General features: G+C 39.8%; 99 protein-coding genes, 1 tRNA gene and 1 riboswitch (2 of these 101 running past the window's edge). Of the genes, 51 read left to right on the top strand and 49 right to left on the bottom strand.

What is annotated here, in order from left to right:
• The 5 genes in view from ABJF57_RS12260 to ABJF57_RS12240 are tightly spaced (at most 17 nt apart) and all read right to left on the bottom strand, a layout consistent with a single transcriptional unit that may run on beyond the window.
• On the bottom strand, window positions 1-357 hold the 5' portion of the coding sequence (locus ABJF57_RS12260) for a TIGR04282 family arsenosugar biosynthesis glycosyltransferase (RefSeq protein WP_462229441.1). 285 nt of this gene lie to the left of the window's left edge; 357 of the gene's 642 nt are visible here — the first part of the coding sequence; the start codon lies at window positions 355-357; its stop codon lies off the left edge, out of view.
• A 17-nt stretch (window positions 358-374) separates the two neighbouring features.
• The gene (locus tag ABJF57_RS12255) at window positions 375-866 is read right to left on the bottom strand and encodes a rhodanese-like domain-containing protein (RefSeq protein ID WP_462229439.1); all 492 of its coding nucleotides are present in this window, start codon (window positions 864-866) and stop codon (window positions 375-377) included.
• Window positions 863-2,158 (bottom strand): glycosyltransferase 87 family protein, encoded by a 1,296-nt coding sequence (locus ABJF57_RS12250; RefSeq protein WP_462229437.1) that lies wholly within the window; start codon window positions 2,156-2,158, stop codon window positions 863-865. Before ABJF57_RS12250 ends, ABJF57_RS12255 begins: the two co-directional genes overlap by 4 nt.
• Before the next feature lie 11 nt (window positions 2,159-2,169).
• Window positions 2,170-3,630 (bottom strand): cellulose synthase family protein, encoded by a 1,461-nt coding sequence (locus ABJF57_RS12245; RefSeq protein WP_462229435.1) that lies wholly within the window; start codon window positions 3,628-3,630, stop codon window positions 2,170-2,172.
• A gap of 1 nt (window position 3,631) precedes the next feature.
• Entirely contained in the window at window positions 3,632-4,324 is a 693-nt protein-coding gene (locus ABJF57_RS12240; RefSeq protein ID WP_462229433.1) for a glycosyltransferase family 2 protein, read from the bottom strand.
• A 99-nt stretch (window positions 4,325-4,423) separates the two neighbouring features.
• Here ABJF57_RS12240 and ABJF57_RS12235 point away from each other — a divergent pair, with 99 nt between their 5' ends.
• A complete protein-coding gene (locus ABJF57_RS12235; protein ID WP_462229431.1) occupies window positions 4,424-5,206 on the top strand; it encodes a J domain-containing protein in 783 nt (260 codons plus the stop codon).
• Here ABJF57_RS12235 and ABJF57_RS12230 read toward each other — a convergent pair whose 3' ends face one another.
• Complete coding sequence (locus ABJF57_RS12230) at window positions 5,207-5,650, bottom strand: DUF6265 family protein (protein ID WP_462229429.1); 444 nt, start codon at window positions 5,648-5,650, stop codon at window positions 5,207-5,209.
• Window positions 5,651-5,707: 57 nt separating this feature from the next.
• Window positions 5,708-6,505 (bottom strand): DUF6597 domain-containing transcriptional factor, encoded by a 798-nt coding sequence (locus ABJF57_RS12225; RefSeq protein ID WP_462229427.1) that lies wholly within the window; start codon window positions 6,503-6,505, stop codon window positions 5,708-5,710.
• A 124-nt stretch (window positions 6,506-6,629) separates the two neighbouring features.
• Here ABJF57_RS12225 and ABJF57_RS12220 point away from each other — a divergent pair, with 124 nt between their 5' ends.
• The 3 genes from ABJF57_RS12220 to ABJF57_RS12210 are packed head-to-tail and all read left to right on the top strand — an operon-like array spanning window position 6,630 to window position 8,030.
• The gene (locus tag ABJF57_RS12220; RefSeq protein ID WP_462229425.1) at window positions 6,630-7,049 is read left to right on the top strand and encodes a nuclear transport factor 2 family protein; all 420 of its coding nucleotides are present in this window, start codon (window positions 6,630-6,632) and stop codon (window positions 7,047-7,049) included.
• Window positions 7,050-7,076: 27 nt separating this feature from the next.
• Window positions 7,077-7,514 carry a MarR family winged helix-turn-helix transcriptional regulator gene (locus tag ABJF57_RS12215; protein ID WP_462229423.1) on the top strand — a complete coding sequence of 146 codons (438 nt, stop codon included), beginning with the start codon at window positions 7,077-7,079 and terminating at the stop codon, window positions 7,512-7,514.
• A 36-nt stretch (window positions 7,515-7,550) separates the two neighbouring features.
• A complete protein-coding gene (locus ABJF57_RS12210; RefSeq protein ID WP_462229422.1) occupies window positions 7,551-8,030 on the top strand; it encodes a DOMON domain-containing protein in 480 nt (159 codons plus the stop codon).
• On the opposite strand, the gene ABJF57_RS12205 is transcribed toward ABJF57_RS12210, so the two are convergent.
• The 7 genes from ABJF57_RS12205 to ABJF57_RS12175 all read right to left on the bottom strand — a co-directional run bounded on the left by ABJF57_RS12205 (window position 8,027) and on the right by ABJF57_RS12175 (window position 15,554).
• The gene (locus ABJF57_RS12205; RefSeq protein WP_462229420.1) at window positions 8,027-8,347 is read right to left on the bottom strand and encodes a TfoX/Sxy family protein; all 321 of its coding nucleotides are present in this window, start codon (window positions 8,345-8,347) and stop codon (window positions 8,027-8,029) included. The genes ABJF57_RS12210 and ABJF57_RS12205 overlap by 4 nt on opposite strands.
• Before the next feature lie 37 nt (window positions 8,348-8,384).
• Window positions 8,385-9,215: a hypothetical protein gene (locus tag ABJF57_RS12200; RefSeq protein ID WP_462229418.1), complete on the bottom strand. Its 831-nt coding sequence runs from the start codon at window positions 9,213-9,215 to the stop codon at window positions 8,385-8,387.
• Window positions 9,216-9,220: 5 nt separating this feature from the next.
• Window positions 9,221-10,972, bottom strand: a complete 1,752-nt coding sequence (locus ABJF57_RS12195) for a 4Fe-4S binding protein (RefSeq protein ID WP_462229416.1) — start codon at window positions 10,970-10,972, stop codon at window positions 9,221-9,223.
• A gap of 1 nt (window position 10,973) precedes the next feature.
• Complete coding sequence (locus ABJF57_RS12190) at window positions 10,974-12,305, bottom strand: NAD(P)/FAD-dependent oxidoreductase (protein ID WP_462229414.1); 1,332 nt, start codon at window positions 12,303-12,305, stop codon at window positions 10,974-10,976.
• Window positions 12,306-12,693: 388 nt separating this feature from the next.
• The gene (locus tag ABJF57_RS12185; RefSeq protein WP_462229412.1) at window positions 12,694-13,431 is read right to left on the bottom strand and encodes an ABC transporter ATP-binding protein; all 738 of its coding nucleotides are present in this window, start codon (window positions 13,429-13,431) and stop codon (window positions 12,694-12,696) included.
• Complete coding sequence (locus tag ABJF57_RS12180; RefSeq protein ID WP_462229410.1) at window positions 13,432-14,487, bottom strand: iron chelate uptake ABC transporter family permease subunit; 1,056 nt, start codon at window positions 14,485-14,487, stop codon at window positions 13,432-13,434.
• Window positions 14,484-15,554, bottom strand: coding sequence for an ABC transporter substrate-binding protein (locus ABJF57_RS12175; RefSeq protein ID WP_462229408.1), 1,071 nt, complete (start codon window positions 15,552-15,554; stop codon window positions 14,484-14,486). The genes ABJF57_RS12180 and ABJF57_RS12175 overlap by 4 nt, the downstream gene beginning before the upstream one ends.
• A 35-nt stretch (window positions 15,555-15,589) precedes the next feature.
• A riboswitch (cobalamin riboswitch) is annotated at window positions 15,590-15,808 on the top strand.
• Window positions 15,809-15,880: 72 nt separating this feature from the next.
• Between ABJF57_RS12175 and ABJF57_RS12170 the strand changes: the two genes are divergently transcribed.
• A complete protein-coding gene (locus ABJF57_RS12170) occupies window positions 15,881-17,665 on the top strand; it encodes a TonB-dependent receptor plug domain-containing protein (RefSeq protein WP_462229406.1) in 1,785 nt (594 codons plus the stop codon).
• Window positions 17,666-17,668: 3 nt separating this feature from the next.
• The gene (locus tag ABJF57_RS12165) at window positions 17,669-18,724 is read left to right on the top strand and encodes a YncE family protein (RefSeq protein ID WP_462229404.1); all 1,056 of its coding nucleotides are present in this window, start codon (window positions 17,669-17,671) and stop codon (window positions 18,722-18,724) included.
• Here the strand turns inward: ABJF57_RS12165 and meaB are convergent.
• Window positions 18,717-19,706 carry a methylmalonyl Co-A mutase-associated GTPase MeaB gene (gene meaB / locus ABJF57_RS12160; RefSeq protein WP_462229402.1) on the bottom strand — a complete coding sequence of 330 codons (990 nt, stop codon included), beginning with the start codon at window positions 19,704-19,706 and terminating at the stop codon, window positions 18,717-18,719. The genes ABJF57_RS12165 and meaB overlap by 8 nt on opposite strands.
• A 137-nt stretch (window positions 19,707-19,843) precedes the next feature.
• Here meaB and ABJF57_RS12155 point away from each other — a divergent pair, with 137 nt between their 5' ends.
• Complete coding sequence (locus ABJF57_RS12155) at window positions 19,844-21,091, top strand: CHASE2 domain-containing protein (protein WP_462229400.1); 1,248 nt, start codon at window positions 19,844-19,846, stop codon at window positions 21,089-21,091.
• 33 nt (window positions 21,092-21,124) lie between these two features.
• On the top strand, window positions 21,125-22,063 hold the full coding sequence (locus ABJF57_RS12150; protein ID WP_462229398.1) for a hypothetical protein: 939 nt from the start codon (window positions 21,125-21,127) through the stop codon (window positions 22,061-22,063).
• Between the two features lie 53 nt (window positions 22,064-22,116).
• Here ABJF57_RS12150 and ABJF57_RS12145 read toward each other — a convergent pair whose 3' ends face one another.
• The 4 genes from ABJF57_RS12145 to ABJF57_RS12130 form a co-directional block, all read right to left on the bottom strand.
• Complete coding sequence (locus tag ABJF57_RS12145) at window positions 22,117-22,869, bottom strand: ferritin-like domain-containing protein (RefSeq protein WP_462229396.1); 753 nt, start codon at window positions 22,867-22,869, stop codon at window positions 22,117-22,119.
• A gap of 119 nt (window positions 22,870-22,988) precedes the next feature.
• Complete coding sequence (locus ABJF57_RS12140; RefSeq protein WP_462229394.1) at window positions 22,989-27,188, bottom strand: CHAT domain-containing protein; 4,200 nt, start codon at window positions 27,186-27,188, stop codon at window positions 22,989-22,991.
• A 49-nt stretch (window positions 27,189-27,237) separates the two neighbouring features.
• The gene (scpA, locus tag ABJF57_RS12135) at window positions 27,238-29,238 is read right to left on the bottom strand and encodes a methylmalonyl-CoA mutase (protein ID WP_462229391.1); all 2,001 of its coding nucleotides are present in this window, start codon (window positions 29,236-29,238) and stop codon (window positions 27,238-27,240) included.
• Window positions 29,239-29,240: 2 nt separating this feature from the next.
• Complete coding sequence (locus tag ABJF57_RS12130) at window positions 29,241-30,119, bottom strand: methylmalonyl-CoA mutase family protein (protein ID WP_462229389.1); 879 nt, start codon at window positions 30,117-30,119, stop codon at window positions 29,241-29,243.
• Window positions 30,120-30,362: 243 nt separating this feature from the next.
• Between ABJF57_RS12130 and dnaA the strand changes: the two genes are divergently transcribed.
• The gene (gene dnaA / locus ABJF57_RS12125) at window positions 30,363-31,751 is read left to right on the top strand and encodes a chromosomal replication initiator protein DnaA (RefSeq protein ID WP_462229387.1); all 1,389 of its coding nucleotides are present in this window, start codon (window positions 30,363-30,365) and stop codon (window positions 31,749-31,751) included.
• Here dnaA and ABJF57_RS12120 read toward each other — a convergent pair.
• Window positions 31,748-33,172 (bottom strand): trypsin-like peptidase domain-containing protein, encoded by a 1,425-nt coding sequence (locus tag ABJF57_RS12120; RefSeq protein WP_462229386.1) that lies wholly within the window; start codon window positions 33,170-33,172, stop codon window positions 31,748-31,750. The genes dnaA and ABJF57_RS12120 overlap by 4 nt on opposite strands.
• Window positions 33,173-33,299: 127 nt before the next feature.
• Here ABJF57_RS12120 and ABJF57_RS12115 point away from each other — a divergent pair, with 127 nt between their 5' ends.
• Both ABJF57_RS12115 and rseP read left to right on the top strand, forming a co-directional pair.
• Window positions 33,300-34,454 (top strand): 1-deoxy-D-xylulose-5-phosphate reductoisomerase, encoded by a 1,155-nt coding sequence (locus tag ABJF57_RS12115; RefSeq protein WP_462229384.1) that lies wholly within the window; start codon window positions 33,300-33,302, stop codon window positions 34,452-34,454.
• Complete coding sequence (rseP, locus tag ABJF57_RS12110) at window positions 34,455-35,768, top strand: RIP metalloprotease RseP (protein ID WP_462229382.1); 1,314 nt, start codon at window positions 34,455-34,457, stop codon at window positions 35,766-35,768.
• On the opposite strand, the gene ABJF57_RS12105 is transcribed toward rseP, so the two are convergent.
• Window positions 35,765-37,681: an OmpA family protein gene (locus ABJF57_RS12105; protein ID WP_462229380.1), complete on the bottom strand. Its 1,917-nt coding sequence runs from the start codon at window positions 37,679-37,681 to the stop codon at window positions 35,765-35,767. The two genes, rseP and ABJF57_RS12105, sit on opposite strands and share 4 nt — an antisense overlap.
• 230 nt (window positions 37,682-37,911) lie before the next feature.
• On the opposite strand from ABJF57_RS12105, the gene lon reads away from it, so the two are divergent.
• Genes lon through hslU form a run of 3 tightly spaced genes read left to right on the top strand, consistent with a single transcriptional unit; the run spans window position 37,912 to window position 42,751 of the window.
• Window positions 37,912-40,380: an endopeptidase La gene (gene lon, locus ABJF57_RS12100; RefSeq protein WP_462229378.1), complete on the top strand. Its 2,469-nt coding sequence runs from the start codon at window positions 37,912-37,914 to the stop codon at window positions 40,378-40,380.
• On the top strand, window positions 40,377-41,369 hold the full coding sequence (gene porQ, locus ABJF57_RS12095) for a type IX secretion system protein PorQ (RefSeq protein ID WP_462229376.1): 993 nt from the start codon (window positions 40,377-40,379) through the stop codon (window positions 41,367-41,369). The genes lon and porQ overlap by 4 nt, the downstream gene beginning before the upstream one ends.
• On the top strand, window positions 41,366-42,751 hold the full coding sequence (gene hslU / locus ABJF57_RS12090) for an ATP-dependent protease ATPase subunit HslU (protein WP_462229374.1): 1,386 nt from the start codon (window positions 41,366-41,368) through the stop codon (window positions 42,749-42,751). The genes porQ and hslU overlap by 4 nt, the downstream gene beginning before the upstream one ends.
• On the opposite strand, the gene ABJF57_RS12085 is transcribed toward hslU, so the two are convergent.
• The 3 genes from ABJF57_RS12085 to ABJF57_RS12075 form a co-directional block, all read right to left on the bottom strand.
• Window positions 42,748-43,116, bottom strand: coding sequence for a VOC family protein (locus ABJF57_RS12085; RefSeq protein WP_462229372.1), 369 nt, complete (start codon window positions 43,114-43,116; stop codon window positions 42,748-42,750). The two genes, hslU and ABJF57_RS12085, sit on opposite strands and share 4 nt — an antisense overlap.
• A gap of 70 nt (window positions 43,117-43,186) precedes the next feature.
• A complete protein-coding gene (locus ABJF57_RS12080; RefSeq protein WP_462229370.1) occupies window positions 43,187-43,672 on the bottom strand; it encodes a SixA phosphatase family protein in 486 nt (161 codons plus the stop codon).
• Window positions 43,673-44,674, bottom strand: coding sequence for a glycosyltransferase family 9 protein (locus ABJF57_RS12075; protein WP_462229368.1), 1,002 nt, complete (start codon window positions 44,672-44,674; stop codon window positions 43,673-43,675). It abuts the gene before it with no gap.
• 88 nt (window positions 44,675-44,762) lie between these two features.
• Here ABJF57_RS12075 and ABJF57_RS12070 point away from each other — a divergent pair, with 88 nt between their 5' ends.
• From ABJF57_RS12070 to ABJF57_RS12055, 4 genes are read left to right on the top strand one after another with little or no spacing between them, the layout of a single operon-like run.
• The gene (locus tag ABJF57_RS12070) at window positions 44,763-45,170 is read left to right on the top strand and encodes an EVE domain-containing protein (RefSeq protein WP_462229366.1); all 408 of its coding nucleotides are present in this window, start codon (window positions 44,763-44,765) and stop codon (window positions 45,168-45,170) included.
• 30 nt (window positions 45,171-45,200) lie between these two features.
• Complete coding sequence (locus tag ABJF57_RS12065; RefSeq protein WP_462229364.1) at window positions 45,201-46,769, top strand: hypothetical protein; 1,569 nt, start codon at window positions 45,201-45,203, stop codon at window positions 46,767-46,769.
• A 34-nt stretch (window positions 46,770-46,803) separates the two neighbouring features.
• A complete protein-coding gene (gene pyrR / locus ABJF57_RS12060; RefSeq protein WP_462229362.1) occupies window positions 46,804-47,346 on the top strand; it encodes a bifunctional pyr operon transcriptional regulator/uracil phosphoribosyltransferase PyrR in 543 nt (180 codons plus the stop codon).
• Complete coding sequence (locus ABJF57_RS12055) at window positions 47,343-48,266, top strand: aspartate carbamoyltransferase catalytic subunit (RefSeq protein ID WP_462229360.1); 924 nt, start codon at window positions 47,343-47,345, stop codon at window positions 48,264-48,266. The genes pyrR and ABJF57_RS12055 overlap by 4 nt, the downstream gene beginning before the upstream one ends.
• 1 nt (window position 48,267) lies before the next feature.
• Here the strand turns inward: ABJF57_RS12055 and purB are convergent, their stop codons facing one another.
• A complete protein-coding gene (gene purB / locus ABJF57_RS12050; protein ID WP_462229358.1) occupies window positions 48,268-49,611 on the bottom strand; it encodes an adenylosuccinate lyase in 1,344 nt (447 codons plus the stop codon).
• Between the two features lie 189 nt (window positions 49,612-49,800).
• Here purB and ABJF57_RS12045 point away from each other — a divergent pair, with 189 nt between their 5' ends.
• On the top strand, window positions 49,801-50,874 hold the full coding sequence (locus ABJF57_RS12045) for a 2Fe-2S iron-sulfur cluster-binding protein (RefSeq protein ID WP_462229356.1): 1,074 nt from the start codon (window positions 49,801-49,803) through the stop codon (window positions 50,872-50,874).
• A gap of 1 nt (window position 50,875) precedes the next feature.
• Here ABJF57_RS12045 and ABJF57_RS12040 read toward each other — a convergent pair whose 3' ends face one another.
• Window positions 50,876-53,104, bottom strand: coding sequence for a tetratricopeptide repeat-containing sensor histidine kinase (locus ABJF57_RS12040; protein ID WP_462229354.1), 2,229 nt, complete (start codon window positions 53,102-53,104; stop codon window positions 50,876-50,878).
• Window positions 53,105-53,229: 125 nt separating this feature from the next.
• Here ABJF57_RS12040 and ABJF57_RS12035 point away from each other — a divergent pair, with 125 nt between their 5' ends.
• On the top strand, window positions 53,230-55,731 hold the full coding sequence (locus ABJF57_RS12035) for a M14 family metallopeptidase (RefSeq protein WP_462229352.1): 2,502 nt from the start codon (window positions 53,230-53,232) through the stop codon (window positions 55,729-55,731).
• Between the two features lie 27 nt (window positions 55,732-55,758).
• On the opposite strand, the gene ABJF57_RS12030 is transcribed toward ABJF57_RS12035, so the two are convergent.
• Genes ABJF57_RS12030 through ABJF57_RS12010 form a run of 5 tightly spaced genes read right to left on the bottom strand, consistent with a single transcriptional unit; the run spans window position 55,759 to window position 58,380 of the window.
• Complete coding sequence (locus ABJF57_RS12030) at window positions 55,759-55,914, bottom strand: type II toxin-antitoxin system antitoxin (RefSeq protein ID WP_348282693.1); 156 nt, start codon at window positions 55,912-55,914, stop codon at window positions 55,759-55,761.
• Window positions 55,907-56,413 (bottom strand): hypothetical protein, encoded by a 507-nt coding sequence (locus ABJF57_RS12025; protein WP_462229350.1) that lies wholly within the window; start codon window positions 56,411-56,413, stop codon window positions 55,907-55,909. The genes ABJF57_RS12030 and ABJF57_RS12025 overlap by 8 nt, the downstream gene beginning before the upstream one ends.
• A 9-nt stretch (window positions 56,414-56,422) precedes the next feature.
• A complete protein-coding gene (locus tag ABJF57_RS12020) occupies window positions 56,423-56,575 on the bottom strand; it encodes a hypothetical protein (RefSeq protein WP_462229348.1) in 153 nt (50 codons plus the stop codon).
• Window positions 56,576-56,581: 6 nt separating this feature from the next.
• The gene (locus tag ABJF57_RS12015; protein ID WP_462229346.1) at window positions 56,582-57,439 is read right to left on the bottom strand and encodes an SPFH domain-containing protein; all 858 of its coding nucleotides are present in this window, start codon (window positions 57,437-57,439) and stop codon (window positions 56,582-56,584) included.
• A gap of 11 nt (window positions 57,440-57,450) precedes the next feature.
• Window positions 57,451-58,380, bottom strand: coding sequence for an alpha/beta hydrolase (locus tag ABJF57_RS12010; RefSeq protein ID WP_462229344.1), 930 nt, complete (start codon window positions 58,378-58,380; stop codon window positions 57,451-57,453).
• Between the two features lie 95 nt (window positions 58,381-58,475).
• On the opposite strand from ABJF57_RS12010, the gene ABJF57_RS12005 reads away from it, so the two are divergent.
• Window positions 58,476-58,964 (top strand): hypothetical protein, encoded by a 489-nt coding sequence (locus ABJF57_RS12005; protein ID WP_462229342.1) that lies wholly within the window; start codon window positions 58,476-58,478, stop codon window positions 58,962-58,964.
• A gap of 52 nt (window positions 58,965-59,016) precedes the next feature.
• Here the strand turns inward: ABJF57_RS12005 and ABJF57_RS12000 are convergent, their stop codons facing one another.
• From ABJF57_RS12000 to ABJF57_RS11985, 4 genes are all read right to left on the bottom strand, one after another.
• Window positions 59,017-60,156, bottom strand: coding sequence for a porin family protein (locus ABJF57_RS12000; protein WP_462229340.1), 1,140 nt, complete (start codon window positions 60,154-60,156; stop codon window positions 59,017-59,019).
• 12 nt (window positions 60,157-60,168) lie between these two features.
• Window positions 60,169-60,885 (bottom strand): hypothetical protein, encoded by a 717-nt coding sequence (locus ABJF57_RS11995; protein ID WP_462229338.1) that lies wholly within the window; start codon window positions 60,883-60,885, stop codon window positions 60,169-60,171.
• Entirely contained in the window at window positions 60,872-61,453 is a 582-nt protein-coding gene (locus tag ABJF57_RS11990) for an RNA polymerase sigma factor (RefSeq protein ID WP_462229336.1), read from the bottom strand. Before ABJF57_RS11990 ends, ABJF57_RS11995 begins: the two co-directional genes overlap by 14 nt.
• Window positions 61,454-61,570: 117 nt before the next feature.
• Window positions 61,571-61,714 (bottom strand): hypothetical protein, encoded by a 144-nt coding sequence (locus ABJF57_RS11985; RefSeq protein ID WP_462229334.1) that lies wholly within the window; start codon window positions 61,712-61,714, stop codon window positions 61,571-61,573.
• A 352-nt stretch (window positions 61,715-62,066) separates the two neighbouring features.
• Between ABJF57_RS11985 and ABJF57_RS11980 the strand changes: the two genes are divergently transcribed.
• Both ABJF57_RS11980 and ABJF57_RS11975 read left to right on the top strand, forming a co-directional pair.
• On the top strand, window positions 62,067-62,516 hold the full coding sequence (locus ABJF57_RS11980; protein WP_462229332.1) for a helix-turn-helix domain-containing protein: 450 nt from the start codon (window positions 62,067-62,069) through the stop codon (window positions 62,514-62,516).
• 145 nt (window positions 62,517-62,661) lie between these two features.
• Window positions 62,662-63,438: a helix-turn-helix domain-containing protein gene (locus ABJF57_RS11975; protein WP_462229330.1), complete on the top strand. Its 777-nt coding sequence runs from the start codon at window positions 62,662-62,664 to the stop codon at window positions 63,436-63,438.
• 479 nt (window positions 63,439-63,917) lie between these two features.
• On the opposite strand, the gene ABJF57_RS11970 is transcribed toward ABJF57_RS11975, so the two are convergent.
• The 7 genes from ABJF57_RS11970 to ABJF57_RS11940 form a co-directional block, all read right to left on the bottom strand.
• Window positions 63,918-65,510, bottom strand: coding sequence for a RagB/SusD family nutrient uptake outer membrane protein (locus tag ABJF57_RS11970; protein WP_462229328.1), 1,593 nt, complete (start codon window positions 65,508-65,510; stop codon window positions 63,918-63,920).
• Between the two features lie 64 nt (window positions 65,511-65,574).
• A complete protein-coding gene (locus ABJF57_RS11965) occupies window positions 65,575-68,712 on the bottom strand; it encodes a SusC/RagA family TonB-linked outer membrane protein (RefSeq protein ID WP_462229326.1) in 3,138 nt (1,045 codons plus the stop codon).
• Between the two features lie 283 nt (window positions 68,713-68,995).
• On the bottom strand, window positions 68,996-70,555 hold the full coding sequence (locus ABJF57_RS11960; RefSeq protein ID WP_462229324.1) for an aryl-sulfate sulfotransferase: 1,560 nt from the start codon (window positions 70,553-70,555) through the stop codon (window positions 68,996-68,998).
• Between the two features lie 74 nt (window positions 70,556-70,629).
• On the bottom strand, window positions 70,630-71,454 hold the full coding sequence (locus ABJF57_RS11955; protein WP_462229322.1) for a Calx-beta domain-containing protein: 825 nt from the start codon (window positions 71,452-71,454) through the stop codon (window positions 70,630-70,632).
• A gap of 10 nt (window positions 71,455-71,464) precedes the next feature.
• A complete protein-coding gene (locus ABJF57_RS11950; protein ID WP_462229320.1) occupies window positions 71,465-72,919 on the bottom strand; it encodes a RagB/SusD family nutrient uptake outer membrane protein in 1,455 nt (484 codons plus the stop codon).
• A gap of 12 nt (window positions 72,920-72,931) precedes the next feature.
• On the bottom strand, window positions 72,932-75,877 hold the full coding sequence (locus tag ABJF57_RS11945; RefSeq protein WP_462229318.1) for a SusC/RagA family TonB-linked outer membrane protein: 2,946 nt from the start codon (window positions 75,875-75,877) through the stop codon (window positions 72,932-72,934).
• Between the two features lie 161 nt (window positions 75,878-76,038).
• Window positions 76,039-78,774, bottom strand: a complete 2,736-nt coding sequence (locus tag ABJF57_RS11940) for a putative LPS assembly protein LptD (protein WP_462229316.1) — start codon at window positions 78,772-78,774, stop codon at window positions 76,039-76,041.
• 166 nt (window positions 78,775-78,940) lie between these two features.
• On the opposite strand from ABJF57_RS11940, the gene ABJF57_RS11935 reads away from it, so the two are divergent.
• The 8 genes from ABJF57_RS11935 to ABJF57_RS11900 all read left to right on the top strand — a co-directional run bounded on the left by ABJF57_RS11935 (window position 78,941) and on the right by ABJF57_RS11900 (window position 89,638).
• Window positions 78,941-79,741: an N-acetylmuramoyl-L-alanine amidase family protein gene (locus tag ABJF57_RS11935; RefSeq protein ID WP_462229314.1), complete on the top strand. Its 801-nt coding sequence runs from the start codon at window positions 78,941-78,943 to the stop codon at window positions 79,739-79,741.
• Between the two features lie 11 nt (window positions 79,742-79,752).
• Entirely contained in the window at window positions 79,753-80,670 is a 918-nt protein-coding gene (locus ABJF57_RS11930) for an MlaD family protein (RefSeq protein WP_462229312.1), read from the top strand.
• Between the two features lie 9 nt (window positions 80,671-80,679).
• Window positions 80,680-82,308 carry an acyl-CoA carboxylase subunit beta gene (locus ABJF57_RS11925; RefSeq protein WP_462229310.1) on the top strand — a complete coding sequence of 543 codons (1,629 nt, stop codon included), beginning with the start codon at window positions 80,680-80,682 and terminating at the stop codon, window positions 82,306-82,308.
• Window positions 82,309-82,433: 125 nt separating this feature from the next.
• On the top strand, window positions 82,434-83,291 hold the full coding sequence (locus tag ABJF57_RS11920; protein ID WP_462235932.1) for a transglutaminase-like domain-containing protein: 858 nt from the start codon (window positions 82,434-82,436) through the stop codon (window positions 83,289-83,291).
• On the top strand, window positions 83,288-83,980 hold the full coding sequence (locus ABJF57_RS11915; protein WP_462229306.1) for a DNA alkylation repair protein: 693 nt from the start codon (window positions 83,288-83,290) through the stop codon (window positions 83,978-83,980). Before ABJF57_RS11920 ends, ABJF57_RS11915 begins: the two co-directional genes overlap by 4 nt.
• 102 nt (window positions 83,981-84,082) lie before the next feature.
• Window positions 84,083-84,421 (top strand): PadR family transcriptional regulator, encoded by a 339-nt coding sequence (locus ABJF57_RS11910; RefSeq protein WP_462229304.1) that lies wholly within the window; start codon window positions 84,083-84,085, stop codon window positions 84,419-84,421.
• A complete protein-coding gene (locus ABJF57_RS11905; protein WP_462229302.1) occupies window positions 84,418-87,042 on the top strand; it encodes an FtsX-like permease family protein in 2,625 nt (874 codons plus the stop codon). Before ABJF57_RS11910 ends, ABJF57_RS11905 begins: the two co-directional genes overlap by 4 nt.
• The gene (locus tag ABJF57_RS11900) at window positions 87,035-89,638 is read left to right on the top strand and encodes an ABC transporter permease (protein ID WP_462229300.1); all 2,604 of its coding nucleotides are present in this window, start codon (window positions 87,035-87,037) and stop codon (window positions 89,636-89,638) included. The genes ABJF57_RS11905 and ABJF57_RS11900 overlap by 8 nt, the downstream gene beginning before the upstream one ends.
• A 13-nt stretch (window positions 89,639-89,651) precedes the next feature.
• Here ABJF57_RS11900 and ABJF57_RS11895 read toward each other — a convergent pair whose 3' ends face one another.
• Window positions 89,652-90,752: a helix-turn-helix domain-containing protein gene (locus tag ABJF57_RS11895; RefSeq protein ID WP_462229299.1), complete on the bottom strand. Its 1,101-nt coding sequence runs from the start codon at window positions 90,750-90,752 to the stop codon at window positions 89,652-89,654.
• 113 nt (window positions 90,753-90,865) lie between these two features.
• Here ABJF57_RS11895 and ABJF57_RS11890 point away from each other — a divergent pair, with 113 nt between their 5' ends.
• Window positions 90,866-91,222 (top strand): DoxX family protein, encoded by a 357-nt coding sequence (locus ABJF57_RS11890; protein ID WP_462229297.1) that lies wholly within the window; start codon window positions 90,866-90,868, stop codon window positions 91,220-91,222.
• A 72-nt stretch (window positions 91,223-91,294) separates the two neighbouring features.
• Here the strand turns inward: ABJF57_RS11890 and ABJF57_RS11885 are convergent, their stop codons facing one another.
• Complete coding sequence (locus ABJF57_RS11885) at window positions 91,295-91,900, bottom strand: 4'-phosphopantetheinyl transferase family protein (RefSeq protein WP_462229295.1); 606 nt, start codon at window positions 91,898-91,900, stop codon at window positions 91,295-91,297.
• A gap of 29 nt (window positions 91,901-91,929) precedes the next feature.
• Here ABJF57_RS11885 and ABJF57_RS11880 point away from each other — a divergent pair, with 29 nt between their 5' ends.
• From ABJF57_RS11880 to folB, 3 genes are read left to right on the top strand one after another with little or no spacing between them, the layout of a single operon-like run.
• Window positions 91,930-92,835: a WD40 repeat domain-containing protein gene (locus ABJF57_RS11880; RefSeq protein WP_462229293.1), complete on the top strand. Its 906-nt coding sequence runs from the start codon at window positions 91,930-91,932 to the stop codon at window positions 92,833-92,835.
• Complete coding sequence (locus tag ABJF57_RS11875) at window positions 92,832-93,815, top strand: DivIVA domain-containing protein (RefSeq protein WP_462229291.1); 984 nt, start codon at window positions 92,832-92,834, stop codon at window positions 93,813-93,815. The genes ABJF57_RS11880 and ABJF57_RS11875 overlap by 4 nt, the downstream gene beginning before the upstream one ends.
• A 4-nt stretch (window positions 93,816-93,819) precedes the next feature.
• Window positions 93,820-94,170, top strand: coding sequence for a dihydroneopterin aldolase (folB, locus tag ABJF57_RS11870; RefSeq protein WP_462229289.1), 351 nt, complete (start codon window positions 93,820-93,822; stop codon window positions 94,168-94,170).
• Here folB and ABJF57_RS11865 read toward each other — a convergent pair.
• Window positions 94,167-94,466 (bottom strand): HesB/IscA family protein, encoded by a 300-nt coding sequence (locus tag ABJF57_RS11865; RefSeq protein WP_462229287.1) that lies wholly within the window; start codon window positions 94,464-94,466, stop codon window positions 94,167-94,169. The genes folB and ABJF57_RS11865 overlap by 4 nt on opposite strands.
• 233 nt (window positions 94,467-94,699) lie before the next feature.
• On the opposite strand from ABJF57_RS11865, the gene ABJF57_RS11860 reads away from it, so the two are divergent.
• The 12 genes from ABJF57_RS11860 to ABJF57_RS11805 all read left to right on the top strand — a co-directional run bounded on the left by ABJF57_RS11860 (window position 94,700) and on the right by ABJF57_RS11805 (window position 108,176).
• Complete coding sequence (locus ABJF57_RS11860; protein ID WP_462229285.1) at window positions 94,700-95,221, top strand: DUF7935 family protein; 522 nt, start codon at window positions 94,700-94,702, stop codon at window positions 95,219-95,221.
• A 3-nt stretch (window positions 95,222-95,224) separates the two neighbouring features.
• Window positions 95,225-95,620 (top strand): YkvA family protein, encoded by a 396-nt coding sequence (locus ABJF57_RS11855; RefSeq protein ID WP_462229283.1) that lies wholly within the window; start codon window positions 95,225-95,227, stop codon window positions 95,618-95,620.
• Between the two features lie 21 nt (window positions 95,621-95,641).
• Window positions 95,642-96,316: an NAD(P)H-binding protein gene (locus ABJF57_RS11850; protein ID WP_462229281.1), complete on the top strand. Its 675-nt coding sequence runs from the start codon at window positions 95,642-95,644 to the stop codon at window positions 96,314-96,316.
• Window positions 96,313-96,765, top strand: a complete 453-nt coding sequence (dtd, locus tag ABJF57_RS11845; protein WP_462229279.1) for a D-aminoacyl-tRNA deacylase — start codon at window positions 96,313-96,315, stop codon at window positions 96,763-96,765. The genes ABJF57_RS11850 and dtd overlap by 4 nt, the downstream gene beginning before the upstream one ends.
• A 119-nt stretch (window positions 96,766-96,884) precedes the next feature.
• Window positions 96,885-98,672 carry a translation elongation factor 4 gene (gene lepA, locus ABJF57_RS11840; protein ID WP_462229277.1) on the top strand — a complete coding sequence of 596 codons (1,788 nt, stop codon included), beginning with the start codon at window positions 96,885-96,887 and terminating at the stop codon, window positions 98,670-98,672.
• A gap of 11 nt (window positions 98,673-98,683) precedes the next feature.
• The gene (locus ABJF57_RS11835; protein ID WP_462229275.1) at window positions 98,684-99,553 is read left to right on the top strand and encodes a bifunctional 5,10-methylenetetrahydrofolate dehydrogenase/5,10-methenyltetrahydrofolate cyclohydrolase; all 870 of its coding nucleotides are present in this window, start codon (window positions 98,684-98,686) and stop codon (window positions 99,551-99,553) included.
• Window positions 99,537-100,154, top strand: coding sequence for a 7-carboxy-7-deazaguanine synthase QueE (locus ABJF57_RS11830; RefSeq protein ID WP_462229273.1), 618 nt, complete (start codon window positions 99,537-99,539; stop codon window positions 100,152-100,154). Before ABJF57_RS11835 ends, ABJF57_RS11830 begins: the two co-directional genes overlap by 17 nt.
• On the top strand, window positions 100,109-102,058 hold the full coding sequence (locus tag ABJF57_RS11825; RefSeq protein ID WP_462229271.1) for an OmpA family protein: 1,950 nt from the start codon (window positions 100,109-100,111) through the stop codon (window positions 102,056-102,058). Before ABJF57_RS11830 ends, ABJF57_RS11825 begins: the two co-directional genes overlap by 46 nt.
• 325 nt (window positions 102,059-102,383) lie before the next feature.
• Window positions 102,384-105,215, top strand: coding sequence for a TonB-dependent receptor domain-containing protein (locus tag ABJF57_RS11820; RefSeq protein ID WP_462229269.1), 2,832 nt, complete (start codon window positions 102,384-102,386; stop codon window positions 105,213-105,215).
• 12 nt (window positions 105,216-105,227) lie between these two features.
• A complete protein-coding gene (locus ABJF57_RS11815) occupies window positions 105,228-106,661 on the top strand; it encodes a hypothetical protein (protein ID WP_462229267.1) in 1,434 nt (477 codons plus the stop codon).
• Between the two features lie 103 nt (window positions 106,662-106,764).
• Window positions 106,765-107,187, top strand: coding sequence for a 6-pyruvoyl trahydropterin synthase family protein (locus tag ABJF57_RS11810; RefSeq protein WP_462229265.1), 423 nt, complete (start codon window positions 106,765-106,767; stop codon window positions 107,185-107,187).
• Window positions 107,184-108,176 carry a hypothetical protein gene (locus ABJF57_RS11805; RefSeq protein ID WP_462229263.1) on the top strand — a complete coding sequence of 331 codons (993 nt, stop codon included), beginning with the start codon at window positions 107,184-107,186 and terminating at the stop codon, window positions 108,174-108,176. Before ABJF57_RS11810 ends, ABJF57_RS11805 begins: the two co-directional genes overlap by 4 nt.
• Here ABJF57_RS11805 and clpX read toward each other — a convergent pair.
• The 4 genes from clpX to ABJF57_RS11785 all read right to left on the bottom strand — a co-directional run bounded on the left by clpX (window position 108,173) and on the right by ABJF57_RS11785 (window position 111,648).
• On the bottom strand, window positions 108,173-109,402 hold the full coding sequence (clpX, locus tag ABJF57_RS11800) for an ATP-dependent Clp protease ATP-binding subunit ClpX (protein ID WP_462229261.1): 1,230 nt from the start codon (window positions 109,400-109,402) through the stop codon (window positions 108,173-108,175). The genes ABJF57_RS11805 and clpX overlap by 4 nt on opposite strands.
• A 5-nt stretch (window positions 109,403-109,407) precedes the next feature.
• Entirely contained in the window at window positions 109,408-110,076 is a 669-nt protein-coding gene (locus ABJF57_RS11795; protein WP_462229259.1) for a ClpP family protease, read from the bottom strand.
• A gap of 90 nt (window positions 110,077-110,166) precedes the next feature.
• Window positions 110,167-111,483: a trigger factor gene (locus ABJF57_RS11790; protein WP_462229257.1), complete on the bottom strand. Its 1,317-nt coding sequence runs from the start codon at window positions 111,481-111,483 to the stop codon at window positions 110,167-110,169.
• A gap of 83 nt (window positions 111,484-111,566) precedes the next feature.
• Window positions 111,567-111,648: transfer RNA gene (locus ABJF57_RS11785), tRNA-Leu, on the bottom strand.
• Window positions 111,649-111,745: 97 nt separating this feature from the next.
• Between ABJF57_RS11785 and ABJF57_RS11780 the strand changes: the two genes are divergently transcribed.
• The 4 genes in view from ABJF57_RS11780 to ABJF57_RS11765 are tightly spaced (at most 45 nt apart) and all read left to right on the top strand, a layout consistent with a single transcriptional unit that may run on beyond the window.
• Window positions 111,746-113,950, top strand: coding sequence for a RelA/SpoT family protein (locus ABJF57_RS11780; RefSeq protein ID WP_462229255.1), 2,205 nt, complete (start codon window positions 111,746-111,748; stop codon window positions 113,948-113,950).
• A gap of 45 nt (window positions 113,951-113,995) precedes the next feature.
• The gene (locus tag ABJF57_RS11775; RefSeq protein ID WP_462229253.1) at window positions 113,996-114,442 is read left to right on the top strand and encodes a Fur family transcriptional regulator; all 447 of its coding nucleotides are present in this window, start codon (window positions 113,996-113,998) and stop codon (window positions 114,440-114,442) included.
• Window positions 114,443-114,451: 9 nt separating this feature from the next.
• Window positions 114,452-114,793 carry an STAS domain-containing protein gene (locus ABJF57_RS11770; RefSeq protein ID WP_462229251.1) on the top strand — a complete coding sequence of 114 codons (342 nt, stop codon included), beginning with the start codon at window positions 114,452-114,454 and terminating at the stop codon, window positions 114,791-114,793.
• Window positions 114,794-114,796: 3 nt separating this feature from the next.
• On the top strand, window positions 114,797-115,343 hold the 5' portion of the coding sequence (locus ABJF57_RS11765) for an adenylosuccinate synthase (RefSeq protein ID WP_462229249.1). Its footprint extends 716 nt past the window's final position; only the first 547 of its 1,263 coding nucleotides appear in the window; the start codon lies at window positions 114,797-114,799; its stop codon lies beyond the right edge, outside the window.

Raw genomic sequence — 115,343 nt, 5'->3', positions numbered from 1 at the left:
AAATGCAGATTTGATGATTTTGGAATTCAAATCGTAGCAATCGCTTCCTATGATAATGACTTTGTTGTAGGCATCAAATGCTTCATCAAATGCATTCGTCATCTTCTCACCAAGTGTGAACCCTTTTTGAGAAGTAAGTTTATAATCGCCGGTGTCCCATATATCTTCAATTTCCACATATTCGGAGTAATACACGGCTTTATCCACTTCAATTTTCTTAGTGATTGTGTGTGTGTGATGTACCAATTCCTGATATACATCCAAGGCTTTGTCGATACCAATATCTTTAGCTAGGCGAGTCTTTACCATGCCTGGAATTAGGTTTTTCACAAAAATCATTAACAAGCTGTCACTCATTTTATTATGTTCTTTTTTTAGTAAACTTTTGTTCCTTTTAGTAGCCATTTTCCCCATGACTTATTGTAAGTATGTACACTATCCGTCGGTGTATTCTTTGAGCCCATCACCTCATAGCCTTCATTCTTCCAGCTGAAAATGCCTCCGTATAGATTTTTTACGTTCGTATATCCTGCTTTTTGTAATTTTTCCCCCACTCGCTCACTGCGATATCCGACCGAGCAATAGACAATCAATTCCTGATCAAGCGGAATGTCTTTGACCTGTGTTACTTCAAATGCATCATAGTCTACAAAACGTGCGCCCTGAATGTGACTTACTTGGAATTCCTCTTCAGCCCGCGTATCCAGAATGACTACTTCAGAAAGGCGGGGTTTAAGGGAGTCTGCTTTAATGAGAGGGACGGTCTTCCTGTACAAACTCTCTAGCTTTTCATCATACGTTTTTTGGCCGCAAGATGTGAGAGTGGAGGCCAATAGTAAAATAAAGGGAGGTATGAGTTTATTCATTTTTTCTTCAGTCGTATCTCGGCTAGCAAAACTAATCCAGTCAAGACATACTCGATAACAATTATGTAAGTTGGAAGTTCAAAACCACCTTTTGTATATCCTAAATACGTAAGAAATATCAAAAAAGACCAAATGATGGGATACCAGTAGCCTGATAAGACACCCAGTGCCACGAGCGGAAGAATGTACCATGGATGTACGGTAGTGGCAAATAAGAGGTAGAAAGTTAGGATAAAAAGCAATGCCTTAGGTATCGACCATTGTTTCCAAAAGGCAACTACCGAAATAGTGAGAATTGAGACAATTGAGAATACAGAGAGAAGTGGACCTATCAGTGCAATATTATTATAGCCATAAATCCAGAAGCCAATGGCTCGGGCTATGAAATAGATGCTGGCATTAAACTCAAAAGACCTGAAATACAGATCAAGGCTTTCGCTCATAGCGCGAATAAATGTTTGATCAAATAGCGGCAGCAGGGTAATAATGCTTGTAATTCCAGCCAGGATTGATATGATCCATTTCTTCTCCTTTAGCCCTTTCAGAAAGAGGAATGGTAGATAAATTAGCGGCAATAGCTTAGTCCCAATCGCGAGTCCAAAGCCTGCTGCAGACAGCCATTTTCTATGATGCTCATAAAAGAAGATACCCGCCAGTACAAAAAGAATCACAAGTCCTTCGAAGTGTAGATTACCAGTGAATTCTAGGACAACCAGCGGATTCAGCCAGTACCAATGGGCCATACTTTCTGATTTGCCATAGTGAGTTAGCAATTTTTGAAGTAAAAAGAATGACCCCAGATCACCAGCAAGCAAAATCAATCGTATCGTATTGGCAGAGACGAGCCAGTCTCCATTGCCGACCGCTACGCTCAGCCAGAAAATGAACTGGTTTAGCGGAGGATAGATGGTGAAATAATTCGGAGAATTGAGTTGGTTATACAGCTCTGCATTGATTCCCTCAATGCCTTGATTTAAATAAGTGCTTGGCAGTGCCTCAAAAGGATGAATGTTGTTTTTCAGTAAGGTGCCATCCCAAATGAAGCGATATAAATCGTCTGATAGCTGCGGTAGGCTTAGGAAAAGTAGCACACGAGCTAGAAGACCTGTGATGAAAAGAATGCGAGCATTTTCCTGTTTCTGGAGCAGAAATATATATCCAAAAAAAGCACTTGAGAAGGCAAGTAGAAGGGTGAAGGAGGCGTAACGTTCTATCCAGTTGCCAAGAGCAAAAATGGCAAGAACGTAGACAGCTAGAAAGGTGTAGTAGCCAGTTTTGTGCTGCTTAAGCATAATGGTCGATTTCAGCTTGGATATTTCATCGGTTTCACCGACAAGATAAAAACGTATGCGAATCCAATAGCTAGCATTCCATGAAAAAGCAGCAATCCATAATCCTCTAGCTTGAATCCAGAGAAGATTCCATAGATAAAGTAAATAGAAAGCAATCCTTCCATGAAAGTTACGGGTGTCAGTACTTTGCTGAGGTATTGATTGCCCTTCCATGAGTCTCCTTTGGATCGCACGTTAAACTTGGGAGTTCTTACGAATGGAGTCTTAATTCCCAAATACCCTTCCACAACCGCAATGGAATTATGTAGAGCCATCCCCATGGAAAAGGCCAAAAACAGAGGAAAATTTTTAATGAAGTACCTGAATGTGTATTCGGGGTGAGTGGCTTTTGCTGCTACCCAATAGAAGAAACCCATCGCGAGAAACCCAACAATGAAAATACTACCCAGATCGAATACCAGCGCCAGGTCAGGGTTGTATTCCTTGATGTAGAGCATTGGGATGCTTAGTACCGCAGCTATTAGCAACAGAAGAAAAACGGAGCTGTTGAGCAGATGGAACACGGCCCTGATTTTGTGCTTCCAACCAATATTTGAGGTGAGCACTTTTCCTAAGGTTTTCCTGGCAGTTTCAGCGGCGCCTTTGTTCCAGCGATATTGCTGTGATTTTACTGCAGGTATCAAAACAGGAAGTTCTGCTGGAGATTCAATTTCTTCACGATATACAAACTTCCAACCTTTTAGCTGTGCTCTATAACTAAGGTCTAAATCTTCAGTAATGGTATCATATTGCCATCCGCCAGCATCTTTGATGCATGCTTTACGCCAAACACCAGCTGTCCCATTAAAATTGATAAAACTACCCGCGTGTTCTCTTCCCTTTTGTTCTACGGTAAAATGAGCATCCAGCCAAAAGGCCTGGATTTTGGTGAGCGAACCATAATCGGTATTGAGGTGACTCCATTTGGTTTGTACCATTCCCACTTTTTCGTTTTTTAGTTTAGGAAGGGTGCGGAGAAGAAATTCAGGATTCGGCACAAAATCCGCATCGAAAATAGCGATGAACTCCCCTTTGGCTCGCTCCATTCCGTATGCCAGGGCGCCTGCTTTATATCCGATGCGATCTGGTCGTCGGAGGTGTGAAATGTCCCAGCCGTTAGCAGTATAAGCATGTACTTTTTTTTCAATGATCTCCACAGTTTCATCATCAGAATCATCCAAAACCTGAATTTCCAGCTTATTCTTGGGATATTGAATCTTGGCAACAGCATCGATCAAGCGTTCGACCACATACCTTTCATTATAGACCGGGAGCTGAATGGTAACGATTGGATATTCCGATAGCTCTTCTGTAGCTTCCTCAATCTGCTTCTTTGCTTTCAGATAGTGCCAGGTTAGGTTGAATTGACCTAAACTAAAAAGGCAAATGATCAACAGTGTGACCCCATATAGTACAATGACTAACCACTCCACCTTATAGATATTTAAAGATTGTATAAATGATTTTATAACCTGCTCCCAGCGTACCCTTTACAGTTCCACTTACTTTAGAAACACCAATTCTCTGTCGGTAATTCACCGGAATATCTTTTGTCCGCAAATTTAGCTTAGCTGCCTTTAATTGCATCTCTACTGTCCATCCATAGGTGCGATCTTTCATGGCAATTGTCTTGAGGCTTTCATACCGAATGGCTCTAAATGGACCTAAGTCTGTGTACTTCTTGTGGTAAAACAGCCTTATGAGTGCTGTCGCAAGCCAGTTGCCAAATATCTGTTGAGGTGTCATGCTTCCTCTTTCCGTGTTTCCAAGCGAGCGCGATCCGATAACCAAATCCACCTCATCATCGATGATTGGTTTTACCAACTCAACCAATTGCTCTGGATAATCCGAATGGTCTCCATCTAGGAAAACAACAATGTCTGGCTGGGTTTTAGACTCAGCAATATGACTTAAGCCTCTTAGGCAAGCGTTTCCGTAACCTCTGATAGGCTCTTTGAGTGTTGTTGCACCTCGTGATTGCGCTTGAGTGAATGTGTCATCCGTAGATCCATTATCTACTACGATGATATCTGATACCCATTCTTTTGGTATTTCATCAATGACAAGGCCAACTGCATTTTGTTCGTTGAATGCAGGAATGATTACGCGAATATCAGGTTTTCTCAAGGGGATTCTTCAATGAGGCGCAAAGGTAGGTTTATCCAGCCATTAAAAATGACTCAGCAATGACACACACTAAAACTTCTCTTCTTAGCTTTATCCACCATGAATCACTATGAAGTATTGGAAGTACGGGCCACTTCCTCTCAATCTGAAATTAAGGGGGCATACAGAAAGCTCGTTAAGCGATTTCATCCGGACATTAACCCCAGCCCGGCAGCTGCAGGTCGGATGATTCTAATCAATGAAGCCTATGAGGTGCTTTCAAATCATACTACTAGAAGCTTATACGATCAGTACCTGAAAGGAGTGCCAGTCAAGACGGATATTCAGGAGAATCCAAGAGCGCAGAGGTATAGAGAAGAATATTTGACAAGAAAAGCTCGAAAAGAAAGAGAGCACATCATTTTCCTGGTCAAATTAAAAACTCGCTTTTATCGATATGAGCGGCTGGCCAACATGCTATTCTTTGCCATGGCGATCTTGATGACCATCGACTATTATTTTCAGCCCAATCAGCAAGTGGAGATTGTAAGCGAGATTTCTAATAGCAGATTTCAGACAAAAATTTTGACAGAAAAAAATGCTCGAATTTTAACTTCAGAAAGATTTTTTCATGAGTATTCTGATCGAGGGAGAAATCAAATTTTAGTTAAATACTCATTGTTTTTTAATATTCCTGCGAAAATCCAAGTCATCGATAGTGATGAAGATTTTATTGTTAATGGATCGATTTATACATATCGAAATGTGTTTTCAATCATTATTCTTTTCTTTTCAGCTATTGTGGTCAAGAATAAAGAGTATACGGATTTTCGCCTTTCATGCGGTTTGGTTCCTTGTTTCTTTATTCTTTTTATCATCCTTTTTATTATAACTGAGATTTGATCATTCTTGCCGGACAAAAACAAACCCCATCTTTTTATCTCCAGCTGAAATAACAGCGGTTAACTGATCACCTTCAAGCTCGTATGTTATTTTCTTTGGAAAATCATGCTCAGGATTTTCACTCACAAAACCAGTTTTAGAGGTAGAAGTGATTTTAAAATAAGTAGGAGACGCGTTGCTACTCACATTGGCAACATAGTAGAAATCAGCATCTTTTTTCACAATACTTAAGGACTCTACAAATGTGGTGTCTGCGCCCTTCATGGATACTCCTGATCCTGAGAAGCCTTCTTTTGTTTTTTCCCAGACTTCAAATGCGGATGTGCCTGGCTTTACGTTTTGTCGCTCCCATTTACCTTGAATCCACTTGAAATCTTTCATAGACTGTGAGAGCGCGAATTGAGATAGAAATAGTCCTGTGGCTAATAGTATTGCTTTTTTCATCGTTTTTTAGACAATGATAGCGTCGTAAATACTTTAGGTATTGTAAAAAACCGACACTTATTTTTTTAAAAAGAAATTGGCCAAATTGACTTCATCAAATCCATAGTTGGAAGGCTCCTCTCCAGTAAACTCTTTGAAATTTTTTATAAAATGAGACTGGTCAAAATAGCCAGACTGGAGTGCGGTTCTGATCCAGGAGTCATTGTGATCTTTCATCACCTCGAAAATGTAATTGAAGCGAATTATCCGACAGTAAAACTTAGGTGTAAGTCCAACCACTTTTTTAAAAAGTCGCTCCAACTGGCGCGTGCTTAAGCACACATTACTGGCCATTTGATCAATGTCAATCATGCCATGTGTGGCAAAAATATCAGCAATGCAGTGCCTCACAACACCTTGAGGGTGAAGATTTTGAAGCTGACTCTCCAGCCATTTTTCAGCCATTCCAACGCGAGATTCGATTGAATCGCCAGCCTTAATTGCTTCTAGTTGCACAAGTTCGGATGCGATGATCTCATCAAGTGCAATTACACGGTCTGTTAAACTTGATACATCTTTTTGGAATAATTCAAAGAAGGCTGCTGGGTGAAGTTTAATGCCAATCATTCCAGATTTCCCCGTATTCTCAAGAAAGAAGAACCTTCTGATTTGACTTGAAAATAGCAACAAGGATTGTTCTTCCCATCTTCCGGCAAGATTGATTCGGTAGGGACTCCTGTAGTGGATGATGATTTCACTGTATCCGTCTGGAATAATTTTCTGCTGCGTAATTGTGGAATCTTCACTCTCAAACACCCAGTATTCTTTCACCAAGTCCTTTAGTAAATCGGATGGGCCAAAGCTTTCGTAATGCATGATGCAAACTAGGAATTTTTGAATAGGTGCGGGAGACCAACTGATTAAAAAATTCGCAGCTTATTAAACTTTTCATCATTTTTATTCGTATTGTTGATATGTCAATAATTAATAAGTTAATAAAATGATTAAATCAATTTTTTTCCTTTTAGGAATGAGTCTGTTTGCGGTAGCTGCAGCACAGACACAAAATGAAATTAAGAAAGCGGTTACCAGCTATGCAAGAGCCGGAGATCAACAGGATGTGTCTGCATTGAAATCTTTGCTTCATGATCAGCATAGATTGATATGGCACGATGGGACAAAAGCACCATTTATCTTAGATAAAATGGGTTACATCTCTAAAATAGAAGCAAAAGAATGGGGAGGAGATGCACGGAAAATAACCATTGAAGCAGTTGAAAACTTTGATGGTGTAAATGCGACAGTAAAAGCCATACTAGATGGGAAGAAGTCGCAGATGAGGTCTATTTTTTCTTTGATCAAAATTGACGGAGAATGGAAAATAATAGAAGAGCTGGTGAATGCAACTTTTAAGGGTTGATACTTAACTTGTAGAAAAATTGACGCAATGAGTGAAATTGATAAGCCAATAAATGAAGTCTATTTCTTTTGGATGGATAGGACCATGAAAGCATGGAAAAAAGCCTCCAACCAATTGTTTAGAGATCTTGGAATCAACATCACTTCAGATCAATGGATCATCCTAAAAAGGTTGAGCGAAGAGCAGGCATTGACGCAAAGGGAACTAGCTAAATCTATTTCAAAAGATCCGGCATCAGTGACAAGAATTCTTGACCTGTTGGAAAAGGAAAAGCTTATTGCACGTGTAATGGCTGATCGAAGATCATTCACTATCAACTTAACTCAAGAAGGCGAGAAACTTGTGAAAAAGGTGCTTCCGGAGGCAGTCAAATACCGTGAAAAAGGAATAGAAGGGGTGTCGGGGGAAGAGATGAGAACTTTCCGCAAAGTATTGGATAGGATAAGAGATAATTTCAGTTCATAATTTTTTATCCATTAAATGATATATCAATAATTGATAATGAAACATTTAATTTTATTTTCATTGCTATTTATGATTTCTTCAACAAAAAAATTGGAGACTGAAGGTTTTGTATTGGAATGGACTCACTATAAACATCATATCCAAGTCAGCATCTCGGCCCCATCCACAGGATGGGTTGCCGTGGGCTTTACTACTGAATCCAGCATTGTTAATACTAACCTGATTCAGGGATATGTTTCAGATGGCGAGGTATTCGTACAGGATCAGTTTGTGACAGATTTGGGTGAGCATCCCCCAGTCGAAGCACTAGCAGTAGCTCCTCGAATCTTTGATATTAGTGGCGGGGAGAACAAAGGGTCAACCACTTTAAACTTTAGTATTTACACAAAAAAAGTGGACAACCTTCATTACGAACTGGCTGAGGGGAATAAGATCAACGTTTGGCTAGCTTATAGCGAGTCGGATGATTTTGACCATCATTCCAGAAAGCGGATACTTCGACAGATTACGCTTTAGCTATTTACAGCGATTGATTTTTTCACCCAGTCTATCAATTCGTCTGATCGAAAAATACTATCCGGGATTGCATAATGGGGCATTTTACCATGCTTTGAGCTCCCCATTTTTATATACTCCTGTTCGAGATCATTGTCTACCTTGAGAGCTATACCGCCTTTTGAGTCCACCATTCCAAACATTTGACCCTCGTGGAAAAAGCCATGACCGCCAAACATTTTCTTAGATGTTACCCCCTTTATTACAACGAGTTTTTCAAGAAACAGCTCAGCCGTAAGCTGTGCATCATTGGTGTGTTTATCTCCTTTCAGCCCCATAGTTTTCCTTAAGACGATCAAAGCAAACAGAATTAGACTATTTCATATCGAGAAATACACCAAGAGAATACGATGGAGCAGCGAAAATGTTGGAAGCGCTTAGAACGGTAGCTGTTGATGCAGATACTCCTATTTTATCTGTGATGTATCCGGCGATTTCGGTAGTATATGCGACATATTCTGTGTTATTGGCAAAGATTGTAGCTCCATCACTTAGTGCAGTTGATTCTGCCCCATTGCCAAGTGATTCTACAACATCAAGTCGGAGAATTGCCCAAATCTTGTTATTAAGGAATCCTCCACCAACTTCTGCGCCAATCCTCATCTCATCGGAGAAGTTTTCACTGCGATTGTTATAGGCAGTGTACACATTGGCGTAGGCATTTACTGATCCTAACTGAAAGGACTTGCTCAGATCGAGTCGCATCATTTGATTGAATTCGCCATCTCCTGTTTGAAGGCTTCCATCACTACCACCAGCTTCTTCTCCAAGCGGTAGTCCTAACAGGAGAGTACCGGCAAGCACGAATTTGCTTCCTGCCTTGCTGATACGATATTTAAGCGCTACATCAGTATCGCCAATTCCCGTCACGGATTCATTTGCATTTGCTGACTTGCTGTAGGGAAGATTTACAATAGCAGTAAATCGGTCAGTCACTCCATATTCTGCAAATATCGAAGTATTAAAAATCCCTTCTTTTACGGAAGCAGCGGTGTTGCCATTGAAGGTGTATTGCTTGGCAGCATTGACCCACCAGTGCGAAACTTTATAGTAGCCTGTCCCTTTTTGTTTGGTCCAGCCTCCTCCTGCTAGCGCAAGCGAGGATATAAAAAGTGTGATCGTAAGTGATAGAAAAAGTCGTTTCATAGTTTTTATTTAGATACTGAAATACTATCGTTTCCGAGCAAAATAGGTTGGTTAAAACGTCCATCTTCTTCTCTGTTTTCAAGGTTAAGGACGCCTCGCGGACAAACCGACGAACAAACTCCACATCCAACACAAGAAGAGCGAACAATGTTTTGGCCTTTCTGCGCATACGCTCTTACATCAATCCCCATTTCACAGTAAGTAGAGCAATTGCCGCATGAGATACATTGACCACCATTGGTGGTAATTCGAAACTTCGATTTAAACCGCTGAACCAACCCAAGATATGCTGCAAGAGGGCAACCAAATCGACACCAAACGCGATTTCCCATCAAAGGATAAAATCCTGTACCCACTACTCCTGAGAATATAGAGCCAATCATAAATCCATATACTGTACGGATGTTTCCGCTGGAGAAACTGAAGTTATTGCCATCTACAGGCATATACTTAGCAAATACAGAAACTTCACTGAATATCACCGCTAAAGCGAAGAAGCCAGTGATGCTGATTGCTGTGTTTCTTACTTTTTTTCCGGTCATGGCCGGGAATTTCTTTCGGTGATAGAGATAAAGCCCTGCACCCAAAAGTATAACAATACCCATGACGGTCCATTTGCTAAATGAGACGTAGAAATCTCCCCCAAAAAAGTTGTAAATCACCATGCCTGTCATGATGATGCCAAATACAAGGACGCCATGAATAATGAACCGTTCTATTTGCCAGGCTTCCGTGGATTTGTCAGACAATTGCCTGAATGGATCACCTGCGGTTTCGGCCAGTCCGCCACATCCACATACCCATGAACAGTACCACCTTTTCCCAAAAAGATAAACAAATACGGGGACGCCTACTGCGAACAATGAAATACCCCAAACGAACATGAAAATTCCAAGACCACCTGATTGTGTTAACGTATTGATATGCCATGCATCAAAGAAGTCATAATCCAGTGGCCACATATTTTTAAAATCAAAGTATGGCTGGTTAAGTCGTACCAATATTTCGGGAATTAGGAAAGCGAAGGCCAGCTGAAAGAACATAACAGAGCAAGTTCTGAAAATCTGGTACTTGCTATGTCTATACTTGATAATCATCCGCACACCCATCACTAAAACAGCAAAAGTGTATAGGAATCCATACAGAAACCACTGACTGGAGGAGGCTGATGGGTTGATTAATTTTTGTAATGGGTCTACTGCAATGATCCAGTTGGTGATATATGCAGGAAAGAAGTAAAGCAGAATGTAAAAACCTACGAGAAGAGCTCCAGTAAGCATCCCCATCCATCCACGATTGTTTAGTGCATGATGGAAAATATGGTTGTTTTTTATTCCGGCAGGGCCTTGAAGCTTTGCCTGAGGTAATATAAACATCAAAGCACCCAAAGCGCCAACGATGTAGACAAGGAAGAAGACCAGCAATTTGTTCTCAGGAACAAACCCAGATGCAGAGGTTCTTGCTAAGGAGCCTGCATAGTCATCATAGATCACCTGATCCCACTTTTGCTCGGCTCTTGCCTGTGCATTAACTTCTTTTACCACGGCATTTATGTCGTTGACAAAAGGAATACTTAAAGCGTAATCCTTGCCGTACATCTCAGTGATAGCAGGCTTGAGTACTTCTTTATGTTCCGGCTTTACTACCAAAGAAAATGTCTCTTCAGTGAGAATAAAGCTCGACATAAAAAAACTACCCAGAAATAGTCCCAGGGAGAATAGGAATAGAATAAGTCCTGTAAATCTGATTGTTTTCATGTTATGCGAATAGTTTTTCTAAGAACCCTTTTTTTCTGACGCTAACTTGGTTGTCTGGAAATTCACCATTGAATAGCATTTGAATTTCACTTTCCCAGTGAGTAAAAAACTCAGGGTCAAAGTTTGCTTCCGGTAGATTTGCGATGACATAGTCCAGCGGTCTTTTCTCTACAAGCCACTTGTTCCAGATCTCATGCCTGTTTCTAATTCCGAAAAGATTAACACCTCTTACTTCAAGCGTTTCCTCATTGTAAATGATCTTAATACATTTTTCTTTATCTGCACATTCCCAGTAAAAGGAGCTATGACCTTCGGGGTTAACTGGTAGTACGGTTCCGTAATTTTGATATTCAATGTCGAAAAACTTGGCTGAGTTAAACCATACGCCGGGTTGATATTTAGTCTCATTGCCAGTTACCGTATGAGCAACTGTTTCTCCCATCATTCTCCCTACATACCAAACAGCTTCGATAGGTCGTCTATGCGAGGGTGGATTTCGAAGTTGCACACAGTCACCAATGGCATACACATCAGGAACACTCGTCTGGAGGTTTTCATCTACAAGTATTCCTCTGTCTGTATCTACCTTCGAATCTTTCACAAGATCAATGTTTGGGTGAACACCTACGGTGAGACCTACAAACTGACAGTCAATAACTTCCCCTGACTTGGTTTTTATTCCCTTCACCCGACCATTTCCGTCATCCAAAATTTCTTCTAACTCTGTTTCCTGTCTTAGGTCAATGCCATTTTTGGCTAAGTGTCCATCAATAAGAGTGGCTTCCTCTTCTGGGAGCATATTGCCCCAGAAATGCTCTTCTCGAATGAGATAAGTAACCGGAATATGTCTGGAATGTAACATCTCCGCCATTTCTACCCCAATCAGACCTCCACCAAGAATTACGGCTTGTTTCACATCCTTCGTATTCTCTTCCATCAGCTCCAAATCCTGATAAGCGTAAAGACCCTGCACGCCATTCAAATCTTGCCCGGGCCAGCCAAATTTGTTGGATTGACTTCCTGTCGCAAGTATGAGTTTATCATATGCCATGGATTCAGCTCCTTCCAGCTCAATTTCTTTTTTGGTGAAATCAACTGATTTGACCCAGCCTCGTTTGAGGTCTATTCTGTTTTTCGTCCAAAACCAATCTTCGTATGGTTTCGTGTTTTCGTATTTCATATGCCCCATGTAGATATACATCAGAGCAGTGCGTGAAAAAAAATGATCCGTCTCTCCTGAGATAACTGTGATTTGATCATCAGAGAGTTTTCGAATATGTCGTGCTGCTGTAATACCAGCGACACCATTTCCAATTATGACAATTCTTTGCATTTGGTAGTTTAAAAAGTCAATAATACGTTGATGCGAGATCGGTAGCTCTTAAGTTACAAAGAACCAATATCGATTGTCAAGTCATTGACATACTTTGATAAAAGAAAAGCAATTGGAAAAGAATAGCGGTAGGCTGTTAGATGCGAGTTTATCCACACGCTTTGGCAATGAGATTGAGGCATTTTGTGCATTAAGCTCTTATTGTCAATTGGTTGACAAAAAATCTTCAAACCATCACAATCTTATTTCAATTAATTACGTACAATTTAATTGGTGATTAGGTGAAATGGATGGGTTAGCGTGCAAAGGCACGTTTCTATTCGGTTAGGTTAGGTTACGATTATCCCATCCATATATTTTAGGGACCCTCCAGGGTCCCTTCTTTTTTTTATAAAAGAATCTCTTTCGGAATGTGAAGATATTCCTGCAATGACCCATTTTGTATGATTGAATGTGGTTCTCCCACAAGCATTTCCTTCCCAAAATCCATGCACCAAAATAAATCGCACGCCTTAGCTGATAATTGAATCTCATGCGTTGAAATCAAAACTCCTCTTCCCGAACTGGTGATTTTTTTAAGAAGCTCTAAAACCTCAATTTTGTTTTTGAGGTCTAAATGAGAAGTGGGCTCATCTAGAATAATTAGGTCAGTATCCTGAGCCAAAGCTCTTGCGATCATCACTTTTTGCAGCTGACCGTCACTTAACTCATACAATCTTTTTTGTACTAAGTAGTTGATTTCCATTTGAGTGATCGATTCCTCAATTTTTTCCTTATCCTCCTTTTTAAGGTTACCTAGCCAGCCAGAGTAGGGGTGTCTTCCGAGTGCAATCAGATCAAGAACCGATAGGTTCAAAGATTCTGGACGTCCAGTGAGTACTACACTTATTTTCGTGGCTAGTGATTTAGGGCTTTCAGCACTAATTTCTCTGCCAGAAAGTATGATTTGCCCTTTTAGCCTTGGCTGCAAACCGCAGATGGTGCGGATAAATGTGGACTTACCAACACCATTTTGACCTACCAAACCTACCAATTGACCAGGCATAACACATAGGTTTATATTCTTAGCAAGAACCTTATCTCTGCCATATCCTATCTCTAAATCCCTTATGTCAAGTAGCTTCATTTAGAATGAATAGTTAAGGTTTGCCTTTCTCAAAATGAGCCAGATGACAAAAGGAGCTCCAAAAAGTGAGGTTACCGCGTTTATTGGCAATGTCTCCTGCATGCCAGGAAGCTGTGCTAAAACATCAAAGATCACGAGCAAAATGCTTCCTAGAAGGATTACCAGAGGGGTAAGCAAAAGGTGATTTCCTGTATTGAACAGCATCCGTGCAATGTGAGGAACAGCCAATCCAATAAAGGCAATGGGACCGCAAAATGCAGTAACTGTTCCAGCAAGAAGGCTCGTATTTATAATGATAAGCATTCGAGCTCTCTTAAGGTTGACACCCAATGATTCTGCATAATTCTCCCCAAGCAGCAACGCATTCAAAGGTTTTGACAATAGAAAAGAGAAAACGAGTGAGATAAGAATGACGGGCATCATCACATAGATCTCTCCCCACGAGAGACTTCCTAGACTTCCGAAGGTCCAGATGACGTAAGCTTGAATGTTATCCGCCTGACTGAAATATTGAAGAATACTGACTAGCGCACTCACAGCAGATCCAAACATCAGGCCTATAATAAGCAATGAAACACCTGACCTTATTCTAAATGAGGCAATCAATACAACGGACAAAACAATGAAAGAACCAAGTCCGGCCGCACCCACTAGCAACCAGTTTCTGCCAAGTCCGGTCATTTCTATGAAGCCCCCTAGCCAAAAACCTAGAAAGATGACCAGTGCAACTCCTAATCCGGCACCTGAACTAATTCCTAGAATAAAAGGGCCGGCGAGCGGATTGCGGAAGAGCGTTTGCATTTGGAGGCCACTAATAGCCAGCGCACTACCGGCTAGCATTGTGGTAATTGTTTTTGGGATTCGAAAGTTTTGAATGATGTTAGACCACACCTCATCACCAGACAACCCCAAAAAATGATTGACAATAAACCCAAATGGAATTTGAACAGATCCCAATGAAATACTTAAAATGAAGCACCCAACTAGGATTAAGGATAGAACAAGAAAGACTATCCTCCATTTCTTTTTGGATTCATCAAGCTGAGTTTCGATCATTTTATGTTTTGAAAATATACCGTTTCATATGCTGGAAGCAATTCTGGGTGCAAGATTTTGATCAAGTCTGACAGAACCAAATCGGGTCTTGAATAGCCAGATTCAAAGAAATCATATCCTCCATTGGGTCCAATTTTCTTATTGTAATTATATACTTCTTTGTTTGTGAAAGCACTGAAAGAGGCATATCGCTGATCTTGACCCTTCATTTCATTCATGGTGTTGAGGGTGGAGGTTCCAATCCAAAAGTCAGCATCATTCCCCTTCTCATAGACGGCTTCAAAGCTGAGCTCGAGCCAACCTGAAGTGGTATCAGAATCCCATAGATATTCTCCTCCAGCGTTGTTGAAAAATGTTGCTGCCCAATTATCCCCACCAGGGAGAAACCAAGTGTCACCGTAAACCACCCCACTGAGGATAGTAGGTCTTTCCTTCGCATCTAATGCAAGTTCTTTTAATCGGTTGTATTCATCAGCTATTTCATTAAAAATTGAATCAGCCTTTGCTTCCTTGTTTAGCAAAGCCCCAAAAAATTTGATCCACTCTGCTCTACCCAATGGAGACTGTTCTAAAAAGTCAGAGTTGTAATAAACTGGAATACCTGCCTCCTGAATTTTGGCGAGTGTCTTGGATTCGCCCCCCATATCAAAAGCAATAACCGCGTCTGGATTGATCCCGAGCAGCAACTCCATGTTCATGTTGCCATCAGGCCCAAGATCTGTAAGCAGACCAGCATTGGCTCTATCAATAAAAACTTGTGAGCTTATGTAATTCAAGTTAGGAAATCCAACGACTGACTCCTCAGAGTCAAGCATGTCAAAAAAAGGAAGGTGAGAAGTAGAAGTACATACGATCCTTTTGGGAGTGCCATCCAATAAATATCGAATGGGTGTTGTTGCGTTGGGCCAAGGCTTGTCGACAACCAAATACCTTTTGTCTCCATCATTTTCAAAATGAAACCCCTTTGCAAATTGCACTTCCTCATAGGATGAAACAGAAGATTTTTCTTTTTGAGGTGCCGAACAAGCCCCTGCTAGTACGATTATTCCCAAAATAAGTCTATTCATGATTCAAAAGTAGCGCATCAACTCGGTAAGTTGTTTAGTTTTGTTCTCGACTTGGTTTCAATCCCACTTCTGTGGGTGAGAATTAAAACGGGAATTTCGTGAGGAGCCTTATAGGTTCCAATTCGAGAGCTGTCCCCGCAACTGTAAGTCTGAAGAACGTTTTGGCCATATCAAAATCCACTGTCCTTTTTTGAGGACGGGAAGGAAGCCAAAATCAGATAAGCCAGGAGACCTGCCTAGTCATTTTATTCTGCATTCCGGGAGGAGAGTGTCGAGATGTTAAACACTTGGTATTAACTAAGATGTATTGGTTTATTTCAAGGTGCATGCAAGTATTTGCTTGTTGTGTTTCCTTCATTTGTGTTGCTCAGGATTCAACTCGGGTATTGGATCAGGTGGATATTATCGGTATTGATTTATCTCGATTTTCATCTGGGACAAGCCTTAAGTCAATCAAAAAGAGTAATAGCGGTTCTCTTACGGCCATAGAGAATCAATCAACGATATACTTCAAAAACTATGGTTCGCAGCAACTTTCTACCATAAGTTTAAGAGGAACCTCAGCTTCACATACGAATGTGATTTGGAATGGGATTCCAGTTAATTCACCGACACTGGGTCAAACTGATTTTTCGGTATGGCCGCTATTTCTTACCAATCAATTGTTGATTCAGAAAGGTGGTGGAAGCTCGCTTTTTGGGAGTGGAGCAATAGGAGGAACGGTGATATTGGATAATTCAGCCATTCAAAGGGACTCCTTGCTAAACCTTTACATAGGATATGGATCTTTCGGACAAAAAGATGCAGGCTTACGACTTCATATGCAGCACAATCAATTCACTCATGAGGTTGCATTATTTGGAAGTCTTTTAGAAAATGACTTCCAACTGGCAGATGGGACAAGACAAGAGCACGCTTCGGTCAATCGCTTGGGTTTCTCAAACAGGTTGGGCTTTGAATATCAGAATGGTCAATTCTTTTCAGAAATAGCCTTTGCTAAGAATGATAGAGATATTCAGCCGACGAGAACAAGCGCATCAAGAAGTACCTTGGAAAGTCAGAACATTCGTGCGGTTTTGAATAATGAATTGCACGGCAATCTTACTCAACATTCAACACTGGGTTTTATTTCTGACCAAACTGTATTCAATGATAATTCCATAACTAAGTCTTATCGCATTGCTGCTACTCATTCGATTGAACGACCTATCCAATCGTTTCTGTTTGTCCGGCTTGGAGGTACAGGGATTCATGAATGGGCCAAGTCAGACAATTTTGAGGGAATAGAAAAGCAAACGCAAGGCCACTTGTTTGCTTCAGGGACAGTTTTCAATGCTATTGGAAGTGTTACTGTCAATTTACGCCAGGCATTTTATAGAAAGGATGTCGTCTTCATTCCTTCACTCGGATTGGAAACCGCGGCACTAGGGATCGGTAGTTTTCAATTCAATTTCAAAGGTCAGGTGAGCAGGGATTATAGAGCTCCTACTTTCAATGATTTATTCTGGAGACCAGGTGGGAATCCAAACCTACAGCCGGAGCGAAGCATGAATTATGAGCTTGGCTTGGAGGTAGGAAGTGCTAGCCAAAAGCTAGAGATTACAGGCTTTACTTCAGAGATAAGCAACTGGATTCAATGGACACCAACAGACGGAATTTGGTCTCCGCAAAATATAAGAGAAGTACGGACGAAGGGAATTGAGATCACCTTAAATTCTAACCATTCGATTCGAGATCTCAAGCTTTCAATAAATTCAGAATACAGCTACATACGATCTACAGATAAGGGTCTAGCCGAGGGAAACCAGCTTCCATATGTACCCAAACATTCAGCTATGGCCTCAGCGACCCTTATCTATTTTCAATCAAGCATCGAGTTCATTACAAACTACACCGGAAGAAGATTTACTACGCTTTCTAATTCTCGTGCAAATAGAATCGACGATTTCTTTTTGATGGAAATGCGATTGACCCGAACAATTTCATGGGGATCAGCACTGATCAAAGCAGCGATCAACGTGCAAAATATTGCTGACGTGAATTATGAAAACTTAAAAAATACTGCAATGCCTGGAAGGGCATTTTTAATTGAATTAACAACTAAACTTTAAACAATGAATCAATCTTTAATCAAAAAACTAGTCTTTGCATTAATTGTTGGACTGTTTTATTCCTGTAATGACGATGATGGTTCTCCAATTCCGTTGGGCGAATATGACTTTGGAGCATTCATTATTAATGAAGGTAATTTTACGGAAGGAGATGCATCAATTTCCTATTACGGCTATACCACAGCAGAGACGCAACTCAATGTTTTTAAGGGGATAAATAACCTTGCGCTAGGTGACGTAGCTCAATCTGGATATGCATATGATACGTTGCTTTTTGTTGTTGTAAACAATAGCAACAAAGTGGAAGTTATGCACAGATATACAATGGAAAGCCTCTATACAATCGAAGCGGCATTGCCTCGCTATATGACAGTTGCGGGTACTAAAGGATACCTGACCGAGTGGGTAAGCTTTTCAGATGCCGGAAGATTATCGATTGTTGACTTAACGACGGGAAAAATAGACGCTTCAATTACAGTTGGCTTTGGTGCTGAAGACGTTGAGGTCATCAGTAATAGAGCATACGTGTCAAATAGTTTTGAAAGCACCATATCTGTGGTGGATCTGACAAACAATGAAGTAGTTGGGACTATATCAATGCCATCACCATCCCCGGCTCAGATGGATATTGATATAAATGGAGACCTCTGGGTTGCTTGCAAAGGGGGATTTGATGCAAATTTTTCTCCAACGAACGACGGAGCGATTTTTAAAGTAGATCTTGGAACCAATGAGGTAACAGGTTCAATAGAATTTAATGCCAATGTCTCTGGTAAGCTCGCATTCAACCTTCTGAAAGATGAAGTTTATTTCTATGTTGAAAATAATGTCTTTACAAGAAATGTAAATAGCACTTCGACATCCACAGAGCCACTTATTGCGGGAGAGGATTTCACCTCTCTCTATGGAATTGGAGTAAACCCTGACACGGGTGAAATCTATTTGGCGGATTCAAAAAATTTCGTTGAGGATGGAGAAGTCTTTCGGTACAGCTCAAACGGAACTTTCCTATCTTCCTTTACAGTAGGAAGAGGGCCTAATGGGTTTGTTTTTAACTAAATAGTTCTTCCACCGCTTTGCGAACAGAAATTTTCTGGGAGGAGATTAGCTCCTCCCTTTCCTTAATTTTTTCCTTGATGTCTTTTTTAGCATAAAAACTGTCTTCCAGTCGAGCATGTATACGCTCATGAAACCATTTGAGAACCTGGCGCTTTCGATTTTCAATAAACCATCCATTAGATCTGGAATGTTGCTCATAACGCTCAATTTCTTTCCAAACTTGATCTATTCCGGTCTTTTCCAGAGCGGAGCATAAACTAACTGGGACGACCCAATCAGCTTCGTTAGCAGGGAAAAGATGAACTGCATTTTTATAATCTTCCTTTGCTCTTCTTGCGGCTTTCACATTGTCCTCGTCAGCTTTATTGATCAGAATGTGATCAGCCATCTCCATGATGCCACGCTTAATACCCTGAAGTTCGTCACCACCACCAGCAAGCATGAGTAATAAGAAGTAATCAACCATGTCTTTTACAACTGTCTCACTTTGTCCGACACCTACAGTCTCAATAATTATTACATCAAAACCAGCTGCTTCACATAAAAGGATGGTCTCCCTCGTACTAGAAGCGACTCCTCCAAGATTAGATCCAGAAGCTGATGGTCTGATGTAGGCATTAGCGTCTTTGGATAGCTCATCCATTCTTGTTTTATCACCAAGAATGCTTCCCTTGGTGCGATTGCTGCTGGGATCAACTGAAAGAACCGCAACTTTCTTACCCAGCGCCGTTAGCATTTTTCCGAAAGCTTCAATGAATGTACTTTTCCCTACACCTGGAACCCCAGTAATTCCAATTCTAAGTGTTTTTTGCGATTCAGTTAGGATTTTGTCTATTAGTTCAGCACTAAGCCTCCTATCATCAGCTCTTTTACTTTCTACAAGTGTAATAGCCCTGCTAAGAAAACCCCTGTTTCCTTGCAATAGACCCTTTATTAAGTCTTGTAGATGAATATCAGGTGTTCGCCGAAAAGTTGAATCCATAAGACGAGTATTAAAGTTTTTATTGAGTAATTTTAAGAAAAAATTGAATTCTTCTAATACAACAATTGTGATCGTTAATGATAAATGCTTTAATTGCATATATAATCTTAACTAACTAACTCACCAACGAATAGACAATGTTTAGAAGATTCTGGCGGGATGTAATCCTGGGCACATTTTTTATCATAGGCTTAATGGTCTTTATAGGATCAGTATCAGCCTTCAAGGTCTTTGACATGTTTGATCCAATTGGAGACGCCTTTGCGGATATGGAGTTTACGGACATCTATTTTTCGCAATTGCTCGATGATCCTATAGCTGATGAGAACGTAGTTCTTGTAAACATGGGATTGGAGTCAAGAGCAGGCATTGCCATGATGATCGACTCAATTAGTAAGCGAAATCCGGCTGTTATAGGCGTGGACTCATTCTTTGATTATCCAAAGGAAGACACTCTAGCCGATATGATGTTGATGGATGCTTTAAGCAGAGTCGAAAATTTAGTCATGGTGTCCAAAGTATTGTACAATCCGGAGACTGATGAATTGGATTCAGTTCATTATTCCTGGCCTTGGTTTACGTTCAATTCGGAACCAGCCTTCGCAAATCTTTTAACAGATGCGGGAGTACAGGAAGATTTGAAGATGTGTAGAGAGTTTAATCCTACATTGACCACATCTGATTCGGTAGTGCATCATTCTTTGGCAGTTAAGCTTGCTTCTTATGTAGTACCGGAAAAGACAAAGAAATTTGTGGATAGAGGAAACGAAGTTGAGGTAATCAACTACAGAGGAAATGTACTGGACTATGGAGCAACAAAATTTGGAAATAAATACTATGCACTGGATGTGGGGGATGTTTTTGGTAGTAACTACACAGATGACATTATTGAAGGTAAAGTTGTTATTTTCTGTTTTTTAGGTGAATATCTGGGCGATAGAGAAAATTTTGAAGATAAGTTTTTCACACCATTGAACGAAGTATACATCGGAAGGGCTTTCCCAGACATGTATGGAGGTGTTATTCACGCCAACATTGTATCAATGATCATGAATGAAGATTACATTTTTTATCTGAAGGATTGGCAGAAGTATTTGGTTGCTTTTATAGGACTTTTTCTAAATATCATGATTTTTTCATGGATTTATAAAAAACTTCCAAAATGGTACGATGGTATCACAAAGGTTATTCAGGTAATTGAGTTTGTAGGGTTAATTTATCTCATGGTTTATTTCATGGATTTTTATAGCCTGAAATTGGATCTTACATTTTTACTGTTTGCAGTGGCTCTTTCAGGAGATGGACTGGAAGTATTTTATGGAGTGGTTAAGAATTCACTCTCTAGAGAAGGAAGAAAAGAATTATTTAAAGTATCACGATTATAAATTTTTAGAACGTCAATTATTATTGGAATTATTATGAGAAAGTTTGTTTCTATCGCTATGACTATAATGTTTGTTTTTGCTGTTGGTGTTGCCAATGGACAAGGGTACACATTTAGAGTGTTGGCCAATAAGGGCCAAAATAAAGTTAAAAAGGAAGGGGCTGCTGCAGCTGTAGCGCTCAAAACCGGAGCTACCCTTAGTGACGGTGATCAGTTGATTGCCTCTCAAGGAGCGTACATCGGGTTAATGCACAAGTCTGGAAAGACTTTGGAAGTAAGAACACCGGGAACGAAAAAAGTCGCAGATTTAGCTAAACTGGTAAATACCAAGTCGGCTAGCGTATCTAGTAGGTATGCGAAATTTCTAGCGAATAAAATGAATGAGAAAGAACAGCCTAATTATAGAGCTAGATTAAATGCAACTGGAGCTGTTTCCAGAGCACTTGCAGGTGATGAGCAGATTCAAGTGTTGATTCCTGCTGAGGATGCTAGCGTTTTAGGTGACAAGGCCATCCTTAATTGGGATACACCGGAAGGAATGGAAGAGAATACATTCATTGTGACAGTGAAAAATATCTTTGATGAGGAAATCATGAAAGAAGAAGTAACTGGGAATAGAGTAGTGCTTGATTTCACAGCTGGGCAAATGCAAAATGAGGAAGGCCTTTGGATTATCAACGTGAAAGCAAAAGAAAATCAGGATGTTTCTTCAGGAGACATTGCTATCAAGCGGCCAGAAAATCCAGATCAATACGCTGAAGGGCTTAGTAGCCTAAAAGCTGAGGTTGATGAGGATAGTCCGCTCAACAAGGTGATATATGCATCTTTCTACGAGGAGAATGGATTAATTGTGGATGCTTTAACGGCTATAGATGAAGCAATCCAGATGAATCCAGATGTGGAAGATTTTAAAATAATTAAGAAAGATATCATCGAAAGAAATGGTATCAAAGTTTACAAGGAGACTGAATAAGTCTTAGATAGAAACCAATTTTCGAACCCTGATCTGGTCAAGATCAGGGTTTTTTATTGTGCTTGAGCCAATTGTCCTTTCGCTATTGAAAAGTGTGAATGGCAGTACTTTAAACTGCTGAAGAACTTGTAATACATTTGCCTCATGAATTCTTTCTTGGGGATTCCACCGGCCTTAAGCGCTTTGCCATGACCAAACCAAATGGCATGAATAGTACCAAAAAAAAGAATCCCGTACCAGCCAATACTAAGTGCCTTACTGTAAAAACTCTTGGTTTGAAAGATTTGGTAAAGTCGTTCATTCTGGAATTTGATATGATGTGCTTCATCTATTAAGATATCCTGACAGATTTCTTTTAGCAACGTACAATTAGTTGCATCTTTCAAAGCCTGGTAAAATATTTGAGCTGCACTCTCCACAATAATTACAGCTATCGTCCACAGCTCCATACTTGTGTTGAAGTACCTGATTTTTCTAAATAGTGTATCTCCCCAGTCTTTCTGACTTCTCTTTTCTCCAATCAGATCAATATACCTTCCAAGGTTGTTCCCATGTTTTTGTTCTTCCTTGATAAACAGCTCTACTGCATGGGTATAATCTGGGTCATTGATTTTGCTCGCGTATTTTCTAGCTGCAGCTAAAAGATGGGCTCCATCGCTTGTTTCACCCAGCTGCCATGCTTTAAGTGAGTATAGAATTTTCTTTTTTTCATCTTCAGAGATAGAAGGTTGACTTTTCCAGCCAACTCGCTTTACCAGGAGGTTTTTTTCAAAATGATTTTTCCAGAAAAATGAACTATGAATCATAGGCTTTTTTCTTTGATACGATAGGATAGAGCTTAGGATTAGCTATTTAACACTAATTAAGAAATAAAAAAGGATGTCCATTTGGACGTCCTTTTTAAAATTCTTTCAATAAATCGTCCTTAATCTAAACCGATCATCACGAATGGGCCCCAGTAGATAGGATCACGGTATTCGTTTCGGATTTCCTTCTTTGCATCGATAAATGCTTGTCTCTTGTTTCCCGTTTCAATCCATTTACGGTAAAACTTCACCATCAACTGCTGGGTAGCCTCATCGCTTACTTTGAAAAGTGACATGACGATTGTTCTGGCACCAGCCACTAAGAAGGCTCTTTGAAGACCATAAACACCCTCACCAGCTTGCACCTCTCCAAGTCCCGTCTCACATGCTGAAAGAACCACTAAGTCTGTTTTATCAAGGTTTAGATTCATTGCTTCATAGGCGGTTAAGATCCCATTATTTACATTGTAATTGAATTGGGTTTGATTCAGGATGTCACCAGCGCCGGCAAGAAGTAATCCTGTTTTTAGTAGCGGATTATCGTAAGCCGCACTTTCATTATACTCTTGGTCAAGATTACTTGCCTTAGGGGATTCTTTGAAGAAACCATGAGTCGCAACATGAAATACTTTAGGATTCGTTACCTGTTTGATTAATTCTTCACTCGCTTGATTTTCTGTGTACTTATCTGTTGTCCAACCCTTCCGATCGAGTAGATCATACAATTCTTCAATCTCCTGTTTGGTGCCAGGAAGTGGACTTATTACTTCAGCAGTGGATCTTGTTAGTCCAGAGCTTGCCAAGGGTTGACCAGGCTGCGTGTCCATGTAAAACTGCGGATTCCCAAACATCATAGCATGTTCCTCCTCTGCAACTACTTTGGTCTTGATCTTATTGATGAATAGATCTTTTGTATTGCTGATTAACAGAATGTTGGAATTGTCAAGTACATATTTACCGTCAGGTGTTGGTATGGCCTCAAGATTAATTTGGTTGTACACTCCATCTGGAGATATGTAAAGCGTTGATACTGCCCCAACTTCATCTTGTATAGGTTTCCAGAATTGTTCATAGGAATACTTATCGCCAATCTTGTACTTGATACTATTTCGATAAGTTTTTAAGTATCTACTCTCCAATTCTTTGCCGTTATCAAGCAGTATCATTTTAGGCTCAGATCTAGGGCCTCCCTTAATGTATAGAAGCGCATACATTACTGAATCTGTAAAAGCGTGATCGAATACTCTAAAACGGACCATTTCAATAGCGACTTCATTTTCTCCTAATGCACTCCTTACGTTTTCCCACAGAATTTCTCTGCTGTCAGCGCTTTGAGAGAATAATTCAGATTTTAAGCTTATGCTTTTCTCTAGCAACTCAACACTACTGGATAGGGTAACCGGGTCAATGCCACTTTCTGAAAGATCCTGAGTACTCATAGATAAAGCTGCCGTTAGAAGCTCTTTATCTTCAACCCATTTTGTATACATCCCGATGAGCTCTTGATCGTTACTGCTCATTATCCGCTGACGAACTTTAATGGATGAGTTTAGCAGAAGAGCTTTTGTCAAAAGCGCATTATTGTAGAGCTCACCAATGTATTTCACACTTCTGTTTCGGCTGATAATTAAAGTGTTGTAGAATTCATAATCTCCTTTGATGGTATTCCAGAATTTTGCCTTTTCGCGCTCGCTCAGTGCTGGAAAATATTGCTTAATGAAGTCTTTATAGTTAGCTAGCACAGACTCCATCTCATCTTGAGAATCTTTGTATCTCGCCTGCATAAAATAGGTTTTGCTGAGCTTGGATTGAACTTTTACGTATTCTGGATGAGTGTTACTGAATACTTTTTGATACTGTCTTTGAGCATTTTCATAGTATACCTCAGCCTCAGGATAGTTCTTTTGCTTATAGTAAATGTCACCTTTGAGCACCTGAACTGTTGCAGCGTTTATGTTATTGCGCTTACCAATTTTATTCTTCCAAATACTTTCTGATTGATTGAGATACGTAAAGGCCAAAGAATAATTACCAGAGGCAATATTGGCAATGGCCATGTTCTTCAAGATTTCAGCATACGTAGGGTTGTTAGACCCAAGTTTTTTCCCGATTATTTTTTCAGCTTCCTGAAAAAGTGATTGTATTTGTGTGAGTGGCTTATCTTGATAGAAATACACTAAAGCGAGCTTGGAAGTAGATTTTCCAACATCTACATGATCAGGCCCAAATTTCTCTTTTTGAATGCGAATGGCATTTTTCAGAAGTGTTTCGGCTTTGTCATAGTCACCTATGGTGGTATATACGTCTGCGAGCTGTAGCATAGAGGCTACTACTTTAGATGAATTCTCACCAAACGTACTGATGGCAATGCCATTTGCCCTCCTTGCCTGCTGCTCTGCCTGCGTATAGTCTCCTTTGATTAGATTTAGCTTAGCATTTAAAACAAGTGTTTTATTGAGGTGTCGGCTACTGCTACCAAATTGAGCAGTTTTCTCTGTGAGCGATCCGAGCAGAAGTTTTGTTGCGTCAGAATACCTTCCAATACTTGTAAATAAACCTCCAAGGTCATCCTGATAACTTAGACCTGTTACATCAATGGTTAAGGCTCCTTGCTCTCTTAGATCCTCAGAATCGTAGATGTGATCTTCTGCTGAATCGTATTCGCCTTTGATTGATAGTAACTTGGCTTTTGTGATGTATGCTGATGCGAGATAGCTTTTAGCTTCTTCCGTCTTCGCATCCTTCATTATCTTTTCTGCTTCTTCTAAGTTCTTTGTGGCTTTCTCATATTCTCCAATATTAATTTGAAGGCTAGCAATTTTCTCAAGCTCTTTTCCATATTCTATGTCTTGATTGTCATACTTTACTCTTGCTGCAAGTAATGCATCGTCAAGGATTCCAGATGCTTTTGAGTAATTGTCAGTTTCTTCATAAAACTTAGCAAGGTGATTCATTATATCCAGATAATCGACGTGACCCTTAGTGATTTCAGGCTCTACTATGGTGTGAAAACTTTCATCATAAATTGTCTTCGCTTCAGTAAACTTATCGGTGAAGTCTACAAAGTAATTGGCTAGCTTAACTTTCGTTAGATGATATTCGGGTGCCTCAGGACCTAGTAGAAATTCCTTGATTTTTAGAATTTCTGCATCATATGTTTCTGTATTCTCATATCTGCCTGCATAAAGTGCTACTTTCTTGGCGAGCTCTAAAAGTTCAATTCTCTCACTATGGAATTCGGGAATGGTAGGGCTTTCCAAGATCGCATTGATTTTGTCCTCCATTTTTTTGATGTCTTGATCGGCCAAATCAAAAGTCAAGCCCATTTTTTCCTCCGCCAGGTTGAAAATGCTAGTCTTTTTAAATTCACGCAGTGACTTTTTGAAATCTTCTTCAATGATGTTCAGTCGTGCACTTTGACCGTTCCGGTAGTAAGCCCTCATTAAATTGGCTTGTACGGTCATTACTGTGTTGTGAGAAAGGTCGTACTTTCTGACGGCCTGCACATAGGCGTCTTCATACAGTTTGGCCTGAGCCTCCACAGCGAGCCCGTTTTCCTCAAGCAGTTGGGCGTTCAAAAAAACATTTTCTGCCCACAATAGGTGCGATTTTTTAAGATTGTCTCCCACCCACTGCAGATTTGCGATAAATGCGGCATCAGCAGATTGATAGTCACCCATCTTACGCAGAGAATTTGCCTTCACTATCATCATCTTAGCAAATTCTTCTTTTCGGTCTTCTTGATTCTTTTTGTCTCCTTCAGCAGAAAGAGCTCTGTTTAGATAATAATCTGTTTGCTGATCTACTAATTTTATCGCCTGGCTGAAAAAACCTTTGCCAGCCAGTACTTGAGCCCTTTGTACGTCTAGCGAGGATTTGATATCCTCAATCAATGACCCTGAGGAATCAAAAGCTTCGGTAGCCTTTTCAATGAATTGCCCGGCCAGAAGGAAATTACCATAGGAAATTAAAACTTCTGAAGCTTCCATGAGTATGAATCCATGTTCCGCACTTTTTGCCCCATTTACTTCTTCGCTCATTGTGATTGCTTCCTCTAGGGGATCCATTACGCTTACCAGCTCACCAAGCCCAACATTGATTTTCGCTTCTTTCACGAGAGCTATGGCATTGTAGGGATTGTTGTAGCCCAGGCTTTTTGTCACCTTTTTCTTCATTGTTTCTATCTGATTCCTAGCAGATGAATAGTCTCCAGACTCGTATTTTTCATCTGCTTTCTCAATAGACTTTTGGTATTGGGCACCAGCAACGTTATTGCATAGTATAAGCGCCATTAGTATAGCAGATTGGAAGTATTTCATTTTCAATTGGATTTTCTGATGATTAAAGTTATCGAAAATGCGAGAACTATCAGGTCATCAGTTTGTTAAGAATTTTTATGGCGGCTTGGGAAATGATGGTTCCGGGACCAAATATGTCCGTAACTCCACGAGAAATTAGTTCCTCATGATCATTTTCTGGTATGATTCCACCTGCCACAACCAGAATATCTCCTCGTCCCTGTTCTTTTAACTCTTCAATCAATTCTGGAATGAGTGTTTTATGTCCGCCTGCTAGAGAAGATGCTCCTACAATGTGAACGTCATTTTCTATGGCTTGCTTAGCAACTTCTTGTGGTGTTTGAAAAAGCGGGCCTATGTCTACATCAAATCCTAAATCAGCAAAGGATGTTGCAATCACTTTTGCCCCACGGTCATGTCCATCTTGCCCCATTTTGGCAATCATTATTCTTGGACGTCTTCCATCAAATTCTTCAAACTTATCTGAAAGTTCCAGGGCTTTTTTGAAATCCTTGTTGTTTTTAATAGCTGAAGAATACACGCCAGATATGGTTCTATTGGTTGCCTGAAATCTACCAAAAATTTTCTCCATTGCAATTGAGATTTCTCCAAGTGTAGCTCGTTCTCTAGCTGCCTCAATGGCCAATTCTAAAAGATTGCCATTGGATTTGGAACCTTCTTCGAGATTTTTCAAGGCTTGCTGTACTTTTTTCTCGTTTCTGCTGGACTTGATAGTATTGATTCGGTCAATCTGTTTTTTACGGACTTGGTTATTATCTACTTCGAGAAGTTCAATCTCGGTTTTTTCATCCGTAATAAACTTGTTTACTCCGATGATGGATTCCTCACCAGAATCTATGCGGGCTTGCTTTTGAGCTGCTGCCTCTTCTATTTTCATTTTCGGATATCCTTCTTCGATGGCTTTAGACATCCCACCCATTTCTTCAACATCCTGAATTATCTTCCAGCTACGCTCTATGAGATCATTCGTTAGTTTTTCAAGATGTCTAGAGCCACCCATTGGGTCGACGACTTTGGTGATGTTGGTTTCCTTTTGAAGATAAATCTGTGTGTTTCGAGCAATTTTAGCTGAGAAGTCTGTTGGTAGGGCAATGGCCTCATCTAGTGCGTTGGTGTGCAAAGACTGGGTATGGCCAAGAACTGCCGCCAAAGCTTCAATCGTTGTGCGTGCTACATTGTTGTAGGGGTCTTGAGCAGTCAGGCTATATCCCGAGGTTTGACTATGCGTACGCAAAGCCATGGATTTTGCATTTTTAGGATCAAAGTCCTTAATGATTCTGGCCCAGAGAACACGAGCTGCTCTCATTTTGGCTATTTCCGTGAAAAAATTCATTCCAATTCCCCAGAAAAATGAAAGCCGCGGAGCGAATGAATCGATATCAATTCCTGCTTCTATGCCCGTCCTCACATATTCCAATCCATCTGCCAATGTAAATGCCATTTCTAATTCGGCCGTGGCACCTGCTTCATGCATATGATACCCACTGATGCTAATGGAATTGAACTTCGGCATTTTCTCAGAGGTGAATTTGAAAATATCCGCGATGATTCTCATGGACTGACCGGGTGGATAGATGTAGGTATTTCTCACCATGAATTCCTTAAGAATATCATTCTGAATAGTCCCTGTTAGTGTTTCAGGTGAAACTCCCTGCTCCTCAGCAGCCACTATGTAGAACGCCATAATTGGTATTACCGCGCCATTCATTGTCATAGAAACAGACATCTTATCCAAAGGGATCTGATCGAAGAGGATTTTCATGTCCTCAACAGAATCGATGGCAACTCCGGCTTTTCCAACATCCCCCTTCACTCTTGGGTTGTCGCTATCGTACCCTCGATGGGTAGCAAGATCAAAAGCCACAGACAGACCTTTTTGACCAGCTGCTAAATTCCTTCTATAAAAAGCATTGGATTCTTCGGCTGTGCTAAATCCGGCATACTGTCGAATGGTCCAAGGTCTAGACGTATACATGGTAGCGTAAGGTCCCCTCAGGAATGGAGCGACGCCTGCTGAAAAACCTTCCTGCAAATAATTTCCTTCACTCATGATTACGCCCTTTCTGATACTTTTTGGATGATTTTATGGGTGAGAACTTCAATGTAATATGATCCGCCACATTGATCATTGTACTCCTCAATACCGCTTTCTTCTCTGATAAGATTGCCCACATTTCTACTTATTCGTGCATCGCCCGTAGCTGTTGTGAAATCAACGGAATGACTACCTCCAAGAATACTCGCCAGACCGCCGGTAGTGTTTAAGAACCATTGCTGTTCATAGGAAGTATGCAATGGTATTTGTGTATGAATATGAATTTCTCTGATGCCTTTTAGGTCCAGAAGATACCTAAGCGAGCGTACAGTAGCTATTTCTAAAAAGAAGTCCGTGTGAGCGAATCTGTAGATAAAGGTCTCATTAGTTATTTTGTCCAATGCCTCGGCAAGTTGGACTACAGGATTTTTTTCTTCTAGTAATTGAAGGCAATTGCCTGCAGGACTCAATTCAAAACCGGTAAGCTTATTTATTCCGCTTAGGCTGTGAGCAGAAATTACATTTACATCACAAATTTCATGGTTTATTCCTTCTAATATGATGTTGAGATCATCTGACATTGGATTGTCTAGAATAACTCCATCACAACCACCCATCAGCGCGTTCAAAGCATTTGAATTAGCGACCTTGGGGTCATCTGTCAAGACACGCTCGTAAAGCTTCCACTTGTGAGCAGGAAGGTTCCCAAAGAAGTTTTCCAAATACTTGAGGTCTGAAACATCTGAGTAATCGTAATATCCTTCTAGTTTCAATTTTCCGTCATTTTCCCATCTTAATTCATCATTTGGATTAGCTCCTTTGAGCTGTTTTTCCGCGTATTTAATCCATTCATCTTTGTTGATATGGGGGAATGTGCTGAGGTCTAAATTTTTCAAATTTTTATTTTGATGCAATGATTGTTTTACGAAATTAGACTAGAAATGCCATGTTAAGAAAAATTGTATTTTTCGAAGTTTTTTTCAGCGAAAAGTGGCTTAGATCAACCTATGAATCTTTTTGAAAAAATCAAGGGTAAAATCCATTTTTTTAAGAAAAAAAAATCAAACATATTTGATGCCCTTTCGAAAAAACGAGAGGTCACCTAAGCCGATATAAACCACTACTAACACTAAACTGAAATGCATGAACTAATTTGGAAAAACTGCCTTGACTTCATTAAAGAGCGCATTCCTCATCAAAGTTTCAGTACATGGTTTGATCCTATAACTCCCTTAAAGACAGAGGGTAACGTACTCACCATTCAAGTTCCTAGTCAGTTTTTCTATGAATGGTTAGAGGAACATTATGTTCACATTCTGAAAGAAGCAATTGCTAAGGAAATGGGCGAAGATGCTAGATTGGAATATTCTGTTGTGGTAAAAAATGAAGAAACGAAGAAATCTGGAGCCACTCCCTTGAAAATCAACAACCTAAGTGATAGAAATGGAAGTAATGGTAAGGGGTTAAATACTGCATTTATCGACGATTTGAAGAGTGAGAATAACCTGAATCCAACGTACACCTTTGAGAATTTTATTGAAGGAGATTGCAATAGGTTAGGACGCTCTGCAGGATATGCTGTTGCTAAAAAACCTGGCATCACGTCATTCAATCCATTAATGATTTATGGTGGTGTTGGACTTGGAAAGACGCATTTAGTTCAGGGGATAGGAAATCACATAAAAAACGAAGATCCATCTAAGAAGATTATTTATGTGGCTTCTGAAAAATTTACGAATCAGTTTATCGACTCTTTAAAAAACAATAATGTTCAAAGTTTCATTTCTTATTACAGAGGAGTAGATATTTTGATATTAGACGATGTTCAATTTCTGAGAGATAAGGAGAAGACGCAAGAGATTTTCTTTCACATTTTTAATCACTTACATCAGGCGGGTAAGCAGATAGTGATGACAAGTGACTGTGCCCCAAAAGATCTAAAAGGCCTTCAGGAACGATTGGTTTCTAGATTTAAGTGGGGACTTACTGCGGATTTGCAACAACCTGCTTTTGAAACTCGAATGGCAATCATTCAACGTAAAATTCAGGAAGATGGAATTTACATTCCTGAAGAAGTGATTGAATATATAGCCTACACGGTTGATACCAACATTCGAGAGTTGGAAGGTGTCATTGTATCGCTGATTGCTCATGCTTCATTAATGCGTGTGGAGGTAAATTTAGAGCTGGCAAAAAAAGTCCTTAAAAATATCGTTAAGGAAATAGATTCTGAAGTAGGCATCGACTACATACAAAAAACCGTTTCCGACTACTTCCATGTTGGTCAGGACGATTTAAAAGCGAAGACTCGGAAGAAAGAAATCGTTATTGCACGCCAGGTAGCCATGTATTTCTCAAAAGATTATACCAATCACTCATTAAAATCTATTGGATATCACTTCGGTGGTCGTGATCATAGCACCGTGATACATGCGCTTCAATCAGTGAATGATATGATTGATACGGATGCAAAATTCCGTTATTCGGTTGATGAGCTGAAGAAAAAATTGAAAATGCGAACCGCCTAACGCCTGAACGGATAATATACTTTTCTTCCCTTTTCATCGATTCCGATAACATCAAACCGTCCACGAATGTCCTCAAGAATTTTCTCTAGTTCTGCTGGTTTGTTTATTGCCTTGTTATTTATTTGAGTGATGATGAAGCCTTTAGGAATGCCCAGATTGGCAAAGAACCCGTTTGCCTTATAGTCAACCACTTTCACTCCGCTTTTGATTCCTAATAGATCGCGCTCTACTTTAGAAACACTTTCAAAGCTTGCATTTAAATCTTCTGCATAATAGATGTCTCGGGTAATGATATTTGTAGTGCCTTCGCGATTGGTCAATATTAACTCCCGATCCAGCATTTCATTATCCCGCTGAACTAAAATACTAAGTTTGTCACCAGGGTAACTCTTGGCGATAAGCTCCTCTAAAGTCGCTTTACTGCTTATTTGCTTGTCATTTACTTTTCGAAGTACATCACGTTTTTTTAGGCCAGCTTTGTCTGCAGCACTTCCTTCTTTGACCTCAGCTACAATAACGCCATCCAAATCCTCTACTCCAATTCTTTCTGCAAGCTCGCTGTCTATATCAATGAATTCAGCTCCGGTAAATCCTTTTTGCAATTCTCCATACTTCACCAAATCATTAAATACTTTCTTGACAATGTTTACTGGGATTGCAAAGCCGTAACCAGCATACGACCCTGTCCTAGATAGAATTGCCGTATTTATCCCAATGAGTTTGCCATCAGCATTGACGAGAGCACCGCCACTATTTCCTGGATTAATTGCAGCATCGGTTTGAATGAAGCTTTCGATTGGAAATTTGTCCCTTAGAATGTTAATATTTCTACCTTTTGCGCTTACAATACCAGCAGTGACCGTTGAGGTTAGATTGAAAGGATTACCAACGGCTAAAACCCACTCTCCAACCTTTACTTGCTCCGAGTCTCCTTTTTCTATAGCTGCAAGATCAGTCGAATTGATTTTAATGACAGCCAAATCTGAACTTGGATCCCTTCCAACAAGGTCGGCCTGATAGCTTCTCTTTCCTGCAATGACCGTTATTTCGTCCGCGTCTTTGATTACGTGATTGTTTGTGACTATGTAGCCATCGTCGGAAAAAACAACCCCAGATCCACTCCCTACTCTTTGAGAAGAACGTGGTTCAAAAAACCAGTCCATCCAGCCACCCGTACGATACTCCACTTCACTCAAAGTTTGAATAAAAACAACACTGCCCGTGCTCTTCCTCGAGGCTTCAACGAAGTTTTCATTGGGTATGATAGTTGAATAGGACACTTGACTGACCTGATTCTTTTGCTGGCTTGGAGCTACAAAGTTTTCTTCTTTGTCCGTATCATTTTGCTGAAATTCTCCTACTATCAGTGCACCAAAGATTCCAGATACCAAAGCCAATATTATTGTTTGAAGTTTGCCCATGTGCGTTGATTTTATTTATTAGAAAATAAACTGAATTTGCTCAAAAAGTATTCCATCCGATTGTTAAAAATTGCAAACTCTTACCTTTGCCGACTGTTCTTTTTAAAAAGAAGGTAGAACAACCTAAATGAAGAAACGAAATATAGCCATTCTTGGCTCCACAGGTTCCATTGGAACACAAGCACTAGATGTTATAAAGAGGCATCCAGATAGTTTTGAAGTAGAAGTCTTGACAGCACAAAACAGTGCTGAATTGTTGATTGCTCAGGCATTAGAATTTAAACCCAATAGTGTAGTCATTGCAAATGATTCACTTTATCAGCAGGTATTTGATGCATTGGATACGCATGATATAAAAGTATATGCCGGAGAGAGTGCGCTTGCTTCCATTGTTGAAATGGAATCGATTGACATGGTACTTACTGCTTTGGTTGGATACGCTGGGTTATTGCCAACGATAAGAGCGATAAATGCGGGTAAGACCATTGCGCTTGCAAATAAAGAGACACTTGTAGTAGCTGGAGAGCTGATAACGAAATTGGCGCAAGAAAAGGGAGTAAATATCCTGCCGGTTGATTCAGAGCACTCTGCCATATTCCAATGCATCGTTGGAGAATTCCACAATCCAATTGAAAAACTCATCCTCACGGCATCTGGGGGACCATTTAGGGGTAAAAATCAAAGTTTTTTAGAGTCAGTTACTAAAGAACAAGCGTTGAAACATCCCAATTGGGATATGGGAGCGAAAATCACCATTGATTCTGCAACTATGATGAATAAAGGACTTGAAGTTATTGAAGCTAAATGGCTCTTTGGTGTTTCATTGGATCAGATAGAAGTAGTGGTGCACCCACAATCAATTGTTCATTCATTGGTTCAATTTGAGGATGGATCAATGAAGGCGCAAATGGGCTTGCCGAATATGCGTGTGCCGATACAGTTTGCAATGACATATCCTGAACGTCTAAAAGCAGATTATCCAAGGTTTAACTTTCTGGATTATCCGTTGCTGACATTTGAGAAACCAGATGTAGAGACTTTCAGGAACCTTGGATTAGCTTTTAGAGTTGCAAAAGAGGGAGGCAATCAACCATGTATTCTCAACGCTGCGAACGAAATTGCAGTTCAAGCGTTTTTAGAAGATAAGGTGGGATTCCTTGAGATTTCAGATGTGATTGAAAATTGCCTGGAAAAGGTGAGCTATATTCGCAATCCTGAAATAGAAGATTTTATACAAACAGATAAAGAAACAAGAGCTAAAGCGCTCGAATTGATTAAATAGATGGAGACTTTAATAATGGTAGGGCAGTTGCTTTTAGGACTGTCAATTTTAGTAGGAGTACATGAATGGGGGCATCTGATTGCTGCCAAATCGTTTGGAATGCGAGTTGAAAAATTCTCTATTGGTTTCCCTCCTAAGATATGGGGGAAGAAGTTTGGCGAGACCGAATATTCCATCGGAGCGATTCCTTTGGGTGGCTTTGTTAAAATTTCAGGAATGATTGATGAATCGTTAGACACGAAATCACTAAGTGATGAGCCCGAGCCATGGGAGTTCAGAGCAAAACCAGCATGGCAAAGACTCATCGTAATGATGGGAGGTATTATTGTCAATGTGGTGACCGGTATCATTATTTTCATTGGCTTGGCTTTGGTAAACGGGGAGGCATATCTTCCAAAAGATGTACTCAATGAAAATGGGATTGTGGCTTACGATTTAGGTGAGCAGCTTGGATTCAAAACAGGAGATAAAATACTTGCAATCAATGGTCAGAATTATGAACGATTTTCAGATCTATTGAGCCCCAATCTTTTGTTAGGATCGGATAACTACTATACAGTTCTTAGAGATGGCGAAGAAGTAAGAGTGGAAATGCCGAATGATTTCATTGACAAACTTGCAGATAAAAACAAAAGGGTGAGCGTTATTGACCCTAGAATTCCATTTTCAGTACAGTCTGTTGTCCCCGGTTCGCTGGCGGCAGATGCGGGACTTCAATCCGGAGATGAAATTGTGTCTATCAATGGAGACGAAATAAAGTATTTTGATCAATTGAGTTCTACGCTGAGCAATCTGAAAGGAAAGGAAATTACACTTCAAGCAAAACGCGGTGAAGAAATAATAGACATGGCAACTTCTGTTGACACAGACGGTACCCTTGGTTTTGTCGCTCAATATCGATTGAATTATGTGAGTAGAGATTTTACTTTTGGTGAAGCTCTGGGAGAAGGTACTTATAATGCTTTTGCAGTGGTTTGGCTAAATATCAAGGGTTTTAAGAAAATGTTTGCAGGTGATGTAGATGTAAGAAAATCATTGTCGGGACCCATCAAAATTGCCACTTTCTTTGGCGGAACTTGGGATTGGAATAATTTCTGGCGCATAGTTGGACTTTTGTCTATGGTACTTGCTTTTATGAACTTTTTACCTATCCCTGCGCTGGATGGAGGTCATGTTGTATTCCTAACATGGGAAATTGTTACAGGAAGAAAGCCTTCGGATAAATTCCTTGAAAACTCTCAGAAAGTAGGAATGGTGATCCTTTTATCATTGATGGCTTTTGTTATTATCAATGATACAATTAGCCTTTTCTAAAAATCATTACCCGCTTCCTCCGATTCAATAGTCGGAGGAGCTTCTCGATAGATTTCAAACTCTACGCGGCGATTTAATTTTTTATCGGCATCAGTGACTTCATTTACAATGATGGGCTTGGTGTCCCCGTATCCTTTAGCTTCTACGCGTTCTTTGATGATACCCGCAAAAATCACAATGTAATCTCTGATGTTTTCAGCTCGTTCCTGGGATAGCTGCAGATTTTTAGCAGGGTCACCAACCGAATCGGTGTGACCAGAGATTCGGAGTTTGAAATCAATGTTATCATAAAGAAAATTGACCACCTTATTGAGATCAGCGTACATTTCAGTTTTCAATTCTGATTTACCTATGTCAAACTCAATAGACTCGAACTTCATTCTGGAAGCAATTGGTTGCGTTACTGTGTTTATTTCTAAAGGCCCATCTAAATAAAAGACTTCCTCAATTCGGAAGAAATCATCACCCTGAAGTATGAGTAGGTAGTTCCTTTCAGATATTAAATCAAACTCGAAAGAACCATCCTCTTTGAGGAATTTTGGAGCGACTTCATGACCTTTATCTAAATCGATTATTGACACAATTCCCTGAAAAGGGACACCGGTCAGGGAATCGGTGAGAGTGCCCGTAACAGATGTAGTTGCATCTGGTTGAGCTTCCATTGGCAGGGGAAATGAATAGATATCCTGCTTGTTTAAATCTCTTGTAGAAGATCTGGCATAAAAAAGCAACTCAGAATCGGAGTCTATTGTGAAGTAAAACTCGCTTCCTCTGCCATTTACAAGCGGACCTATATTTTGAGGTTCTGTCCAATAACCATCTTTATGATAGGCTTTGTAGATATCAAATTCGCCAAAATTGTATAACTGACCTTGTGAGCTAAAATACAAAACGTCAAAAACGGGATGATAGAATGGACTTACATCATTTTGTCGAGTATTGATTACTGGACCCAAGTTTTGAGCGGCAGACCATCGACCTCTATCGTCTCTTGTGGTATAGTAAATGTCGGATAGACCAAATCCACCGAGTCGATCAGATGCAAAATACAAAGTATCGCCCGCGTGTGATAGTGCAGGGTGCGAGTCCCAAGCCAGGCTATTGATGCTTACTCCAAGGTTTTCCGGTCTGGACCATGTACTGTCCGCTTGCAATTTGGCAATGAATAAGTCGCAATCTCCATACGAATCTGGTGAATCACATCTCGAAAAAACTAGCGTTTTCCCATCTCCACTTAAGCAAGGTGAACCTTCGTTGTAATGTGAATTAAGGTTTTTGATCGGTTTCGCTTTAGACCATGTTCCATACGGATCCTTATGGCTAAAGAATAGATCTTCGTCTTCCCTAAACCTTATGGTCTCATCTACCTTTTTTCGCTTGGAAGTAAATATGAGAATATTGTTATGAATATTCAGTGATGGACCATAGTCTGCGCTTGAGCTATTCACTAGCATCCCCATATTCAATAGTACCCCACGAGGAGGTTGCAGTGTGTCAATCAGTTTTCGGTGCTCTACCAGTTCATAATAGTAGTCTATCGGTACAAATTGTTCTGCTGCTTGTCTGTTGAGGGAGTCATAGTACAATTCAATTTCTTTGATGTCGATCCCCTGATAATGATGTCTTAAGACCATGCGGTACAATATCTTGGCTTCTTCCTGATCTCCAAAGAGCTCAGTCATTTTAGCTAGCTTCCAAATGAGTCTAGTGTCCTTATAAAAGTTTCGAATACCAAAACGTCCGACATAATCCTTCAGGGCATTATATAGTTCGTCCCATTTTTCTGATTGATCCAGTTTAATGATTTGCTCAAGCTTTTGCTTGCTAAAGTATTCTGGATACTTATTGATTCCTTTGAATTCGTATGCATTGAATACAACATCTTTCGGAATAGAATCGGGGACTATTTGCACTTCTTTTCTACCCTTTTGTGCAGATGCACAAAATGTGATAAGAACTAAGAAAAATCCAATATGACAATGGAAATTACGGCACATGCTGTCGATTCGTCAGTAAAAATTAAAATTAATTTAAAGTTAGCACTATTTGTTATGTACTTCCACTTTGGCACAACGATTGACTATTATGTACCTTTCCCAATTTCAAGGGGATGCGTACAATTAATCTGACACATTGGCATTTTATGAGTGAAGCTAATTTGAAATCATATTTTATACCAGAATTTATAGACGAGGACTCTGAAGAGTTAATCCAAATCATCTCTCCAGAGGACAATCAAATGGCAGAATCGGATCTTCCTGAAGATCTTCCCATTCTTCCAATAAGAAATACAGTGCTCTTTCCAGGAGTTGTCTTGCCGATCACTGTAGGTAGAACCAAGTCTATTCGGCTGGTTAAGAAAGCCTATAGAGGAGATCGAATTATAGGTGTAGTAGCTCAGAAAAATGTGAAAACTGAGGAGCCTCAGTTCGAGGACATGTTCAAGATTGGAACCATTGCGAAGATTTTGAAAATGATCGTATTGCCTGACGGTAATACGACGATAATCATTCAGGGGCAAAACAGGTTCCAGATTTCCGAGCATGTGCAGGAAGAACCACACCATATTGTCAAGTATAAAACGGTTCCTGACTTAAAAAACACCCTTCCCAAGAAAGAACAAAAAGCAATTATTCAATCCTTAAAGGATACAGCAACCAAAATCATGGGACTCAGCCCTGAAATCCCCAAGGAAGCAAGAGTTGCTGTTGATAATATTGATAATTTCAATTTTCTCACTCACTTCTTATCCTCTAATGTAAACGCTGAAGTCAATGACAAGCAGTCTTTGCTTGAGATGGATGATCCTAAAATCCGATCAGAGAAGTTACTTCAATTTATGCTCAAAGACTTGCAGATGTTAGAGCTAAAGCAGGAGATACAGGACAAAGTTCATACAGATATTGATCAGCAGCAACGGGATTATTTTCTACGTCAGCAGATTAGAATATTGCAAGATGAACTTGGACAAGATGGTCCAGATCAAGAAGTGGAGGCTTTGCGTAAGCGTGGGGATAAAAAAGAATGGCCATTAGAAGTGATGGAACATTTCAATAAAGAGCTTGACAAAATCTTAAGGATGAATCCTGCAGCTGCAGAATTTCCTGTGGCAATGAGCTATGCAGAGCTTTTAATTGATTTGCCGTGGAATGAAGTCAGTGAAGATAATTTTGATTTAAATAATGCGCGAAAAGTCTTAGATCGTGATCATTTTGGATTGGAAAAGGTAAAAGAGAGAATCATTGAGTATCTGGCCGTAAGGAAGCTTAAGAAAGACCTCAAAGGCCCTATTCTGTGCCTGTATGGTCCTCCTGGAGTAGGAAAAACTTCACTCGGAAAGTCGATTGCTGATTCGCTCAATAGAAAGTATGTAAGAATGTCTCTAGGCGGAGTCCATGATGAAGCAGAAATCAGGGGGCATCGTAAGACATACATCGGTGCAATGCCAGGCAAGATTATCCAGAATCTAAATCGAGCCAAATCGTCGAACCCTGTTTTTATTCTGGACGAGATAGATAAGGTCAGCTCAGATTTTAGAGGAGACCCTTCGTCTGCTTTGCTTGAAGTATTAGACCCGGAGCAGAATTCCACTTTTAAGGACAATTACCTGGAAGTTGATTATGACCTTTCCAAGGTGTTGTTCATTGCTACCGCGAACTCATTGGACACCATACAACCAGCACTTAGAGATCGTATGGAGATTATTGATGTAAGCGGCTACACCCTTGAGGAGAAGGTTGAAATAGCCAAAAAGCATTTGATCCCCAAGCAGAGAAAAGAACATGGGCTGAAGACTTCTGATATTGTTTTTGACAAATCTGCAATAGTGAAACTTGTCAATGACTACACAAGGGAGTCTGGCGTAAGAAGTTTGGAACGAAAAGTCGCTGCGGTTATTCGATCCATTGCTAAGTCTGTAGCAATGGAGGAAGCCTATGAAGCAAAGGTTACTGATCAGCGCGTTAGAGAGATTCTTGGCCCTGAAATTTTTGACAAGGACAACTACGAGGACAACTCAGTTCCTGGAGTTGTAACCGGACTTGCCTGGACACCTTCTGGCGGAGATATTTTGTTTATAGAGTCTTCATTGAGTAGAGGTAAGGGGAAACTGACGCTTTCTGGCCAGTTGGGCGATGTGATGAAAGAATCGGCTGTTGCAGCTCTGTCCTATCTTCGCTCTCATTCTGAGTTGCTGGAGATAGATCATAGAGTGTTTGATAGCTACGACCTTCACGTCCACGTTCCCGCTGGAGCGATTCCTAAAGATGGACCGTCTGCAGGAATAACTATGCTCACTTCACTGGCCTCTGTTTTTACCCAACGTAAGGTGAAGAAACAGTTGGCGATGACTGGTGAGATAACACTCCGAGGAAAAGTGCTGCCAGTAGGCGGAATTAAGGAGAAAATTCTTGCGGCACGAAGAGCAGGAATCAAAGAAATAATGATGTGCAAAAGGAATGAAAAGGACCTTGAGGAGATTAATCCGAAGTATTTAAAGGGTTTAAAAATTCATTTTGTAGAATATGTACCTGAGGTATTGGAAATAGCGTTAACAAAGCAAAAAGCTAGTAATCCGATAGAATTTATCCTTCCAGAAGAAAAGAAAGATTGAGAATTCCATTCTTTATAGCATGTTTTATTCCCCTGTTTGGGTGGGCACAGATTGGTGGGCAGTTGAGCTTTCAATCCCTCAACCTTACCAGCAATCCGAGAGCTGCAGCTTTAGGAGGTACAAGTATTTCTTTAGCTGATGGAGATATTTCTCAATTTTTTGAGAATCCAGCCATACTTGATTCTGTTGGAGAGAAGAATATTTTTGTTCAAATCAATCCTTACTTTGCTGATGTGTTTGTCTATTCCGGGGCATATGCTTTCAATATTGGTTCAATAGGCACATTCGCTGCAGGACTGAACTATGTAAACTATGGAGCGTTTGAAATGACAGATGAGACCGGTAATCATTTGGGTACATTTCCAGCACAGGACTATACCTTCCAATTGGGGAAAGCACATAGCGTTGGCCCGTTCACGCTGGGCGCAAATGTTAAACTTTCACATTCCTCCATTGAGAGCTATGGAGCTACAGCATTGTTGCTGGATATAGGAGGGATATTTCGCGTGAATAAAAATTGGACCGTGGCGATGGTTTTTGAAAATATGGGGACTCAGATATCTGGATATACTAATTTTTCTTCCTCTCAAGTGCCATTTGATGTGAAAATAGGCACTACTTTCAAGCCAGAGTATATGCCAATTAGATTTACAATTACAACCACGAATCTGGTAAATGAAAATGCCATATCGCTGGACGATTCTGGTGGACGATCTAGCAGAGATTTAGATAAAGTATGGAAGCGTGTAAATCTTGGCGCGGAAGTATTATTAAGTGACCATTTTCAGCTATTGGTTGGATATAGTCATAAAAGAAAGCAAGAATTAAGATTGAATGAAATTGGAGGTGGGGCCGGATTTTCATTTGGCATGATGGTGAAAGTAAAAAGAATCGAGTTGCGATTTTCAAGAGCCACCTATCATGCTGCAGGCGGAAGTAGTTTTATAAGCCTGCGCACGGATATAAATGATTTTAAGAAAATTTTATGAGAGAAATAAAGAATGATTTAACGCCAAGACAAATAGTCACGGAGTTAGACAAGTACATAATTGGGCAAAAAGACGCGAAGAGGAACGTAGCTATTGCATTGAGAAATCGATGGCGCAGAATGAATGTAAAGGAGGAAATTCAAGGAGAGATTGTGCCAAACAATATCCTACTCATTGGATCTACGGGAGTGGGTAAGACAGAGATTGCTAGAAGGTTAGCGAAAATTGCCGATGCGCCATTTACCAAAGTAGAAGCCTCAAAATTTACCGAGGTAGGCTATGTGGGAAGAGATGTAGAAAGCATGGTTAGAGACTTGGTAGAACAAGCCGTAAACATGGTGAAAATTGCCAAAAAAGAGGAGGTGAAAGAAAAAGCCGCTGAGGTGGTAGAAGGAATAATTCTGGATGCGTTGATTCCCCCGCTTAAAGGCACGCCAAATGCTTATGCCACCAAAATAGGTAGTGATGAACCTGAAAATGAAGTCGAGCTAAATGAGCAAACTCGAGCAAGATTTCGCGAGAAGATAAGAAATGGCGAACTGGATGATCGGAAGATTGAAATTGATGTAACATCTAATCCCTCAGGAAATGTTGGCATGGTCGGGGGAGGCATGGATGAAGCATCCATGATTAATATCCAGGAGATGATTGGCAATATGATGCCAAAGAAGAAAAAGAAGCGAAAAGTGACAATTTCTGAAGCACGTAAAATTCTCTTAGAAGAGGAAGCTGCTAAGATGATAGACATGGATGAGGTGAAAGATGAGGCTATTTTCAAGGCTGAAAATACCGGAATCATTTTCATTGATGAAGTAGATAAGATAGCCAAAGGAGGAGATAATGGAAAAGGTCCAGATGTAAGCAGAGAAGGGGTTCAGCGCGATTTATTACCCATTGTTGAGGGTAGTGCTGTAAACACCAAGTATGGGATTATCAATACTGATCATATCTTATTTGTGGCAGCAGGTGCTTTCCATTTTAGCAAGCCTTCTGATTTGATACCAGAGCTACAGGGACGTTTTCCGATCCGAGTAGAGCTGGAAAATTTAACAAAAGAAGATTTCTTAAGAATACTTACAGAACCAAAGAATGCGCTCACAAAGCAATATGAAGCTTTAGTGGCTGCCGAAGAGGTGAAGCTATCCTTCCAGGATGAAGCTCTCGAATCACTTGCAGAAATGGCCTTTCAAATAAATGAGGAGGTTGAAAACATTGGAGCAAGAAGACTTCATACGGTTATGAGCAAGCTCCTAAACGAAATCTTATTTGATATTCCGGATACGATAGGGCCAAACGCACAAATCTTAATTGACAAAGAGATGGTTCAGGAGAAACTGGCTGGATTGGTGAAGGATAAAGACCTAAGCAGATACATACTTTAGTCAGTAATTTTTTGCTTCAAAACAATTGAATTGTTATCAGGATCCTTTACGCCAATTTGTTTAAAGGATCCTTCTAATTGAGGTTCTCCCATGACCTCACCTCCATTTATTGGTACATCAGCTAGCGCAATTCCCAAGTCTTCTACCTCAAAATTTAGCTGATGCCTGTTTTGTTTTGCGGTATTTTGAGCAATGGACGCTGGACAGAACAGCACTTCCAGATGATCGATATGAGTTTTGTAAAGCTTGCTGCCGTACATCTCCATTTCTTCAAAATTCAGTTTAAAAACCTGCTGATAGAAGTTGACCATTTTCGGCATATCCGATATGGCGATAGTCATTCCTGTAATTTTGATTGTGCTCATTTTTAATAGTTTGAAAATCAGAAAAACCTAAAGGTCATAAAACTCAAGATAGAGCCATTAAATAAAGGTACTAAATCTCCTTTGGGAAATAGAAAAAGGCGAGCATCCCCGTATTAAATGCTACATCTTTCCAGTATTTAACATCAAAATTTATTCCTACCATCCCACAGGTTGGGATGTTGTCGAATTGAAGATTTGCAAGAGCATTTGCGGCACTTGTAAAGCCGGGATTGTGACCGAAGAGAGCCATTCTGTCGCAATTTGGTGCATGCTTAATAACACTTAAAATTTCAGCTGCTCCGGCATGATACAGGTTTTTATCTAATCTGATTTGTCCTTCATCAATTCCCATGAGATCACAGACATGTAGGGCGGTATAGAAAGCTCGGCTGGCTGTGCTTGAGATCAGAACTTCGGGCTTTGGCTGATGTTCTGAAAGATACTTCCCCATTTTCACTACATCTTTTCTGCCTCGCTTACCTAAAGGTCTATCATGATCATTTAAGTCAAATGCCCAAGAGGATTTAGCGTGACGTATGAGGTACAGTGTTTTCATTTAATCAGGTAAATAGAAGTCAAAATTCAGATCGTTCATACACTGGAAATGTCCTTTTGGACAATTTTCATATCCATCTATGGAACAAGGACGACAGCTCAATTTATTGTTTTCAAAAACAGTAAACTGCGTACGATAGGGATATGTTCCGAAAAGTGGAGAGGAACTTCCCCAAATGGTGTAAATGCGCTTTTTAAAAGCTGCTGCTACATGCATCATCTGATTATCATAGGTAAATACCCAATTTGCTTGCTTTATTATCGAGGCGGATTGATTAAAATTGAACTTACCACACGCACTGAAAATGACCGTTTTTTTGTTCAACTTTTCTATTTCCTGTTCTTCCTCCTTTGATCCGGGCTGAAAAAATAACTCAACTTCGTCAGCAACAGCAACATCCTGTGAGTCTCCAATCAATATAATAGGCTTATTAATCCGATCGCAAAGCTCGATGAGGCGATTGACTGGTAATTTTTTTGTGTAATAAGAACCCTCAATTGCAATTGCAACATACCCATTTTGATGCGAATCGGGAAGCCAGTCATTTTCCACAAAATCCTTCTCTGGCAAAAAAAAGTCTATTCCTAAGTTATCACCTTTGATGCCAAGAGGTTTCAATAGATCTACGTACTGATCCACTTTATGCTTTGTTGGAAGGAGATTCAACTTTGTTTTTGAATAGAGCCAGCGTTTAAAGCGTCTATTATTAAAAACAAGTGTCTTTTTAGAAACACCCAACCTCAAAATGACTGAATATGAACTATTCCGAAGATCAACCGTGTAATCAAAGTGCTCTTTTTTTAAATCTTTTCTTAGCTGAAATGGAGATTGTGTGGATAGGTAGACTTTATCTAAATAGGGATTTAGTTGGAAGGGATTCCTGTTTTTTTCATGAATCACTAAATGGGTTTCCGCACCAAGTTCAGTTTTTAAAACTCTAAGCAAGGGGCTAACCAATAATGATTCTTGACTTGATACTGAGTTAATAATTAGTATCTTCATATAGGTAAAAAGGACTCCAGCGTAATTTGTTTGAAACTAATACGATTCAATTAAAAATTGACGCTGGGTACTTTAATTTAATTTAGCGATGAACTACTGGTTAATAAAAAGCGAGCCGAATACGTATTCATGGGATGACCTAGTGAAATTAGGTAGAGATCATTGGGATGGTGTAAGAAATTTCAAGGCACGAAACAATATCAAGCAAATGAAGGTTGGTGATTTATGTCTTTTCTACCACAGTGTAAACGAGAAATCTGTGGTGGGGATTGCTGAAGTGGTGAAGGAGTATTACAAAGACCCGACAACCGAGGATCACAGATGGTATGTAATGGACGTAGTTCCGGTCAGGAAGCTCAAAAGACCTGTAACATTGGCTGAAGTAAAATCAGACGATCGTTTAAGTGAAATGCAACTTGTTAAATACGCAAGATTATCTGTTCAAGGCGTGAAGAAGGAAGAATTTGATATTATTTTAGAATTAAGTGAGCGATAGGGATATCGTAGCTTTAATTGTTTTTTAGTTATGAGAAAAATTTTGATTGTTCTGATTTTGTTACCACTTTTTACTTTTTCGCAGCGTAAGAAGAACAGAGACACAAGCGCGGTAATCTTACAGCCAAATCGCATAGAGTTCGAAAAAAGAAGTGATGACTCAGAATATTTTGTAGTTCCAGGTGAAACGGATGGAATTCTGGTTGTTGAAGAGACAGGAGAAAGTGCAGGTGGGAAGGGTCTTATCTGGAAGCTGCATCTGGTAGATACCGCACTGCAAGTAGTTTGGGCTCAAAATCTGGTTCTTCCACCAGGTGGCTCCATTCTGGGGTATGAATATTTTGATGGAAGGTTTTATCTCTTATTTAGTAAGAGTAGGTTTAGAACCGAGGATTTGATTGTCTATCAATTTGTAGCCAGCACTTTAGAATACACAGCTTACGAGATAACAACAGTCTTTCCAATTGCGATTTCGCATTTCGAATCAGTAGGAGAAACATTGCTTATTGCAGGTTATGCGAATTTTAGGCCTGTGGTGATCACCTATAATATTAATGATCGTATCCCTCGGGTAGTTCCGGGATTTTATGATAACAAAAATGACATCCTCGATTTGGTAGTCGATGAAGAAGCCAAACTCTTCACCGTAATACTTGCCGAAAAAATGAGGAATAAGAAATTTACCGTTCGGGTAAGGACATTTACAGACAAGGCAGAAATAATACAAGATAACCTCATCAATCCAGGGGAGAGGAAAAGTCTGCTAGATGCTGCAAGTACAACTTTTGCCGGAGGTCTCCAATACCTGGCCGGAACCCACTCAAAAAAGTCTGATCAGTATAGTCAAGGATTCTATTTGAGCAAGTTTATCAACGGTCAACAGCAGTTTAATAAATATTACCCCTTTGCAGATTTGAATAATTTTTTCGGACATCTTAGGCCAAAGAGAGAAGAGAGGATAATGAATAAAATCGAAAAAAAGAGATCCAAAGGCAAGATCAAAAAATTTAACTACCGACTGCTGGTTCATAAAATCCTTGAGCGAGACGGAGAGTACATTATGATCGCTGAGGCATATTATCCTCGATACAACTACTCGGCATCAAGCAATAACTTCAACTCTCCATACACTGGATATGGGTATACTCCACGTGCTGGCAGGAATCCGTATTTTTTGGGTTATAAGTACACACATGCAGTAGTTTTAGGATTCGATCAAAATTGTAACATCCTGTGGGATCAAACTTTTAAGATTGAGGATATTCAAAGCTACTCCTTGGATGAAAATGTTGTTGTAAGCGCGTCAGGCGACCGAGTAATATTGATGTATCTAGAAGAAAATGAGATTAGATCTAAAGTGGTCAAAGGCAATGAAATAATAGAAGGTAGAACTTTTAATCCGGTACGTCTATCATTTGAGACGGATAAACTCAAAAACAAAGACCCTAATGTTGAAGGGTTAAAAAGATGGTATGATGAGACACTCTATGCGTATGGAGAACAATCGATAAAGCGTACGACCGAATCGGGAATTCGAGCGAGTAGAAAAGTTTTTTACATCAATAAAATTCAATACGATCTGGATAGGCGGGCAAATTAATTGTTAAACATTACTTTTGTGGGAATAACTACTCATGCAAAAGCGACTGCTTTTCGATAGCCCACTACTCAAGGTCACAATCAGCAGGTTGTGTCAGCAACTCATTGAAGTTCATGAAGATTTTTCTCAATCGGTAATCATTGGATTGCAACCAAGAGGTATACATCTGGCTGAGCGCGTACGAGATGAGCTCCAGAGCCTTATTGAAGATGAAATACATCTGGGGTACCTCGATACAACTTTTCATAGAGATGATTTTAGAAGAAGAGATGAGCCCATCACTCCAAGCCAAACTAAAATTCCGTTTTTAATTGAAAATAAGAATGTCATTCTAATAGATGATGTCTTGTTTACAGGGCGAACCGTTAGATCCGCCCTAGACGCCATGAGCACTTTTGGAAGACCTGCGAAAGTAGAGTTACTGGTACTCATCGATAGATTGTACAGTAGAGACATTCCGGTCGAGGCAAACTATGTAGGGAGAAAGGTGAATACAATTCAATCACAAAAAGTTTTAGTTGAACTAGATGAAAAACAAAAAGAAGATCATATTTGGTTAATCACGAAAGAAGAATGAGTCAACTCAAAACCAAACATCTTTTAGGGATAAAAAACCTCGATCGAGAGGATATTGAACTTATTTTTCAAACAGCAGCCAACTTCAAAGAAGTAATCAATAGACCCATTAAGAAAGTACCATCACTTAGAGATGTGACGGTTGCCAATATATTCTTTGAGAATTCTACACGTACAAAGTTATCTTTTGAACTAGCGGAGAAAAGATTATCCGCTGACGTAATCAATTTTTCCGCTTCTGGCAGTTCTGTAAAAAAAGGGGAAACCCTGCTTGATACGGTAAACAACATCTTAGCTATGAAGGTAGATATGGTGGTCATGCGGCATTCTAGCCCCGGAGCGCCTCACTTTCTGGCAAAACATATTGATGCAAACATTGTGAATGCAGGAGATGGTACACATGAGCATCCCACTCAAGCCCTCCTGGATACCTTTTCCATTCAGCAAAAGTGTGGACAAGTGGAAGGAAAGAAAGTAGTAATTATCGGTGATATCCTCCATTCAAGAGTCGCACTCTCAAACATTTTCGCTTTGCAAACCTTAGGAGCTGAGGTAATGGTATGTGGGCCTGCTACCTTACTTCCTAAACATATCGGAGAGCTCGGTGTAAAAGTGGAAACTGATATCCGAAAAGCACTTGAATGGTGTGATGTAGCTAACATTCTTCGAATTCAATTGGAGAGGCAGCAAATGAAATACTTTCCTTCATTAAGGGAATATTCAAAGTATTTTGGTGTCAATAAGCAACTACTTGATTCGCTTAAAAAGGAAATTACCATAATGCATCCAGGGCCAATCAATCGAGGCGTGGAAATCACAAGTGACGTTGCAGATTCTGATCATTCCATTATCCTTCAACAAGTTGAGAATGGAGTAGCCGTTAGAATGGCCGTGCTATATCTTTTAGCAGGTGTAGCGTAAACTATCTGCCAGTATAGTTAAACGGAGTAATAGACTTCAACTCGTTTTTAATTTCTTCTGATACATTTAACCCATCAATGAATGCCTGGATAGAAGCTTCTGTGATGGCCTCATTGGTCCTTGTAAGCGCCTTTAATGCTTCATAAGGCTTTGGGTACCCCTCACGTCTCAAAATGGTCTGAATAGCTTCAGCAACCACAGCCCAATTGTCATCAAGGTCGGCATGAATCACAGCTTCATTGGCGTTGATCTTTGACAGCCCTTTTTCAAGTGAAAGAAGTGAAATGAAGGTATGAGCGATTGGTACGCCAATGTTTCGTAAAACTGTAGAGTCAGTAAGATCTCTTTGAAGCCGAGAGATTGGAAGTTTAGCACTCAAGTGCTCAAAAAGGGCATTTGCTATGCCCAGATTTCCTTCTGCGTTTTCAAAATCAATCGGATTTACCTTATGAGGCATGGCTGATGAACCCACTTCATTTTTAGAGATTGTCTGCGTGAAGTAATTCATTGATATGTATTGCCATACGTCTCGGCTAAAGTCAATCAGAATTGTGTTGATCCTTTTCATTGAATCAAAAAGAGCCGCTATATGATCATAGTGTTCTATCTGGGTGGTGGGATGACTTCTCACAAGTCCAAGTTTTTCAGAAACAAAACTATTTCCAAATGCATGCCAATCCAGACTTGGGTAAGCAACATTGTGAGCATTGAAGTTTCCGGTTGCACCACCAAACTTGGCGGCAAAAGGAATTTGCTTGAGCAGCAGGAGTTGTTCTTTTAGTCTTTGCACAAAAACCATTATTTCCTTGCCGAGTCGAGTAGGAGAGGCGGGCTGTCCGTGAGTTTTCGCAAGCATTGGGATATCCTTCCATGTATGAGACTTTGTTTCCAATACATCAATCATCTCTTCTAATTTTGGAAGAAATGATTCTACCAAGGCGTCTTTGAGCGATAAAGGAATGGAAGTATTGTTGATGTCTTGAGATGTCAACCCGAAATGGATAAACTCTTTAAACTCCTGAAGTCCAAGAGTATCAAACTTTTCTTTGAGGAAGTATTCAACAGCTTTTACGTCATGATTAGTTGTTTTTTCTATTTCTTTAATCGCCTCCGCATCTTCCAGAGAAAAAGACTCATAAATATTCTTTAGGCTTTCATTGTGGGCATAATCATATGCTTGGAGCTGCGGGATGCCACTCTCGTGAAGGGCGATGAAGTAGAGCACCTCAACCTTTACTCGATACTGGATGAGTGCTTTTTCTGAAAAATAATCAGCAAGTTGAGATACCTTGGATCTGTATCTTCCGTCAATTGGCGAGATGCCTTCAAGTGGATTTAAATTCATGTATATAGTGTTTGTTTTCATCGGCACACATGGAATTCACATTATCAACATTTACCAAAATTGGTGCTTTGAGAATTATGCTCATTTCATGAAATTATATTCGATAAAAAGGAACACAAAAGTACCTCATCATGTTTACTTGCTTGACCTCATCAGTAGAATTATCTTTGCGCCCTTAAAATTGAAACTATGGCATTCTCATTATTCAAAAAGAACAAAAACAAGAAAGACGATCGGTATCAAATTCTGACTATCAAAGAAGTTGTAGATGTGGCCAAAGACGCGGTTAACCTCGTTTTTGAAAAACCTGAATCTTTCGATTATCAGCCAGGTCAATTTATTACGATCATCAAGGAAGTAAACGGAAAGAAAATACGCAGAGCCTATTCTTTATGTACCACTCCTTTTGAAGATGAAAATCCGGCAGTAACCATTAAAAGAGTAGAAGGAGGAGCAATGTCCAACGAGCTCAATGACCATGCAAAAGCAGGGGATCGGTTGGAAATTATGGAGCCGATGGGGATGTTTACAACAGAGTATGTGTCTTCAAACAAGCGCAATACAGTGTTTTTTGGTGGTGGAAGTGGAATCACTCCTTTGATGTCTATCATCAGGTCAATTCTTTTGAAAGAGCCAGATAGTATGGCAACCCTGGTGTATGGAAACAGAACAGAAGAGTTTGTCATCTTCAAAGAGCTAATATCCACTTTAGAAGATAAATACAGCGGCAGGTTTAAGGCTATTCATATCTTGGAAGAAGGGGATGCAGATTACAGTGGAAGGCCTACTCCTCAAATGATAGGAGAGATATGCAAAGCCATTTCTGCGGATTCAAATTCGGAATTTTATATATGCGGCCCTCAGCCTATGATGGATGTGGTTGCCAAAGGCCTTGAGGAATTCGGTATCGATGAGGAGGCAGTAAGAATGGAAAGCTTCGAAGCAGGAAAGACCTCACCGTCTGAAATAATTGATAAAGAGACTAGCTCAGAAAGTGAGGTTACAATTTTGCTGGATGGAGAAGAATATGCCATTACCGTAAAGAAAAATGAGTCTATTCTAGACACCGCACTTAATAATGACCTGGATATGCCATACTCATGCCAGAGTGGACTTTGTACTGCTTGTCGCGGCAAATGTGTCGAAGGAAAGATCAGTATTGATGAAGCTGAAGGTCTATCCCAGGATGAATTGGATGAAGGTTATGTGCTCACATGTATTGGAAAACCATTAACAGATCGCGTGAGAGTTGAAATGGGATAGTCTATGCTCTCAGGAAGATTAAATTAAACGAGGTGCCGCTACCTGGTGTGCTATTGCAGGTAATCTTCCCGCCCATAGCCTCAACAAATTTGTAGGCTATTGATAAACCAAGGCCAGTAGATTTTTCTTGCTCTGTAGGCTTCGAACTTAAGGTGGTGTAAGCTTGAAATAAATTTTTTTGTTCCTCTTGACTTATGCCCGGACCTTGGTCTTTTACAACTATTTCATGATGATTATTAGCGGATAAAAGCGAAACTTCGATGTTTTTTCCCCTTTCAGAAAATTTGATTGCATTAGAAAGTAGGTTGTCGATGACTTGAACTAGGTAATCTGGATCAACTTCTGAGAAGCACTCTTTTGACTTATCTATCTTATCAATAATTTGAATTTCTTTCTGCGATGCAATGATGTCAAAGTTGTGGATAGATTCATATGTCAAAGAAGACAGATTGGTTTTTTCCAACTTTAGATTAACCTTCATATTCTCAATTGCACTAATGTCTAGCACCCGGTCAATCATACTTCGCATCCTTTCGGAGGATGCTTCAAGCAGCTCTACATATTTTTTAAGATTTGCGTCAGAAAGCTTTTTAGTGACATCTTGAAATAAGGGCATCAATCCAATAATCATATTGAGTGGATTGCGGAGATCATGAGCAACGATGCCCATGAGTTTATTTTTCTCATCATTCAACCATTTCAGCTTCTTGTTTTGCTTCTGAATAAAGAAATAGGATCTGGCAAGTGTTATTGCTAAAAGGATAAAGAGAAAGAGCGCCAGCAGGACTAGGCGATTTTCAAAAGATTTCGCCTCAATTTCATTTGTTAATTTTTTCTCAGCCTCAAGTCGTTCCTGCTCCATTTTAGCTATTTGTTTTCGGAATTCATATTCAGCGGCCAATTGAGTAGCTTTTTCTACCTGACTTTCCTGATGAATGGAGTCGGTTAATGTTTGATATTCTTCTAAGTACCTCATGGCCATATTCGTATTGCCATAATCTTTGTGAAAATGATAATAAGCATTTAGCGCTTCTTTAGTTTCTATTCTAAAGCTTGAGGCTCTACTTATTTTTAGGGCTTTTTCAAATGCTATGTTGGCCATTTTCGGTTTGCCTTGCTTAGCGTATAGCTTTCCAAGATCTGTTTGCACGGAAGCTATAACAGCTGCATCTTCACAAGTTGTGGAAACTTTCAGCGCTTTTTTCAAATAGATTTCGGCTGAATCGAGTTTATTTAAACCAATGTAGATGGCGCCCATTCCTTCCAATGGATAGCTCTCGAAACATGGATAATCGTATGAAAGATCGATGGCAAGGGACTTTTTAAGGAGATTTATTGATTTGAGGGTATCCCCATTCTTTAAATGGATGTAGGATAGGTTATTGAGAAGCGTAGCCTCGTTGGTCTGCATATCATGTATTCGAGCTTTTTCAAGGGCATCACTGTAATACTCCAAGGCCATCTCAGAATTATTCATGTTATCATAAATGACTCCTAAGTTGTTGTTTATTAAAATTTCTCCATCAATATCTTCAGATAGAATGGCAAGTTCACGTGCCTGGAGATAGCTGTCCAAAGCCTCTGAAAAAAGACCTTTTTGATCATATATAATGCCCATTTGATTTAGTGCCTGGCTTACCTCTTTTTTCAGGCCTCCTTCTTCATATGCTGCTTTCGCCTTCATCGCCCAACGTAATGCGTCCACATTCTTACCCCTGATGTTGAAAATATTGGCTAAAGCATAGGCTGCATCTCCATATTCAGGGTGAACTTTGTGCTCGGAACCAATCTCGAAGGTTTTTTTGTAGACGGAAATGGCGGAATCAAGCTGATTTTCAATTTCGTAAGTAACGCCAATGATGTAATAAGCATTAACGGCATGACTCATCAATTCATTTTGGAGGTATAACTCAGCGCCTGATTCCATTAAGTGGATACTGGAATCCATATCAATATTTGAGTAGAATAAACCTAAAACTACTCTAGATCGACCCTTGTGTTTGATTGATTTTGTTTGCCTACCTAATGTGTAAGCCTCACCCGCATATTTCAATTGGTTTTGTTCATCCGCTGATTCATAGGCCAGATCAATCAGAATGCTGATTTTTAAAGTGTCAGATTCTGCCTCAAGAAGTGCATTTTTTAAGCTATCTACTCTTGTAGTTTGAGATGTTGCTGAAGAAATGGCGAAGAAGAGCAATAACGGAAATAAGAGTGGTTTATTTAGCATAATGCGGTGAAGCAAGTATTTCAAATATAATCTTTTGATTACCTCTAAGGAAATAACCGTCCAACACTTTTTGGTTTTGTTGGATGTATTTAATCGATTTAATTTGGCGGTATAACTAATAATCAATGAGAACCTTCATAACAATTACCTTCCTATTGCCAATTATTCTTTTCGCGCAACTCAAAAGCCCCGCAGAATTTTTGGGTTATGAGCTAGGAGATAAATTTTCAAGACATCATCAAGTTGTAGATTACTACAGACATATATCCGAGAAATCAGAAAAGGTAACCCTTCAGCAGTACGGGAAGACGTATGAGGGTCGTCCTTTGCTCTTAGCTTTTGTGTCCTCCAAAGAAAATTTAGCAAACCTTGAAAGCATTCGAACGGATAACCTCAAGCGAGCAGGAATTATTGAAGGAGAAGCAGAAAGCAATGTTCCAATTGTTTGGCTTAGTTACAACGTGCATGGGAACGAGTCGTCTTCTACAGAGGCTTCCATGGCCACAATTTATGAATTGATAAAGGAAGATACAGATAAAGGAGGCTGGCTAGAGAAGGCTATTGTGGTGATTGATCCATGTATCAATCCTGACGGAAGAGATAGGTATGTGAATTTTTTCTGGCAAAATGCCAGTCAGCCCTATAATCCTGATCCAAACGCATTGGAGCATAATGAACCCTGGCCGGGTGGTCGAGCCAATCACTATTTATTTGATCTGAATAGAGATTGGGCGTGGCAGACGCAGGTTGAGAGCCAAAGTAGAATAAAAGTCTATAACCAATGGCTGCCACAGATTCATGTAGATTTTCATGAGCAAGGCATAAATTCCCCCTATTATTTTGCACCAGCAGCTCAGCCTTATCACGAGCTGCTAACCACATTTCAGCGAGATTTTCAAACAGAAATAGGCCGTAATCATGCAAAGTATTTTGATGCAAACGACTGGTTCTATTTCACTAAACAATTTTTCGATTTGTTATATCCCAGTTATGGTGACACGTATCCCAGCTATAATGGCTCCATTGGCATGACCTATGAGCAAGCAGGCCATGGAAGAGCTGGTTTGGGAATAATCAAGCAGGAGGGAGATAGTCTTACACTCAAAGATCGCATTGCTCATCACTACACTACCGGTCTGTCCACCATAGAAATAACTGTAAACAATGCGGATAGGCTGCTGAGTCAGTTCGGTAAGTTCTTTGGAGATAATTCTTCATTGAAATACAAAACATTTGTATTGAAGTATGATGGAAATACTGACAAATTCAACAGTCTAAAGAAGTGGTTGGACAATCAAGGAATCAGGTATGGAAGTGCCTCAGGACGTGGAGTAAAAGGGTATGATTATAAGTCAGGACGAGATGCGAGTTTTTCAATAAATGCCAATGATCTGGTAATAAATATGAATCAACCAAAAGCCACATTGGCTCACATTTTATTGGAACCTCAGACCAAACTGGTAGATTCAGTGACTTATGATATTACGGCATGGGGTGTGCCTTACGCCTACGGAATTCAGGCATTTGCATCTTCGCAAATGATCCCTATAAATGAGGTACCTCAACCGATTTATGAGGCATCTGCAGCTCCTGAAAAGGCTTACGCCTTTGTGAGCAAATGGAATAGCATGGATGATGCAAGGTTCATGGCAGCTTTGCTGAAAGCAAATATCAAGGTACGCTTCACCCATAAACCAATGACTTATAAAGGGGAATCGTTTGAGAGAGGAAGTTTGATAATTGCCAGAAGAGATAATAAAGGAGTTCGCAACTTTGAAGATAAGATTACAGCACTTGCGAATGATCACAAACGATCTCTTGCAGTGATTCAATCTGGGTTTATGGATGGTGGGCCTGATGTTGGTTCCTCTGCGGTTAGATATCTTAAACGTCCTAAAATTGCTTTGTTGAGCGGAGATGGTACCTCTTCGTTGGCATTTGGTGCCACCTGGCATTTTATGGAGCAAGAACTCGATTACCCTGTCACCATTTTAGGAACGGATTACTTCAGGCAAGTGAACCTGTCTGAGTATGATGTGATGATTATGCAAAGTGGTTGGTACGGAAGTTTTGGGGAGCGAGAGATGAAGAAATTGATGGATTGGGTTTCTGCCGGAGGAAAGCTAATAGCCGTGGATGGTGCTTTGAACAAGCTTAAAGACAGTGATCATTCTTCACTTTCAGCATATGTAGATGATGCAGAAAAGAAAGCAGCAGAAAAAAAAGAAACGGAAAGAGAGGAAAAGGCACGTCTGGTGGCTTTTGAAAATCAAGAAAGAGAGTTTATCAAAGGATTTTCACCTGGAGCGATATACAAAGTGAAAATGGACAAGACGCATCCGCTTGCCTTTGGTTATGGTGACTTATACTACACTTTAAAAACAGGATCCAGGCGAGTAGCTTATTTGGATGGAAATAATGTAGGCATTGTAGTAGGTAAGGAAGATCTTCTGAGTGGTTTTTCTGGAAAGTATGCTAAAGAAGACATGGCCAAAACGCTTATCTTCGGTGTAGAAAATAAAGGAAGTGGGCAGATTGTGCATATCGTAGATAATCCACTTTTTAGATCCTTCTGGCAAAATGGAAAACTGTTGATGGTAAACGCCATGTTTTTTGTAGGGCAGTAGGGAATCCAAAGCCGATCATTGATCGGCTTATTTGTCTTTCAACCTCCCATTCTCTTTTAGCGCTTTGTGAATGATCCATTCGATCTGTCCGTTGGTTGAGCGAAACTCATCTGCTGCCCATTTTTCGAGGGCCTTCATTGTGTCTTCGTTTAGACGTAGGGCGAATGGTTTTTTCTTAGCCATCTATTTCCCAGTTTTCCTTCAATCTACTCACTGCCTGCTTCATCGCTTCTGGTTTTTGGGTACCAATTAATAATCTCTTGCCGTTTTTCAGTACAAGCTGTAGGCCAATATCTCCAGCTACATTCATCGCTCGTCCAGACTTGAATCGGAAGCGATAGCCCCACCCTCCATACTCACGTATAGGCTTATACTTTCTAACATACATTTCTTTTATGTCATCCTTTGAGATTTTTTTCTCCTTGTTTACGAAGGGCGGATATCGGTAATAAAGATGATCCTGATCAATCGAAACATAAAGCTTTGATGAATAAAATAGCACGACAACCCCAGCGGTAACTACAGCTGCTAAAATCAAACCTATTACACCTTCTTCATCTGACTTAAACACCAAGCCTAAAGCGGTACCCCCAACAGAGAGGATTGAAATGCCGATCACCAGATACCACATCCAGGTGCCCACAAAGCCTTGTTCTTCCTTAAAAAGTAATTTGCCTTTCATGACGTTGGTTTATCGTTCCCTTTCCAGAAGGACGGTAATGGAACCATGGTCACTGGAAAAACCATTTATCCTCCATCCCTGAGTGGTACTTTCATTTACACGCTTTTCAAACTTATCCATTTTTTCAAATGCCTTTTGCTTAATGAATTTATAATTGTTCATGATTTATCAATGATTTAAGGTGCCTGAATTGACCACTGGAGCAACATCCTTATCAGCGCAAAGGACAACCATTAGATTGCTCACCATTGCTGCTTTACGTTCCTCATCCAGTTCAATAACTTCTTTTTCTTTAAGCTGCTCTAAGGCCATTTCTACCATGCTTACAGCTCCTTCGACGATTTTGTGTCTTGCAGCTACAATAGCAGTTGCTTGTTGCCTTCTGAGCATCGCGCTTGCAATTTCCTGAGCATATGCCAGGTATCCGATGCGGGCTTCCAATATCTCAATTCCTGCAATGGCCAGACGTTCATCCAATTCTTTTTCCAAATCTTCATTCACCTCCTTTATGCCTGATCGCAAAGTGACATCTGCTTGCTCATCATCGAAATTATCATACGGATAGCTGCCAGCTAATTTTCTTACGGCAGCATCGGTCTGTACTCTGACGAAGTTTTCATAATCGTCTACCTCAAAAGCAGCTGAAAAAGTATCTTTTACGCGCCAAACAAGAATAACAGAAATCATAATCGGATTACCGATGCTGTCGTTTACTTTGATTCGTTCACTGTCGAAGTTTCGTGCACGGAGACTAATTCTTTTCTTTACGTAAAAGGGATTTACCCAGTAAAAGCCATTTTCACGTACCGTCCCGATGTATTTACCAAAGAGTACTAAGACGCGTGAGCCGTTAGGGTTCACATAGAAAAAACCAGGCATCATGATTAACCATGGTAGCAAGAGAAGCAACCAGATGGGTTGTTGCGTTAAAGAAACCATCGTGATAAAGGTTCCAAGAAGTGCGAGGTTTAAGAAAATGGCTAAATAGCCGGAAGCGGGTGTATGGTTTTTTTCTTGTGATTGCATAGTAATTGATTTTAAAGTTTATCAATGAAATTGAGCATACCGGATATCAAGCCTTCGCTGAGAGGCAAGTCTGGATTGTTATAAGTTGCCGCATTTGCCGACAAATCGTTTTTTGGTGCATTTTTCAGCACGTGATTCATTTCTTTTATGATGAGTAGCTGACCTTTAGGATAAGATTCCTTCAGTTTTTCTGCTTGTGGAATATCTACTTGAAGGTCAGTGGTTCCATTAATGATGAGTACAGGTATATCCAGTTCTTTTATTTCTTCCGAAGGCGTATATGCCATGTAGGATTTCAGAAAAGGTTGAATTGCTGGACCAAATATTGAGATCAGGTATGGATTAAACTGCGTGACCGTGTATCCAGCTTTCATCGAATCAATGTTCACTCTGGCGTCTTCGCCCAAAACGGGAGATTGTGCCTGTAGTTGACGGACTATAGCCTCCCCAGAATCTTCTGCCAGACCGGCTATTGAGATAAATCCCTTTACTTTTTCATTTCCTTGCGCTGCAAGCATCCCAACGAGTGATCCCTGGCTATGACCTGCAATAACTATGTTTGGATACCCTTTTTCTACTAAAAATGTCAGCCAATTTTTAGCATCTCCTACGAAATCATCAAACCTGACACTTGTTAGATCTGTTACAGCACCCTTACTCTCTGCTATGCCTCGTTTGTCATAACGTAGTACGGCATAACCTTCTTCTACCATTTCCTGGGCTACCATTTTCAAAGAGTTGTTGTTCATACCTATCGCACTATTTCCGTTTCTGTCTGTAGGCCCGGAACCCGCGATGATTAGGATAGCGGTATTTGTTTTTTTGTTTGGGATGCTTAGTGTTCCCCTCAGAGCCTCGATTTCTACCGACGTTTCTGTAAAGGATTGTCCGAATAGAGGTACGATATATAGAATGAGTAGGGCTGTAGTAATCGCTTTCATAATCAAAATATTAAATGATATTAAAATGATATCATTGTAATATACGTCTTTTGTCAGAAAATGGTTGTAATTGGATTTTTCACTTCATTTGCGACATGGAAGTAACACCCAGTCGCTGGAAGGATTATCATCACCAATTGTACCAGATTTATCATGGCATAATCGCTATCACTCTTATTCCATTCGCATTACTTTTTCTTGAATGGGACTCAACAACTGATAAGGAGGTCCATTCAATGACCAGTGTTTTCTTTATTCTTTTTGCTCAATTGGTTTGGGTGGTTGGTTATGCTTGCTGGTATGTGTGGAAAGGGGAGAAGGTGCGGTATCAATTGAAAGATGAAATGAACGTAGGGGAAAAGATGAGGGAGTTTAAGAAACGCAATTTGATGAAATATGGCATTTTAGCGTGCGGAGGGTTGATTTCTGTAGGAGCAATGTGGATTCAAGCCTCATTTATTTTTGTAATAGCATACTTTGTGGTGCTTGTGCAGTATTCATTTTTGAGACCTTCAGAAGATAAGTTTGTACGTGACATGCGATTAACAAAACAAGAGAGAAAAGCCTTACACGATGAGACATGAAAAAGGCGTCACTGAAGAGCGACGCCTTTTGCTGATGCTAAATGACTAATTCTTATAATGTAATTCCGAAGCTTATAGCACTGAGGCTTGCATTGTTGCCATCTGCATTTATTGGGCCTCTATTTGAAGTAAATACGTCGTTTAAGTCATAATTGGCAAACAGTTCTACGCCTTTCCATCCAATTTGTGCTCGAAGACCATATCGGAAGTTTTCAAGGAAGAAATTATCACTTTCTTTATCCTTATCTCTATCACCATCTTCTTTGTACTTGAACTTGGTGTGACTACCTATTCTATATCCTGCGTAACCACCTATGCCGAATCGGAAACCTTTTCGCGAGTATTTTTTGATTCTTATCCCACCGGATTCAATGCTGGTGATTTTTCTTCTTCCTCTGGAAAAATCAAACATTGGTACGAACGTCGCATTGATGTAAGAGGCAGTCAGTTTACTTTTAGTGCCGTTTTGACCAGCTGGAGCAAGGTTGAATTCAATTTCATTTGCGCCTTCCTGGATGATGTAATCTGGATCTTCTAACTTCCAGTTGTACCAGTTTATTCCTACACCCCATTCCAAAAAGAGCGGACCACCTACCCAGGTTCTGTTGGTACTGTTAAGTCCCACATACCAAGATCCAAATGATTTGATGGAGTACGGTGAGTTGCCTGCAGGAAAACTTCCATCCTCAAGCCAGTTGTTAAGGCCAATATCTACATTGAAGTGATGTGTGGTTTTGTCGACACGATCTGCTTCGTAAGTTACTTTCTTACGATCTTCCCAGTCATCCTCGTCCCATCGATCCATTTCATCTGTGTCTACGTCTACCTCTACTCCACCTAGTTTTATTCTTACTTCATCATCATTGATTTTCCAATCTTTCATCTCTACTTCATCATCTTCATTCACGTATGCTTTTCCGTCTTTGATTTCCATATATTCTACACTGTCAGAGAGTTGGTTATTCAAATCTTTCACCATTTGATTAATGTCATAGTTCTCCAGAGAAGCCAGATCGTCTCTACTCTTTGTGATGATTACAATTTTACTGTTGTTATTGAGCTCTATGATTACAGTGTCTTGTTTAGTGTTGGACAGGGCAATGCTAGAGGCCGAAGCTGGCAATATCACCAGGAGAGCCAAAAGGGCGATCAATGATTTCATCCGTCTATATTTTATCTGTGTATTTTTCATCTTTTTAGTCTTTTATAATGAGCTTCTTTCCTTTTTATTCTTCAATCCACCATTGAGCAGATTATCCTTGGCTGTTTTCATGTCAGCCAACATATCTCCGGGGGCTATTTTCTCTGTAAAAGCAATGAACTTCTTTAATACCCCAGTAGAGTCGTTTTTTTGTGCTTCACCCTCAGTTTTCTTACCGTTACTGTTAGATGCGATATAAGTTATTTTAACCGCTTTAAAGGCTGGTTTTTCTATGACTTCTTTCACTTCATCCAAGATCACAGGCTCTTCCATTTCTACTTCAGCTACCACTGCCTCTGTACTTACATTGTCAATTTCCGGAACCAGGTCTTTTTGTATTTGAGGATTTTCATCCATAGACTTATTCGAGGCAAATTGAGTTTGAACTTGCGGTCTTTGTGTAGTTTTTTGGAGAGGTTTCATTCCTTCGGTTTGCTTGTCTTCCGCTCCGTCAATTTCTGGAATCACAAAATCAGGGATTCTCTGATTTACCGGGCGATTCACCTCTGATGCAATTGGGGTCAGATTTGCTTGGGAGTCTTCCGGCCAGATTATCCATGAGATAAGCAATAGAGATACAGATGCTGCTACCAAGTAAACTATGGGTGTTTTCTTTGGTCTTATCTGTTTCTCAACCTGAGACCAAGCTTTTGGAGAAGGCGTGCCTTCTATCTGGTCTAGTTTTTCCCTAAATAACCGATCAATTTTATGTTGATCCATTTGTAATCTTGTTTTCAAGTTCATTTTCCAATTCTGCCAGTCGGGTTTGCAACCACTTTCTGGCTCTGCTCAATTGAGATTTAGAAGTATTTTCACTGATATTCAGTTGCTCTGCTATCTCAGCATGGCTATACCCCTCTATCGCATAGAGATTAAAAACTGTCCTGTAGCCTACAGGGAGTTCTCCAATCAGCTTCAGCAGGTCTTCTTTGTCCAATGCGTCTTCCATGACGCTTAGGTTGGGACTGTCTGTGGCTGTTTCAATATCTGTCTGAAGTGACATGTTTCTATTCTTCCGAATGTACATCAAGCAATCATTGACGATAATTCGCCTTACCCAGCCCTCAAAGCTTCCTTCGCTTTTAAACTGATCTAGTTTATCAAAAACCTTTACAATACCTCCGATCATAACATGTTCCGCTTCTTCACGGTCTTTTATGTACCTGAGGCATACCCCCAACATTTTGGGAGCCAGTCGGTCGTATAGGCCACGCTGCGAGGAAGCCTTGCCTTTACGGCAGCCTTCCAGCAATTCTTCTTCGGTTAGTGACTTGTTAATTCGCAGCATGGTTTTGACCTTCATGGGGTAGATGCACCTAAAATGCTAATGGTTGCGCGAGGTGAATTTATTTAAACAAAAAAAGTCGGCAAAAGCCGACTTCATATATTTCTTAGAGTTTATATCTTATTCATCATGGTGCATATGATGCTTGTGGAATCTATTTTGTCTTTTGAGAAGAAACTGCCACATACTCCGCCACATATCGGCAAATGCGTAATGGATGATGTTTTTGAAATTGAGCCAGTTGTCTCTTTTCTTCTTTTCCATGTCAATTATAGCTGATGGTCTATCAAATGTACACTTTTCAGAGAAAAAAATGCATTACAGGTAATTAAGTTTGAAATATCCTATAATTATTCTAATGCTATTCTTTAAATAATTCAAAAGTGGGATTTCAAGGCGGGTATTTGACCGATCATAAAAAAGAGGGGTCGGATAACAACCCGATACCCCTCTGTTAAGTATGAAGAGGAATACAAGAATAGAGCTGACCCTTTTTTGATAATTGTAAAAAAGGTTGGAAACCATCGAACTGTAAAAAAGAAGATTTTTCTCACGAATGAGGGTTGTTAGCTTTAATGTTTGTTTTAACAGCAACTGACTCAAAGTGAACTGGATTATGATTGCAATAGGTTTGACCCTATTGGGAATTGCCCTTATGTTGTATGCCAAACGTCATCCTCAAAGCAGAGATGAAGACAAAGTAATTGATGATGAGGACGAACTCACATTGATATTTAATAAAACGATTGAGTTAGTAAACGCGGAAAAGTACTACCTCAATAAAAACCTTAAGCTTTCAGATTTGGCTCAAGAGCTAGCATCCAACGAGCGAATGGTTTCTCGTGCCATCAATAGATTTGGGAGTGGGAATTTCAATAAGTTTATCAACGCATTTCGGATCGAGCACTCGAAAGAACTGTTAATAGGTGGAAAATTTGACCACTATACGATAGAAGCGATCGCAGAAGAATGTGGCTTTTCCAACAAAGTTTCTTTTTACAATGCGTTTAAAAGCGAGACTGGAATGTCTCCAACCCAATATCGAGCAGTAGAACAGTCGAAATAGGCAAAACCCCACCTTATGTTTTTCTTAAGGATTAAAAAGTGGAATTCTTTATATAAAGAATCACGATTGTTTACAGGTGTATATGAAAATCAATAGGTGGCAAGGCCTTTGAATACGTTTCGGTGGTAACGAACATGTCACCAAAATGTATACTCAAAAGGTAGGTCTAACGGAAAAAATCGCTATCGTGGAAGAAATTGCCCAGATAGTTGGTTCTGAAAACAACACAACTCATGTGCTTGTGCCAGATAATAAAGCTGAAATCATAATTCCATTGCAGAATGAAATTACGTTTAGTTGCATAGGTAGCGTAAGATCACTACGCTTATCTGAAAATAAAGCCTACTTCTTTATGCCGAGAAGGAGAGGAGCAGAGATTCCGATGCCTGCCAATACGAAGTGCTTAATCTTGAAAATTAATCCTATCTACGCAAGAAAAATAGCACAAGGGCTGTCTGAAATATCGAATGGCGTATTCACATTAACATTGGATAAGCAGCAACTAAGTTCTATATGCAAGTATTCCAAGACTAAAGATATTTATGGCGCCAGTGATATGATTGGCGATGTATTGGATCATGTGAATGGACTGTATGATTATAACTATACGATTTTAGACTCCATAGAGCAGATAAGAGAAACCTCGGGCACTATTTCCGTGAAGGAGATCTATTCTTCATTAAATGTCAGCAAATCGAAATTAGAGCAGCATTTTAACAGAGAGGTGGGGCTTACGCCAAAAGAGTTTTGTAAAATTGAGAAGATCAATTGCTTCATCAATACCTATGTAGAGCATGGAAACATTAGTTTAACAGAATTGACCTACCAATGTGGGTACTACGACCAATCCCATGTGATTAAGGATTTCAAGTATTTCCTGAATACCAGTCCTAAAAAGTTTTTTGAACACGCAATCTTTTGAGTTCCCCGCAGTAAATAAACAGGATGTATTCTTGCGACTGTGTAATTGATGGCTTCACAATACAGACAATTCAACTAACGATTCTAAGAGGACTGAAGAGTATGTAACTGATACTTTTGGAGGCATCGACTTGAAACATACGAATAATCCTATTTGCTCAACGAACGAATAGAAGTGTTTTTTGAAGATCAATCTAATACGTCGGCCCTAAAAGTCAAACCATAGCAATCGGAAGGTTAAGAAAAGCAATAAGAGTACTTGAGACTGTACGTCGCCTGTGAAGGTGATCGTTAGCTTGTTTAAGACTCTTTCTACTATCGAGCTAAAAGAACCCTGAGATTTGCTATCAAGTCCTGTAAACGCTCTGAGTTGATGCTCTGAGGTTATATCTATGGTCGTGATACTTGCCTATCAGACAATAAAAAAAGCTGCCCCCATAAAGGAGGCAGCTTTTTAAATATAAATTAATTCTGTACTGATTAGTTTTGATCAGCTTCTGTCAAGTTTGGATTGGCATCAATCTCATCTTGAGGAAGCTTCCAAATCCACTCACCGTTTGTAGACGGAGCAGCTTGCGTGAAACCATCACCGTAGTAAGTTGGATCAGCACCTGAACCAGTTAGATCGATTGGATCATCCCATCTCAGGTGATTTTCGTATCCAAACCCTTCACCATACATCTCAACATACCATTGGAACTTGATGTGATCAAGCAATGCACCTGTAGTGGCAAACGCTGTAGCATTGTAAGCAGCATCTCTAGAAGCACCTAGCACTTGTAGTGCAGCCTGAGCTCCAGGGATGTTATTCTGCATTAATTCTGATTCAGCTTCTATCAGATACATCTCAGCTGAACGCATTAGGATGATATCATCAGGATCAATTGTTCCTGGTGCTTTGTTTTTCATCTTGTAATGCATGTATGGATGCGTGTTATGTCCTGTACTGTTAGTACCGTAAATGCTTCTGATCGAATCTCTAACTCTCAAGAAGTCAGCTTCATTGTCATAGTTTGGATCCACTGTAAAACTTCCACCTTGATCATTATTCGCAGATGGGTTAGTATTTGGTGCCAATGGCAATACTACATCTCTACGATAATCAGTTGCTGGTATTTGGTTATACATTGCAATGTTGAACGTTTTAGGATTTCCTCTGTTCTGGCTACCATTAAATGTATTAGACATTAGGTAGAAATAAGAACGGAAGAAAACAGTCTCAGTACTGATCACATTACTTCCCCAAATCACTTCACCTACGTCTAGTGTATTAAAACCAGACTTCCAATCAGTTTCGCTCATCAAAGGATATCCTGCTCTAGCAGCAACAGCTGAAGATGCGGCAGTAGCCCAATCTCCACTAGAAAATGCTATTCTAGCCTTCAGGCCATGTGCAGTATTTATGTTCAGATTCGACTTACAGTCTGTACCACCAGTACAACGAGGAGACGCTGATCCAAAGAAAGCAATAGACTGATCTATATCAGCTTCCATCAAATCATATATTGCTTGTACGGTAGCTCTCGGCCCACTAGTGTAAGGAGGAGCTGTTCCAGTTTGCAACGGAACTCCAGGATCTGTAGCTGGATTACCAACTAAATATCCTCTTGCATAGTGCGTAATCAAATCATAGTAAGCATAAGCACGGTATGCATAAGCTTGACCTAAAATATCAGCTAAATCTGGATCTACAGGAGTACCTTCTTCAGCTACCTTGTTGATGATCGCACTTGCACTCGCAATGATGTGATAACGTTGGTACCATCTTTGTGTCACCGTTGTTGATGTAGGAAGTGTATGAGCATTCCACTGTAGGTCAGCTCTCATCCATCCATTACCTGGTGCAGAGTGAATAATTCCACCTACCATGGCATCATCAACAGGAACCCAATAGTGCTCACCAGAACGACCAGAAGATCCTCCAGGTAAAATAGTCTGAGCCTGAGCATACAATAGACGGTGAAGTCCATTGATTACCAATCTCATGTTACCAGCGGATGCTAACGCATCACCTGCTGCAATTGCATCTGTAGGCGTACGTTCCAAGAAATCCTCATCACAACTCGTGCTCATAATTAACAAGCACGGTAATATCAGATATATAATTTTTCGTTTCATAGTTTTATTTCTTTAAATCTTAAAGTCCTACACTTAAACCGACTGTGAATATTTTGTTTGGACGGTAATCATTTCCAGACCCCGTACCCGCAAGATTATACTGAGGGTTCAAGCCTTGTCTAGCTGAACTAAACCACAGATTCTCTCCAGAAACAAATACATTCAAATTATTCAGACCCCAGTTCTCAACCATTTTCGGATCGAAAGCATAAGAAAGGTTAACGTTTCTCAAAGCCACGAAAGAAGCATCTGTTAAGAATCGAGTGGATTGCGTCTGAACCTGCTCAGCATTTCCATTCTCAAGTCGCGGAACGTCAGTGATGTCACCTGGTTGTTTCCAAGCTCTCAACTGATCAACGTGATGCGACTCACCAAAGTCTCCACTACTCATCATAGCAGAATATCCATTGTCAAGAAGTTTACCACCTTGAGAGAAAGTCATCAATACGCTTAGAGACAATCCTTTGTAGCTAAATCTGTTAGTTACGGAACCAATGATATCTGGAATGGATTTGTCACCAGTAAATGCTCTACCAGCATCAGTCCAATCATTTGTAGTTGTTTGGTTTCCTTCAGTATCTAGCACCGGTACACCATTGCCAGTTTCTGGATCATCTTCAAATACATAATACAATTGATCTCCTGTTGCAGGATCTACACCAGCACTGTGGTAGATGTAAAAATCATAACGTGATCTTCCAACATCCCATCTTTTAGATCCATTCTGGAATGGAGAAGGAATATTTGTGATCTCATTATTCAATGTAGTAGCAAGAGCTGTCAAATCCCAGTTCAATCCGTTTGGATCACGTAAGATGTGGCCAGTCAAAGATATTTCTATCCCGTCGTTGTGCATATCCGCAATGTTGTCCGGAATTGAATTCAGACCATTAGAAAGTGCGATTGGCACATTGTACAATAGGTCTGTAGAATTTCTTCTATAGTACTCTACTGTACCATCAATCAAGAAGTTGAAAAGTGAAAACTCAATAGCAACATCGTAATTGATAAGGTTTTCCCAAGTCAAAGCTTCATTACCTAAATCTGAAAGCGTAATCGCAGGATTACCAGCATTTGAAGTTAACTGATAACGAGCTTGAGAAATGTAGAAATCTCCTAGGTTATCATTACCTACTTCACCGTAAGATGCTCTGATTTTTAAGTCATCAACAAAGTCAACACCACTCATGAACGACTCTTCGCTAACTCTCCAAGATGCTCCTACAGAGTAGAAATTACCCCATCGAACATTTTTATTAAATACAGAGCTACCGTCTCTTCTTCCAGAAAGGGAGATGTAGTACTTATTGTCATAGTTATAGTTAACTCTCGCGAAATAACCTTCTAGTGTTTTATCAGTAGTAGCACCACCGATACTTACAGGTACAGAGAAGTTGTCAAATTCGAAAATACCTTCAGCCACTTGAGTAGTAGCAAACGTATTATTGTCAGAGAAATTTCTGTCAAAACTTTCGTGACCGAGTGTTACATCTAAGTTGTGTACATCATTGATCGTTTTTCGATAAGAAAGAATTTGGTTGAAATTCTCTACAATTCTTCTAGATCTAGTTTCTGCGTATCGAGCAGTCGGTTGTCCATCACCAACTTCAGCATTCTCATAATCTTTACGAGTACGCTCTTGGTAATCTCTACCATAAGTGATTCTTGCAGATAGACCTTCAACCCATGGAATAGTGAAATCAGCATAAGATCTGAATCCGTAACCATTTTCTCTGTCGAATATATCGTTCAGAACTGCTTCTTCAATTGCATGACGACCAGGACTCTGAGGTCTTGGTGAAATACCGTATTGACTATAGCCTTCTCCTCTGTCATACAGTCTGTTACCAGCTGCATCCAACACAAACTCACCAGTTGCATCATCTACAATATAAACGGGGTAGATAGCTCCCATGTTTTTAGCAAATCCAAAAGGGTTAACAATGCTACCAGTACCTGCACCACCAACACCACCTTGATCAGACATTGATAAATTAACGCTTGTGCCAACAGACAACCAATCGTTTACATCAGTATCTGCTTTTAGCCTAGTTGTTAATCTTTCAAAAGAACTTCTAATCACATAGCCTTCTTCTTTCAAGTAGCCTGTAGAAAAGAACAAAGAAGTATTGTCGCTACCTCCAGAAATACTCAAGGAATGATTTTGTCTTGTTCCTCTTCTTTCAAAAGCATCAAACCAATCAAGACCAGGATAACGAACCTGAGCACTTGGATTGATCGAACCATCTGTACCTACGATTTGATCGTTGGCTACATTGAATGGATTGTATCCCAATCTGTTAAAGATAGTTGCAGAAGCTTCAGCTGCAGGATCTGCTACGCTTAATGAGTTTTTATATGCTTCCCACATTACTTCATAGTACTGCTGCGGGTTTGTAGCCTCATATTGTTCAACCGCCGGAGACATTGTGCCAAATTGAGAAGAGAAGCTCACCTGTGTTGGCTGTCCTTTTCTTCCACCCTTCGTAGTAATGATAACTACTCCGTTTGCTGCACGTGATCCGTATAGGGAAGTTGACGCCGCATCTTTCAAGATAGTCATTGACTGAATATCATCTTGATTGATAAGCGATAAAGTTCCTTCAAACTGAACACCATCGATAATGAATAGCGGGTCTGTAGATCCACCATTAAGTGTACTTACCCCTCGTATCACAATACTAGGAGAAGAACCAGGAGCACCAGAAGGAGTGATAAATTGAACTCCTGTGGAATTACCTTCAATAGCAGCAAGTGGATTTGTCACTTGTCTAAGCTCAAAATCTTCCGCACTGATTGCTGTTGCTGATCCAGTAAAATCCTTTTTAGTACTCGTACCGTAGGCGGTTACAATTACCTCCTGTAGTTCCGTAGCACCACCCATGGTCACGTCAATAGTAGATCTAGTGCCTACATTGATTTCCTGGGTTTCAAATCCTACAAACGAAAAGACTAATATATCTCCATCAGCAACCTGAAGGCGATAATTTCCGTCTATATCAGTTGTAGCTCCTGTTGTAGTGCCTTTAATCACTACATTCACTCCGGGTAAACCTTCACCAAGGTCGTCGGTGACTTTACCGGATACCGTCCTCTGCGCAATGACCTGAGTCATAACTAAGAGAGACACAATCATTGAAAAGAAAAACTTTTTCATACGCATGATTTGTTAGTTATTAATTAATTAAACAATAAAGATAGAATAGAAATTTTTGAATAATTGTAAAAAAGACAACTTATCTGTTTGATGATTTAGTGTGATCAGATCAATTAAAGGGACATTTTGAGCTTGTTTTCAATAATTAACACACACCTATTCTATGTGTTTTTTGTTGCTTTTTTTGTTGAATTAAAAGATATGTAATACAAAAAAAACCAGCACTTTGTGTTGGTTTTTTAATTTTTAGTTTCAAAATGAAGGGAGAATTCCCTTGAAACAGCTAATTATTTCGAACAATTATCTTTCTGGATGTTATTAAACCGTTAATATTTTCTCTAATTATTAACAATCTGTTTTTAGGTAAATCTTCCGTGTTAATTTTTTTATCACTTGCTAAAAAGAAGGTTTTTAAAATTGTACCATTTGTAGTAAAAACTGTAATAATCCTATTTTCTACCTGTTTTATCCCTAATGGACAATTGAGGTCCTCCAGCATGGTTGTGGGAACCAAACCTTCTTCTAGTCCGATGAAATCGGGTGCAATTTTCGATGCTCTGAAGATAATGGATGGGTTGAAGCTTTCGGATTCTTCACAATGAAATTGTGTCAGGAGTGTTTCGCTGGAACCATGAGGGGATTGGTATTCCCACAATATGGTGCCGGTAGAATCCATCTCAATCAATCGTCCATTTATCCCTTCCGTGATGAAAAAATTACCAGTGGGTAAGACTTGTACTCCAGACACAATTCTGGAATAGAGATCTTCTTTGACTTCTGCTGTCAAGGACCAATCCACATTTGAAGGAGCAAATGGAGAATCGGACATTTTCGCAAAGCCGTCATTAACTGTGAATGGTGTCACGAAAAAATCTATGGAAGAATAGACCCCTTCAGGCCTGTCAACTCCATTATTGTACAGCAAAACTCCCAACTCCCCATTCTCCAGAACAAATTGAGCATTATGTTGGCCAAATAATCTTTGATCTTCCACCGATCCCTGATCGTATGTTACTGGATTCCCCCACCTATAAAGAAGCCCACCTCCGAGATCGTAATCGCCTCCAGTAGAAGCTTTAGCTTCTTCGGCAGTTGTTGAGTGATCAATTATCCATATTTCATTGAAAAATGGAGAACTGAGCAAAATCAAATCAAGACTTTCTAAATAGTCAATGGAGTTGAGGTGAATCCAATCAACTTTATTCTTCTCTTTTACATAGTTGATATCCAGTTTATGTGGATTGACCACATCACTATAGTTATCTTTAGATGGATCGAAGTTTTGAATAAGGTGGTCTTTTGCACGCCATTCCCAGACAATTTCCATGTCATTGGTTCCGATCGGTCGCATCTCAACTATTTTTTCTGCCCAAAAACCCTGGTCATCCAAGGATGCTGGATCTCTTCCCATTTGAATGGCTTCATCTTCTGAGATTGCTTCCCAAACGATGGCCAAAATGTTCCCATTTTCAAGGAAAATGGCTTCATGGTGAAAGGCCTCATTTGCATTTGATAGGGTGAAGCTCCATGACACATTTCCGTCAAAATCAACAAGCTCCATATAGCCGCCAAGTCCACCAGCCCGAAATGAATCGTTTTCTATCTTCCCTGTTCTAAATAGTTGTTTATTGGGCAAAAGAGCCACGGTATTCCCGGGTGGGTAAATGCCGTCCCATTGATGTAGTAGGGCTCCGGAATCATCAATTAGATAGGTGTTTGTATTGTTATGCGGATGGAATAGGGTGTAATGATCACTCTGACTTGCTGATGATTGCACCACGCCAAGCTGTCCAATTGCAGAGGAGGCAATTAACAAGGAGGTTATAGATAATAGAAATTTCATGTGTAGCGTTAAAAAAAGGTTGGGAAAACTCCCAACCTTTATATTATACATATATGAATTATCTCTTAGCTTAATCAGCTCCCGTCAGAATATCTGAAGGTTCCTGGATACCTGAATACACCATCAGTACCGTAATACTCATAGTTTACATCAAGAACTCCAGTGGTCAGATCATAAGTACCTCCAGTTATTCTTAGGAGGTTATTATAAGTACCTGAACCATCACCATTGCTTAGATTGAAAATTTCAGTTGCATCTACTGTTCCTGAATTCGATTCTGGGCTGTCTTCTATTAAAGTTACTACGTAACTAATATTAGCAAACCCGCCGAAAAGCGTACCTGAACCACCAGTAATTCTGAACTCCAGACACTCTGGCCCAGCTGCTCCTACACTACTTATTGATACAGGAGCACTGCTGTACCCTACATCAAGTTCTGTTGTAACAATGTTTGCAAGCACATTTCTAGGGCAGAAAAAATCGTTATCAACAATTGTAACTGCCACAGAAGACTCATTACCTATTTCTATCGGAGAATCTTCCGGTAGGCTAATGGTAAAAGACTTAGAACCATCAATTTCGTCATTGTCGATAATTGTATAGTCAAAAGTGCCCGTATACTCTCCTGCTGCTATAGTAATAGAAGCGCTTGGTATAGAGTAGTCTACTCCTGCAAGCGCAGTGCCATCCACTACACTTAAATTGACAGTTAAATCTGAACTAGGTGCACTACTAAGAATAATAGTTACAGTCTGATTGCCAGAAGCTTCATCCACACTAAGAGCTGCTGGCCCATCGATTGAAAGAAACTCTCCGCTATAAGTTATTCGCTCTTGTTCACCACATGCTGCAAGTAAGAACACGAGAGATAATGCGATTATATTTTTTAAATTTTTCATATGCTAAAATTTAATATTGATCATTTTGTTCGATTCCTGAAACAACAACTTCAGTTGTCGGAATAGGGAAGATTCGTCTGAAACTATCCGCTGCTAGACTGCAAGCCTCCATTGGAGATGCACAATCGGCGCCACGAGTAATTGCCTGGTTCCATCTTCTTAAATCAAACCAACGATGCCCTTCCAACCACAATTCCTTTCTTCTTTCGTTCTGAATAGCAGTTTCAAGAGAAATGCCTGTAAGATTCTGATCAACATAACCAGTTATTCTATTGGATCTAAGTGTATTTAGATCTTGCATAGCCAGCGTTGGTTGATTCAACTCAAACTGAGCCTCAGATCTAATCAAATACATTTCACCCATTCTGAAGATTTTGATATCATTTACTCCATCAATCGCTCCATTTCTGCCGCTGTACTTGATAGATACTGTTGTACCATTTCTATCAGGCCCGCCATTTACCGCAGAGATGTTGAAAGTATTGGAGAAATAGCTTGAAAATCTTATGTCATTCGCCTGATCATACAAACTCAAGACATCAGCGGACGGTACCCACCCCATTCTGTTATTCACATAGAAAAACATTTCGGCAGTTGGTCTACCTTCACTCTGATCTACAACAGCTACTGACCAAATTACTTCCGTATTTTGATCATCAGCATCCCATATGGAAGAAAAGCTTGCAGTTGTTCCAATGGATACTGCTCCATCTCCAATTACGGCCGTAGCATCAGCAACAGCAGCAGCGTACTCACCAGCATAAAGATTCACTTTTGCACGAATCGCTCGAACCACTAACCTATCAATGCGATATCTTGTACCACCTGTATTTGGACTTACATCCAAACCTGCAGGATCAAGTAAAGTTTCAGCTTGATTTAGATCTGCCAAGATTTGATCATATGTTGCACTCACTGTTGCACGAACAGGATTGTCTAACGTTTGTGTAATTCTTACGGGAACACCTAAAGCAGTAGAATTTCGCTCATAAGCCTGACCATACAATCTTAAAAGATCGAAATGACCCAGAGCACGTAAAGCCAAAGCTTGTCCCAAGATACGATTTCTGCTACCTGCAGTTGTTTCAGGAACGTCATTGATTCCATCTGAAACCACATTGGCTCTCGCAATCATCAGATATGGTGTATTCCACCCAGCAGCAACATTACCACTTCCATCTGATGGTCCGAATTGCCAATCGGTAAATTCAGCTTCGTTTCTTAACGATTCTGCAGTCTCGGTACCACCGTCAGCGCCTAATTCCATTAGTTCGCCATATGTCTCGGCATAGTATCCGTTATTGTTCAAAGTAGCATAAGCTCCAATCAATATTTGATCGTACTCTTCAGCTGATTCGAATGCATTGTCCGAGGTTAACGAAAACTCCGGAGCTATGTCAAGTTTGTTCTCGCATGAATATGCGGCCAGAACAAACAATATTATAATAAAGCTTTTTATTTTCATGATATTGTTCAATTAGAATGTTAAGTCCAGACCGAATGTATATGTTCTTACCGCAGGGTAAACAGCTCCTAACAAGAACCCATTTGTATCCTCAGGATCTGCTCCTGTGAATTTCGTGAGTGTAAATAGGTTTTGACCCTGTGCGTAAATCCTTACATTTTTGAAACCAGCTTTGCTAACTATGTCAGAAGGCAAGTTGTAGGATAGTAACACATTTCTAAGTCTGAAGAAATCTCCATCTTCCAGATACCTGGTAGTAGCACTTTGGTAAGTGTTTGTAGTTAAACCACCGGTAGTCCTGATTCTAGGAATATCAGTGATGTCTCCTGGTTGTTTCCAAGCTCTTAATAGGTCTATAGAAACATTATCTGGAACATAAGCTGGATTATCAATGTTGATTCTTTCATTGTTATACAATGTAGAACCGTGTATCCATGATCCTAAAGCGAATAGGGAAAGATTTCCGTATGTCACATTAAGTGTAATACCTCCTGAATAAGGAGCTGTTCTTGGACCGAATACTCTTGAATCATTTGCTTGATCAAATACATTGGTAATTGTACCCTCCGCAGTGAGGTAAAGCGCATCCCCATTTGCAGGATTTACTCCTACGTATGGTACTACATAGTTTGCAGAAACAGGCTGCCCTTCTCTAATGATAGTGGTATTGCCAATGATATCATCTTCTCCTGCAAGACTTTCCACTACATTGTCATTGAATGCAAAATTAGCACCTACTACAACGGAGAAATCTCCCGCGTTCACCACTTTACCTGAAAGTGTTACTTCAATACCTTTGTTTCTGATCTCACCAGCATTCTGGTTTTGAGCAGTAAATCCGGTAGTTCTTGAAAGTTGTGTATTCAAGAAAGCATCTACAGTTAAGTTATTGTAGTATTCAATTGAGCCAGAAAGAACAGACTGAAACAAGCTGAAATCTACACCTACGTTTAACATCTTAGTGGTCTCCCACTGAATGTTTTCATTAGGTATTGCTTGGAGGAATAATCCGTTTACACCAGCATACGAAGTGGTACCTAGCGTTGAAGCAAACTGGAAATCTCCAATGTTTTGGTTACCAGTGGTACCATAACTTGCTTTGAATTTCAAATTGTCAACGAAGGCAACATCCATGAAGTCTTCATCTGAAACAACCCATGCCAATCCAGCTGAGTAAAATGTTGCATGTTGATTATTTGCTCCAAATCTTGACGATCCATCTCTTCTAAGTGTACCATTGAAAGTATACTTATCCATGAAGGTGTAGGCTACTGTTCCGAAGTAAGATACAAGTGAACTTCTAACACCTGTTCCCCCTACGTCTGGAATAAACCCGTTGGTAGCACTACCACCAGTAATACCAGCCTCGTTCTTCAGTTTCAAGTTTGTGAATCCATATCCTGTGAAATTGAAGCTTTCATTGTCATTCCAGATAAACTCCTGGAATAAGGAAACAGATAGTTTGTGGTCAGAACCGAATTCAGTTATATAATTAACTGAGTTTGTTCCAATGAAAGTGACATCTCTATCAAAATCTCTGAAAAGACTTCCTTGACCACCTTTTGCCTGAGCTCCTGGGTTAGTTCTAGGATCAGTAAAATCAGTGTCGATATCAGTATCAAAATCAACACCCCATCTTGAAGTGACAGATAAACCTTCAACACCTGGAATATCAAACTCTCCGTACAATGTGGAAATGACTTTCACATTCTCAGTGTTGTTTGTATTCTGTGTTAGCTCTTGCACACCATTTGGCTGTCCTGAAGTCAACTGATTGAATGTGCCATCAGGGTTAAATATGGGCTCATATGGGTTTGACCAGTATGCTGCGTTTAAGGGTGATCCAATAAATGCATTTCCTTCCCTGGTATCTTGCAAGCGAGAATAACCAAGTGAGTTATTCGTTCCGAATGTTAAATTTCCAGTTACAGTTTTAAGATTGATCCGCGTAGTATATCGCTGTAGACCTGTTGTTACTACTGTACCTTCTTCATCATAGTAAGATCCAGAGATGAAATAAGTGGTGTTTTCATTTCCTCCAGAAACATTCACTTGAAGGTTTCGCGTAGCAGCTGATTGGAAAAGTTCATCTTTCCAGTTTGTAGAGAATTGTCTAAGCGAATCAACTTGCTCGTTAGTAAGGGTGGACATCTGAGTGCCACCAGTAAATAACTCAAAGTCGATCTTTTGCTGCGTATTCATTACTGGTAAGAAATTGCTAGGTGCTTCAGAAACACCATACTGAGCGCTGAAAGTAACTCTAGGCTTACCGGCCTTACCATTTTTAGAAGTAATTACAATTACACCATTTGCGCCCCTGGACCCGTAGATGGCTGATGAAGATGCATCTTTGAGAACTGATACATTTTCAATGTCGTTCGGGTTGATGGTTTCAAACTCTGCAGCATCGATTGGCACGCCATCCAATATGTAAAGTGGTTGAGTACTTGAGTTGATACTACTGGCTCCTCTAATCAAAACACTAGCTCCAGCTCCTGGCTGACCACTGCTCGATTGTGAAAGAACACCAGCTGCTTGACCTTGAAGAATCTTGTCGAATGATGCGATTGGTACATTGTTGATTGTTTGGGCATCAACGGAGGCAACAGATCCGGATGCTCTTCTAGCATCTTGTGGTCCATAACCAGTTACAACAACTTCTTGTAACTCTGTGGCGCCTCCCATCGTTACATCAATCACCGATCTGGTGCCAACGTTCACTTCTTGAGATTCAAAGCCTACATAAGAGAAGGATAAGATGTCTCCATCACTAACTGAAATACGGAAATTTCCGTCAATATCAGTAGTAACGCCCGTAGTGGTGCCTTTGATCACCACGTTCACACCTGGAAGGCCTTCACCACTGTCATCGGTGACCTTACCAGATACTGTTCTCTGAGCAAAGGCTTGCGCCAAAACTAAGAGACACATAATCAATGAAAAGTAAAACTTTCTCATAAGCATTATTTGTAGTTTAATAAAATTGGTTTAATCCACTAAACTAATACATTTGAGATAAATTATTGTTATGACAATAACCTTGAAAAAGTTTTAGAAATTGTAAAAAAAGATACAATCTCTATTGGTTTTTACTATTAACGGTAAAACTTTATACTGTTTCAATTAAAAAAATCGAAGAAGCTGCGACGTTTTTCAAGCTTCAAATCCTGCAGAATGGAGGATTTCACACGAATAGAAAGGAAATAGGATTGGAATCTGCCGAAGGGAACCCAATCAAAATTCATTGTCCAGCAGTGTAGATCTCTGGAAATACCAAGACGAGTGGTTGTGAAGTCCTTAGCCTCAAAATCATAACCTGAATTAAATGTAATTTGGGTATTATCAGTTAACCCTAATGTTCCACTAAACTGAAAACTTTGTCGAATTGAAGCATCTTGGAATCCTGTTTTATTCCTATTAATTGAATACTGTATCCGTAACGTCCACGGGACAGCAAAATCTACATACATTTCCGGATTATTTTGGATGTGTGCTAATTTTTGTCTTTCCAGGTCTGTCAATCCATCAAAACCTACTTGGTCTTGTGGTGGGTTGAATCCATTATCCGGTTCATTATTGTTAGCTGTGGAATTATTTTTGTTAGAACCTTTTGGAGAAAGACTGAGATTTATTGAAGTAGTCATGTTCGTTAATCGACCCAGTCCATTGCCGTTATTCCAAGTGTAACGATCCAGTCTTCGCTGACTAACCACCCGCTCACCACGTGCATTTGTACTTTCTGATAAAAGCAGGTATTCATACGGATCTAATGTTCCAGTGAAGTTAATGGCAAGTTTTCCGTCAAGAAAGCTGGTTCTGGCATTGATATTAATGTTGCTAAGCTTAAAGGAATCAGCTGCAAGGTTATATCCCGTACTTAATCCCAGATTATCGAAAAGTTTTATTTTCTTGAAACCATTCACAGTGTCTTTCTTGCTAGCTACTTTCATTTCAATGTTGTTGGAAAGAGAAAAACCCAGCGTTTTACTTTCACCACCAGGAGGAGAGCCATAAGCAAATCCTTCGTATCTGCTTAAGCGACGCCTGTTTCCTAAAGAGTCAATTTGTACATCGCTGTACACGCCATATTTTGTATCTGAAAAGTCGGGACTGTAACTGAAAGAAATGCTGGGAGTCATTACATGTCGAATGGCTTGAATCTTACCTCCATTAAAAAAAGCGGTTCCGTAGATACGTGTATTCAAAGATGCACCTGTCGACCAACTACCAGCTCTGCTAAACCCGTTAACAGTGTCGATGCGGACACCATTCTCCGCCTCTACGTATTCATATTGGAGCTCTTTAGCATACCACAATTCCTGATAATTGAATGAAGGATTCAAAGTGAAATACTTGAGAACGCTCATGGAAGTGGATATAGGTATCGCATGCTTGCCTCCAAATTGCGATCTTCTAAATATTTCTGAAAAATTACTTCTATTGAATGAAATGACAGAATCTGAGCGAGCATCCCGGTTGATGACGTTGAAGCTTGAACTTCTCACGCTGTTGTTTGAGAGTTCATTTTTCGCAACAAAATTGTGACTAAAGTTGAGTTTAGATAAAGGAGATTTGCTCGAGGTAACCAGGTTTTTAAACGGGTACACCCGATTGGTGTTAATTGTAAGATCGGGCAAAGTCAGATTGACAATTCCTGATTGTAAATTTTGACTATGTCTTAGATTGCTAGACATATTGAAAGGTGTACCTGCAAAGGTTTTGGTATATCGAATACTCGATGCTAGCTGTGAGTTTATGCTTCTGTCAAAATCCTGAACAACCAGGTTGTTATTTTGGGTAAAGGTTCTGGTTGCTGCATTTACAGAAGCTGAAAACGAGGAATTACCCTTGGATTCAGGCGTGTGGTTCCATCGAACACTGTAGTCGTTGGTTTCTAAAGGGTTTTCTAAATCATCGGAGATCGAATTATTGTACGAGAAGTTAAACGTCCCTCTGAAAGAGTAGCGTTTGAAATAATTTGAAGTGGCATTTATCGCACTGCCACCTTTTGAATAAATATCTCCGGTTAACCGAAGGTCAACATAATCACTAATTGCAAAATAGTATCCGCCATTTCTCAGGAAGAACCCTCTTCTCTGCTCTTCACCATAGGATGGTACAATGACACCCGACGATTTTTCTTTTGGCTGAGGGAACATTCCGAAAGGGAAGAAAAGTGGCGTTGGGACATCTCGAAAGCGCATATTGAAAGGGCCAGACACGACCTTGTTATTTGGAATAACCTTTAGTTTGGAGGATTTTATTGAAAAGTGAGGGTCTTCCAGGTTGCAAGTAGTATAGGCTGCTCCTCTGATGAAAAGCTCATCTTCCGCATTTTTCTTAACATCCTCTCCGTGCATGAAACCGCCTTGCTTTTCGGTAATCACTCCTTTGATGAGGGCACGTTCCGTTTTAAAATTATAAACAATGTCATCTGTTACATAAGTATCCGGACCGTCGGCAAAAACAGGTTTACCAATTTTTTTCCCCGTTGAGTCGGTAATGTATTTAGCCTTTAGTGTTCGTTTATTCCAGTCTACGTCGGTTCGTTCGGCATCCAGTGCTATTTTCCCATAATCTATGTGGGTCTCGCCGTAGAGAAACAGTTCTCTACTTTTCACATTAAAAAAAAGTGAATCCTTGGCATTGTAATTAATGGTGGTTTCAATATCGCTTCGATTTTGTCTTGTGGACTGAGCTGCGGAACTGATTGTTTTTGTAGAGTCCGAGGCGGTTCTACTAGTCGTATCACCCACCAATAGGTTGTTCTCAGCCTTATTATAGACAGAGTCTCTTTCTTGCGAAAAGGCAATGAATGAAATTATTAAACAGAAAAGTATAATGAGACACCTCAATCCAACTCGCTTTTTTGAAAATGAACTATGACCAAACTATCTTTGAGATGTTTTATTGCTGGCACAATTGGCAGATTTTTTGCAAATAAAGGCAAAGAGAAATTACCGCCATGGCCAATTTTTCTAACATTTGCGTAAAAGTATTTCATTTTAGACAATAAAGGGAGTGAGAAACCTAGTACTACCCATCGGATTGACATTATTTTTAGTGTTGGCTTCATTTCAGCCAGTTGGTAAGCGAAGCTTTGCTGTCACAAAAATTGTAATTGACCCAGGGCATGGGGGAAAAGACCCAGGAACTCTTGGGTCTTATACCAAAGAAAAAGACGTAGCTCTTGAAGTAGCTCTCAAGGTGGGTGAATATGTGAAAAAATATATTCCGGATGTTAAAATCATTTATACGCGTAAGGATGATACGTTTATAGAGCTTGAGAAAAGATCTGAAATGGCTAATAATCATAACGCCGACTTGTTTGTTTCGATCCATGCAAACTCCTTACCAAAAAAGACACCACTGTCCAGAAAGCAATCGATAAAAGGTTCGGAGGTATATGTAATGGGTGCACAAAATACAGATAGAGCTTTGGAAGTTGCACAAAGAGAGAACTCAGTGATCTTACTGGAGGAAGATTATCAGAAGAATTATGATTTCGATCCGCAATCAGAAGAATCATACATTCTTTACAACCTTACACAGTCTGCGTATCAGGATAATAGCCTGATGCTGGCAAGCCTCATCGATGACCAACTAAAAAATAGAGCGGGCAGAAGAAGTTATGGCGTTAAGCAATCGAGTCTTTACGTAATGTGGAGTACAGCAATGCCAAGTGTGTTGGTGGAAATTGGCTACCTTTCCAATCCGATGGAAGAAAAGGAATTAAACAACGCTGAAGTTCAATCATTTATAGCCTCAGGGATCTATCGTGCAATCAAAGAATACAAGGAAGCATTTGATGCTCAGAACTAAAAATTAAGAACGTGTCAAAAGAATTTAAGATTGGTCTTATCACCATTATTTCAGGAGCTCTCTTATACTATGGATTCAATTTTTTGAAGGGTTCAGATATATTTTCTCCTTCAAATAGATACTATGCTACGTATGCGAATGTGGCAGGATTAAATGTATCTAATCCGGTTTATTTCAATGGATTACCTGTTGGTAGAGTAAGTGGATTTGAGTTGGTTCAAGAAAAAAAATACATCGTTGTAGCATTCGATATAGACGATGGATTAATGATCAGTAAGGACGCTTCAGCAACCCTGGCAAATGATGGTCTTTTCGGAGGTAAAGCCATTGTTTTAGATGTAGGTAAATTACCAGAGTTGGCCCAACCGGGAGATACATTGGGATCTGATATGGATGAAGGAATGTTATCACAGTTTGAACCAGTTGCTGACAACCTTAATACGACAATCACCAAGCTCAATGATTTGCTTGACGAGCTAAATAAAACCGATATCCGAGGTACGGTTGACACATTGAAATATGCAATCGGGACAATTACCAATAAGGTTAATAGACTAGAGGTTGAAAAAGTCATTGCATCAACGGATTCACTTCTCAAAAGCATCAAAGATCGTTCTGATCAACTGGATGGTGTTTTGGCTAGCTCTAAGTCATTGATTGACTCATTGAATAATGTACCATTGGCGCAAACTTTAGAGAAAGTAAATGAGTCTTTGGATCATGTGAATAACCTTCTTTTGGCAGTGCAATCTGAAGAAGGCACAGTTGGAAAATTGCTGAACAACGATTCCATCTACAATAACTTAAATAAACTTCTGGTTGATATGGATGAACTAATCATCCACTTTAATAATTATCCAAAGGACTTTATGAAGCCGCTTGGTAGAAAAAACAAGAAGCTTAAGGGAATTTCTCAGGAAGGTAAGTAGCGAAAATTCATGAATATTCAATTCAACAAAAATGAAGATGCCAACAAACAGTTGGTATACAAACTAAACGAGCGTCTAAAAACCGTACATCTTGGCGGGGGAGAAAAAAAGATTACATCACACCATAAGAAAGGTAAGCTAACTGCCCGTGAACGCATAGCATATTTGTTGGATGAGTCTAGTGAATTTCTTGAAGTGGGTGCATTGGCTGCCGAAGGGATGTATCAAGAGGTTGGAGGATGTCCCTCTGCTGGCGTTGTAACCGGAATAGGTACAGTCTCTGGTAGAGAATGCATGATTGTAGCAAACGATGCTACTGTAAAAGCGGGTGCCTGGTTTCCTATGACGGCTAAAAAGAATCTTAGGGCGCAAGAAATTTCGCTTGAGAATAACTTACCAATTATCTATTTGGTGGACAGTGCCGGGGTATTCTTGCCGATGCAAGATGAGATATTTCCCGATAAAGAACACTTCGGTAGACAGTTTAGAAATAATGCGATCATGTCTTCAAAAGGGATTATCCAGATTGCAGCCATTATGGGAAGTTGTGTGGCAGGAGGAGCTTATTTGCCTATCATGGCTGATGAAGCACTCATTGTGGATGGAACCGGATCTGTTTTTTTAGCTGGAAGCTATTTAGTAAAGTCAGCCGTTGGAGAAGATATAGATAATGAAACTCTTGGGGGCGCCACTACACATTGCGAAATATCTGGAGTTACCGATAATAAATTTTCTGATGATAAGGCAGCTCTGGATGCGATCAAACGAATTTTTGATAAAGTAGGTGAGCCTGAAAGTGCAGGCTTTAATCGAGCAGAAAGTAAGCCTCCAAAGAAAAAACTAGAAGATATCTATGGTGAATTTCCTGCAAATCGGGGGATTCAGTATGACATGGTAGAGGTGATCAAGTGTTTGGTTGATGATTCTGAATTTGATCAATATAAAGAGCTCTACGGAAAATCCATTGTTTGTGGATATGCTCGAATTGATGGGTGGAGTATTGGAATTGTTGCCAATCAGCGGAAAGTAGTGAAGACTAAAAAGGGAGAAATGCAGATGGGAGGAGTGATCTACTCAGATTCTGCAGACAAGGCAGCTCGATTCATCATGAATTGCAATCAGCGTAAAATTCCACTGCTCTTCCTGCACGATGTAAATGGTTTCATGGTTGGCTCTCGTTCGGAGCATGGAGGAATCATTAAAGATGGAGCTAAGATGGTCAATGCAGTTTCTAACTCTGTGGTTCCGAAATTCAGCATTGTCATGGGAAGTTCTTATGGCGCTGGAAATTATGCCATGTGTGGTAAAGCATACGACCCCAGGCTAATATATGCTTGGCCAACAGCTGAAATAGCTGTAATGAGCGGAGGCTCTGCTGCTAAGACCTTATTACAGATTGAAATAGCTTCTGCAAAGGCGAAAGGCAAAGAGCTTACGGAAGAAGAAAAGAAGGCGCAGTTAAAAAAGATTGAAGATTCGTACAGAGAAAAATTAAGTCCATACTATGCCGCTTCCAGGTTATGGGTAGATGGAATTATTGATCCGAAAGAGACAAGAAATGTGATTTCAAAAGGCATTAAAGTGGCCAATCATGCCCCCATTGAAGAGCGGATGAATGTAGGTGTTATTCAAACTTGATGCTTATCGAAATGAGTTGTATTCTTACCCTAGCTAACTGACGCTTTGTCTTAGATTTTAATACACCTGAATGAATCTTTATATTTTTGAATATTCATTTTAGGTATATCTAAAGTAAAAAGCATTTGAATTCCTTGAAAGAGTCCGAAATAAAGGCCCTGGTTGTCCTGCTGGATGATGAAGATCATGAGGTTGTAGCTCATGTTGAGGAAAAAATAATGTCTATTGGGACCAGTATCATCCCACTATTGGAGCATGAATGGGAAAGCACATTCAATCCAATCATTCAATCGAAAATTGAAGATCTTGTACACGAGCTGCAATTCGAGTTGCTAAAAGAACGCTTCCTTTTATGGAAAGAAGGAGGAGGAATCGACCTTACTGAAGGTCTTTGGATAGTCGCTACCTACTTATATCCAGATTTGGAATTACAGGAAATTAGCCAGGAGATAGATCAATTATATCACGAGTTGTGGCGCCACATGGAGGATGAAATGGCTCCATATGACAGGGTAAAAGTATTTAATGAAATTTTTTTTAATGAGTTCAAATTCAGAGCGAATACGAAAAACTTTCATTCACCCGCCAATTCCATGATTAATTCAGTGTTGGAGACCAAGAAAGGGAATCCGATATCCTTGTGCACAGTTTATTTATTACTTGCACAAAAGATGAGGTTGCCTGTGTTTGGAGTAAACCTTCCAAACCTATTCATATTGACGTATCAAGTTGGAGACGAATCGTTCTACATCAATGTATTTAACCGAGGACTCATTTTTACCAGAGAAGATATTGACAACTATTTGGATAGCCTTCAACTGGATAGGCAAGATATCTTTTATGAGCCATGCTCCAATTTAGACATCATACTTCGAGCATTGAGGAATCTGATCGTATCCTTTGAAAAGCTTGGGGATTATCACAAAGCCGACGAAATCAAATTGATTCTGCAAAAAATGGACAATCAGTATTTCTCTCTGTGAAAGATTTAGATCAGATTTTGAAAGATCTGAAGGGAATGAAAGACCCTGCATATATTTCTAGAATGGAGTATTTTGGTATAAGAGATGCTCCAAAAATACTGGGAATAAAGAATGCCTACCTCAAGCCCTATGCAAAAGAGTTTGGAAGAAATCAACCATTAGCGAACCTGCTTTGGGAACAACCAATACATGAATGCAAGCAGCTTGCTATACACATCGCTGAATCTAAAAACTTCACGGAAGAACTAGCGGATAAATGGACTGCAGAATGCTACTCCTGGGATTTAGTTGATGGCATTGCGATGAAAATTTTACCAAAAACCTCTTATGCTTTTCATAAAATAGAAGAATGGAGCCGTCGTGAAGCAGAATATGAAAAAAGAATGGCATTTGCATTGATGGTTGGCATTTCCATTCATTGCAAAAAGGAACCCGATGCTCGGATAGCAGAATTTTTCCCAATCATTGAGCGAGAAGCCTGGGATGACCGAAACTTTGTAAAAAAAGCTGTGAATTGGGCACTCCGACAAATCGGCAAGCGAAGTTTGCAACTCAATGCCCAAGCGATTGAAGTAGCAGAAAGAATTCGAAGGCAAGGCTCAAAACCAGCTAAATGGATAGCGACGGATGCGCTCAGAGAACTAAAGAGTGATAAGATTCAAGAACGACTGAGATCCAAGAAATCATAATCAGAATTCATTTCATTGAAACCTTTATTCCTTAAAGGAGTATTAAGATTACATTTAAGACTTAAATATTTTAGCTACTTTTAGGATTTAAATATATAATCAATGAATAAGTATTCGATAGGGGAATTTGAAGAAGTGGTGATGTTAACGGTTGCTGTTTTGTTTGAAAATGCTTACGGGATATCAATCAAAGAAGAAATAGAGAGCCGGCTGGCTCGCAAAGTAAGCGTGGGCGCTATGCGTACTGCTTTAAATCGACTGGAAAAAAAAGGCTACCTCGACTCTGAGTTTGGCGAAGCTACTGCCGTACGAGGAGGGAAAAGGAAGAGATATTTCAAAGTAACTCCTTTAGGTAAAAAAGTACTGGAGCAAGTGATGGAGACTCGAAAGCAGCTGTGGGATTCCATTCCTTCAGTAGCATTTGATTTCAAATTTGGATGAAGAATGACCTCCACATATCGCCACCTCGGCTGCCTGCTCGATTTTTAAAATGGTTTTGCCACCCAATGCTATTTGAAGATGTGGAGGGTGACTTGTCAGAGCTCTTTGCAGAGCGTGCGAGCAAAAGTCAACTTAAGGCTAAGGTCAATTACATACTTGATGTTCTCCTACTCTTTCGGCCGGGCATCATCAAAAACTTCGAAATAAAAAACGGACTAATCAATACATCTATGCTAAAAAATTATCTAAAATCTGCCATTAGAAACCTCTTAAAATACAAGAGTTTCTCCTCCATCAATATTTTCAGCCTTTCCATAGGGATGGCTGCTTGCATGGTGATTTTCCTCTTCATAAAGGACGAAAAAGCGTTTGATGCTTTCAATAAGCAGAACATTTACCGGCTTTGTGAAGTCCAAAGTTTTCCAGGAACAAATACGCAGAAAGTTGCACTCAGCATGCCAGGTATGGGGCCAACAATGACAGATCAATTTCCTGAAATCGAAAGCTACACACGATACAGAAGATTTGGAAGTCAGCTTGTAGAGTTGGAGGATAAGAATGTGATGGTAGAAAAAGTTGTCGGCGTAGATAGCAATTTCTTTGAAATGTTTGATTACGAGTTTCTTTATGGAGATCGATCCAAAGCAATAGATGGACCATTGGATGCAGTAATTACCAGAGATGTGGCTATGAGGTTGTATGGAGAGATAGATGCTGTTGGCAAGACATTCGTGATGGGAGGAGATCAAGTAGCAGTTAGAGGTGTGATTGAAAATGTTACTGAAAACTCGCACCTTCAGTTTGAAATCGTACTCTCCATGTTTGCTTCAGGTGAGAATGAAGAGGAGTTTAATAGCACCTTTGGAGGTAATTTTCTTAACACGTATTTCGTCCTGAACAGAGAGGCAGATATTGAAGCCCTTACGACTAAGTTTCCTGATTATCTGGTACGAGTAATGGATAACCCGGACATCAATGATGTTTATAAACTCTTTCTACAGCCACTACCAGATGTTCACCTGTCGTCGACAGATATTGAACATGACTATGCCAATTACCGCAAATTCAATGGACAATACCTCGATGTATTCATCTTGGTTGGTATTTTCATCATGATCATTGCTTCCGTAAACTTTACAAATCTGACCACAGCGAGAGCGAGCTACAGAAGTAAAGAAGTGGGTGTAAGGAAGACCATCGGTGCATTACGTAAGCAACTCTTCGATCAGTTTATTTTCGAGTCTGTCATGCTCTCTTTAATCGCCTTAGTTTTCGCTGTTGTTTTGGTGATTGTATCGCTACCTTTTCTAAACAACCTGATAGATAGGGAACTGTCGATCTTCCCATTCCTCTTAAACTTGGAATTCATTCCTATTGCCATCGGAATCACATTATTTTTAGGACTTGTGGCAGGTCTTTATCCTTCTCTTTATCTGTCTTCATTTAGGCCAATTGTTGTTTTAAAAGGCCTTAAAAATCAGGAAAAGAAATCCATTTTTAGGAGTTCATTGATTGTACTTCAATTTAGTCTCGCGTTGGGAATGATCGTTTGCACATTTATAGTAGTGGAGCAACTCTTTTTTATTAAGAACAAAGACATTGGTTTTAACAAAGATCACATGGTCCTGATAGAAATGAATGGAGATATGCAGGAGAACTTTTCTCAGATGAAGGAAGAACTCTTAAATCAGTCCAATATCCTTGGGGTGACAGCTTCAGGTCAGCGACTGGGAAATAATTTTCATCAATGGGGATTCAAAGTTCGCCAAGATACCGGTATGCTGAATTTGGCACCATCCAACGTACATGTAGACTATGACTACCTGGATGTTTATGGAATAGAACTTAAAGATGGGAGATCCTTTTCTAAGGAGTTTGCCACAGACGATGGACTAGCTTTTATCATCAATGAATCCTTTGCAAAGGAGCTGGGCTTTGAAAACGCGGTTGGTCAAAAAGCCGGCCATAGCTGGTATCCCAATGATTCTTTAGGAACAATCATTGGAGTTACGGAGGATTTCAATTTCAACTCACTACACTACAAAGTAAACACGCTATCGATGGTGGTGCACACCGAGTGGGGTTTCAGTGAAATGTCCGTGAAGATCAACGGTCAGAATGTTGAAGCAGCTCTTGATGAAATTGAAAACGTGTATGGGCAATTTGTAACTGATTTCCCCTTGCAATATGAATTTCTTGACGATCACTTTGAGGAAATGTATCAATCGGATCAGCAGATGGGATCCGTGATAACCATCATCGCAGTACTGTCTATTTTCATTGGTTGTATGGGGCTATTTGGGCTTGCATCTATTTCCATTCAAAGAAGAATAAAAGAAATTGGAATTAGGAAGGTAATGGGGGCGTCAGCTAAGGAGCTCATGATTCTACTATCAAAAGGATTTGTCACAATGATTTTGATATCCTTCATCCTAGCCACACCGATTACATATGTATTTATGTCTGGTTGGCTTGAAAACTTTGCTTACAGAATTGATATTAATCCTTTCCTATTTGTGATAGGAGGAGCTGTTGCCCTGTTGATAGCCTTAGCCACAGTTAGTTTTCATGTCATCAAAGCTGTGAGGGCAAATCCTGTGAGCTCACTGAGGTATGAGTAAAGAGCACAACATAGTGCCCCCAAAGTTAGCTACACGTTTCTTGAAATGGTTTTGTGACCCCATGTTAGTTGAGGATGTGGAAGGGGACTTGTCTGAACTCTATGAAGAAAGGGCAGTCTCCAATCATTTCAAAGCCAAAATCAAATATGGGCTGGACGTACTATTGCTATTTCGCCCGGGGATCATTCGAAATCTTGAATTTAAAAATGGACTAATTAACACTGCTATGATCAAAAATTATCTAAAAATCGCACTCAGAAATGCTTTAAGATATAAAGGATTTACTGCATTAAACTTACTTGGACTCATTGTTGGATTAGTTTCCAGCATGCTCATACTCATGTGGGTGAACGATGAAGTTGGAGTGGATAAATTCCATGCGAATGGAGATAAAATCTACCAAATGTTCAGGAATATGAAACAGTCAGGAGGGATGATAAGAACTACTTCATCCATACCCAAACCTGCTGCTGATCTTTTAAGAGATGAATACTCTGAAGTAGATGAAGTAGCTCAGCTCAGCTGGCCTATGGGTATGGCCTTTGAAAAGGATGAAAACAAGTCTGAGGAAGCTGGATACTTTGCAACATCCAATTTTCTTACACTATTTTCTTATGAGTTGCTCGAAGGTGATCCGAAGACGGCTCTTGAAGATCTTGGATCTATTGTTATCTCTCGGACTGTAGCAGAAAAATACTTCGGCTCATTGTGGCAAGAGAAAGCGGTCGGTTCCCCGCTTTTCATTGATGACGAAAGAGAAGCAATCGTAAGTGGAGTATTTGAAAATGTGGGAACCAACTCTAGCCTCCAGTTCGACTGGCTCCTGCCGGCCCAATATTTCTTCAATCGAAATGACTGGATAGATGACTGGGGGAATGGAAGTTTTAACATCTACTTTACTCTCAGGCAAGAACAAGATTTGCCAGCAGTAAAACAGCGGATGCATGATGAAATAATTACCCATGCGGCAGGTCAAAGCAATTCGGGAGAGGAATACCTAATCGCACAAAAGTTTCAAGATCACTACCTCTACTCAAATTTCGAAAATGGAGAAGTGGCTGGCGGCCGGATCGGATATGTTAAAATTATGACTGTGGTGGCAATATTCATCCTCATCATCGCTTGTATCAACTTCATGAATTTAGCCACAGCTAGGTCTGGAAGAAGATCCAAAGAAATTGGGTTGAGAAAAGTAATGGGAGCACACAAAGCCTCCGTTAGTATTCAGTTTTTTCTTGAATCAATTTTACTATCGTTCATTGCGGTCGTTGTGTCGGTTTTTGTAGTTTGGCTACTTCTGCCATTTTTTAATCAGCTGGTAGATAGACAGCTGACAATGGATTTGAGTCAGCCCGTAAGCTGGTATTTTTTAGCTGGCATTACGTTTGGTGTTGGCTTTTTGTCTGGTGCGTATCCCGCGATTTTGCTTCCTACATTCAATATCATACAATCGTTGAAGGGTTCTGTTCGGCAATCCTCCGGGGCAGCTTATTTCAGAAAAGGACTCGTTGTTTTTCAGTTCTCAATTTCTACACTTCTAATAGTCGGTACAGCCATTATTTATACCCAGCTCGATTACGTGCTCAATAAAAATCTAGGATTGGATAAGGAAAATCTAGTGGCTATTCAAATGGGAGCGGACTTTGGGGAACGACTCAGTACGTATCAAACCGAAATTGGTAAAATCCCGGAAGTAAAGGCCGTAACAGCCGCATCCGGGAATCCGATCTCATACGGACGATCTACTAGCTCTGCCAGATGGGAGGGAATGAGTGAAGAAGGATATGAAATAAATGTACTTCTCACTGATGAGCGATTTATTGAAACCATGGGAATGGAAATCGATGCAGGAAGAAGCTTTGATGAACAACTCACGGATTCAACCAACTTCATCATCAATGAAGTGATGGCTGAACTTATGGGGTTTGATGATCCAATCAACAAGAGTTTATCCTTTTGGGGTATCAATGGGAAAGTAGTTGGAGTTGTGAAAAACTTTCACATGAGAAATCTCCATGAACCAATTGCGCCGCTCATCATCACATGTATTGCACCATCGAGTACAAGTCTTGCACTTGTGAGAATTCAAGGGGATCCTAACAAAGCGTTGAAGTCCATCGAAAGGGTAGGTCAAAATTTAGATCCTGAGCAAAATTTCAACTACGAATTTATAGACCAAACCTATGCAGAAAGCTATGAGAGTGAAATGACAGTTAGTGCGTTGGTAAAGATTTTTGCAGGCATTTCTATATTTATATCATGCTTAGGACTGTTTGGTTTGTCGGCCTTTTCAGCGGAGCAGCGGTCTAAAGAAATTGGTGTAAGAAAGGTACATGGAGCAAGCGTAAAGCAGTTGGTTTTATTGTTATCAAGGGATTATTCGATGCTCATGATCTTCGCCTTTCTTGTAGCAACACCCTTTGGCTATTACTTTGGCAATGCATGGCTCGAAGGATTTGAGTATAGAACATCCTTGAATCCGATCCTTTTTATCATAGCAGGTATCAGCACCTTTTTGATCGGGGCAGTTACTGTGGGGATCAAATCACTTCAGGCGGCGAAAGTAAACCCTGTGAATATTTTAAAAGACGAATGAGAAATTGAAGGGCTCATGCTTGCATGGGCCTTTTTGTTTTACCGAACTCTTTGGGAGTGCATCCCATTTTTCTCTTGAAAGCTCTATTAAAGGTGCTCTTGCTGTTGAAGCCTGATTCATAGGCAATGCCAGCAAGGGTAAGAGAAGCTAGCTTACCCTCCATGATTTTCCTGGAAGCAAAATCAATCCTAAAATCATTAATGAAATTGAAAAAATTTTGATTGTATTCCTGATTTATGAGCTGAGAAAGGATATATGCTGGTACTTCAAGTTCTTTTGCAAGCTGATTAAGGTTCAGTTCAGGAGTTTTGAAAACTTGCTCCTCTTTGACCAACCTGTCAAGCTTCTCCTTCAAGGCCATCGATTCCGAAGGTGAGAGAGGTGAATTTTTGTATTTACTCTCGTCTTGATAAATACCTGATGCGACTTCAGGCTGTCGCCAGGAAGTAACAACGATGCGTACGATGATTAATCCCACACCCAGAAGAAAAAGCAAATCTGCGTTGTTATTCATGGAATAATACCCACCTGAAAGAATCAGGAAATACATTGTTAAAATTAGAAGCGAGAACAAAGAAATGATTCGAATCAAGCCTTTCATCCATCGCAGGTTTATCCCAGAAGTGGCTGTGTGATATTGACCATACTTAGTTTCATAGCTTATAATCTCCTTTCTGGAAATGAATAGGTAGTAGATCAAATGCACAATCTGAAATGAGATAAAACTAAAAAGGATGATTTTCATTACAGCCGTATTATTCACATTCCGAAGCTCATCTCGAAAGTTGAAAAGTATTACTAATACAATTGTCACAGTTATTGACAAACTATAATGCTTGACTATCGTCCAGATTGGAATTTGCTTATTGGCCAGACTTTGGAAATGAAATAGGATTGACGGCCCTATCAAAAACAGAACACCCTGAGATAAGAAGTAAAAAAAACTCGCGACTGTGTCATCAATTCCAATATTTGCAGATTGCCGAATAATTAAGATAGCAAGAGCAAATAAAAGCATTGCTACATAGCGATTAGCTACAACATTGCCTCTTTTATTGGTCGCCAGGAAGTAGGCCCAAAATAAACCCAATAAGGCGCAGAAAATTAAAATCATCCACCAGTTTAAAAGAACGGCTGTAAAATTCAATAGCATTTATGTGTCATTCTATAAAGTGATTCAAAAGTGAATGCGTCGTAACCTAGTTTGAAGATTAAAACACTCAAATCATGAATATTAAATTTAAACGAATTGTCACATGGATACTGCAAGTTCTCATGGGACTTGAATTTCTAATAGCTGGACAAGCAAAATTTACTGCTACTGAAGTTTGGGCCAAGCAGTTCAGTAACTGGGGATTTCCAGATCATTTTTATTTACTGATAGGCGCTCTCGAAGTTGTAGGCGGCATCCTGATTTTCATTCCAAAATTTGCTGCAAAAGCAGCGCTGGGATTAGGAGCAATTATGTTGGGAGCTACCATAACGCATGCCGTTCATGGAGAATGGGACAGGATCATATTCACATTGATTATTGCTGGCATTTTAGGTGGAGTATATATGCTTCGCAAGGAAGATAAACCTTGATAACAGAAGCCCGCAATATCTAAACTTTGGTAAACCCCTGAACTTGCTCAGGGTTTATCTATCGTATTGCCATTAAGTCCCAAAAGCTAGCAAATACTCTTTCACCCATTCGTAGTGGATAGTGTGCGTACTTGCATGTTCGGGCTTCAGTATTTCACCTTTGATCACTGTATCAGACTCAAAGGAAACCTTGATCTCATCTTTCAGACTCAGAAACTTCCGTCCAAATATTTTATAAATCACCTCCTTGGCGCACCAGATGGTGCATAGTTTCTGAAGGTCTTCTTTGTATTCCATCTCCGAAGCATGTAAGTACTTCATTTTCACATAGTCATGTTTTTTGCGTGGACGCTCCATGTCTATGCCACAAGGTTTTTCAAGGTGGATCATTGCGGCTGCAATGGGAAAGGAATGCGAGATGGAAATATGTACGCCCTTACCATCCAAATAAGGTTTTCCGTTTGCTTCCTTGCTTATGCCATCAAATTCAATATCAAATTTTTCGCATAGCGATTTCACTAAAATTCTCCCAACAATCCACTCTGCTTGTCTTACTGGATTTAAATCAGCTGGAAACGGTTCAGGTGATAAATAGGGCAACGCTAAAAAGGTCTCCTGAATGTTCCAAACGGCATATGCAGACTGTTTATCAATCTGCTTGTTTAATAGCAGCGGCATAAAGCAATTGTAATACTTTTGCATACCAAATGAGCAAGATCAACGTAAAAAAACTGCATACTTTTCTAGGTCACAACGATAGCATTTACACATTGCAAAGTCTCGATGATCACAGGTTCATTTCTGCAGGTGGAGACGGCATGGTCGTACTCTGGGATTTAAAATCTCCTGATGAGGGCGAAGTTATTGTAAGGATAGAAGGATCGGTTTATGCACTCACTTACGATGAAAAAGAAGGATTCCTTTATGTGGGTGAAAACAATGAGGGGATTCATAAAATTGATCTGAATGCGAAGAACGAGGTAGGGTCAATTCAATTGGGAGATTTTCAGCTATTTGATTTGAAACTAATCAACGATCAGCTTTGGGTCGGACTTTCCAATGGGGAAGTTGTCGTGTTATCAAAAGATATGGTAGAAGAAGACCGAATCAAATATGCGAATGATCGTGTAAGAAATTTTGATACGAGTGAAAATCGAGTGGCTATAGCATGCAGTGATAATGTCACGCGGATTGTAGATGACCAGACCAAAGAAGTGCAACATGAGCTAATAGGACATAAGAATTCTGTTTTCGCGGCTAAGTACCACCCATCAGGTAAATATGTGATCTCTGGAGGTCGAGATGCTCAACTAAAAGTGTGGGACAGTCAGGCTGATTATTTAATGAGAGAATCTATCGCAGCTCACCTATATACCATCAATGACTTGACCTTTCGGGCAGATGGACGATACTTTGTGACGGCAAGTATGGATAAAGCAATTAAACTGTGGGATGCACACAATTTCCAATTGCTAAAAGTACTTGACAAACATAGACACGCTGGGCACGGAAATAGCGTTAATAAGCTGCTTTGGATGAATTATCGTGACTTGTTAGTAACTTGTAGCGATGATCGTTCGATCTCTGTTTGGGAAATAAAATTTGAAGAATGAAGATAACACCGCTGGAAATTCGTCAAAAAGAGTTTGAGAAGAAACTTAGAGGGTACGATAAAGATGAAGTGAATGCTTTTTTGCAGTCATTATCCAATGAGTGGGAACGAATGCTTGAGGAGAATAAAGAGTTAAACCTGAAGCTCAACCAAGCAGAGAAAGAGGTCTCAAAGCTCCGAGAAGTAGAATCTTCGCTATACAAGACCCTTAAAACCGCAGAAGATACAGGCGCTAATGTGATAGATCAGGCAAACAAAGCTGCTGAGCTTCACATGAAAGAAACCAAGATGAACGCAGAGGGTTTGCTCAGTGAGTCTAAAAATAAAGCACGTGCGATGATAGAGCAGGCTGAAATGGAAGCACGCCAAATCATTGAGGAATTACAAGATGCGGTAAAAGGCATAGAGCAGAACCACCGAGATATTGAAAACCATCGCCAAAATGCACTGCAAGAGTTAAAGAACCTTTCGGTAACGCTTATTGAGAAAGTGGAACGAAATACTGGCGAAAGCAAAGAGTTTAAATTCGACGACTATGTGAAGCGAGTAAAGAAGTTGGCTCGGGAAAGTGAGGAGCGGATCAAATCGGAAAAGACGGAAGTGCAGATAGAAACGAAGCACATTGAGCCTATTCAAAAAGAAACTTCAGAGATAAACACAGAAGCAGCTTATGAGCCTCCAAAAACAGAAGAGATACGTGAAAGAATCGTACAAAAGCAACCGATAGAAAACGAAAAGGCTGAAATTAAACCTGTGGAGGTTTCGAAAGAAGAGGAACCGAAGAATGTGAAGCCCGAGCAGGAAGAATTAACCATAAAAGAACCCGCAGAGCCAGTAGAAATAAAAACAGAGCCAAAGAAAGAGGAAGTAGTGGCCGTTGAGCAACAGGAAGAGGGGAACACTGAAAAACAACCGGAGGAAAAAAAGGGGCCACGTATATCCAAGACAGTTTCGTTTTTTGACGAATTAGATACAGACTAAAATCATGGGGAAGGTCTCTTTGGAGGGAATGGAATTTTATGCCCGTCACGGTTACTATGAGGAGGAACGTGTGATTGGAAATAAATACAGCGTTGATGTTACACTTGAGTTAGACTTTGCTGAAGCTGCATCTGATGATAAGCTTGAAGGTACGGTCAACTATGAAAAAGTCTATGAGATTGTGCAAAATGTGATGAGTATTGATGCCAATCTCTTAGAGCACCTTGCTGGAAAGATGATTAAAGCGCTAAGAGACAATTTCTCAGAAATCAGTCACGTCCAGGTTCGAGTGAGCAAATACAACCCGCCGATCAAGGGATTGTGTCGGAAGGCCACAGTTGAGTTAGAGGGTTAGATAAACACAAATCCCCTCGCGTCAGCTTCATCGTAGAACTCGATCTTTTTTCCCACCAAAAACATCATCTCTCTTTTTTGAACCAATATCTGTACATCATCGATGAAGTATTCATCATCTGTTTCTTTCTTCTTGTCAAAACCAAGTTTAAAGCCAACGCCACATCCCATTCCTTTTGTAGCTATGCGTAGGCCATAGCCCTCCGGTATACCCTTGTTTTTTAAGATATTTTTCACCTCTTCCAGTGCTCTTTCCGTTATTTCTACAGGTATTTGTTTGTCTTGCGCGTCTGTCACGTTCTAAACTTACTTTTAGTCCTAAGTCAACATGGTTCTTTAGTCAATGAGTAAAATCAAGTTGATAGTGAAAATATAAAAAGAAGAATTGTCTTGATTTATGATTCCACAAATTGAAACAATAACTTTTAATTTTTCGAATAAAGTGTTTTAAGTAATACCAATTGACAATGAATAAATCTCGAATTTTTCGAGTTACTTTTGACGATTATCAACACTAAACAATCCAATACATGGAAATGGTTTACGACCTACTAAAAATTACAATTCCTGCCGCTCTGATGCTTTATCTCGCTTACCTATTGGTACGCTCTTTTTTGCAAAAGCAACTAGATGAAATCGCTTTTAGTGTGCGTCAGAAAAATCAGGAAATAGTCGTGCCTATTCGACTGCAAGCCTATGAACGTATTGTTTTGCTTTTAGAACGAATTACACCATCCAATCTCATATCCAGGCTCAGCAGTTCTGATTACACAGCTGAAGAATTTCAACAAATCTTAATTCATGAGATTAGAAACGAGTTCAATCACAACCTTTCACAGCAAGTATACATGTCAGATAGCGCCTGGACGTACGTTACCACCGCTGTAGAGCAAACCATCTCCATCGTGAATTCTTCAACCAATTCACTAGATGAAAAGGCCAAGGGATTTGACCTTGCCCGCGCGATTCTGGAAAATACAGCAGGAGAAGAAATGGATACCCCAAAACAAGCCATCAAATACATCAAAGAAGAAATTCAGGACGTTTTTTAAAAGATGGATAAGACTAAGAAGATATGGGAAAAGGCAAAAAAAACTGCATCTGACAAAGGCCAAATAAAAACTACGCTTTCATCTGCAGGTAAGAAGTTGAAGAATTTGGCGGAAAACTCAAATGAGTTGAGGGAATTAAAAAGCAAACTTGAGATTCTCATCCGGATGACTCAATCACACTTATCAGGAGCGTATCGCTCATTCTCCGTTTCTAGCATAATACTGATTGTCTTCGCTCTTCTATACTTCATCACACCAATAGATTTAATTCCTGATTTCATTCCTGCTTTGGGCTTTACAGATGATGCCTCGGTGATTTTTCTCATTGCGAAAAAACTGAATCGAGACATCACTAAATTTCTCCAATGGGAAGAAAAAAAATTGGGACAAACAGATTGACGATGCTTAGATTAATTATCCATGGCATCTAAAAAAGCAGTAGTCATTGGAGCTACAGGGTTGGTTGGAAAGCAATTAGTTAGGCTAATGGTGAAAGACAATAGATATGATTCTGTTCTCTTGATTTTACGAAAACCACATGAAATCAAAGACCCAAAGCTGATAGAACTAATCATCGAAGATTTTGAAGATTTAAGTAAAAAAGCATCACGATTGAACGGGCATGACTTTTACTGTGCCTTGGGAACCACTCGAAAGAAGGCAGGTTCTAAGGAAGCATTTTTAAAAGTAGATGTAGAATATCCGATATCATTTGCCCGATTGGCTCAATTACAACCAGATTTTCAACAACTGCTGGTAGTTACTGCTGTGGGAGCCAATAGCTCTTCACCATTGTTTTATAATAAGGCAAAAGGCGAGCTTGAAGATCGATTGCAAGAACTAAAACTTAAAAGACTTAAGATATTTCAGCCCTCACTGCTGCTTGGAAATAGAAAGGAATATCGATTCATGGAAGAAGTAGCTAAAGTGTTGAGTGCTATCGCTTCTTTTTTCACCATTGGATCCAAGAAAAAGGTAGGAGCCATACATGACGTAGAGGTAGCAAAAGCGATGATTGAGGTAGCACACAAAAAAGAAGACGGGTTTGGTAGATACAGGCCTGGCCAAATGATAGATATTGCATATTCAGAATGAGAGTAGTCATCCAGCGTGTATCAGCTGCATCCGTCACCATTGAGCAGCAGGTTAAATCAGAGATTTCCAATGGTCTTCTTATTTTTTTAGGAATTGAGGAGGCTGACAGTCAAGATGACGTAGAATGGCTCTGCCGTAAAATTGCCAACATGCGTGTTTTTCCTGATGAGGAAGGCGTAATGAATAAAAGTTTGCTAGAAGTGGATGGAGAAGCTTTGGTAGTAAGTCAATTCACTCTTCATGCCAGCACGAAGAAAGGCAATCGCCCTTCATACATTCAGGCCGCAAGGCCAGATACTGCCATTCCACTATATGAACTATTTGTATTCAAGCTTCAGGAGCAGATAGAAAAGGAAGTACAGACAGGAGAATTTGGGGCAGATATGAAAGTTTCATTGGTAAACGATGGTCCAGTTACCATTTTAATGGACACCAAAAACAAACATTAGTTCTTTTTTGATCGAATTATATATTCACCCTTTGAATGGGCTTGAGGTCATGTTACCTTTGCGCCTAATTTTCAAAGGATTAGGAGAGTGAAGTCACAATCCGCTGACTTATTTATTTAATGGAGAACATTCGAAATTTCTGCATAATTGCCCACATCGATCATGGTAAAAGCACCCTGGCTGATAGACTATTGGAGTTTACTCAAACAGTTGCTAAACGTGACATGCAGGCGCAGTTGCTAGATAATATGGATCTGGAACGTGAACGTGGGATTACCATAAAAAGCCATGCCATTCAGATGGACTATGAGCTAAATGGGGAGAAGTATACGCTCAATCTGATCGATACTCCTGGACACGTGGACTTTTCATATGAAGTGTCGCGATCCATAGCTGCTTGCGAAGGAGCCTTATTGGTTGTGGATGCTGCTCAGGGCATTGAAGCACAGACGATCTCAAATCTATATTTGGCACTTGAACACGACTTGGAAATTATACCAGTCTTAAATAAGATTGACCTTCCGGGAGCAATGCCAGAGGAGGTTTCCGACCAGATTATTGATTTAATTGGATGTGAAAAAGAATCCATAATCCATGCCAGCGCCAAAGAAGGCATAGGAATTACAGACATTCTTGAATCCATCGTCGATCGAATTCCTTCGCCCAAGGGAGATCCTGGAGAACCACTCCAGGCAATGATTTTTGATTCAGTATTCAACCCGTACAGGGGGATAGAAGTATACTTTAGAGTTTTTAATGGCTCATTCAATAAAGGAGATAAAGTCAAATTCGTCAATACAGGGAAAACGTATGAAGCGGACGAAATAGGAGTATTACGACTAGATCATGAGCCCAAGAAAACAATTTCGGCAGGCAACGTTGGATACCTGATATCAGGTATCAAAGTGGCGAAAGAGGTAAAAGTTGGAGATACTATTACGCATGTGGATAGACCTACCCAACTTCAGGTGAAAGGATTTGAAGACGTCAAGCCGATGGTTTTTGCTGGCATCTATCCAGTGGAAACGAGTGAGTTTGAAGAGCTTCGCGCTTCGATGGAAAAACTTCAGCTCAATGACGCATCATTGATTTGGGAGCCTGAAACATCAGCTGCTTTGGGTTTTGGATTTAGATGTGGTTTCCTAGGAATGCTGCATATGGAGATTGTGCAGGAAAGACTCGAAAGGGAATTTGATATGACAGTGATTACCACAGTCCCTTCTGTGCGATTTCATGCCATTGAAAATGATGGAAATATCCTCAAAGTTAGTGCACCATCAGAGCTACCTGAATCAAACGTAATTAGTCACATTGAAGAACCATTTATCCGTGCGCAGATTATTTCCAAATCAGAATTTATCGGGCCTATCATCGCACTCTGCATGGACAAAAGAGGGGAGATTAAGAACCAGGTGTACCTCACTTCAGATCGCGTAGAACTCACATTTGAAATACCTCTTGCCGAGATTGTATTTGATTTTTTCGATAAGTTAAAAACCATTTCAAGAGGGTACGCATCGCTTGATTATGAGCTGATTGGTTACCGAAGATCAGACATGGTAAAGCTCGACATTATGCTAAATGGTGATAAAGTCGATGCCCTCTCAGCGATAGTTCATCGAGACAAAGCTTACGAATGGGGAAAAAGACTTTGTGAAAAACTAAAAGAACTTATCCCAAGACAGATGTTTGAAATTGCTGTTCAAGCAGCAATTGGGACAAAGATCATTGCAAGAGAATCTGTGAAAGCAATGCGTAAAAATGTACTGGCAAAATGTTACGGAGGAGATATCTCTCGGAAGCGGAAGCTTTTAGAAAAGCAAAAGAAAGGAAAGAAACGAATGCGTCAAGTGGGGAATGTCGAAATTCCACAAGAAGCATTCATGGCCGTTCTCAAACTTGATTAAACTGATAAATTATGCCCACCATTATTGACGGACGAAAAGTTTCCAAGGACATAAAAAACGAAATAGCTGAAAAGGTCGAAGCTATCAAATCAGATGGCCATCGTGCTCCACACCTGGCGATCATTATCGTGGGTGATGATGGCGCAAGCCATAGCTACGTAAATGGAAAAATCAACGCTTGTAAAGCAGTTGGATTTGATTTTACACTGATGCATTTTGCAAGCACTATTTCAGAAGAAAAACTGATCAAGCACATTCAGCAACTCAATGAAGATGACGACATTGATGGATTTATTGTGCAAATCCCATTGCCTGATCACATTTCTGTGGAGCACATAACAGAGAAGATTGCCCCTCGTAAAGATGTAGACGGTTTTACCAATCAAAACTTTGGTAGTATCATGTCTCATCATCAACTCCTTTTGCCTGCTACCCCCTATGGTGTGATGGAGCTACTGAGTAGGTACGATATTCCAACGGAAGGGAAGCATTGCGTGATAGTTGGGGCTTCTCGAATCGCCGGGGCTCCACTGAGCTTAATGATGTTGCAGGATGGCGGTGCGACAGTTACCGTATGCCATAAATTGACAAAAGACCTTAAAAGCCATACGCAAGAAGCAGATATTCTCATCGTGGCAGTAGGTAAGCCAGGTTTAATTACAAAAGACATGGTGAAAGAAGGAGCTGTTGTAATAGACGTTGGGACCACCAGAGTTGAAGATGCTTCAAAGAAATCAGGATTTAGACTATCCGGAGATGTGGTTTATGATGAAGTAGCTCCAATGTCTAGCCATATTACCCCAGTCCCTGGTGGTGTAGGGCCAATGACAATAGCTTCATTGCTGTTGAATACCTTGAAAGCCTATGAGCTCAATCACTGATCCGGCCTTCTTGCCGGTGATGGAGTCATTCTATACCATTCAGGGTGAGGGCTTCTACTCCGGAACTCCAGCCTACTTTGTCAGGTTGGGAGGGTGTGATGTAGGATGTGTGTGGTGCGATGTGAAAGAATCATGGGACGCTTCGCAGTTTGATTGGTTTAGTGTAGAGGATATCACAAAAGAAGCACAAGCGTCAGGAGCTAATGTGGTTGTTGTTACTGGCGGTGAGCCATTGATGTATGATCTTTCGGAGCTCACGAAATCACTGAAGCAAGCCGGATTACAAACCAATATTGAGACTTCTGGAGCCTATTTACTTACTGGAGATTGGGATTGGATTTGCTTCTCGCCAAAAAAATTCAAAGCCCCACTTGATGAATTTTACACACTATCGCACGAACTAAAAGTAGTGGCCTTCAATAAGAGTGATTTCAGTTGGGCAGCTAGTCATGCCGAAAAAATGCACACAGAATCACAATTGTTTCTTCAACCCGAGTGGTCAAAAGAAAAAGAAATGACACCTTTGATCGTTGATTTTGTTAAGCAGAATCCAAGATGGAAGATATCATTACAGACCCACAAATACATGGACATCCCTTGAAGAAAGGAATTGTCTTTCTTTTTTTGTTAGTTATTTCCTTTTGTGTGTTTTCCCAAGGAGGCCTTTCTACTGATAGTAAGAAGGCAAGGAAACTATACGAAAAGGCAGATAAGAAATACAAAGAACGAGACTTTGAAGGAGCAATATCCTTTTTGGAAGAAGCAGCAAAAGAGGACCCAAACTTCTCCGAAGCATACATCCGAATGGGAAGCCTTTACAATGCCTTAGGTCAGGAAGATTCTGTTTACTCAAAGTTCAGCGTTTATGTGAGAGTAGCACCCAACCCAATTGCTTCTGTTTTAGAAAGACTTGCATTTATGGCCTTTGATAGAGGTCATTATTCAGTGTCAGAAAGTTTCTTGAATGATTTTTTGCTTAAGGTGCCAGAGAGAGGTGGGAGCCCAGAAATCATTTTGTTGAAAAAGAGTTTAGAATTCGCTGAAAAGCAGCTCGCACATTCTCCAGATAGCATTCGCATCCAAATACTTCCTCCTGAAATAAATCGATTCACCTTGCAGTATTTGCCTTCTATCACCATTGATAACGCAACAATGTTCTATACAAAAAGAGATTATTTGCAGGGAGATGAGGACATTGTAGTGAGTTACTATGAAAATAAGCAATGGACGCCTGCTCAATCAGTCTCCCCTCGGATTAATTCCCCTTTAAATGAAGGCGCATGCACGGTATCCGCAGATGGACGGACAATGATATTTACATCATGCGATGGTAGAAATTCTCTCGGAAGTTGTGACCTATATATTTCAAAAAAAACAGGAGACTCTTGGTCCAAGCCTAAGAATTTAGGTAAACCCATAAATTCTGTTTACTGGGAATCCCAGCCATCATTGTCATCGGATGGAAAGACCCTTTACTTCTCATCAAATAGAATTGGAGGACATGGAGGGAGAGATATATGGAGTTCAAAAAATATTGACGGGAAATGGACCAAGCCCCAAAACCTTGGAGATTCCATAAACACGAATCGGGACGAAACGACTCCTTTCATTCATCCAAACGGGGTCTCGCTTTACCTCTCTGCCAATGGGTATCCAGGAATGGGTGGGTATGATTTATACGTTGCATCAAAAAATGATTCAACTTGGAGCAAACCCCAAAACTTAGGCTACCCAATAAATACACATAAAGATGAAGTTGCGATTGTCATTGGAGCAGATGGTAAAACCGCCTATTTCGCAAAAGAAGAACAGAAGAATTTTGAGATTTTGGACAGTAAAATCGTACAAATAACCCTCCCGGATGATGTGCGATCCAAATCAGCATCTTATGTTATTGGAAGAGTATTCGATGCTCAAACAAGAAAACCTCTCAAGGCGGCGATAGAAGTGATTGATTTAGCTTCCAATGAAACTATCTACGATAATAAATCAGACTCAATCAGCGGAGAGTACTTCATGGTATTACCAGTAGGACTTGATTTAGCATCTTATGTAAAGAAAAAAGGGTATTTGTATAACGATTTCCATTTCCAAACCGCCCTTAATAATGCGTTCAAGCCAGATACAATCGATATCAATTTAGAGCCAATTTCAGCAGGTAGAACTTTAGTTTTGGAGAACATCTACTTCGAAATCGACTCTTATGTGATCAGTGAAAAATCTAAGTCAGAAATTGATAATGCATATCAATTATTAAATGAAAACCCTGAAATAGAAGTTGAAATCGCTGGTCATACAGACGATGCAGGAACACATGAATACAATCAACAGCTTTCAAGGCTAAGAGCCAAGGCCGTGTTTGATGAATTATTACGGAAAGGAATTGCGAAAGATAGAATAGTCTTTCAAGGTTATGCAGAGTCTCAGCCCCTAGTTCCTAACGATTCAGGCATTAATAGGCAATCCAATAGGAGAATAGAGTTCCGCATCCTGAAGTTTAAATAGTCTCCCTAACCGTCCTATTTGGACTAGAAATACAACTGAAAATGGCAATTCGGTGTCTACGAAATAGAGATCCGAAGGTTTAATTTTTTTTTACAGTTTTTAGCCGTTTTATGGCACCAAATTTATTCGGGTAAATATTCAATACACTGAAATATTATTTCGCTAGTTGAATGTTTTACTCATACATAAGGGTGATGGAAGGGTTTTTTCATCTTTTAATGGTGATTTAAAGACGTTCAAAAAAATAGTTGTTTTGTTAATTATTCTTAAAAAGACATATCTTTCGGACTTCAAATAATTAATGTTTAACGATTAACTAGTTAGTATGAAGAGGAATTTACTACTAAGTTTTGCGTTAATCACGCTATTTTCATTTAGTGTGATTGCGCAAATAACAGTGTCTGGTAAAGTCACCGATGAATCGGGTGAAGGATTACCAGGTGTGAATGTTGTGATTAAAGGCACAACAACGGGTGTGAGTACAGATTTGGACGGTAATTACCAAATTTCTGTAGACAGCGATGCATCGCTAATTTTTTCTTATGTAGGATTTGAAACTCAGGAAGTTACTGTAGGTTCAAGAACTACTATCGATGTTACCATGGGAGGTGCAGTTCAACTGGAAGAAGTTGTTGTAACTGGTCAAGGAGCAGGGATAAGTAAGAATAGAATTGCTACTACAGTAGATGTAGTTTCAGCAAAAGATTTAGAAAATAAGCCATTGACAAGGATTGATCAGGTGATTCAATCTGCCTTGCCAAGCTCTCAAATTCTAATGTCATCAGGAGATCCTGGGACAGCTTCAATTGTTCGATCAAGAGGTATAGCTTCAGCAGCGTTATCGACTACTCCAATTATCTATATCGATGGAGTAAGAGTTGATAACCTTAACACAGGAACATCTTTAGGGATTGCGACTGGAGGAGCTCAGAGTTCAGCTTTAGCGGATATCCCGGTAGAAGCAATTGAGCGAATTGAGTTTGTAAAAGGTGGAGCAGCAACTACGCTATTTGGAGCTGATGCAGGAAATGGAGTTATCCAGATTTTTACCAAAAAAGGTCAAGCTGGAAAAGCGAGATTTACTTTTGAAACACAGCTAGGAGCAATTAAAGGTACTGGAGATTACTTCAAGTACGATGCGACAAGCGATATTGTATTCAAAACAGGGTTTAGCCAAACGTACAGAATTGGCGCTTCAGGCGGTAACGAAAATGTTACTTACAATTTCACAGGTAGTATCAATGGAGATAACGGATATAGAGAAGGTATTGAGAACCAACGCTATAGCCTGAGAACAACCATTAATGCTTCTCTGAACGAGAAATTGAATTTACAATCTAGCTTGGGTTTTGTATCAAACAATTTCACTCGTCTTCCAAATGCGAATTCGTCTTTTGACAGAGCTTATGGAATCGAGCAAGGTCTTTCTACAGGTACATTTGGTCTTTCTACCAATAACCCTGATGAGTGGACACCTGCGGATGTTGCAATCGTTTCTCAACTACTGAGTGATGTAGCAAGAACTGCAGATATCACAGAAAACGTTAAGAGATTTCAAAACTCTCAGTCTTTGACGTATGATCCAATTGATAAGGTTTCAATCAAAGCTACTTTTGGTGTAGACTACCGTTATTCTAAGCAACAGGCGATCAATACAAATGAGTATTTGATAGTACAGCAGTCTGAGGCTCCTGGTACTACAGATCAAGGTACGATTGCTGTTACTGAGAGAAATTTCTTGTCTTCAACTGGTAGCTTGAATATTCAGTATGAAGAAACTTACAATGATTTCTCCTTCATTACGATCGCTGGTGGACAATTCTTCAGAAATGATGATCGTCAAACAAGATTGGATGCGACTAATGTCGTTGAAGGATCAAAATCTGTAAACAATTCATCGGAAGTGATTGGTCAGGATTTCATTCAGACAGTTACTAACTACGGATTCTTCGGTAAAGAAAACGTTGGATTCAAGGATAGATATTTTGTTGATTTCGGTTTCAGAGTAGATTATAACACTGCTTTCGGTACGGATGTTGGTGGACAATTCTTCCCATCTTTCGGAGCTTCTTATGTAGTAAGTAATGAGGCATTCTTCGATGGACTTTCTAGCGTTGTTTCTTTCATGAAACTGAGAGGAACATATGGAGAGGCGGGTAACTTCCCAGCTCCATTTGCAAGAGCAGCGAACCTTGAAGTAAATTCATTTTTAGGTGGAACAGCTGTACAGCCGTTCGTTCCTGCAGCTCCGAATCTAGCTCCAGAGAGAGTGAAAACAACGGAGTTTGGAGTTGATCTTCGATTCCTTGACGATAGGTTCTCACTAGCTGTTACCTATTTTGATTCCAAAACAGAAGATGCATTATTTACTGCACCTTTCGCTCCTTCGTTTGGTTTAGCTGCAAGGCAAAGAAACTTAGGAACCATATCTAACAAAGGATGGGAAATCGTTTCTACATTCAACATTGTTAGAAATGCTGATTGGGATGTGAATTTGACAGCATCACTTAATAAAATTGAGAATAAGGTGGAAAGCACTGGAGGTGCAGCTGAATTCAATATTGGAGGATTTACATTCTTAGGCCCATTTGTAACTGAAGGACTACCACTAGGATATCTTAGAGGTGCTCAGCCAACATTTGATGAGTCTGGAGCATTGGCGAGTGTTGAGCGAAATACTGATCTAGGTAAAACTTTGCCTGATTATTTCGGATCAATGACATTGAGTGCAACGTTCAAGCAACGTTGGAGCTTATTTGTAACGGGTGACTGGCAAACTGGTGGATACTCTGTAAATACGAACGAAGTACTTCGATTCTTTAGAGGATTGGATGACGACAGGGTTCCAGCTGCAAGTAGCTCAGTGTCATTCTTTGACCTAGGCGGAGTTTGGGTTGAGTCAAGTGATTACTTGAAAATTAGAAACATTAGTCTTTCATACTCTATGCCTAATGAGTGGTTCAATGATCACGTGAAGAACGTACAAGTGACATTCACTGCGTTGAATCCGTTGAACTTCTTCAAGGCGACGAACTTTGATCCAGAAACTACTGGTGCAGGTGCGAGAACTCAAAACGCAGTTAACGTGGGTGGTTTTGGATATGGAACATTCTCAGCTCCAAGACAATTTATCGGGTCAATTAAATTCAATTTTTAATTAGAGAATAGTATGAAAACTATAAGAATATCAATAATACTTTTTTTAGCCACTTTGGTAATTAATAGTTGTGATCTTGTAGATCCGACAGAAGTAGTTAACCCAAATGTGACGGAAGGAACGATTATCGGAACACCTAACTCCACGTCTTTGTGGTTGGTAGGATTGGACAGACAATTGGCGCTTACTTACAATGAAATATTAGTCATTGCTGCATTGGCTTCTGATAACTATGTAAATACACAAACGTTCTTTAATCAGACGTTTGATATATTGGATATCAGGTTTAACGATGCTGACGTGAATGCTTTGGCATTGGATATTTCTGATTTGAGAAACAGTGCCGATGTTGGAATTAACGCCATACATCCTGGAGATAGTGAATCTACAGATGCACAACTAGCGGAGTTACACTTCTTCAGAGGTTGGGCTTTCTTGCTTGGCGGAGAAATCTTCAAAACGTTGCCAGCTGTTGGTGGAGAAGCGGCTTTACCCGCTGCTACTCATCTGGCTAATGCAATTGCAGATTTCCAGGCAGCAGAAGCTTTAGATGCCACAAATGCAGGATACAAACTAGCTTTAGCTAGAGCGTATTACTTCACTGGTGATAAAGCAAACGCAGTGATTAAAGCAAACGAAGCGATAGCTGCGGATGCTGCATACTTGAGAAATGTAGAATGGGATGCTGTAAACGGTGCAGCTAGTGATAGCGATTTGCAAGATGCATTGCAAGACAGAGGTAACTTTGATGATTTGCAGCCACTTCCAAGCCTGGATTTCCTTGATCCAAAAGCGTATGCAGTATCTAGTACTCTAGAAGCGCCGATTCCGATCTTGAAAATTGAGGAAGCTCATTTGATTTTAGCGGAAGCTGAAATATCTGATGCAGACCTACCAGGAGCTAATCAGAAAATGAAAGATGTAATTGCACTAGTAGGTACAAGAGCAACTGCTACTTTCGATGATAGCGTTGAGGGCAGAACAAACGATGCTACTACAAGTACATTCAACAGACCAGATGTTACTACTGTAACTGTCGGGTATGCTGGAGAAGCTCAAAGAGCAGGACTTGTACTTAACAGACTAGCAGGAGATATCACCATTCCTGTAATATCAGGTACATCATTAGTTGATGCAGATATTGATGCTTTGGTTACTGAAGATGACTATCTAGAAGCTCTTTACTTGATGAGACAAGAGATCTTTATAGCAGAAGGTAGAAGATGGATGGATTTGGGTATTAAGTTGCCAGTTTCTGAAGTTGAGCAGCTATCAAACACAAATATCACAGCAAGTGATATTGAAGCTGCTGTTCCAGCTTTCTTGCCAACGGATATGGATGCAATTACATATGATGCAGGCGCAGGAACTTGCGTGATAACTCATAATGTTAATGCAATACTAGCTGCTAATAAAACAAATGCAGCAGTACTTCCTTTCCACTAAATAGTTAGTAGAAATTCAAAAAAAGCCGTCAGTCGACGGCTTTTTTTTTGCTTATACAGAACAACTTTACGATCAAACTTCTTCGAATATCTATCTTTGCCACATGGTCACAGTCTATCGCAAAGAACACTTCAACGCAGCACACAAACTATACAATCCAAATTGGTCCAAAGAAAAGAATGTGGAAGTATTTGGTCCGTGTGCAAATGAGAATTGGCATGGGCATAACTTCGAGTTGATAGTAGGAGTGAGGGGTACTCCAAGTTTGGAGACAGGATTTGTAATCGACCTCAAAAGACTGAGCAACCTGATTAAAAAGGAAATTTTAGAAAAAGTAGATCACAAAAACCTGAATCTGGATGTACCATTTATGAATGGAAAAATGGCGAGCTGTGAAAACTTGATTTTGGAATTCTGGAACATTCTGGAACCAAAAATTGTAGAAATTGCACCTGATGCTAAGCTTCACCACCTCAGACTGTACGAGACTCCAAGAAATTTCATAGACTATTATGGAGAAAAATGAGGTATCTAATTATTACCAACTCCCAAGAGTCAAGTGATTTTGCCAGGTTATTGGCCAATGAAATAGAACGTTTTGATATTCGATCAGAGATTTTTACCAACTCAGGCAAGGAGTTAAGAATACACTCAAATGAGGAATGCCAATTTTCATCCGAATACCGGAGAATTAAATCAGCACACCTGGATCAAAAGTTCGATTTACTATGTGTTATCGGCAGCACTTTTGATGGTAGGCTTGTTTCAAAGCTTAGGAAGCTTCAAGCAAAAACCTGCTTTTTTCAAATTACTGCTGACTACAGTACTGGAAGAAAGATATATGAGCAGGCCTTTGCCAGGTTTCATAAAGTCTATGTAGACGTTCCTGTCTATGACCTGAGGACAACCAGCGAATGCATAGGACATTACGTGAATGATTTAATCCGGAAACATGATTTTAAGGGAGAGACTTCCGAAGAGCTTAGAATAGGGCTTTTGATAAATAAAGAAGCAAATTTTAAAAAAATACCTAATCTCATTAAATCTGTTTCAGAGAAGGAAAATACTTGCAGATGGTTGATTGGAGGAAAAGAGCCTTCTGGCAAAAGTATCGAATATATTAAGTCATTTGGAAATATTGACTTTGTAGAGAATAGACTGGACGTCCTAAAAAGTGCAAATGCAGTAATCTTAGACTCAGAGCAAGATTCGGTTGCGGCAGCACTTCTCAATTGCCCACAGATCTCAATTGCCGAAGAGCCGGGATTTCTAGGCTTTACAAAAGCAGCACAGTCACTCATCAATAAAGTGGAAGGACGAGAAATTATAAAGACGTTTAAATCAAATGAACATGAACAAGTAATCGGTGAACTTGACTTAGTGCTCAATAATCATGAGTACTGCGCAACAATGATGGTGGGATATCAGGAATTTAAAGAAAAGCTTGGTGCCCAGCCAGTTGCAAGATCTGCGGTTCAGAAAATAACAGAGTGGATAGAAAAGAGTGAAGTTTAGGCAGCTCGCAGCTTATTAAACTTAGATTTCTCAAACTTTTCTACAGCATAAGCTCGATCAATCACCATATCTTTAATGTCCTTATTAGAGGGTAATTCAAACATCGCATCTGTAACTATGGCTTCACAGATTGATCTCAGTCCTCTTGCACCCAATTTAAATTCCATCGCTTTTTCTACAATGTAATCAAGTGCATCATCTTGAAGACTAAGCTTCACTTCTTCCATGTCAAAAAGCTTTGTATATTGTTTTACAAGCGCATTTTTTGGCTCTGTTAAAATCCGCTTTAACGCAGAATTATTCAGAGGATCTAAGTGAGTCAATACGGGTAGACGGCCAATCAATTCAGGGATTAAGCCAAAGCTTTTGATGTCTTGAGCAGTGATGTATTGAAGTAAATTATCCTTGTCAATTACTCCAGAATTGAACTCATTGTCGTTTGCAAAACCGATTGGTCGCGTATTTAGCCTATTTGCGATATGTCTTTCTATACCATCAAAAGCACCGCCACAGATGAAAAGGATGTTTTCCGTATTTACATTGATCATTTTTTGATCAGGATGCTTTCGACCTCCCTGAGGGGGGACGTTTACTGTAGTGCCTTCTAAAAGCTTCAATAAGGCCTGCTGTACACCCTCACCACTGACATCACGAGTTATCGATGGATTGTCAGACTTTCGAGCGATCTTATCTATCTCATCGATGTAAACAATGCCTCGCTCAGCTGCTTCCACATCATAATTTGCAGATTGAAGAAGTCGGGTAAGGATGCTTTCTACATCTTCTCCAACATACCCCGCTTCCGTTAAAACAGTGGCGTCAGCAATACAAAACGGTACTTGAAGGATCTTAGCCAGAGTTCTGGCTAAATAGGTCTTACCAGTTCCTGTTTGCCCAACCATTATGATGTTGGACTTCTCAATCACAACATCATCTTTATCGGCTGTTTGCATCAACCTTTTGTAATGATTATAAACAGCTACAGCAATGTACTTTTTTGCTTCATCTTGACCAATAACAAACTCATCAAGATGCAACTTCATATCCGTGGGCTTGATGAGCTTGAAATTTGGACTCTCATTCTCAGATGTAGTTTTAAGCTCTTCGTTGAGAATCTGTTGAGCCTGAGCAATACATTTATCGCATATATGCGCATGTATTCCTGAGATCATGAGATCTACATCTTTCTTATTTCTACCGCAAAAACTACAAGTAACCTGAGCCATGATTTTTATTTTTTCTCTAATACCTCATCAATGAGGCCATATTCTTTTGCTTCTGAAGCGCGCATCCAGTAGTCACGATCAGAATCTCTTTCAATGTCTTTTAATGATTTGCCTGAGTGCTTAGATAAGATACCGTACAAATCTTTTCGCAACTCCTGCATTTGCTTGAGCGTAATTTCCATATCTCTAGATTGACCCTGCATCCCACCGCTTGGTTGGTGAATCATTACTCGGGCATGAGGAAGAGCCGACCTTTTTCCGGCAGCACCACCCGCAAGAAGTACAGCACCCATGGATGCCGCCATGCCTGTGCAGATCGTTGCTACGTCTGGATTGACATATTGCATGGTGTCATACATGCCAAGACCAGCATATACTGATCCACCAGGGCTATTCACATACAATAATATGTCCTTTTTAGAATCAACAGACTCAAGAAATAACAGTTGAGCTGTAATGATATTAGCAATACCTTCTTCTACCTGCATTCCAAGGAAGATGATACGATCCATTATTAACCGAGAAAAAACATCTATTTCGCGGAAATTTGTAGGTCTCTCCTCGATTACCGCTCTCGTCATGTTTTCAACATGTTGAACATATCCATCAACGGCCGTACCGCTTATATTTTGGCCTTTTACAGCAAATTTTCTGAATTCCTCAGTGTTTATCATTTCAATAAGTTAAAGTATAAGGTGTAAAAATAAAAAAGTCCTGCGTACAGGACTTCTTCAAAACCTAAAATGATATCATTTGGTTCAAAATCAAAGCTTTCTAAACTCGTCCAAAGAAACAGTTTTATCCTTTACTGTTACTTCATTTTTAACATGCTCCAATACCTTATTTGATTGAACCTGATTAAATACCTTCATATAGTTCTCGCCATTTTCACCTTGTAGATAATTGTCAGCGAAGGTATCAAGTTGATCATCCATCTGATTTCCCATGCCTGAGCCAGCAAATTGTTTCTTAATTAGCTCTTTGGCCTCATTAGTTACATCCTCATGCTCTACCTTAATATCGTTGCTCTTCACAAGTTGATTGCGGATCAGAGACCATTTCAATTCTTTAGCATATGATTCGTACTCAAGCTCCATCAACTCAGGCGTGATGTTATCGTTAGTTCTAACTAACCATTTTTTCAAAAATTCATCTGGAAGATTGATTTTAGCCGAATCAGTCAGTTTTTCCCTTACTTGGTGGTCAAAAAACTTGTCAGACTCTGAGGCGTAGTTCTGAGAAACAATTTCTTTCACTCGGTCTCGAAAACCTGCCTCATCTTTAATGGTATCCTTACCAAAAGTTTTATCGAAAAGCTCCTGATTGATAGGAGCAAGCTTATGATGATTAATCGCCTTAAGAGTGAAGGATAGCTTTTTTAGTTTTTTAAATTCCTCGTCATTCAATCTAAGCTGACCTTTCAGTGCATTTTCATGCTTGAAACTCTTCTTGGGGTCAACTTCTACCTCTGCTCCATTTTTTATTCCCACCATCTTTTTCAAAGTGCCCTTTTCAAGATCTCTTAGGTCGATGCTGATTTCCTGATCGATCTCACCATCTTTGGACTTAACTTGACCATATAGGGTATCCTTCTCTGAAGAAATTTCAGGGTTTTCCATTTCCCCAAACTGACGCTGTAGATTTTCGATGGTTTCATCAATTACTTTGTCATCTACATTGATAAGGTACTTTTCAAGCTTCACCTTTTTATCAACTTTCAAATCAAAAGGTTCTGCAAATCCAATCTCATATTTAAACTCAAAAGAGTCCTGATTTTCCCAATCAAATTCCTTGTCCGTTTCAACTGGAAGTGGTTCACCTAAGAATTGCGTTTCGCCTTCCCTTAGGTAGGCATTAAGCTTTTCGGAAACCAATTTGTTTATTTCATCCACAACAAGTGCATTGCCGTACATTTTCTTGATCATTCCGGTAGGAACTTTTCCTTGACGGAAGCCTTTGATGCTAGCAGTCTTGCTGTACTCTTTTATTTTTTGATCTACACCAGGTTGAAAATCAGGTCGGTTTACGCTAATTTTAATTACGCCTTGTGTTTTTTCTGTTTTGTCAAAAGTTATATCCAACGTACTATTGTTTGATGTTTATAAAATAAAAACCCTCTTACTCGTCCCGTTTATCGGGTCTCGGAAAGAGGGTTGTTTTTCAGTGCGGATGGAGGGACTCGAACCCCCATGCCTCGCGGCGCTAGATCCTAAGTCTAGTGCGTCTACCAATTTCGCCACATCCGCAGATTTCATTGCTCGAACTTTTTCTCGCTCTGAAAATTGGATGGCAAAAATAGATAATATTTTTGATTCAACAAGGGTTTAATTTTGTAAAATTATTATGGTCGTAGAGGAAGATTTAGAATCAGAAAAAAAAGAGATCATCAGACGGTACAGACGTCTGCTTAGAAAAGCTAAGCCAGTCCTTAAAGAAGGGGATGCTAAATTGATAAAGAAGGCATTTTATACTTCTATGGAAGCACATAGTGGTATGAGAAGGAGATCTGGTGAACCATACATATTTCACCCCCTTGAGGTAGCAGAAATATGCATTTCTGAGATAGGATTGGGAACTACCTCCATTATAGCTGCACTGTTGCACGATGTAGTAGAGGATACAGACTATGAGCTAGAAGATATCGAAAGGCTGTTTGGGAAGAAAGTGGCAGTAATTATCGATGGCCTGACAAAAATATCCGGTGTATTTGATCAGGGAAGTTCACAACAAGCAGAGAATTTCAGAAAAATGCTGTTGACTCTTTCGGATGATGTAAGGGTGATCCTAATAAAGCTGGCTGATCGCCTACATAACATGAGAACGTTGGAGAGCATGCCTCGCAATAAGCAGCTAAAGATTGCAAATGAAACGATATATCTATATGCACCATTGGCACATCGTTTAGGCCTCTATGCTTTTAAATCGGAGTTGGAAGATTTGTACCTGAAATACTCTGAACCAGAAGTGTATAATGATATCTCAGGAAAGATCAATGAGACGAAAGATTCGAGAAATAAATTTATACGAAACTTTATTCGACCCATTAAGGATAAACTCAACTCCCTAAATGTTAATTACGAAATAAAAGGAAGACCCAAGTCTATTCATTCCATTTGGAATAAAATGAAGAAACAAAATGTCCCTTTTGACGAGGTGTATGACCTATTTGCAGTTAGAATCATCCTTAATGTTCCTTATCGAGATGAAAAAGCACTATGCTGGCAGGTGTATTCATTAGTAACAGATTATTATCAACCAAATCCGGATAGATTGAGAGATTGGATCAGCATTCCAAAAGCCAATGGATATGAATCACTCCATACCACAGTAATGAGTGATAAAGGTCAATGGGTGGAGGTGCAGGTTCGAACTACCCGCATGGATGAAATTGCTGAAAAAGGATATGCCGCACACTGGAAATATAAAGATGCAAAATCGTCTGATGAAACCGGCTTGGAAATGTGGATAGCAAAAGTTCGTGAGATTCTAGAACAGAATGATGGTAACGCCATTGAGTTTGTAGATGATTTCCGCTCTAACCTTTACAGCGATGAAGTTTTTGTATTTACCCCAAAAGGAGATTTAAAGACACTTCCTCAAGGCGCTACAGCATTGGATTTTGCTTTTGATATTCACACTGAAATAGGAGAGCACTGCCTAGGAGCAAAAGTCAATCAGAAGCTTGTCCCATTAAGTTTTGAGCTTAAAAATGGAGATCAAGTAGAAATCCTGACCTCCAGCAAACAAAAACCAAATGAAAGCTGGCTTCAATACGTAGTTAGTTCCAAGGCCAAATCAAAAATAAAAGACGCATTAAAGGAGGAACGCAAAGTTTTCATAGATGAAGGGCGCGAAATTGTAAAGCGAAAGCTCAAGCAATTAAAAATCGATTACAAGCAAACAGTTCTTGAAGACATTGCGCACTATTTCAATGTGAAATCAGCGGCAGATTTGTTGTATTTAGTGGGTACGGGTAAAATTGATCATTCACTCATTAAGTCTTTTGCGAAAGCGGGAAAAAGTTCCCAAAAACAGAACGAAGGAGTACATGGGGCCAAAGATGTGGAAGAAAAGCTGAGTCGTGTCAGGAAGACAGACAGTGATCTACTTCTTTTAGGAGAGGATCTTGATATAATTGATTACAAGTTTGCGAAGTGCTGCAATCCAATAGCTGGTGATGATGTCTTTGGATTCGTAACAGTGAGTGATGGCATAAAAATTCATCGCACTACTTGCCCCAATGCTGCTGAACTCCTATCCAATTATGGCTATAGAATAATAAAAGCAAAATGGGCATCTTCAAGAAAACATTCATTTGAAGCTACCTTATCTATTATAGGAACAGATCGCTTAGGTTTAGTAAGTGATGTTTCCAATATTATTTCAGAAGAGCTGAAAGTAAACATGAGATCTCTTTCAATAAATACAGAAGGGGGAATCTTTGAAGGAGTAATACGCTTATATGTTGAGGATACCTCGCATCTTGATCGACTTGTCAAAAAACTCGAGAAAGTAAATGGGGTTGTAAAAGTAAGTAGGACTAAATGATAGGGTACCTTAATTTATATTTGTAGCATGTCGGGACAGAATGTAATGGATGAGGTAAAAAAGATATTTCAAGCTCATCTTGAAAATAAGAATTTACGTAAGACTCCAGAGCGTTTTGCAATACTTGAGGAGATATATGATCGCGATGGTCATTTTGATGTTGAGTCCTTGTATGTGAGTATGAAGGATAAGAATTATAGAGTTAGTCGCGCCACCGTATACAATACCCTTGATCTACTGGTTGATTGCGATTTAGTGTCAAAACATCAATTTGGCAAAAATTTAGCACAGTTTGAAAGAGCATATGGATTTAGACAGCACGATCACCTAATTTGCACAGATTGTAACAAAGTACATGAATTCTGTGACCCTAGAATTCAAAACATTCAAACAACCGTTGGTCAACTTTTGCAATTCAAAGTAATGCACCATTCGTTGATTCTATACGCAAGTTGTCAGAAAGAAAATTGTCAAAATAAAGTAGCCTCATAAGTTAAGTAAATGAAGTACACGCAGGAGATTAATAATAAAGTACTAAAACTCCATTTTGAAGGAGACCTCATAGGAGAAAATAATGGTCCTGAAGTTGTAGAGTTAGCCAATGATGCAATTGCAAATGGAGTAACTCATTGCATGCTGAATATTTCAGATGTTCGCTACATAAACAGTAGCGGCATTGGTGTTTTAATCACACTCTTGACCAAATTCAGAAATAAAACGGGAGACTTGTATATAATAAAGCCGTCTGATCATGTTAATAAGCTTTTGATAATGACAAAACTTCAGGCAATATTTAATATTGCAGAATCAGAAGAAGAAGCACTCCAAAAAATCAAAAAATAGATAATGTCAAAAGTAGATGTACTCTTAGGTCTCCAGTGGGGAGATGAGGGTAAGGGAAAAGTTGTTGATTTTCTCGCACCAAAGTATGATATAGTTGCACGATTTCAAGGAGGGCCAAATGCGGGACATACATTGGAGTTTGATGGGAAAAAGCATGTACTTCATCAAATTCCTTCAGGCATATTCCATCCGGATATTTTGAACATCATCGGAAATGGGGTAGTAATTGATCCGATTGTATTTGAGAGAGAGATTAGAGATCTTGAACCATTTGGTGTCGACGCAACAAAAACACTAGTGCTTTCAAACAAAGCCCAGCTAATTCTACCTACTCATAAACTAATAGATAAAGCATTGGAGTTGTCTAAAGGAGAAGAGAAGATTGGTTCTACATTAAGAGGTATTGGTCCTACCTATCAGGATAAGATTGGTAGACATGGACTTAGAATTGGTGATATCATTGAAAAAGATTTTGATGCGAAGTATCAAAAGCTGAAAGAACAACATCTCTCATTGCTTTCATCCCTTGAATTGGATGATAACTTCGACG

It is taken from the genome of Ekhidna sp., assembly GCF_039940915.1.
Lineage (GTDB): Bacteria > Bacteroidota > Bacteroidia > Cytophagales > Cyclobacteriaceae > Ekhidna.
Note: the sequence above shows the minus strand (reverse complement) of the source record. Positions and strands in the feature narration are given on the sequence as shown.

Excerpts from the sequence above, each read along its gene's own strand:
- ABJF57_RS11875 (WP_462229291.1), top strand. The coding sequence starts at position 92,832 with ATGAAGATAACACCGCTGGAAATTCGTCAAAAAGAGTTTGAGAAGAAA.
- ABJF57_RS11825 (WP_462229271.1), top strand. The coding sequence starts at position 100,109 with ATGGAAGATATCATTACAGACCCACAAATACATGGACATCCCTTGAAG.
- ABJF57_RS12255 (WP_462229439.1), bottom strand. The coding sequence starts at position 866 with ATGAATAAACTCATACCTCCCTTTATTTTACTATTGGCCTCCACTCTC.
- hslU (WP_462229374.1), top strand. The coding sequence starts at position 41,366 with ATGAGAGAAATAAAGAATGATTTAACGCCAAGACAAATAGTCACGGAG.
- ABJF57_RS11965 (WP_462229326.1), bottom strand. The coding sequence starts at position 68,712 with ATGAAAAAGTTTTTCTTTTCAATGATTGTGTCTCTCTTAGTTATGACT.
- ABJF57_RS11860 (WP_462229285.1), top strand. The coding sequence starts at position 94,700 with ATGGAAATGGTTTACGACCTACTAAAAATTACAATTCCTGCCGCTCTG.
- ABJF57_RS11770 (WP_462229251.1), top strand. The coding sequence starts at position 114,452 with ATGAAGTACACGCAGGAGATTAATAATAAAGTACTAAAACTCCATTTT.
- ABJF57_RS11880 (WP_462229293.1), top strand. The coding sequence starts at position 91,930 with ATGAGCAAGATCAACGTAAAAAAACTGCATACTTTTCTAGGTCACAAC.
- purB (WP_462229358.1), bottom strand. The coding sequence starts at position 49,611 with ATGAATTTAAATCCACTTGAAGGCATCTCGCCAATTGACGGAAGATAC.
- ABJF57_RS11885 (WP_462229295.1), bottom strand. The coding sequence starts at position 91,900 with ATGCCGCTGCTATTAAACAAGCAGATTGATAAACAGTCTGCATATGCC.
- ABJF57_RS12005 (WP_462229342.1), top strand. The coding sequence starts at position 58,476 with ATGGAAGTAACACCCAGTCGCTGGAAGGATTATCATCACCAATTGTAC.
- pyrR (WP_462229362.1), top strand. The coding sequence starts at position 46,804 with ATGCAAAAGCGACTGCTTTTCGATAGCCCACTACTCAAGGTCACAATC.
- ABJF57_RS12185 (WP_462229412.1), bottom strand. The coding sequence starts at position 13,431 with ATGAAGCTACTTGACATAAGGGATTTAGAGATAGGATATGGCAGAGAT.
- ABJF57_RS11995 (WP_462229338.1), bottom strand. The coding sequence starts at position 60,885 with ATGGATCAACATAAAATTGATCGGTTATTTAGGGAAAAACTAGACCAG.
- ABJF57_RS12010 (WP_462229344.1), bottom strand. The coding sequence starts at position 58,380 with ATGAAAGCGATTACTACAGCCCTACTCATTCTATATATCGTACCTCTA.
- ABJF57_RS12180 (WP_462229410.1), bottom strand. The coding sequence starts at position 14,487 with ATGATCGAAACTCAGCTTGATGAATCCAAAAAGAAATGGAGGATAGTC.
- ABJF57_RS12215 (WP_462229423.1), top strand. The coding sequence starts at position 7,077 with ATGAGTGAAATTGATAAGCCAATAAATGAAGTCTATTTCTTTTGGATG.
- ABJF57_RS12080 (WP_462229370.1), bottom strand. The coding sequence starts at position 43,672 with ATGAAAACACTGTACCTCATACGTCACGCTAAATCCTCTTGGGCATTT.
- ABJF57_RS12155 (WP_462229400.1), top strand. The coding sequence starts at position 19,844 with ATGTTTAGAAGATTCTGGCGGGATGTAATCCTGGGCACATTTTTTATC.
- dnaA (WP_462229387.1), top strand. The coding sequence starts at position 30,363 with ATGCATGAACTAATTTGGAAAAACTGCCTTGACTTCATTAAAGAGCGC.
- ABJF57_RS12205 (WP_462229420.1), bottom strand. The coding sequence starts at position 8,347 with ATGGGGCTGAAAGGAGATAAACACACCAATGATGCACAGCTTACGGCT.
- ABJF57_RS11850 (WP_462229281.1), top strand. The coding sequence starts at position 95,642 with ATGGCATCTAAAAAAGCAGTAGTCATTGGAGCTACAGGGTTGGTTGGA.
- ABJF57_RS12085 (WP_462229372.1), bottom strand. The coding sequence starts at position 43,116 with ATGAGCACAATCAAAATTACAGGAATGACTATCGCCATATCGGATATG.
- ABJF57_RS11895 (WP_462229299.1), bottom strand. The coding sequence starts at position 90,752 with ATGATTTTAATTTTCTGCGCCTTATTGGGTTTATTTTGGGCCTACTTC.
- ABJF57_RS11835 (WP_462229275.1), top strand. The coding sequence starts at position 98,684 with ATGCCCACCATTATTGACGGACGAAAAGTTTCCAAGGACATAAAAAAC.
- ABJF57_RS11955 (WP_462229322.1), bottom strand. The coding sequence starts at position 71,454 with ATGAAAAATTTAAAAAATATAATCGCATTATCTCTCGTGTTCTTACTT.
- ABJF57_RS11780 (WP_462229255.1), top strand. The coding sequence starts at position 111,746 with ATGGTCGTAGAGGAAGATTTAGAATCAGAAAAAAAAGAGATCATCAGA.
- ABJF57_RS12230 (WP_462229429.1), bottom strand. The coding sequence starts at position 5,650 with ATGAAAAAAGCAATACTATTAGCCACAGGACTATTTCTATCTCAATTC.
- ABJF57_RS11815 (WP_462229267.1), top strand. The coding sequence starts at position 105,228 with ATGAAAACTATAAGAATATCAATAATACTTTTTTTAGCCACTTTGGTA.
- ABJF57_RS11960 (WP_462229324.1), bottom strand. The coding sequence starts at position 70,555 with ATGAAATTTCTATTATCTATAACCTCCTTGTTAATTGCCTCCTCTGCA.
- lon (WP_462229378.1), top strand. The coding sequence starts at position 37,912 with ATGAGTGAAGCTAATTTGAAATCATATTTTATACCAGAATTTATAGAC.
- ABJF57_RS11810 (WP_462229265.1), top strand. The coding sequence starts at position 106,765 with ATGGTCACAGTCTATCGCAAAGAACACTTCAACGCAGCACACAAACTA.
- ABJF57_RS12235 (WP_462229431.1), top strand. The coding sequence starts at position 4,424 with ATGAATCACTATGAAGTATTGGAAGTACGGGCCACTTCCTCTCAATCT.
- ABJF57_RS11900 (WP_462229300.1), top strand. The coding sequence starts at position 87,035 with ATGAGTAAAGAGCACAACATAGTGCCCCCAAAGTTAGCTACACGTTTC.
- meaB (WP_462229402.1), bottom strand. The coding sequence starts at position 19,706 with ATGGATTCAACTTTTCGGCGAACACCTGATATTCATCTACAAGACTTA.
- ABJF57_RS12150 (WP_462229398.1), top strand. The coding sequence starts at position 21,125 with ATGAGAAAGTTTGTTTCTATCGCTATGACTATAATGTTTGTTTTTGCT.
- ABJF57_RS12070 (WP_462229366.1), top strand. The coding sequence starts at position 44,763 with ATGAACTACTGGTTAATAAAAAGCGAGCCGAATACGTATTCATGGGAT.
- ABJF57_RS12120 (WP_462229386.1), bottom strand. The coding sequence starts at position 33,172 with ATGGGCAAACTTCAAACAATAATATTGGCTTTGGTATCTGGAATCTTT.
- rseP (WP_462229382.1), top strand. The coding sequence starts at position 34,455 with ATGGAGACTTTAATAATGGTAGGGCAGTTGCTTTTAGGACTGTCAATT.
- ABJF57_RS12175 (WP_462229408.1), bottom strand. The coding sequence starts at position 15,554 with ATGAATAGACTTATTTTGGGAATAATCGTACTAGCAGGGGCTTGTTCG.
- ABJF57_RS12035 (WP_462229352.1), top strand. The coding sequence starts at position 53,230 with ATGAGAACCTTCATAACAATTACCTTCCTATTGCCAATTATTCTTTTC.
- ABJF57_RS11805 (WP_462229263.1), top strand. The coding sequence starts at position 107,184 with ATGAGGTATCTAATTATTACCAACTCCCAAGAGTCAAGTGATTTTGCC.
- ABJF57_RS12055 (WP_462229360.1), top strand. The coding sequence starts at position 47,343 with ATGAGTCAACTCAAAACCAAACATCTTTTAGGGATAAAAAACCTCGAT.
- ABJF57_RS11775 (WP_462229253.1), top strand. The coding sequence starts at position 113,996 with ATGGATGAGGTAAAAAAGATATTTCAAGCTCATCTTGAAAATAAGAAT.
- ABJF57_RS11820 (WP_462229269.1), top strand. The coding sequence starts at position 102,384 with ATGAAGAGGAATTTACTACTAAGTTTTGCGTTAATCACGCTATTTTCA.
- ABJF57_RS12030 (WP_348282693.1), bottom strand. The coding sequence starts at position 55,914 with ATGGCTAAGAAAAAACCATTCGCCCTACGTCTAAACGAAGACACAATG.
- ABJF57_RS12195 (WP_462229416.1), bottom strand. The coding sequence starts at position 10,972 with ATGAAAACAATCAGATTTACAGGACTTATTCTATTCCTATTCTCCCTG.
- dtd (WP_462229279.1), top strand. The coding sequence starts at position 96,313 with ATGAGAGTAGTCATCCAGCGTGTATCAGCTGCATCCGTCACCATTGAG.
- ABJF57_RS12165 (WP_462229404.1), top strand. The coding sequence starts at position 17,669 with ATGAATCAATCTTTAATCAAAAAACTAGTCTTTGCATTAATTGTTGGA.
- ABJF57_RS12115 (WP_462229384.1), top strand. The coding sequence starts at position 33,300 with ATGAAGAAACGAAATATAGCCATTCTTGGCTCCACAGGTTCCATTGGA.
- ABJF57_RS11970 (WP_462229328.1), bottom strand. The coding sequence starts at position 65,510 with ATGAGCACGAGTTGTGATGAGGATTTCTTGGAACGTACGCCTACAGAT.
- folB (WP_462229289.1), top strand. The coding sequence starts at position 93,820 with ATGGGGAAGGTCTCTTTGGAGGGAATGGAATTTTATGCCCGTCACGGT.
- ABJF57_RS11910 (WP_462229304.1), top strand. The coding sequence starts at position 84,083 with ATGAATAAGTATTCGATAGGGGAATTTGAAGAAGTGGTGATGTTAACG.
- ABJF57_RS12220 (WP_462229425.1), top strand. The coding sequence starts at position 6,630 with ATGATTAAATCAATTTTTTTCCTTTTAGGAATGAGTCTGTTTGCGGTA.
- ABJF57_RS12210 (WP_462229422.1), top strand. The coding sequence starts at position 7,551 with ATGAAACATTTAATTTTATTTTCATTGCTATTTATGATTTCTTCAACA.
- ABJF57_RS12040 (WP_462229354.1), bottom strand. The coding sequence starts at position 53,104 with ATGCTAAATAAACCACTCTTATTTCCGTTATTGCTCTTCTTCGCCATT.
- clpX (WP_462229261.1), bottom strand. The coding sequence starts at position 109,402 with ATGGCTCAGGTTACTTGTAGTTTTTGCGGTAGAAATAAGAAAGATGTA.
- ABJF57_RS11990 (WP_462229336.1), bottom strand. The coding sequence starts at position 61,453 with ATGCTGCGAATTAACAAGTCACTAACCGAAGAAGAATTGCTGGAAGGC.
- ABJF57_RS11980 (WP_462229332.1), top strand. The coding sequence starts at position 62,067 with ATGATTGCAATAGGTTTGACCCTATTGGGAATTGCCCTTATGTTGTAT.
- ABJF57_RS12000 (WP_462229340.1), bottom strand. The coding sequence starts at position 60,156 with ATGAAAAATACACAGATAAAATATAGACGGATGAAATCATTGATCGCC.
- ABJF57_RS11890 (WP_462229297.1), top strand. The coding sequence starts at position 90,866 with ATGAATATTAAATTTAAACGAATTGTCACATGGATACTGCAAGTTCTC.
- ABJF57_RS12145 (WP_462229396.1), bottom strand. The coding sequence starts at position 22,869 with ATGATTCATAGTTCATTTTTCTGGAAAAATCATTTTGAAAAAAACCTC.
- ABJF57_RS11985 (WP_462229334.1), bottom strand. The coding sequence starts at position 61,714 with ATGGAAAAGAAGAAAAGAGACAACTGGCTCAATTTCAAAAACATCATC.
- ABJF57_RS11795 (WP_462229259.1), bottom strand. The coding sequence starts at position 110,076 with ATGATAAACACTGAGGAATTCAGAAAATTTGCTGTAAAAGGCCAAAAT.
- lepA (WP_462229277.1), top strand. The coding sequence starts at position 96,885 with ATGGAGAACATTCGAAATTTCTGCATAATTGCCCACATCGATCATGGT.
- ABJF57_RS12200 (WP_462229418.1), bottom strand. The coding sequence starts at position 9,215 with ATGAAACGACTTTTTCTATCACTTACGATCACACTTTTTATATCCTCG.
- ABJF57_RS12045 (WP_462229356.1), top strand. The coding sequence starts at position 49,801 with ATGGCATTCTCATTATTCAAAAAGAACAAAAACAAGAAAGACGATCGG.
- ABJF57_RS12170 (WP_462229406.1), top strand. The coding sequence starts at position 15,881 with ATGCAAGTATTTGCTTGTTGTGTTTCCTTCATTTGTGTTGCTCAGGAT.
- ABJF57_RS12020 (WP_462229348.1), bottom strand. The coding sequence starts at position 56,575 with ATGAACAATTATAAATTCATTAAGCAAAAGGCATTTGAAAAAATGGAT.
- ABJF57_RS12075 (WP_462229368.1), bottom strand. The coding sequence starts at position 44,674 with ATGAAGATACTAATTATTAACTCAGTATCAAGTCAAGAATCATTATTG.
- ABJF57_RS11975 (WP_462229330.1), top strand. The coding sequence starts at position 62,662 with ATGTATACTCAAAAGGTAGGTCTAACGGAAAAAATCGCTATCGTGGAA.
- ABJF57_RS12190 (WP_462229414.1), bottom strand. The coding sequence starts at position 12,305 with ATGCAAAGAATTGTCATAATTGGAAATGGTGTCGCTGGTATTACAGCA.
- ABJF57_RS11830 (WP_462229273.1), top strand. The coding sequence starts at position 99,537 with ATGAGCTCAATCACTGATCCGGCCTTCTTGCCGGTGATGGAGTCATTC.
- ABJF57_RS11925 (WP_462229310.1), top strand. The coding sequence starts at position 80,680 with ATGAATATTCAATTCAACAAAAATGAAGATGCCAACAAACAGTTGGTA.
- ABJF57_RS11950 (WP_462229320.1), bottom strand. The coding sequence starts at position 72,919 with ATGAAAATAAAAAGCTTTATTATAATATTGTTTGTTCTGGCCGCATAT.
- ABJF57_RS11945 (WP_462229318.1), bottom strand. The coding sequence starts at position 75,877 with ATGAGAAAGTTTTACTTTTCATTGATTATGTGTCTCTTAGTTTTGGCG.
- scpA (WP_462229391.1), bottom strand. The coding sequence starts at position 29,238 with ATGAGTGAAGGAAATTATTTGCAGGAAGGTTTTTCAGCAGGCGTCGCT.
- ABJF57_RS12015 (WP_462229346.1), bottom strand. The coding sequence starts at position 57,439 with ATGCAATCACAAGAAAAAAACCATACACCCGCTTCCGGCTATTTAGCC.
- ABJF57_RS12025 (WP_462229350.1), bottom strand. The coding sequence starts at position 56,413 with ATGAAAGGCAAATTACTTTTTAAGGAAGAACAAGGCTTTGTGGGCACC.
- ABJF57_RS12065 (WP_462229364.1), top strand. The coding sequence starts at position 45,201 with ATGAGAAAAATTTTGATTGTTCTGATTTTGTTACCACTTTTTACTTTT.
- ABJF57_RS11905 (WP_462229302.1), top strand. The coding sequence starts at position 84,418 with ATGAAGAATGACCTCCACATATCGCCACCTCGGCTGCCTGCTCGATTT.
- ABJF57_RS11855 (WP_462229283.1), top strand. The coding sequence starts at position 95,225 with ATGGATAAGACTAAGAAGATATGGGAAAAGGCAAAAAAAACTGCATCT.
- ABJF57_RS12250 (WP_462229437.1), bottom strand. The coding sequence starts at position 2,158 with ATGCTTAAGCAGCACAAAACTGGCTACTACACCTTTCTAGCTGTCTAC.
- ABJF57_RS12140 (WP_462229394.1), bottom strand. The coding sequence starts at position 27,188 with ATGAAATACTTCCAATCTGCTATACTAATGGCGCTTATACTATGCAAT.
- ABJF57_RS12225 (WP_462229427.1), bottom strand. The coding sequence starts at position 6,505 with ATGCATTACGAAAGCTTTGGCCCATCCGATTTACTAAAGGACTTGGTG.